The 111,907-nt window shown below is 64.3% G+C and carries 117 protein-coding genes and 4 tRNA genes (2 of these 121 running past the window's edge); 90 read left to right on the top strand and 31 right to left on the bottom strand.

The features are described from left to right. Nucleotides 1-883: the 5' portion of a PP2C family protein-serine/threonine phosphatase gene (locus tag GC088_RS11905; RefSeq protein WP_323959209.1), read on the bottom strand. It extends 239 nt beyond the left edge of the window; the window shows 883 of its 1,122 coding nt (coding positions 1-883); it begins with the start codon at nt 881-883; its stop codon lies beyond the left edge, outside the window. A 142-nt stretch (nt 884-1,025) separates the two neighbouring features. Here GC088_RS11905 and GC088_RS11900 point away from each other — a divergent pair, with 142 nt between their 5' ends. Continuing rightward, entirely contained in the window at nt 1,026-2,702 is a 1,677-nt protein-coding gene (locus tag GC088_RS11900) for a sensor histidine kinase (RefSeq protein ID WP_323959208.1), read from the top strand. On the opposite strand, the gene GC088_RS11895 is transcribed toward GC088_RS11900, so the two are convergent. Both GC088_RS11895 and GC088_RS11890 read right to left on the bottom strand, forming a co-directional pair. Next, nucleotides 2,703-3,335, bottom strand: a complete 633-nt coding sequence (locus tag GC088_RS11895) for a putative glycolipid-binding domain-containing protein (protein ID WP_323959207.1) — start codon at nt 3,333-3,335, stop codon at nt 2,703-2,705. 78 nt (nt 3,336-3,413) lie between these two features. Then, nucleotides 3,414-4,835, bottom strand: a complete 1,422-nt coding sequence (locus tag GC088_RS11890) for a PucR family transcriptional regulator (RefSeq protein ID WP_323959206.1) — start codon at nt 4,833-4,835, stop codon at nt 3,414-3,416. Nucleotides 4,836-4,968: 133 nt separating this feature from the next. On the opposite strand from GC088_RS11890, the gene GC088_RS11885 reads away from it, so the two are divergent. Together GC088_RS11885 and gabT are read left to right on the top strand one after the other, a co-directional pair. Then, nucleotides 4,969-6,399, top strand: coding sequence for an aminobutyraldehyde dehydrogenase (locus tag GC088_RS11885; protein ID WP_323959205.1), 1,431 nt, complete (start codon nt 4,969-4,971; stop codon nt 6,397-6,399). Nucleotides 6,400-6,427: 28 nt separating this feature from the next. Then, a complete protein-coding gene (gene gabT, locus GC088_RS11880) occupies nt 6,428-7,795 on the top strand; it encodes a 4-aminobutyrate--2-oxoglutarate transaminase (RefSeq protein WP_323959204.1) in 1,368 nt (455 codons plus the stop codon). A 67-nt stretch (nt 7,796-7,862) separates the two neighbouring features. Here gabT and GC088_RS11875 read toward each other — a convergent pair whose 3' ends face one another. After that, the gene (locus GC088_RS11875; RefSeq protein ID WP_323959203.1) at nt 7,863-8,096 is read right to left on the bottom strand and encodes a helix-turn-helix domain-containing protein; all 234 of its coding nucleotides are present in this window, start codon (nt 8,094-8,096) and stop codon (nt 7,863-7,865) included. A 2-nt stretch (nt 8,097-8,098) separates the two neighbouring features. Beyond that, nucleotides 8,099-8,701: a hypothetical protein gene (locus GC088_RS11870; protein WP_323959202.1), complete on the bottom strand. Its 603-nt coding sequence runs from the start codon at nt 8,699-8,701 to the stop codon at nt 8,099-8,101. Between the two features lie 214 nt (nt 8,702-8,915). Between GC088_RS11870 and GC088_RS11865 the strand changes: the two genes are divergently transcribed. Beyond that, the gene (locus GC088_RS11865) at nt 8,916-10,457 is read left to right on the top strand and encodes an APC family permease (RefSeq protein WP_323959201.1); all 1,542 of its coding nucleotides are present in this window, start codon (nt 8,916-8,918) and stop codon (nt 10,455-10,457) included. 91 nt (nt 10,458-10,548) lie between these two features. On the opposite strand, the gene rarD is transcribed toward GC088_RS11865, so the two are convergent. Further along, nucleotides 10,549-11,514, bottom strand: coding sequence for an EamA family transporter RarD (gene rarD / locus GC088_RS11860; protein WP_323959200.1), 966 nt, complete (start codon nt 11,512-11,514; stop codon nt 10,549-10,551). Between the two features lie 144 nt (nt 11,515-11,658). On the opposite strand from rarD, the gene GC088_RS11855 reads away from it, so the two are divergent. Next, on the top strand, nt 11,659-13,146 hold the full coding sequence (locus GC088_RS11855; RefSeq protein WP_323959199.1) for an FAD-dependent oxidoreductase: 1,488 nt from the start codon (nt 11,659-11,661) through the stop codon (nt 13,144-13,146). A 70-nt stretch (nt 13,147-13,216) separates the two neighbouring features. Continuing rightward, complete coding sequence (locus GC088_RS11850; protein WP_323959198.1) at nt 13,217-14,371, top strand: FAD-dependent oxidoreductase; 1,155 nt, start codon at nt 13,217-13,219, stop codon at nt 14,369-14,371. A gap of 19 nt (nt 14,372-14,390) precedes the next feature. On the opposite strand, the gene GC088_RS11845 is transcribed toward GC088_RS11850, so the two are convergent. After that, nucleotides 14,391-15,329 carry an arsenic resistance protein gene (locus tag GC088_RS11845; protein ID WP_323962049.1) on the bottom strand — a complete coding sequence of 313 codons (939 nt, stop codon included), beginning with the start codon at nt 15,327-15,329 and terminating at the stop codon, nt 14,391-14,393. Nucleotides 15,330-15,424: 95 nt separating this feature from the next. Here GC088_RS11845 and GC088_RS11840 point away from each other — a divergent pair, with 95 nt between their 5' ends. From GC088_RS11840 to GC088_RS11815, 6 genes are all read left to right on the top strand, one after another. Beyond that, the gene (locus GC088_RS11840; protein ID WP_323959197.1) at nt 15,425-15,706 is read left to right on the top strand and encodes an ArsR/SmtB family transcription factor; all 282 of its coding nucleotides are present in this window, start codon (nt 15,425-15,427) and stop codon (nt 15,704-15,706) included. Then, nucleotides 15,703-16,104 carry a VOC family protein gene (locus tag GC088_RS11835; protein ID WP_323959196.1) on the top strand — a complete coding sequence of 134 codons (402 nt, stop codon included), beginning with the start codon at nt 15,703-15,705 and terminating at the stop codon, nt 16,102-16,104. The genes GC088_RS11840 and GC088_RS11835 overlap by 4 nt, the downstream gene beginning before the upstream one ends. 57 nt (nt 16,105-16,161) lie before the next feature. Beyond that, nucleotides 16,162-16,776 (top strand): TetR/AcrR family transcriptional regulator, encoded by a 615-nt coding sequence (locus GC088_RS11830; protein ID WP_323959195.1) that lies wholly within the window; start codon nt 16,162-16,164, stop codon nt 16,774-16,776. An 18-nt stretch (nt 16,777-16,794) separates the two neighbouring features. Further along, nucleotides 16,795-19,347 (top strand): MMPL family transporter, encoded by a 2,553-nt coding sequence (locus GC088_RS11825; protein WP_323959194.1) that lies wholly within the window; start codon nt 16,795-16,797, stop codon nt 19,345-19,347. 111 nt (nt 19,348-19,458) lie between these two features. Then, entirely contained in the window at nt 19,459-20,970 is a 1,512-nt protein-coding gene (locus tag GC088_RS11820; RefSeq protein WP_323959193.1) for an amino acid permease, read from the top strand. Nucleotides 20,971-21,012: 42 nt separating this feature from the next. Beyond that, nucleotides 21,013-21,618, top strand: coding sequence for a TetR/AcrR family transcriptional regulator (locus GC088_RS11815; protein ID WP_323959192.1), 606 nt, complete (start codon nt 21,013-21,015; stop codon nt 21,616-21,618). Nucleotides 21,619-21,719: 101 nt separating this feature from the next. Here the strand turns inward: GC088_RS11815 and GC088_RS11810 are convergent, their stop codons facing one another. Both GC088_RS11810 and GC088_RS11805 read right to left on the bottom strand, forming a co-directional pair. Continuing rightward, nucleotides 21,720-23,210, bottom strand: coding sequence for a catalase (locus GC088_RS11810; RefSeq protein ID WP_323962047.1), 1,491 nt, complete (start codon nt 23,208-23,210; stop codon nt 21,720-21,722). A 33-nt stretch (nt 23,211-23,243) separates the two neighbouring features. After that, nucleotides 23,244-23,717, bottom strand: coding sequence for a Fur family transcriptional regulator (locus GC088_RS11805; protein ID WP_323959191.1), 474 nt, complete (start codon nt 23,715-23,717; stop codon nt 23,244-23,246). Between the two features lie 129 nt (nt 23,718-23,846). On the opposite strand from GC088_RS11805, the gene GC088_RS11800 reads away from it, so the two are divergent. Together GC088_RS11800 and GC088_RS11795 are read left to right on the top strand one after the other, a co-directional pair. Next, nucleotides 23,847-24,602 (top strand): alpha/beta fold hydrolase, encoded by a 756-nt coding sequence (locus GC088_RS11800; protein ID WP_323959190.1) that lies wholly within the window; start codon nt 23,847-23,849, stop codon nt 24,600-24,602. Next, a complete protein-coding gene (locus tag GC088_RS11795; RefSeq protein ID WP_323959189.1) occupies nt 24,589-25,269 on the top strand; it encodes an esterase/lipase family protein in 681 nt (226 codons plus the stop codon). The genes GC088_RS11800 and GC088_RS11795 overlap by 14 nt, the downstream gene beginning before the upstream one ends. A gap of 5 nt (nt 25,270-25,274) precedes the next feature. On the opposite strand, the gene GC088_RS11790 is transcribed toward GC088_RS11795, so the two are convergent. Continuing rightward, nucleotides 25,275-26,015 carry an MBL fold metallo-hydrolase gene (locus tag GC088_RS11790; protein WP_323959188.1) on the bottom strand — a complete coding sequence of 247 codons (741 nt, stop codon included), beginning with the start codon at nt 26,013-26,015 and terminating at the stop codon, nt 25,275-25,277. 153 nt (nt 26,016-26,168) lie between these two features. Between GC088_RS11790 and GC088_RS11785 the strand changes: the two genes are divergently transcribed. The 3 genes from GC088_RS11785 to htpX all read left to right on the top strand — a co-directional run bounded on the left by GC088_RS11785 (nt 26,169) and on the right by htpX (nt 29,120). Continuing rightward, on the top strand, nt 26,169-27,440 hold the full coding sequence (locus tag GC088_RS11785; RefSeq protein ID WP_323959187.1) for an MFS transporter: 1,272 nt from the start codon (nt 26,169-26,171) through the stop codon (nt 27,438-27,440). A gap of 81 nt (nt 27,441-27,521) precedes the next feature. Beyond that, nucleotides 27,522-28,169: a 4a-hydroxytetrahydrobiopterin dehydratase gene (locus GC088_RS11780; protein WP_323959186.1), complete on the top strand. Its 648-nt coding sequence runs from the start codon at nt 27,522-27,524 to the stop codon at nt 28,167-28,169. Nucleotides 28,170-28,241: 72 nt separating this feature from the next. Then, nucleotides 28,242-29,120, top strand: coding sequence for a zinc metalloprotease HtpX (htpX, locus tag GC088_RS11775; RefSeq protein ID WP_323959185.1), 879 nt, complete (start codon nt 28,242-28,244; stop codon nt 29,118-29,120). Between the two features lie 183 nt (nt 29,121-29,303). Here the strand turns inward: htpX and GC088_RS11770 are convergent, their stop codons facing one another. Further along, a complete protein-coding gene (locus tag GC088_RS11770; RefSeq protein ID WP_323959184.1) occupies nt 29,304-29,792 on the bottom strand; it encodes a YajQ family cyclic di-GMP-binding protein in 489 nt (162 codons plus the stop codon). 116 nt (nt 29,793-29,908) lie between these two features. Between GC088_RS11770 and GC088_RS11765 the strand changes: the two genes are divergently transcribed. Beyond that, complete coding sequence (locus GC088_RS11765; RefSeq protein ID WP_323959183.1) at nt 29,909-30,142, top strand: hypothetical protein; 234 nt, start codon at nt 29,909-29,911, stop codon at nt 30,140-30,142. Between the two features lie 125 nt (nt 30,143-30,267). After that, nucleotides 30,268-30,349 (top strand) — tRNA-Tyr (locus GC088_RS11760). Nucleotides 30,350-30,424: 75 nt separating this feature from the next. Here GC088_RS11760 and GC088_RS11755 read toward each other — a convergent pair. Next, complete coding sequence (locus GC088_RS11755) at nt 30,425-30,820, bottom strand: hypothetical protein (protein WP_323959182.1); 396 nt, start codon at nt 30,818-30,820, stop codon at nt 30,425-30,427. 482 nt (nt 30,821-31,302) lie between these two features. Between GC088_RS11755 and trxA the strand changes: the two genes are divergently transcribed. After that, nucleotides 31,303-31,695, top strand: a complete 393-nt coding sequence (gene trxA, locus GC088_RS11750; RefSeq protein ID WP_323959181.1) for a thioredoxin — start codon at nt 31,303-31,305, stop codon at nt 31,693-31,695. Between the two features lie 227 nt (nt 31,696-31,922). Here the strand turns inward: trxA and GC088_RS11745 are convergent, their stop codons facing one another. Continuing rightward, on the bottom strand, nt 31,923-32,885 hold the full coding sequence (locus GC088_RS11745) for a DNA-3-methyladenine glycosylase family protein (protein WP_323959180.1): 963 nt from the start codon (nt 32,883-32,885) through the stop codon (nt 31,923-31,925). Between the two features lie 88 nt (nt 32,886-32,973). Here GC088_RS11745 and GC088_RS11740 point away from each other — a divergent pair, with 88 nt between their 5' ends. The 3 genes from GC088_RS11740 to GC088_RS11730 are packed head-to-tail and all read left to right on the top strand — an operon-like array spanning nt 32,974 to nt 36,166. Further along, the gene (locus GC088_RS11740; RefSeq protein WP_323959179.1) at nt 32,974-34,350 is read left to right on the top strand and encodes a cystathionine beta-synthase; all 1,377 of its coding nucleotides are present in this window, start codon (nt 32,974-32,976) and stop codon (nt 34,348-34,350) included. 25 nt (nt 34,351-34,375) lie between these two features. Next, nucleotides 34,376-35,530: a cystathionine gamma-synthase gene (locus tag GC088_RS11735; protein WP_323959178.1), complete on the top strand. Its 1,155-nt coding sequence runs from the start codon at nt 34,376-34,378 to the stop codon at nt 35,528-35,530. 45 nt (nt 35,531-35,575) lie between these two features. Continuing rightward, nucleotides 35,576-36,166, top strand: a complete 591-nt coding sequence (locus GC088_RS11730) for a TIGR03086 family metal-binding protein (RefSeq protein WP_323959177.1) — start codon at nt 35,576-35,578, stop codon at nt 36,164-36,166. Between the two features lie 6 nt (nt 36,167-36,172). Here the strand turns inward: GC088_RS11730 and GC088_RS11725 are convergent, their stop codons facing one another. Both GC088_RS11725 and GC088_RS11720 read right to left on the bottom strand, forming a co-directional pair. Next, complete coding sequence (locus GC088_RS11725; RefSeq protein ID WP_323959176.1) at nt 36,173-36,625, bottom strand: hypothetical protein; 453 nt, start codon at nt 36,623-36,625, stop codon at nt 36,173-36,175. Between the two features lie 3 nt (nt 36,626-36,628). After that, nucleotides 36,629-37,801 (bottom strand): amidohydrolase, encoded by a 1,173-nt coding sequence (locus GC088_RS11720; protein ID WP_323959175.1) that lies wholly within the window; start codon nt 37,799-37,801, stop codon nt 36,629-36,631. Nucleotides 37,802-37,865: 64 nt separating this feature from the next. Here GC088_RS11720 and GC088_RS11715 point away from each other — a divergent pair, with 64 nt between their 5' ends. From GC088_RS11715 to GC088_RS11635, 17 genes are all read left to right on the top strand, one after another. Next, a complete protein-coding gene (locus tag GC088_RS11715) occupies nt 37,866-38,615 on the top strand; it encodes an SDR family oxidoreductase (RefSeq protein WP_323959174.1) in 750 nt (249 codons plus the stop codon). A gap of 99 nt (nt 38,616-38,714) precedes the next feature. Continuing rightward, on the top strand, nt 38,715-39,788 hold the full coding sequence (locus GC088_RS11710) for an alkene reductase (protein ID WP_323959173.1): 1,074 nt from the start codon (nt 38,715-38,717) through the stop codon (nt 39,786-39,788). A gap of 61 nt (nt 39,789-39,849) precedes the next feature. Next, nucleotides 39,850-40,485 carry an MOSC domain-containing protein gene (locus GC088_RS11705; RefSeq protein WP_323959172.1) on the top strand — a complete coding sequence of 212 codons (636 nt, stop codon included), beginning with the start codon at nt 39,850-39,852 and terminating at the stop codon, nt 40,483-40,485. Nucleotides 40,486-40,836: 351 nt separating this feature from the next. After that, nucleotides 40,837-42,807 (top strand): DEAD/DEAH box helicase, encoded by a 1,971-nt coding sequence (locus GC088_RS11700; protein ID WP_323959171.1) that lies wholly within the window; start codon nt 40,837-40,839, stop codon nt 42,805-42,807. Nucleotides 42,808-43,036: 229 nt separating this feature from the next. After that, nucleotides 43,037-43,108 (top strand) — tRNA-Thr (locus GC088_RS11695). 56 nt (nt 43,109-43,164) lie between these two features. After that, a tRNA-Met gene (locus tag GC088_RS11690) sits at nt 43,165-43,238 on the top strand. A gap of 153 nt (nt 43,239-43,391) precedes the next feature. Beyond that, nucleotides 43,392-44,816 (top strand): MinD/ParA family ATP-binding protein, encoded by a 1,425-nt coding sequence (locus tag GC088_RS11685; RefSeq protein WP_323959170.1) that lies wholly within the window; start codon nt 43,392-43,394, stop codon nt 44,814-44,816. A gap of 83 nt (nt 44,817-44,899) precedes the next feature. Then, nucleotides 44,900-45,466, top strand: a complete 567-nt coding sequence (locus GC088_RS11680) for a type 1 glutamine amidotransferase domain-containing protein (RefSeq protein WP_323959169.1) — start codon at nt 44,900-44,902, stop codon at nt 45,464-45,466. A 120-nt stretch (nt 45,467-45,586) separates the two neighbouring features. After that, nucleotides 45,587-46,534: a DUF2797 domain-containing protein gene (locus tag GC088_RS11675; protein ID WP_323959168.1), complete on the top strand. Its 948-nt coding sequence runs from the start codon at nt 45,587-45,589 to the stop codon at nt 46,532-46,534. Nucleotides 46,535-46,655: 121 nt separating this feature from the next. Then, nucleotides 46,656-47,684 (top strand): extracellular solute-binding protein, encoded by a 1,029-nt coding sequence (locus GC088_RS11670; protein WP_323959167.1) that lies wholly within the window; start codon nt 46,656-46,658, stop codon nt 47,682-47,684. Continuing rightward, the gene (locus tag GC088_RS11665; protein WP_323959166.1) at nt 47,681-49,369 is read left to right on the top strand and encodes an ABC transporter permease; all 1,689 of its coding nucleotides are present in this window, start codon (nt 47,681-47,683) and stop codon (nt 49,367-49,369) included. Before GC088_RS11670 ends, GC088_RS11665 begins: the two co-directional genes overlap by 4 nt. Continuing rightward, nucleotides 49,366-50,499 carry an ABC transporter ATP-binding protein gene (locus GC088_RS11660; protein ID WP_323959165.1) on the top strand — a complete coding sequence of 378 codons (1,134 nt, stop codon included), beginning with the start codon at nt 49,366-49,368 and terminating at the stop codon, nt 50,497-50,499. Before GC088_RS11665 ends, GC088_RS11660 begins: the two co-directional genes overlap by 4 nt. 20 nt (nt 50,500-50,519) lie before the next feature. Next, nucleotides 50,520-53,090 (top strand): AMP-binding protein, encoded by a 2,571-nt coding sequence (locus GC088_RS11655; RefSeq protein WP_323959164.1) that lies wholly within the window; start codon nt 50,520-50,522, stop codon nt 53,088-53,090. A 78-nt stretch (nt 53,091-53,168) separates the two neighbouring features. Next, on the top strand, nt 53,169-53,402 hold the full coding sequence (locus tag GC088_RS11650) for a hypothetical protein (protein ID WP_323959163.1): 234 nt from the start codon (nt 53,169-53,171) through the stop codon (nt 53,400-53,402). A gap of 119 nt (nt 53,403-53,521) precedes the next feature. Further along, nucleotides 53,522-53,971, top strand: coding sequence for an FAS1-like dehydratase domain-containing protein (locus GC088_RS11645; protein ID WP_323959162.1), 450 nt, complete (start codon nt 53,522-53,524; stop codon nt 53,969-53,971). A gap of 2 nt (nt 53,972-53,973) precedes the next feature. Continuing rightward, nucleotides 53,974-54,414 (top strand): MaoC family dehydratase, encoded by a 441-nt coding sequence (locus tag GC088_RS11640; RefSeq protein WP_323959161.1) that lies wholly within the window; start codon nt 53,974-53,976, stop codon nt 54,412-54,414. Beyond that, complete coding sequence (locus GC088_RS11635) at nt 54,411-55,484, top strand: UDP-N-acetylmuramate dehydrogenase (protein ID WP_323959160.1); 1,074 nt, start codon at nt 54,411-54,413, stop codon at nt 55,482-55,484. The genes GC088_RS11640 and GC088_RS11635 overlap by 4 nt, the downstream gene beginning before the upstream one ends. A 54-nt stretch (nt 55,485-55,538) precedes the next feature. Here the strand turns inward: GC088_RS11635 and GC088_RS11630 are convergent, their stop codons facing one another. The 9 genes from GC088_RS11630 to GC088_RS11590 all read right to left on the bottom strand — a co-directional run bounded on the left by GC088_RS11630 (nt 55,539) and on the right by GC088_RS11590 (nt 64,686). Further along, nucleotides 55,539-55,967: a hypothetical protein gene (locus GC088_RS11630; protein WP_323959159.1), complete on the bottom strand. Its 429-nt coding sequence runs from the start codon at nt 55,965-55,967 to the stop codon at nt 55,539-55,541. Between the two features lie 138 nt (nt 55,968-56,105). After that, complete coding sequence (gene asd, locus GC088_RS11625) at nt 56,106-57,197, bottom strand: aspartate-semialdehyde dehydrogenase (protein ID WP_416377538.1); 1,092 nt, start codon at nt 57,195-57,197, stop codon at nt 56,106-56,108. 133 nt (nt 57,198-57,330) lie between these two features. Next, the gene (locus GC088_RS11620) at nt 57,331-57,735 is read right to left on the bottom strand and encodes a hypothetical protein (protein WP_323959157.1); all 405 of its coding nucleotides are present in this window, start codon (nt 57,733-57,735) and stop codon (nt 57,331-57,333) included. Nucleotides 57,736-58,067: 332 nt separating this feature from the next. Continuing rightward, a complete protein-coding gene (locus tag GC088_RS11615; RefSeq protein WP_323959156.1) occupies nt 58,068-58,643 on the bottom strand; it encodes a dihydrofolate reductase in 576 nt (191 codons plus the stop codon). Continuing rightward, entirely contained in the window at nt 58,640-59,485 is an 846-nt protein-coding gene (locus tag GC088_RS11610; protein WP_323959155.1) for a thymidylate synthase, read from the bottom strand. Before GC088_RS11610 ends, GC088_RS11615 begins: the two co-directional genes overlap by 4 nt. After that, nucleotides 59,475-60,440: an NUDIX hydrolase gene (locus tag GC088_RS11605; RefSeq protein ID WP_323959154.1), complete on the bottom strand. Its 966-nt coding sequence runs from the start codon at nt 60,438-60,440 to the stop codon at nt 59,475-59,477. The genes GC088_RS11610 and GC088_RS11605 overlap by 11 nt, the downstream gene beginning before the upstream one ends. Then, nucleotides 60,440-62,665, bottom strand: coding sequence for an RNA degradosome polyphosphate kinase (locus tag GC088_RS11600; protein WP_323962046.1), 2,226 nt, complete (start codon nt 62,663-62,665; stop codon nt 60,440-60,442). Before GC088_RS11600 ends, GC088_RS11605 begins: the two co-directional genes overlap by 1 nt. Nucleotides 62,666-62,755: 90 nt before the next feature. Further along, the gene (mshD, locus tag GC088_RS11595) at nt 62,756-63,757 is read right to left on the bottom strand and encodes a mycothiol synthase (RefSeq protein ID WP_323959153.1); all 1,002 of its coding nucleotides are present in this window, start codon (nt 63,755-63,757) and stop codon (nt 62,756-62,758) included. Between the two features lie 224 nt (nt 63,758-63,981). Beyond that, the gene (locus GC088_RS11590; protein WP_323959152.1) at nt 63,982-64,686 is read right to left on the bottom strand and encodes a winged helix-turn-helix transcriptional regulator; all 705 of its coding nucleotides are present in this window, start codon (nt 64,684-64,686) and stop codon (nt 63,982-63,984) included. A 198-nt stretch (nt 64,687-64,884) separates the two neighbouring features. Here GC088_RS11590 and GC088_RS11585 point away from each other — a divergent pair, with 198 nt between their 5' ends. The 4 genes from GC088_RS11585 (at nt 64,885) to GC088_RS11570 (ending at nt 67,917) form a co-directional block, all read left to right on the top strand. Beyond that, nucleotides 64,885-65,622: a hypothetical protein gene (locus tag GC088_RS11585; RefSeq protein ID WP_323962044.1), complete on the top strand. Its 738-nt coding sequence runs from the start codon at nt 64,885-64,887 to the stop codon at nt 65,620-65,622. Nucleotides 65,623-65,791: 169 nt separating this feature from the next. Then, a complete protein-coding gene (locus GC088_RS11580) occupies nt 65,792-66,391 on the top strand; it encodes a nitrobindin family protein (protein WP_323959151.1) in 600 nt (199 codons plus the stop codon). Between the two features lie 42 nt (nt 66,392-66,433). Then, nucleotides 66,434-67,519 (top strand): CAF17-like 4Fe-4S cluster assembly/insertion protein YgfZ, encoded by a 1,086-nt coding sequence (locus GC088_RS11575; protein ID WP_323959150.1) that lies wholly within the window; start codon nt 66,434-66,436, stop codon nt 67,517-67,519. Nucleotides 67,520-67,578: 59 nt separating this feature from the next. Beyond that, entirely contained in the window at nt 67,579-67,917 is a 339-nt protein-coding gene (locus GC088_RS11570) for an ankyrin repeat domain-containing protein (protein ID WP_323962042.1), read from the top strand. Between the two features lie 36 nt (nt 67,918-67,953). Here GC088_RS11570 and GC088_RS11565 read toward each other — a convergent pair whose 3' ends face one another. From GC088_RS11565 to GC088_RS11545, 5 genes are all read right to left on the bottom strand, one after another. Next, complete coding sequence (locus tag GC088_RS11565; protein WP_323959149.1) at nt 67,954-68,676, bottom strand: GNAT family N-acetyltransferase; 723 nt, start codon at nt 68,674-68,676, stop codon at nt 67,954-67,956. Nucleotides 68,677-68,749: 73 nt separating this feature from the next. Then, nucleotides 68,750-69,775, bottom strand: coding sequence for a 6-phosphofructokinase (locus tag GC088_RS11560; protein ID WP_323959148.1), 1,026 nt, complete (start codon nt 69,773-69,775; stop codon nt 68,750-68,752). A gap of 150 nt (nt 69,776-69,925) precedes the next feature. After that, nucleotides 69,926-70,168, bottom strand: coding sequence for a PspC domain-containing protein (locus tag GC088_RS11555; RefSeq protein ID WP_323959147.1), 243 nt, complete (start codon nt 70,166-70,168; stop codon nt 69,926-69,928). Between the two features lie 63 nt (nt 70,169-70,231). Beyond that, nucleotides 70,232-70,447 carry a hypothetical protein gene (locus GC088_RS11550; protein ID WP_323959146.1) on the bottom strand — a complete coding sequence of 72 codons (216 nt, stop codon included), beginning with the start codon at nt 70,445-70,447 and terminating at the stop codon, nt 70,232-70,234. Beyond that, nucleotides 70,444-71,916, bottom strand: a complete 1,473-nt coding sequence (locus GC088_RS11545) for a PspC domain-containing protein (RefSeq protein WP_323959145.1) — start codon at nt 71,914-71,916, stop codon at nt 70,444-70,446. The genes GC088_RS11550 and GC088_RS11545 overlap by 4 nt, the downstream gene beginning before the upstream one ends. 124 nt (nt 71,917-72,040) lie before the next feature. Here GC088_RS11545 and GC088_RS11540 point away from each other — a divergent pair, with 124 nt between their 5' ends. Then, nucleotides 72,041-73,285: an ATP-binding protein gene (locus GC088_RS11540; RefSeq protein ID WP_323959144.1), complete on the top strand. Its 1,245-nt coding sequence runs from the start codon at nt 72,041-72,043 to the stop codon at nt 73,283-73,285. After that, a complete protein-coding gene (locus tag GC088_RS11535; protein WP_323959143.1) occupies nt 73,278-73,928 on the top strand; it encodes a LuxR C-terminal-related transcriptional regulator in 651 nt (216 codons plus the stop codon). The genes GC088_RS11540 and GC088_RS11535 overlap by 8 nt, the downstream gene beginning before the upstream one ends. A 122-nt stretch (nt 73,929-74,050) precedes the next feature. On the opposite strand, the gene GC088_RS11530 is transcribed toward GC088_RS11535, so the two are convergent. Next, nucleotides 74,051-75,283 (bottom strand): pyridoxal phosphate-dependent aminotransferase, encoded by a 1,233-nt coding sequence (locus GC088_RS11530; RefSeq protein WP_323959142.1) that lies wholly within the window; start codon nt 75,281-75,283, stop codon nt 74,051-74,053. Between the two features lie 306 nt (nt 75,284-75,589). Here GC088_RS11530 and GC088_RS11525 point away from each other — a divergent pair. From GC088_RS11525 to rplL, 8 genes are all read left to right on the top strand, one after another. Beyond that, nucleotides 75,590-75,662, top strand: a tRNA-Trp gene (locus GC088_RS11525). A 106-nt stretch (nt 75,663-75,768) separates the two neighbouring features. Then, entirely contained in the window at nt 75,769-76,029 is a 261-nt protein-coding gene (gene secE, locus GC088_RS11520; RefSeq protein ID WP_323959141.1) for a preprotein translocase subunit SecE, read from the top strand. 59 nt (nt 76,030-76,088) lie between these two features. Beyond that, a complete protein-coding gene (gene nusG / locus GC088_RS11515; protein WP_323959140.1) occupies nt 76,089-76,859 on the top strand; it encodes a transcription termination/antitermination protein NusG in 771 nt (256 codons plus the stop codon). A gap of 120 nt (nt 76,860-76,979) precedes the next feature. Next, entirely contained in the window at nt 76,980-77,408 is a 429-nt protein-coding gene (gene rplK / locus GC088_RS11510) for a 50S ribosomal protein L11 (RefSeq protein ID WP_309071926.1), read from the top strand. 116 nt (nt 77,409-77,524) lie between these two features. Further along, the gene (rplA, locus tag GC088_RS11505; protein WP_323959139.1) at nt 77,525-78,232 is read left to right on the top strand and encodes a 50S ribosomal protein L1; all 708 of its coding nucleotides are present in this window, start codon (nt 77,525-77,527) and stop codon (nt 78,230-78,232) included. 139 nt (nt 78,233-78,371) lie between these two features. After that, on the top strand, nt 78,372-79,466 hold the full coding sequence (locus GC088_RS11500; protein ID WP_323959138.1) for a GNAT family N-acetyltransferase: 1,095 nt from the start codon (nt 78,372-78,374) through the stop codon (nt 79,464-79,466). Nucleotides 79,467-79,733: 267 nt separating this feature from the next. After that, nucleotides 79,734-80,324: a 50S ribosomal protein L10 gene (gene rplJ, locus GC088_RS11495; protein WP_323959137.1), complete on the top strand. Its 591-nt coding sequence runs from the start codon at nt 79,734-79,736 to the stop codon at nt 80,322-80,324. Between the two features lie 59 nt (nt 80,325-80,383). After that, nucleotides 80,384-80,764, top strand: a complete 381-nt coding sequence (rplL, locus tag GC088_RS11490) for a 50S ribosomal protein L7/L12 (RefSeq protein ID WP_323959136.1) — start codon at nt 80,384-80,386, stop codon at nt 80,762-80,764. An 87-nt stretch (nt 80,765-80,851) separates the two neighbouring features. On the opposite strand, the gene GC088_RS11485 is transcribed toward rplL, so the two are convergent. Next, nucleotides 80,852-82,054, bottom strand: a complete 1,203-nt coding sequence (locus tag GC088_RS11485; protein ID WP_323959135.1) for an acetyl-CoA C-acetyltransferase — start codon at nt 82,052-82,054, stop codon at nt 80,852-80,854. 384 nt (nt 82,055-82,438) lie between these two features. On the opposite strand from GC088_RS11485, the gene rpoB reads away from it, so the two are divergent. The 36 genes from rpoB to rplQ form a co-directional block, all read left to right on the top strand. Further along, entirely contained in the window at nt 82,439-85,948 is a 3,510-nt protein-coding gene (rpoB, locus tag GC088_RS11480; protein WP_323959134.1) for a DNA-directed RNA polymerase subunit beta, read from the top strand. Between the two features lie 180 nt (nt 85,949-86,128). Then, nucleotides 86,129-90,022: a DNA-directed RNA polymerase subunit beta' gene (locus GC088_RS11475; protein WP_323959133.1), complete on the top strand. Its 3,894-nt coding sequence runs from the start codon at nt 86,129-86,131 to the stop codon at nt 90,020-90,022. Between the two features lie 363 nt (nt 90,023-90,385). Further along, nucleotides 90,386-90,760 (top strand): 30S ribosomal protein S12, encoded by a 375-nt coding sequence (gene rpsL / locus GC088_RS11470; RefSeq protein ID WP_026545668.1) that lies wholly within the window; start codon nt 90,386-90,388, stop codon nt 90,758-90,760. 1 nt (nt 90,761) lies between these two features. After that, nucleotides 90,762-91,232, top strand: coding sequence for a 30S ribosomal protein S7 (gene rpsG / locus GC088_RS11465; RefSeq protein WP_026545667.1), 471 nt, complete (start codon nt 90,762-90,764; stop codon nt 91,230-91,232). Between the two features lie 82 nt (nt 91,233-91,314). Next, entirely contained in the window at nt 91,315-93,429 is a 2,115-nt protein-coding gene (gene fusA, locus GC088_RS11460) for an elongation factor G (RefSeq protein WP_323959132.1), read from the top strand. A 121-nt stretch (nt 93,430-93,550) separates the two neighbouring features. After that, a complete protein-coding gene (tuf, locus tag GC088_RS11455; protein ID WP_323959131.1) occupies nt 93,551-94,741 on the top strand; it encodes an elongation factor Tu in 1,191 nt (396 codons plus the stop codon). Nucleotides 94,742-94,836: 95 nt separating this feature from the next. Continuing rightward, the gene (locus tag GC088_RS11450; RefSeq protein WP_323959130.1) at nt 94,837-95,439 is read left to right on the top strand and encodes a hypothetical protein; all 603 of its coding nucleotides are present in this window, start codon (nt 94,837-94,839) and stop codon (nt 95,437-95,439) included. A 409-nt stretch (nt 95,440-95,848) separates the two neighbouring features. Beyond that, on the top strand, nt 95,849-96,157 hold the full coding sequence (gene rpsJ / locus GC088_RS11445; protein WP_003803825.1) for a 30S ribosomal protein S10: 309 nt from the start codon (nt 95,849-95,851) through the stop codon (nt 96,155-96,157). A gap of 16 nt (nt 96,158-96,173) precedes the next feature. Then, a complete protein-coding gene (gene rplC, locus GC088_RS11440) occupies nt 96,174-96,830 on the top strand; it encodes a 50S ribosomal protein L3 (RefSeq protein ID WP_323959129.1) in 657 nt (218 codons plus the stop codon). Between the two features lie 4 nt (nt 96,831-96,834). Next, nucleotides 96,835-97,455, top strand: coding sequence for a 50S ribosomal protein L4 (gene rplD, locus GC088_RS11435; protein WP_323959128.1), 621 nt, complete (start codon nt 96,835-96,837; stop codon nt 97,453-97,455). Beyond that, complete coding sequence (gene rplW / locus GC088_RS11430) at nt 97,452-97,757, top strand: 50S ribosomal protein L23 (RefSeq protein ID WP_309071300.1); 306 nt, start codon at nt 97,452-97,454, stop codon at nt 97,755-97,757. Before rplD ends, rplW begins: the two co-directional genes overlap by 4 nt. A 31-nt stretch (nt 97,758-97,788) precedes the next feature. Next, nucleotides 97,789-98,628, top strand: coding sequence for a 50S ribosomal protein L2 (gene rplB, locus GC088_RS11425; RefSeq protein WP_323959127.1), 840 nt, complete (start codon nt 97,789-97,791; stop codon nt 98,626-98,628). 12 nt (nt 98,629-98,640) lie between these two features. Next, complete coding sequence (rpsS, locus tag GC088_RS11420) at nt 98,641-98,922, top strand: 30S ribosomal protein S19 (protein ID WP_003803803.1); 282 nt, start codon at nt 98,641-98,643, stop codon at nt 98,920-98,922. A gap of 39 nt (nt 98,923-98,961) precedes the next feature. Beyond that, complete coding sequence (gene rplV, locus GC088_RS11415; protein ID WP_323959126.1) at nt 98,962-99,327, top strand: 50S ribosomal protein L22; 366 nt, start codon at nt 98,962-98,964, stop codon at nt 99,325-99,327. After that, entirely contained in the window at nt 99,328-100,164 is an 837-nt protein-coding gene (gene rpsC / locus GC088_RS11410; RefSeq protein WP_323959125.1) for a 30S ribosomal protein S3, read from the top strand. Further along, nucleotides 100,165-100,581, top strand: a complete 417-nt coding sequence (rplP, locus tag GC088_RS11405) for a 50S ribosomal protein L16 (RefSeq protein WP_026545657.1) — start codon at nt 100,165-100,167, stop codon at nt 100,579-100,581. It begins immediately after the preceding gene. A 2-nt stretch (nt 100,582-100,583) separates the two neighbouring features. Further along, nucleotides 100,584-100,931, top strand: coding sequence for a 50S ribosomal protein L29 (gene rpmC, locus GC088_RS11400; RefSeq protein WP_323959124.1), 348 nt, complete (start codon nt 100,584-100,586; stop codon nt 100,929-100,931). Beyond that, a complete protein-coding gene (rpsQ, locus tag GC088_RS11395) occupies nt 100,928-101,227 on the top strand; it encodes a 30S ribosomal protein S17 (RefSeq protein WP_323959123.1) in 300 nt (99 codons plus the stop codon). Before rpmC ends, rpsQ begins: the two co-directional genes overlap by 4 nt. A 335-nt stretch (nt 101,228-101,562) precedes the next feature. Further along, the gene (rplN, locus tag GC088_RS11390; protein WP_026545654.1) at nt 101,563-101,931 is read left to right on the top strand and encodes a 50S ribosomal protein L14; all 369 of its coding nucleotides are present in this window, start codon (nt 101,563-101,565) and stop codon (nt 101,929-101,931) included. Nucleotides 101,932-101,933: 2 nt separating this feature from the next. Beyond that, nucleotides 101,934-102,311, top strand: coding sequence for a 50S ribosomal protein L24 (gene rplX, locus GC088_RS11385; RefSeq protein ID WP_323959122.1), 378 nt, complete (start codon nt 101,934-101,936; stop codon nt 102,309-102,311). Further along, nucleotides 102,311-102,886: a 50S ribosomal protein L5 gene (rplE, locus tag GC088_RS11380; RefSeq protein ID WP_323959121.1), complete on the top strand. Its 576-nt coding sequence runs from the start codon at nt 102,311-102,313 to the stop codon at nt 102,884-102,886. Before rplX ends, rplE begins: the two co-directional genes overlap by 1 nt. A gap of 94 nt (nt 102,887-102,980) precedes the next feature. Beyond that, nucleotides 102,981-103,379, top strand: coding sequence for a 30S ribosomal protein S8 (rpsH, locus tag GC088_RS11375; RefSeq protein WP_167994165.1), 399 nt, complete (start codon nt 102,981-102,983; stop codon nt 103,377-103,379). Nucleotides 103,380-103,399: 20 nt separating this feature from the next. Continuing rightward, on the top strand, nt 103,400-103,936 hold the full coding sequence (gene rplF, locus GC088_RS11370) for a 50S ribosomal protein L6 (protein WP_323959120.1): 537 nt from the start codon (nt 103,400-103,402) through the stop codon (nt 103,934-103,936). 2 nt (nt 103,937-103,938) lie between these two features. Beyond that, nucleotides 103,939-104,322 carry a 50S ribosomal protein L18 gene (rplR, locus tag GC088_RS11365; RefSeq protein WP_323959119.1) on the top strand — a complete coding sequence of 128 codons (384 nt, stop codon included), beginning with the start codon at nt 103,939-103,941 and terminating at the stop codon, nt 104,320-104,322. After that, nucleotides 104,319-105,032, top strand: coding sequence for a 30S ribosomal protein S5 (gene rpsE, locus GC088_RS11360; protein WP_323959118.1), 714 nt, complete (start codon nt 104,319-104,321; stop codon nt 105,030-105,032). The genes rplR and rpsE overlap by 4 nt, the downstream gene beginning before the upstream one ends. Continuing rightward, nucleotides 105,032-105,244, top strand: coding sequence for a 50S ribosomal protein L30 (rpmD, locus tag GC088_RS11355; RefSeq protein ID WP_323959117.1), 213 nt, complete (start codon nt 105,032-105,034; stop codon nt 105,242-105,244). Before rpsE ends, rpmD begins: the two co-directional genes overlap by 1 nt. Continuing rightward, nucleotides 105,244-105,735, top strand: a complete 492-nt coding sequence (rplO, locus tag GC088_RS11350; RefSeq protein WP_323959116.1) for a 50S ribosomal protein L15 — start codon at nt 105,244-105,246, stop codon at nt 105,733-105,735. The genes rpmD and rplO overlap by 1 nt, the downstream gene beginning before the upstream one ends. Nucleotides 105,736-106,004: 269 nt before the next feature. Beyond that, complete coding sequence (gene secY, locus GC088_RS11345) at nt 106,005-107,318, top strand: preprotein translocase subunit SecY (RefSeq protein WP_323959115.1); 1,314 nt, start codon at nt 106,005-106,007, stop codon at nt 107,316-107,318. After that, complete coding sequence (locus tag GC088_RS11340) at nt 107,315-107,887, top strand: adenylate kinase (protein WP_323959114.1); 573 nt, start codon at nt 107,315-107,317, stop codon at nt 107,885-107,887. Before secY ends, GC088_RS11340 begins: the two co-directional genes overlap by 4 nt. Before the next feature lie 3 nt (nt 107,888-107,890). Beyond that, a complete protein-coding gene (gene map / locus GC088_RS11335; RefSeq protein WP_323959113.1) occupies nt 107,891-108,718 on the top strand; it encodes a type I methionyl aminopeptidase in 828 nt (275 codons plus the stop codon). Between the two features lie 220 nt (nt 108,719-108,938). Then, nucleotides 108,939-109,160, top strand: coding sequence for a translation initiation factor IF-1 (infA, locus tag GC088_RS11330; RefSeq protein WP_019481515.1), 222 nt, complete (start codon nt 108,939-108,941; stop codon nt 109,158-109,160). 89 nt (nt 109,161-109,249) lie between these two features. Next, entirely contained in the window at nt 109,250-109,363 is a 114-nt protein-coding gene (rpmJ, locus tag GC088_RS11325) for a 50S ribosomal protein L36 (protein WP_024475611.1), read from the top strand. Between the two features lie 167 nt (nt 109,364-109,530). Beyond that, entirely contained in the window at nt 109,531-109,908 is a 378-nt protein-coding gene (gene rpsM / locus GC088_RS11320; RefSeq protein ID WP_323959112.1) for a 30S ribosomal protein S13, read from the top strand. A gap of 49 nt (nt 109,909-109,957) precedes the next feature. Next, nucleotides 109,958-110,359: a 30S ribosomal protein S11 gene (gene rpsK, locus GC088_RS11315; RefSeq protein WP_026545640.1), complete on the top strand. Its 402-nt coding sequence runs from the start codon at nt 109,958-109,960 to the stop codon at nt 110,357-110,359. 150 nt (nt 110,360-110,509) lie between these two features. After that, on the top strand, nt 110,510-111,520 hold the full coding sequence (locus GC088_RS11310) for a DNA-directed RNA polymerase subunit alpha (protein WP_323959111.1): 1,011 nt from the start codon (nt 110,510-110,512) through the stop codon (nt 111,518-111,520). A gap of 64 nt (nt 111,521-111,584) precedes the next feature. Further along, nucleotides 111,585-111,907: the 5' portion of a 50S ribosomal protein L17 gene (gene rplQ, locus GC088_RS11305; protein ID WP_323959110.1), read on the top strand. The gene runs 286 nt beyond the window's last position; 323 of the gene's 609 nt are visible here — the first part of the coding sequence; the start codon lies at nt 111,585-111,587; its stop codon lies off the right edge, out of view.

Genomic DNA, 111,907 nt, shown 5'->3' with positions numbered 1-111,907 from the left:
TCCACCCGGGCACCGTTCCAAGGGGAACACCGCCCGCGGCGGGACGCGTCCAGGAACCGTCAGCACGGACGTGCAGGGCCAGGCCGTGTCCTGCGTCGATCAGGTCCACACCGCCGTCGGCCGTGGAGAGCCGGCCGTGAACGAGGGTCACGAAGGAACCCGCGCGCTCAAGGTCGGCATCAAGCGAAGCGGCAGCACCCGCAAAGGCCGCCTCCAGGTCGGCTTCCTCGGAGGTCGAGCGCAGCACGGCACGTACCGTGGCCGCGACGAGCGCTGCGCCCATTCCCTTGCCCATAGCGTCTGCAACCGTGAAGTGCATGCCCTCCGGCGTGGGATACCAGTCAAAGAAGTCACCGCCCACCGCACGCGAAGGCCGGAACCGGCCCGCGACGTCGTAATCACCCAGTGTGAGGCCCTGCCGCGGCAGGAGACTCTGTTGCACTTGCGCGGCGCGGCGCCGCTCATCCGCGTCAGCTTCGCTGGCGGCCTTGTTCGCCACCTGCAGCCGGTGCTGCCGCCGGAAGAGGGAGTTGATGCGTGCCACGAGTTCGCGCGGGCTGAAGGGCTTGACAATGTAGTCGTCTGCTCCGGTGTCCAGCCCGTTTAGGCGGTCCATCTCGCTGCCACGGGCCGTGATCATGAGGATGTAGGCGTCGGAGATCGGTCGGATCTGGGCGCAGGCGTCCAGCCCGCTGCCATCCGGGAGGTTGACGTCGAGGGTGATGAGGTCCACTCCCCGGCGTGCCAGCTCCACGCCCTCCTGTACCGTTGCCGCTTCGTCCACGGCGAATCCCTCACGCTTGAGCACGCTGACGAGCAGAAATCGGATGTCCGCATCGTCTTCTACGACAAGGGCGCGGCGGGCCGGGGCTGATGCGGTCATGACCCCATTTAACCCATAACCGGACGCCGGGGGACAGAAAGGGTCGCCCGACGACGGCGGGGCGTGCTGGAATGCGGCCTGTCGGACCCGCTCTATAGAGTTGGTCTATCCGCTGCATCGGAGCTAAGGAGCGCGAGGCATCATGGACAACGTTCTGTCCTACCTGACCTTCAACACCCGGCAGTTCCATGAGATGTCGATGCGCGCCCGAGTGCTGCTCAGCCTGGCACCCCTTCCCATCACCGTGGCGCTGATGGCGATCGCCACGATCTTCCTGCATCCGGTGGTGTGGGAGCGGGCGGCCTACCAGTGGGGGATGATTCTCACCGCGGCCATCCTTCTCTTTACCGCGGTGATTCCCTGGGACAAACTGCCCTACGGACTGTTCCTTATCGTTCCCGTGGCAAGCTTCATACCGATCGGCCTGCTCCGGTTCGGCGCGGATATCGAGGTTCTCGGGGTGGGGTTGCTGGCAGTGTTCCCGGTTCTGTGGCTCTGCGCTTCAGGACTTCATCCCCGTTTTGCCCTCGCCGTGAGCCTGCTGGGGCCGCTCGCAATCATCTGGGTGCCGGTCTTCCTGCAGGATGCGGAGGTTAACCCCTCCCAACTCACACAGTCCGCGCTGCTGCCCGTCATCATCTTCACCATCGGCGTGACCATCCGTGTCATGACTGCCAGCATGATGGACCAGCAGCGGGCAATGGAAGAGAAGGACCACTCGCTGCAGCAGCTCCTGCAGCGCAGCGCACGGAACGAGCGGCTGCTGAACGCGACGGTGAATACCGTCGACGTCGGACTGCTAGCGATTGACGCGGACGGCCACGACATCCTCTTCAATCGCAGGCAGCGCGAAATCCACCGCATCGGCATGCCGCCCGGACGCGAGGACGCTCCCGAGAAGGATCTGCTCCTTTTCAGGGCCGACGGCATTACGCCCATCCCGGAAGATCAACGCCCCGCCATCAGGGCCGTGAGGGGCGAAACGTATTCCGACAACCTCATCCGCATCGGAACCGGTGAGAACCAGCGCGTGCTGTCCGCGTCAGCCCGGGTGATGCTGGATGAGAGCGGCAAGCGTGAAGGTGCCGTCGTCGCCTTCAACGACGTGACCACGCTGGTGAACGCGCTTAACGCCAAGGAGGAATTTGTGGCCATGGTCTCCCACGAGCTGCGGACTCCGCTGACCGTGATCGTGGGTTACCTGGAGATCATGCTCGACGATGACCTCCCGCCGGAGACGAAAACGGGCCTGACCGTCATCTCCCGGAACGTCGCGCGCCTGCGCCGCCTTGTGGACGATCTCCTGGCCGCGGCGTCCGGAGCGCCTGAGGTTTCACCGGTTACCGCCGATCTGGGTGCCACCGTGGCCGAATCCGTGGCGGTCATGCACACGCGCGGGCGGGAAGCCGGCGTCGAAATCGTCAGCGAAGTGCCGGAGGGCATGACCGCACGATTCGACCCGGCCAGAATGGGCCAGGTGTTCGATAACCTGCTGTCCAATGCCATCAAGTATTCGCCGTCCGGCGGCACGGTCACTATCCGCGCCCAGCGCATGCCGGGATCCGTGGTCTGCGAGGTGGAGGACCAGGGCATGGGAATGAGTCCGGAGGACAGTGCAGAGGTCTTTTCCAAGTTCTTCCGCACCTCGGCTGTGCGCCAGGCGGCGATTCCCGGCGTGGGACTCGGCCTGGCCATTGTTCGGTCGATCATCGAGGAACATGGGGGACGGATCCACTGCCGAAGCGAACTCGGACGGGGAACCACTTTTATTTTCGAGCTTCCGGACATTCCCGGAGTTGAGCCTGGTGCCGCGGGATGATCAGCTGATCCGCGTGGCCAGCCCGGGGTAGTCGATCACAATTCCTTCCCGGTCAACCTGTAGTTCGCTGGTGAAGCCGTGACTATCGGAACTGAAAAGCACCACGCCGTGGCGATCAGCACCGACGGGCCGCAACTGGCTATACATCTGGCGGCTGGGCAGCACACGCAGGCTGGGAACTTCCACCCAGGCCACCAGTACCGAGGTTTCGTCGGCCGGCGCCAGCTCTTCCGCGTGCAGGTTCAGACGCTGGATCGGCATGGTGTTGGTAACCGGGCAAAGGCTCAAATCGCAGTCAAGCGCGCCGGCCAGCTGTGCGGGATCGTCAATGCCGGGAGCGGGAAGGTCGCACTCCCCGGAGCTCTGGGCAGTGCAGGACCAAGCCCCGTCGTCTGAACGTTCCAGCTCAATATGCCTGCTCCAGCCGTGCCCGTGGACAGTGGCGGTGAGCCGGCGGGTCACCCAGCCATCCGAGGTGGTCAACGCCCAGCTCATTGCATACGAGTCAGTGCGAGAGGTTCCGTGCGCGCTCAACCTTCCGGGTTCAAGGTTGATGGTCGCGGAGTCGAGCCGCGCAGGATCGTCAACCCCCTGCCAGCTGTGCAGGAGACTGGTATGCAGTTGATTACCCATTCGCTCACCTTATTGAGAGAACGGGACGGCGCGCCAGACCCGGGTTCAGGAGCCGGCGAAACCAGGATTCTGAAGCAGCTAGCGAAGGTTCCGGACGTTCAGCGCCAGATAGAGGTGCACCCGGTCGGCTGTGGTGGTGGGGTCGTAGCCAGTCAGCTCAACGATCTGCTGCAGCCGGTACCGCACCGTGTTCCGGTGCAGCTCCAGGGCATCGGCGACGGCGGCAACCGACCCGTTGAGCGCAAGGTACTTCTCGAGGGTGAGCATGAGTTCGGCTCCGTGACGCGCGTCGAAGGCCGCCACCGGGTCGAGTGCTTCGGCCGCCAGATCGGCCAGCGGCACGTCCTCGCTTGCCATGAGCAGCGAGGTCAGGCTCAACCGGTCGGGCCTGTTGACCGGCAGCCCCCTGTTCAGGGACTCCCGTGCCTCAAAGTAGCTCCACCGCAGTCCGCTTGGCTGCGCATACCCGCCGCCGAAGCCCACCTTGGCGGTGAAACCGGCGCCGTGGAGGTACTCGCTGAGCTCGCGGCTGACCGACTCCCCGTCGCTTTCCGGAACGGCCAGAACCAGGCGGTCATCGAGGACTGCAGTGACGGCGTCGTGCTGGCGGCTAGGTACCGGAAGGGTCCTCAGCGCGCGGCGCTGCCCCGTGGCCACGTCGACCAGGACGATGCACAGCCGCCGGGCAGTGTCGATGCCTGCGCTGCCGAGGCGGGCAGCGGCGTCATTCCCGGACAGCGTGCCGCGCACCACGTCCTGCAGCAGCTGCCCGACGACGGCACGGTCGCTCGCCCTGCGGCGCGCCTGGTTGCTCAGCTCGACGCTGATGAGGCTCTGCGCATAGTCCACGATGGCGTCGCGTTCGTAGGGTTCGGCAATCGCCAGCGTGCAGCGGTCCTTCAGCCCGGTGGCCACAGGAAGCCGGTGCCAGCTTCGATCGGGGGAATCCTCGCCTCCCGTACCCGTGGCGAAGATGGGGCTGCCGTACTGCGAGAGGGCCACCTCGGTACGGAGCATTCCGGCCAGCTCGCGCAGAAGTTGGGGGAGCCCCCCGCCGCCGAGCAGTGCGGAAGCGAGCACCTGGTGTCCCTTGAGCAGGTTCTCCAGCCGGGCGTAGTGCTCGGCGGAGAGCGAATCAGCAACGATCTTCCCGATTGCGATGAACGGGGTCTCATAGGGCACGCGGAAAACCGGTAGCCCGAGCTCGTCCGCCTGGTCGAGGAAGGCTGCCGGAACCGTCTCATGGCTCAGGCCGATCGCGAAGCCCACAGCCAGGGCTCCCGAAGCATGGACATGCCGGACGAAGTTGCGCTGCGAGGTGGCGGATTTTTGGCGGAGACCTGTGGTCAGGACTACCTCGCCGCCGCTGAGGAAGGGCTTGGGATCCTCAAGCTCAGTGACGGCAACCCACTGCACCGGCACGTCTGTCACCGGGCTCGTCCCTACCCGCTGCAGCCTCAACGCCGGGGTCGCCAGCAGTGCCGACAGTGTGATCGCCATAACGTCCACTATAGAACTGCCAGCTTGTGCAATCGCATGACACTTCGGATGAACCCTTGTGCGAAGGAACCTAGGCGGGGTGGTGGGCACCACGTAGTGTCAGCGTGGATTCAATCGAGAAGGGACGAGAGCTGTGGTCGCTACGCTGCAGAACTTCATCAACGGTCAGTTCGTCACGCCCAGCGGAACGGAACTGCTGGACATCGTCAACCCCACCAACGGGGAGGTCGTGGCGAAGTCGCCGGTCTCCGTGCAGGCGGACATCGACGCCGCAATGGCCGCTGCCAAAACTGCGTTCGCCTCATGGAAGAGCGTGACACCGGGGCAGCGCCAGCTCATGCTGCTCAAGCTTGCCGACGCCATCGAGGCCAACAGCGAGGAACTGGTGGAGGCGCAACACCGCAACACCGGGCAGGTCAAGGGGATGATCGCGGCCGAGGAGATCGCCGTCGGCGCCGACCAGATGCGTTTCTTCGCCGGAGCTGCACGGCTGCTCGAGGGCAAGTCTGCAGGGGAATACTTCGAAGGCCACACCTCCTACGTACGCCGGGAGCCCGTGGGCGTCGTCGCGCAGGTGACCCCCTGGAACTACCCCTTCATGATGGCGATCTGGAAGATCGGCCCTGCGCTTGCCGCAGGAAACACCGTGGTGCTCAAGCCCAGCGACACCACGCCGGAATCCACGCTCGTGCTCGCGAGGCTCACCCAGGGCATCCTGCCCGACGGCGTGCTGAACGTGGTCCTTGGCAACGGCGAAACCGGTGCCGCCATGGTGGAGCACAAGACACCGGCGATGGTTTCCATCACCGGTTCAGTTCGGGCCGGCATCGCCGTCGCGACAGGCGCGGCGAAGGGCCTCAAGCGGGCCCACCTCGAGCTGGGCGGCAAGGCGCCCGCAATCGTCTTCGCAGACGCCGACCTAAAGAGGACGGCCGCCGCGATCGCGGAGTTCGCCTTCTTCAACGCAGGCCAGGACTGCACCGCGATCACCCGCGTGCTGGTTCAGGATTCGGCGCACGACGACCTCGTGGCCGCCATGGTGGAACACACCAAGACCCTTACCACCGGTGATCCCGACGACTCGAAAAACTACTTCGGTCCGCTGAACAACATCAACCATTTCAATGCCGTGAACGCGGTCATGGACGCGTTGCCGTCGCACTGCTCCGTCGCCATCGGCGGCAAGCGCTCCGGTGACAAGGGCTACTTCTACGAGGCCACCATCATCACCGGCGCGCAGCAGACCGACGACATCGTGCAGAAGGAAACCTTCGGCCCAATCATCACCGTGCAGAAGTTCACCACCGAGGACGAAGCACTTGAGATGGCCAACGATGTCGAGTACGCGCTAGCCTCCAGCGTCTGGACCACCGACCACGGCACCGCCATGCGCCTGTCCCGTGACCTGGACTTCGGCGCCGTCTGGATCAACACCCACATCCTCCTCACCGCCGAAATGCCGCACGGCGGGTTCAAGAGCTCCGGCTACGGCAAGGATCTCTCCATGTACGGGGTGGAGGACTACACCCGCATCAAGCACGTCATGAGCGCCCTGGACGCCTAGTTCCGCCGCTCACCAGAAAGGACATCCCATGACAACACAGGCAATCCAGCCGCAGTTCCGGCTTGAGCAGAAGCGCCGTATCACGGGCGACTTCCCCGGGCCCAAATCCACCGCACTCAACGCGCGACGCTCCGCCGTCGTCGCCAAGGGCGTCTCCTCAGGCGTGCCGGTGTACGTTGCCGACGCCGACGGCGGCATCGTGCACGATGTCGACGGCAACTCCTTCATCGACTTCGGCTCCGGCATCGCGGTGACCAGCGTCGGTGCGTCCGATCCCGCCGTCGTCGGCGCTGTGAAGGATCAGGTTGAGCACTTCACGCACACCTGCTTCATGGTCACCCCCTACGAGGGCTACATCGCCGTCGCCGAGAAGCTCGCCGAGCTGACCCCGGGCGATTTCGAGAAGCGCACCGTGCTCTTCAACTCCGGCGCGGAAGCCGTGGAGAACGCAATCAAGATCGCGCGCCTGGCAACCGGCCGGTCCGCTGTTGCCGCGTTCGACCACGCGTACCACGGCCGCACCAACCTCACCATGGCGCTGACCGCAAAGTCGCTGCCCTACAAGGCGGGTCCGGACGGGACATTCGGCCCCTTCGCACCCGAGGTCTACCGGCTGCCCATGAGCTACCCCTTCCGGGAGGAAAACCCCTCGATCACGGGCGAGGAAGCAGCCAAGCGCGCCATCACCATGATGGAGAAGCAAATTGGGGCCGAATCGCTGGCAGCGATCATCATCGAGCCGGTACAGGGCGAGGGCGGCTTCATTGTTCCCGCTGACGGATTCCTGCCGGCGCTGTCCGCCTGGGCGAAGGAAAAGGGCATCGTGTTCATCGCCGACGAGGTCCAGTCAGGCTTCTGCCGCACCGGCGAGTGGTTCGCCGTGAACCACGAGGGCGTCGTGCCCGACCTCATCACCATGGCCAAGGGCATTGCCGGAGGTATGCCGCTTTCGGCAGTGACGGGACGGGCTGACCTGCTCGATGCCGTCCACCCGGGTGGTCTGGGCGGAACCTACGGCGGAAACCCGGTGGCCTGCGCCGCTGCCCTTGCTGCTATCGAGACGATGGAGCAGCAGGACCTTTCGGGCCGCGCCCGCCGGATCGAGGAGATCGTGGTCGGCCGGCTCAAGGCCCTGCAGGAGGAAACCGGAATCATCGGCGAGGTGCGCGGCCGCGGCGGAATGCTCGCCGTCGAATTCGTCCAGCCCGGCACCAAAGAGCCCAACGCGGTAGCCACCAAGGCAATCGCCGCCGCCTGCCTCCAGGAAGGCGTCATCATCCTCACCTGTGGCACCTACGGCAACGTGGTCCGCCTGCTGCCTCCGCTGGTCATCGGCGAGGAGCTCCTGAACGACGGCCTCGACGTGCTCGAGGCCGCTATCCGCGCCGTGAAGTAATCCTTCGCCCGCATCAATTACAACGACGGCGGTCTGCCGGGGATCCCGGCAGGCCGCCGTCGTACGTCTAGCCCTTCTTACGCACCTCAAGCAGGTCGCCCACCTCGCACCCGAGCACCTCGCAGATCGCGCGCAGTGTGGAGAACCGGATGGCCCGCGCCCTGTCGTTCTTGAGGATCGACAGGTTCACGATGCTCATGTCCACGCGCCGTCCGAGCTCGGTCAACGTCATCCCGCGGGCGGCGAGCAGTTCATCGAGGCGGCAATGGATTCCCGTGTCCTCGATTTCCTTGCCTGCCATTCCTAGACCAGCCCGTCCGTGTCCCTCTTCAGCCGGTAACCGGTTTCGAAGGCTCCGGCAACCAGCGCTACAGCCAGGCCGGCCGCGAGCGGGGTGAGATCGAGTTCCATGAGGAAGATTGTGCCGTCCCTATCAGCTGGCAACAGGTCGATCCTGTCGAGCACGGCATGCACGCCGAAAGCATGCAGCAGGGAACCCACCGTACCGCTGACCATGATGGCAATACCGGAGAGTGCGATGAGGAGCGGCAGGCGGCGCGTGAACGGCGTCCGTCGGAAGATCCGCCACCCCAGCCACGCGGCGGTGCCCACGGCAATGATGGCGGCCAGGAACCCCAACGCCGTTGCGGCGCCCAATAACCAGCTTTCAGCAGTGGTCAGGGTGCTCAGCGTAACCTCCGCTGTGGAGAAGGAGGCTGCCTCGACGCCCGGAACGGGTTCCAGCGCGGGTGGCTGCAGGTTGTTGAGCGGAACACTCATAGTTGTGGGGCCGGGCTCGATGACCTTGAGGGCGACAGCTACGGAGATCGTGCCGGCAACAAGAGCGAGGATGATCGCAATTCCCAGAGCGGCGCCACGGTCGGCGTGCTTCAGTAGATTTCCCATTCAAACCAGTCCTTTCGCCGGTGTTATTGAACTTCCTTAATAACGATATTCGTTAAGCAAACGATGTCGATAAAGAATGAGACTCCTGTTGCATTCCGGTCGAAGGGGGCCCATACTAAACGAACGCAATTCGTTTTAGATGTGATCTCGGTGACAGTGGTCCACCTGCTCCCGCGCCGCGATCATGCAGCCCTACATCTAGGTAAGGACCCCCATGAGCACTACGGAAGTGCGAAGCGGCGCCGCAGACGGCACCGGCCGGCTCTCCGGCAAAGGACTGAAGGCGGGGCAGCTTGGGCTGCTCGCCTTGGTTGTCATCGGTATCTCCACCATCGCTCCCGCCTACGTGCTAACCAGCACGCTAGGCCCCACCGTGCAGAGCATCGGCGTGTATCTGCCGGCCATTTTCATCGTCGGGTTCATCCCGATGTTCCTTGTGGCACTCGGCTACCGCGAGTTGAACGCCGACACCCCCGACAGCGGAACCACGTTCACCTGGGTGACCAAGGCGTTCGGTCCCTACATCGGCTGGATCGGCGGATGGGGCCTCCTGGCCGCGAACATCATTGTCCTGTCCAACCTGGCAGGCGTCGCCGTCGACTTCTTCTATCTCTTCCTCGCCCAGCTCACCGGCCAGGAGTCCATCGCAGATCTGGCTGGCGTCCGCTGGCTCAATATCTTGACCTGCCTGGTGTTCGTGGGTGCCGCAGTCTGGGTTTCCTGCCGTGGCGTCAAGACCACCAAGGCGGTCCAGTACGTTCTGGTGGGGCTTCAGGTGGCCGTGCTGGCCTGGTTTGTCATTGCTGCCTTCGCCCGGATCAGCCAGGGTGCCGCAATCGGCTCCATCGCATTCAGCTGGGACTGGTTCAACCCGTTCGCCATTGACAGCTTCTCGTCCTTCGCGCTGGGCCTGTCCCTCTCCATCTTCGCCTTCTGGGGTTGGGACGTCTGCCTCACCGTCAGCGAGGAATCCCGGAACGGCAAGCGGACCGCCGGTGCCGCCGCCGCGGTCACCGCCCTCGTTGTGCTTGGAATCTACCTGCTGGGTGCAATCGCCACGGTGATGTTTGCCGGCGTCGGAACAGAGGGCCTCGGCCTGAACAATGCGGACATCTCCGAGAACGTGTTCGCAGCGCTCGCTGCACCGGTGATGGGCCCCTTCGCCATCCTGCTCTCGCTCGCAGTCCTGTCCAGCTGCGCCGCATCCCTGCAGTCGACCTTCCTGTCGCCTGCACGAAGTCTGCTGGCCATGGGCTACTACAAGGCCCTGCCGGAGAAGTTCGGGTCGGTGCACCCCAAGTTCCGCTCCCCGGTCTTCGCCACGGTGGTGGCCGGCGTTATCTCGGCCGGCTTCTACTCGTTGATGCGGATCATCAGCGACAACGTCCTGAACGACACGATCATGGCCCTCGGCCTGATGATCTGCTTCTACTACGGCCTGACCGCGCTGGCTTGCGTCTGGTACTTCCGCCGCACGGCTTTCACCTCCGCGCGGAACTTCGTCTTCCGGTTCCTCGCCCCGCTGCTCGGCGGCGTCGGCCTGGTGATCGTTTTCCTGCAGACCGCCGTCGACAGCTGGGACCCGGCCTTCGGCAGCGGTTCGGAGGTCTTCGGAGTGGGTCTGGTGTTCGTGATCGGCGTCGGCATCATCGCGCTGGGCATCCTCGTGATGCTCCTGGTGCGGCGCACGCATCCCGGCTTCTTCCGGGGCGAGACACTGCGCAACGACACCCCTGCGCTGGAAATCGCTGAATAGACAAAATAGGCAGGTACGCAGGGAATAACGACGGCGGCCGTCACCTTCGAGCGCGAAGGTGACGGCCGCCGTCGTTATTTTAGACAGTCGTTCAGGCGTTGGCCGGCTGCTCCTGCAGTTGGCGCCCGCGGGGCTTCGCGTTCTTCCGTACCGTCCAGACCATGTCCACGGTGAGGAGCGCGAGGCCCACCCACACCAACCCAAACCCAATCCAGCGCTCGAGCGGCATCTCCTCGCGGAACACCGTGAGCGCGAGGATGAACTGCAGGACCGGTGCGAGGTACTGCAGCATTCCGACGGTCGTCAGCGGCAGCCGGCGCGCAGCTGCGCCGAAGAAGATCAGGGGAACAGCGGTGATCACGCCGGAGGCAGCCATGATCCAGAAGTGTGCGGGTCCCTCGGTCAGGAGGGTCGCTCCGCCCGAGAGGGTCAGCCAGATCATCACTGCGGCAGCAATCGGCGTCAGGACTGCCGTCTCGATGCTGAGGCTCGCCACGGCGTCCACGCTTGGGCCGATGCGCTTCTTCACGAAGCCATAGAAACCGAATGAGAACGCGAGTGCCAGGGCAATCCACGGCACATTGCCGTACCCCACAGCCAGTACGACGACGGCGACCAGTCCCAGCGCGACGGCGGCCCACTGCAGCGCGCGAAGCCGTTCGCGGAGAACAAGTACGCCAAGCAACACCGAAACGATCGGATTGATGAAGTAGCCGAGCGACGCCTCGATAGCGTGGCCGTTGGTGACGCCGTAGGTGTACACGAACCAGTTGATGGCGATCAGGAGGGCGGCGACGGTCAGGGTCCCTAGCACCTTCGGTTTCGCGAGAGCGGCGCGGACGGACTTCCACGAGCGCAGGGCGGTGAGCAGCAGGGCACAGAAAATCAGCGACCACAGCACCCGGTTGGCAACGATCTCCACGGCCGTGGCAGGCAGCAGGATCAGGAAGTAGAGGGGGAGTAATCCCCACAGGCCGTACGCCCCGACACCGAACAGGATCCCGGTCGCGTTTTCGCTGCGGGCGGGGCGGGGGACATCGACGCGGGTACGGCTCACAAGCTTGCCAACTGATGCAGGGCGGTTCCTATTCCTCCTTCCGTTCCTCCTGTTCTCCAATTTCATCCCACCCGGTTCAGTGAGCGGCACCACTGCTTTTCGACGCGCGAAGCAGAGGGATTTAGAATAGTAAATTGTGCGCTAATGCGCGTACATCAAGTCCGCACGCTTATCCATAGGGAAGAAGGCGCATCAGTGTCCAGCACGACGTCGGCCCGTCCGCTTCGGGTCGCCATCATCGGCGCAGGCCCGGCCGGTGTCTATGCCGCAGACATCCTGACCAAGTCGCAGGAGGTGCAGGGCGGGGACTTCGAGGTCTCGATCGACCTCTTTGACCAGTACCCAGCGCCCTACGGCCTGATCCGCTACGGCGTTGCACCCGACCACCCGCGTATCAAGGGCATTGTCACTGCCCTGCACAAGGTGCTGGACCGAGGTGATATCCGTTTCCTTGGAAACGTGAACTACGGACGCGACCTGACGCTGTCGGACTTCCGCACCTTCTACGATGCGGTCATCTTCGCCACCGGTGCGGTGAAGGACGCCGACCTCAACATTCCCGGCATCGAGCTCGAAGGCTCCTTTGGCGGCGCGGACTTTGTCTCCTGGTACGACGGCCACCCCGACGTGGACCGCGACTGGCCCCTGGACGCCCGGGAGATCGCTGTCATCGGCAATGGCAACGTCGCACTGGACATTGCGCGGGTCCTGTCCAAGCATGCCGATGACCTGCTGGTCACGGAAATTCCCCAGAACGTTTACGAAGCGCTGAAGCGCTCACCCGTCACCGACGTGCATGTCTTCGGCCGCCGCGGTCCCGCTCAGGTGAAGTTCACGCCGCTTGAGCTGCGCGAGCTCTCGCACTCCCGTGACGTCGACATCGTGCTGTACCCGGAGGACTTCGACTTCGACGAGGCTTCCGAGCAGCAGATCGCCAGCAACAACCAGACCAAGACCATGGTCAAGACCCTAACCAACTGGCTGGTTGAGCAGCCCGAGGATCCGTCCGAGTTCACGGCATCCCGCCGCCTCCACCTCCACTTCCTCCACAGCCCGGTCGAGATCACCGATTCGCCGGAGACACCCGGCAAGGTGGCCAACATCCGCTTCGAGCGGACCCGGCTCAACGGTGCCGGCTCCGTGGAGGGCACTGGAGAGTTCCTCGACTACCCGGTTCAGGCCGTCTACCGGGCGATCGGCTACTTCGGCTCGGAGCTGCCCGAGGTCGGCTATGACGATCGCGCCGGCGTCATCCCCAACGAGGGTGGGCGGGTCATCGACGAATCCGGCAACCCGGTGCCCGGAATCTACTGCACCGGTTGGATCAAGCGTGGTCCCGTCGGCTTGATCGGCCACACCAAGGGTGACGCGCTCGAGACCATCGGGTTCCTGCTGGAGGACCGGTTGAACCTGCCGCCGGCCGAACACCCGGATGAAGACGCCATCATCAACCTCCTCGAGGAGCGCGGCGTCCGCTACACCACGTGGGAGGGCTGGCTGAAGCTGGATGCCCATGAGCTCAAGCTCGGCGCTAACTACGTCCACGGGGACGGCAGTCTGCCGGACCTGATCCGCGAGCGCGTGAAGCTTGTGCCACGTGAGGAGATGATCGCGATCTCCCGCGGGGAGTAGCGTCCCGCAGTTCGATCCGGCACCCGATGTCCCTCTGTTTCCCGTGCGGAAGATCGGGAAGGATTGAACCGTGAAGGCCATCGTCGTCGGCGCCGGGATCGCCGGTCTTGCCACTGCGGGTGACCTCGCCCGTGCAGGCTGGGACATCACCGTCCTCGAGAGAAGCGACGGCCCGCGTACAAGCGGCTACATGATGGACTTCTTCGGGCCGGGGTATGACGCCGCGGAGAACATGGGGATCCTGCCGGCCCTGCTTGCCTGTGCGTATCCCATTGAGGAGGCAACCTACCTCGATTCCGCAGGCCGCGTCACGGGCAAGCTGAGTTTCAAGCGCTTCGCGGACCTGGTGGACGGCAGGCTGCTCAGCATCATGCGGCCGGACCTGGAGGCCGTTCTTCGGCAGATCCTGCCCCCATCCGTTCGGCTCGCGTATGGCACTGCCCTGCAGGGGGTGGAGAACGGGCCCGACGGCGTGCGCGTCGCTGCGTCCGACGGCTCCGTTGTCGAGGCCGACCTGCTGGTGGGCGCGGACGGTATCCATTCGGCCGTGCGGGAGGCGGTGTTCGGGCCTGAGGTCCGGTTCATCCGCTACCTGGGCTTCCACACGGCCGCCTACATGTTCAGTGATCCCGGAATCGCCGAGCAGGTCGGCGGCCGCTTTGCCCTCACGGATACCAAGAACCGCCAGCTCGGCTTGTACGGGTTGAGGGACAATCGGGTGGCGGCCTTCCTGGTGCACCGGGACCCGTCGCCGATCCTGCCCGTGGATCGCAGGGCGGCCCTGCAGTGGGAATTCGCCGGGGCCGGGTGGCTGGCACCGCGCGCGCTCGCCCGGGCGCCGGAGGATCTCTATTACGACGTCGTTGCCCAGGTTCACCTGGACCGCTGGCACAGCGGGCGGGTTGTCCTGGTGGGTGATGCATGCCAGGCTGTTTCGCTGCTCGCAGGGCAGGGCGCTTCGCTCGCCGTCGCAGGTGCGCGCGTCCTGGCCACCCACCTCGCAGAGGCTTCCTCAATCCCCGAGGGGTGCGAAGCGTACCAACGCGAGTGGATGCCTGTTGTCCGGGACAGGCAGGAGACGGGCCGGCGTGCGGCGCGGTGGTTCCTGCCGTCGTCGAACGCTGAACTGGTGCTGCGCCGGGTGATGCTGGCTCTGTCGGGTCTCCCGGTGGTGAACCGTGCGATCGGAAATTCGCTGGCGGGCAAGGCCGTGCCCATCCGGTAGGTGCTCTGGTACGGAAGGGTCAGCGAGCCATAAGGCGCGGAATGAACCGGACGTAGGCCAGCATGCCAATCAGTTCCACGAGGGTCTGCGTCATCACGACCAGCGCGACCAGGGACAGGGTTTCCGGCAGCGCCAGAGCCAACGGGAGCACCACCAGTGAGTTACGCGTCCCCCCGCTGAAGATCACCGCAGTGCTGGACGGCGGGTTCAACTTCGCCATCCGCGCAACGGCCAGGCCGAGCGGAACCATGATCACGAGGAACGCCGCGTACAGCGGAATCACCGCCAGTAGGGAAGTGATGTCCTGCCCTACACGGGCGATCTGGGAGCCGACGACGACGGCGAGCGTGGCCATCATCAGCGGAACCATGGCTCCCTGCATGATCGTCATCACGGTACGTCCCGCAACCGCCCGCCCGGCCCACTTCTGGGTCAGCGCCGCGAGGATGAGTGGAAGAACGATCAGAACGAGCAGCGCTTCGAGGAACGGGCCGGGCTCGATCTCGGAAACGACGCCCTGGCCCGCAAACAGCAGCAGGTAGAGCGGGAGCAGCGCCATCTGCGCGAGCATCAGGATCGGAGCAGCGGCCAGGAGCCGGTCGCTCGCGCCTCCGGCCAGGCCCGAGAAGACAATCACATAGTCAACGCAGGGAGTCAGCAGCACCAGCAGCACACCGATCAACAGGGCCTGGTTATCCGCCACAAACCGCGACAGCCCGAACACCACGAGCGGCACAAGCAGGAAGTTCAGCGTCAGGATCGCTCCCATGAATCGCCAGTCCTTCACGGAGCGGCCCATGTTCCCGAAGGGAATCCCGAGGAAGGTCGCGAAGAGCAGCAGACCCAACACCGTATTGATTGAAGACTCGAAGGGCCCCGATAGGGCGGGGAAGATTGCTCCGAGAGCAGCTCCGCAGGCCAATGCCAGCAGGTAAAGCGCAATCTGCCGCCGCTCCATAGTCTCAACCAGCTGCTGAATCTGCACCCGCCAAGCCTATTGCCGCTCCATAGACCTCTTGATATGCAAGTGTGTACTTGCCTATCATGAGAGGCATGACAGACGTGTTCCGGGCGCTCGACGACGAGACACGGCGCCTCGTCCTTGATGAGCTCGCCGCGCGGGACGGGCGGACGCTGTTCGAGATTTGCACCGTGCTGACCATGCGCCATGGCATCACCAGCACGCGCCAGGCCATCTCGCAGCATCTCGCTGTGCTCGAGGCGGCCGGACTGGTCACCACCGAACGCCGTGGGCGCTCCAAGCTCCATTACTTCAACCCAGAACCCATTGCTGGCATTGCTCGTCGCTGGCCCATCGAAAGGAACCTCCCATGAGAATCGCCCTCACCAGTGTTTTCGTCGACGACCAGCGCGCAGCCCTGGACTTCTATACCAACGTGCTGGGTTTCGAGAAGCGCCATGACATCCCTCTTGGGGATGACTTCTGGCTCACCGTCGTATCACCCGAAGCGCCGGAAGGTCCTGAGCTACTCCTGGAACCGGCGGGCCACCCGGCGGTGAAGCCCTACCGCGATGCTTTGGTTGAGGACGGCATTCCCCTGGCGCAGTTCGCAGTGAACGACCTTGCAGCCGAATATGACCGGCTGACCGGGCTCGGTGTCGTCTTCACCCAGCAGCCCATGGACATCGGCACTGCAGTCGTCGCCGTTCTTGATGACACGTGCGGAAACCTTATCCAGCTCGTCGAGCTGAAGGACACGGCTCCTATGTGAGCGACGCAACGCGGCCGATCATTGCACTGCGTGCAAAATTGCACGTAGTGTAAATATGTGACTCAACAGTTGACGAGCCGTCGAGAGCAGAACAAGCGTGATACCCGACGCGCCATCGCTCAAGCCGCTCTTGACCTGGCGCGTTCGGAGGGGCTCGGTGCTTTCACCGCCGAGCAGATAGCCGAACGCGCCAACATCTCCCGGCGCACCTTCTTCAACTACTTCCACAGCCCTGAAGAGGCGCTCAGCGTTTCGACCGAAGCCTTCCTCGATCGGGCTGCCGCCGAACTTGCTGCGCGGCCAAGAGACGAACCGATCCTGGACGCGATGATCGCCGCCCTCGCTGCCACCACCAAGGCCGAGAATCTCAAGGACTGCGGCGACCTTTTCCGCATGGCTGCCAACAACCCTGACCTGCTGGGGACCCAGCTGCTCGCCTGGGAGCGGGCAGAAGCACGCATCATCGCCGCCGTCGAAGACCGGCTGCAGGGAGAAGCTTCAGCTCTCTACATCCACGCGCTTGTCGGATCGCTGCTGTCCTGCGCGAAGGCGGCCATGCGTGAATGGGCCGCCAGCGACCACCCCGACGAGACCTCCGCAAACATCCTCGAAAATCACATCGTCGCCACGCTGACCATGATGCGCGACGGCTTCTCACATCCAACCCTCTAGCCCGGGACGAACATCACCATGGCATTTCTCCTGTACCGACTTGGTTCCTTCGCCTATCGCCGCCGCTGGTGGGTAGTGTCTGCCTGGCTGGCCATCATGGTCGCCGTGGGAAGCTCCGCCGTCGCCTTCTCCGGCACCCTGAGCAACAACTTCACCATCCCGGGCACCGAATCCCAGCGGGTCCTCGACCAGCTGAAGGAAGACATGCCCGACGCCGTGGGCGGAATGGGCACCATCGTCTTCCAGAACCCGGACGGCGCCTTCACCGAGGAACAGCGCGACGCCGTCAGCTCCGCCCTCGAGGATGTGGCCGAGCTTGAGGGCGTCGAAGCGGTGATCAACCCCTTCGCCACGGCCCAACAGCTTGCCGACAGCCGCGAGGAACTGCAGAGCGGCCGTGACGAGCTCGACGCCGGTGCGCAGCAGCTCAGCGACGGCGAGGCCCAGCTTGAGCAGGGACAGGCACAGCTCGATGAGCAGCGCGCCCAGTTCGAGGCGGCCCGGCAGTTCCTGCCCGGACCCCAGGCAGAGGCGACCGAGGCCCAGCTTGACGCCGCCCAGGCCGAGATCGATGCCCAGCGCGAGCAGATCGCGGAGGGACAGGCAGAGCTCGAAGCCGGGCGCGCCGATCTCGACCGCGGCGAGCGCCAGCTTGAAGCGTCCTCCGGCGTGCAGTTCGTGTCCGACGACGAAAGCACCGCCGTCGCAAGCGTGCAGTTCACCTCGTCCGTCGACGCAATCACTCCCGAAACCCGCGAAGGCGTCCAGGAAGCCGCTGACCCCGCAGCGGAAACCGGCGTCAACGTCGAGTACAGCAAGGAAATCGTCTCTGACATATCCGAGATCTTCGGTCCGGCAGAGGTCATTGGCCTGGCGGTTGCCGCACTGGTCCTGATCGTCATGCTCGGCACCCTCATTGCTGCGGGGCTGCCGCTGCTCATGGCCATTGTCGGCGTGGGAGTGGGCGTCGGCATCACCTTCGCCCTCACCGGTGTGATCCAGATGAGCTCCATCTCGCCGGTCCTCGCGCTGATGCTGGGCCTCGCCGTCGGAATCGACTACTCGCTGTTCATCGTCAACCGCCACCGCACGCAGCTGCTGCGCGGGATGCCGATGCAGGAGTCGATTGCCCGTGCCACCGGCACCGCCGGAAACGCCGTCCTCTTCGCCGGCATCACGGTCATCATTGCGCTCGCGGCGCTGGCCGTTCCGGGCCTGCCGTTCCTCACCATCCTGGGCATGTCTGCAGCCGGGACCGTCGCCGTCGCCGTGCTCGTCGCCCTGACCCTGACCCCGGCACTGCTCGGATTGATGGGCCGGCGGGTCATCTCGAAGCGCCGCTGGCAGAAGGCGGAAGCGGAAGGGGCGGGAGCGCAGGAAGCCGCAGAGCACACTGCCGACGATTCCTACGCAGCCGGACGGGGCTGGGGCGGCGCGGTCACCCGCCGGCCCGTCCTCACCGTCCTTGGCGGCGTCGTCGCACTGGCTGTGCTTGCGCTGCCCGCAATGGACCTGCGCGTCGGACTGCCCGACGGCGGTTCCGAACCGGCCGACTCTACCGCCTACCGGGCTTACAGCATCGTGGGGGAGGAGTTCGGCGAGGGCACTAACGGTCCGCTCCTTGTGGTGGGCGAAATGCCCGAAATCGACGACGAGGGCGAACGCACTGACCTCCAGCTTGACGTTGCCGACGCACTTGCCGCCGTCGACGACGTCGCCGCAGCGGTGCCCGCGGGCATGAGCGACGACGGACGCACCGCGATTTACCAGGTCCTCCCGGAGGAGGGGCCGGCGAGTGAGAGCACCGAGAACCTGGTGCGTGACCTGCGTGCGGAGGCGGCCTCCATCGAGGACGCAACGGGTGTCACAGTGTCGGTGACCGGCCAGACGGCCGCGAACATCGACGTATCCGCCAAGCTCATGGAGGCGATGCCGCTCTACCTGGGCATCGTCGTCGGGCTGTCGCTGATCCTGCTGCTGCTGGTCTTCCGTTCAATCCTGGTTCCGCTGATCGCCACGGCAGGGTTCCTGCTCTCGCTCCTGGCCAGCTTCGGTGCAACGGTTGCCATCTACCAGTGGGGCTGGTTCGGGGATGTCTTCGGTGTGAACAACCCCGGTCCCATCCTGAGCTTCCTGCCCATCATCCTGATCGGCGTACTGTTCGGCCTGGCGATGGACTACCAGATGTTCCTGGTCTCCGGCATGCGGGAGTCCTTCGTCCATGGACGTCCGGCGAAGGAAGCCGTTCGAGTGGGCTTCAGCCACGGCGCACGCGTCGTGACAGCCGCCGCGATCATCATGGTCTCGGTATTCGCCGGTTTCGTCTTCTCCCACCTGACCATGGTCCGACCGATCGGCTTCGGGCTCGCGTTCGGTGTCCTGCTCGACGCCTTCGTGGTCCGCATGACCCTCATCCCGGCAGCTATGCACCTGCTGGGCCGGGCCGCCTGGTGGCTGCCCAAGTGGCTGGATCGAATCCTGCCGGATGTGGACGTGGAAGGCGCACGTCTCACCGCCGCCGGCGACGCCCAGGAACTCCGGACATCCGAGCCCGTGCGCGCCGGGAAGTAGCCTCAGGGCGCAAGGCCCGCATCGGTCTCGAATAGTGAGACCAATGCGGGCCTTTCGTCTTGCATCACTAGGATTGAGCGGTCAATTTTCCTCATGAAGGACACTCTTTCCGTGAATCTTTTCCGTACCAAGTCGATCGAACAATCGATCGCAGATTCGGGTGAGAAGGGCCGCACACTCAAGCGGTCACTAAGCACCTGGGACCTCATGATCATGGGCGTCGCCGTAGCAGTCGGCGCCGGCATCTTCTCCGTGGGCGCGCAGGCCGCCGCCTTCAACGCCGGTCCAGCCGTGACAGTCTCGTTCGTACTGGCTGCCATCACCTGCGCCCTGGCCATCATGTGCTACGCCGAATTCGCCACCGCTCTTCCCGTGGCGGGAAGCGCGTACGTGTTCACCTACGCGACGATGGGCGAGTTGCTTGCCTGGATTATCGGCTGGAACCTGATCCTGGAACTGCTGATGGCCGGCGCCGTCATCGCGAAGTTCTGGGGCGTGTACCTCAGCGACCTCTTCGCCGTCCTGAACCTCGACGTTCCGTCGCAGATCAACGTTCTGGGGATCACCGTCTACTGGGGCCCGCTGATCATCGTGGCCATCTTCACCCTGATCCTGGTGCTCGGAACAAAGCTCTCCGCGCGCGTCAACAACATCTTCACCATCATCAAGATCGCGATCGTCCTGTTTGTGATCGTCGCCGGCTTCTTCTACGTCAACGGTGAGAACTACAGCCCGTTCGTCCCGGCTTCGCAGCCCCCGGCGGAGCTTGAGGGCGGCTGGACCACCCAGCCGTTCCTGTCCTTCCTCAGCGGTGCCAACCCCGCCGTCTACGGCTTCACCGGCATCATCTCGGGTGCGGCCCTGGTGTTCTTCGCCTTCATCGGCTTCGACGTCGTGGCAACCTCGGCCGAGGAGGTCAAGAACCCCCAGAAGACCCTGCCGCGCGGTATCTTCGGCGGACTGGCGCTGGTCACCGTGCTGTACATCCTGGTCACCCTCGCCGTGACCGGCATGGTCTCGTACCGCGACCTCGCAGCCTCCGAGAATCCCTCGCTTGCCACCGCGTTCCAGCTCGTGGGGGCCGATTGGGCTGCCGGCATCATCTCGGTGGGAAGCCTGATCGGGCTCACCACCGTCATCATGGTGCTGCTCATGGGCCTGGCGCGCGTAGTCTTCGCCATGAGCCGGGACGGCCTTCTGCCGCGGAACCTGAGCCGCACCTCCGACAAGCACAGCACCCCGGCACGCACCCAGATCCTGTGCGGCGTCGTCGTTGCCCTCCTGGCCGGTTTTACCGAGGTGGAGCTGCTCGCCGAAATGATCAACATCGGTACGCTCTCCGCCTTCGTTGCCGTCAGCATCGGCATTCTCGTGCTGCGCAGGAAGCGGCCGGACCTTACTCCGTCCTTCCGGGTTCCGTTCGGCAGCATCCTTCCGGTGCTGTCCGCGATCCTCTGCCTGTACCTCATGCTGAACCTCGCCACAGTGACCTGGGTGTTCTTCGGTATCTGGCTAGTGGTGGGCTTTGCCATCTACTTCGCCTACGGCCGGACCCATTCGCGGTTGGCAGTAGAAGGCTCCGCGGAGCCTGAGCGGGAGGATGCGGCTCGGGGCGTACGGTAACCCCAGCAGGGAGGGCGCGCTACCGGCGGGTAAGATTCAGCCATGGCGCGCCCTCCCAAACCGGAACGTAAGAACGAACTGCTTGATCAGATTGTCGACTACCTGCTCGACAAGACCTTCGCGAGCCTGAGTTTCCGAACGCTGGCCGACGGCCTGGGCATCAGCAGTTACGTTCTGGTGTATCACTTCGGCAACCGTGAGGAACTCGTCAATGAGATCGTCAGGCACATTGAGGCGCGCCACGACACCCTGAAGCTCGGGAACCCTGCGGAACTCTCCCGGGAGGAGTTCCGGAACTGGATACTCGAGTCCTGGAAGTGGCTGCTGGCAGACCGTAACCGCAACCTGCAGCGGCTCGAATTCGAGGCAGCAGTGCAGGACGCCGCCAGTCCGCACCCTCGCGGCAGCGCAGTGGAAAAATTCCAGTACTGGTACTCGTTCACCACCGACTGGCTGATAAGCCAGGGCATGGCTCGGGACCGGGCGGAAACGGCATCCCGGGTATTCAGTGCCGGCCTATACGGGCTCCAGTACGACTACGTCCTGAACCATGACCCGGAGGCGGTCGGCAAGGCCCTGGACATGCTGGTTGACCAGTTCCTGCAGCTGATCACCACCGCTGTGAGCGCATCCACCGGGCAGGAATAACGGGTTCCGGTCGAGGAAGGCGTCAATTCCGACCGGTCGATGGACAACAAAAAGGGCGGGCCCAGATGGGCCCGCCCTTCATTGTGCTGTGGCTGAGTGCGCTAGAACTTGTTCGCAGCCTCTGCCGGGGTGTCGGCAGTGCCGCCGCCGGCGCCCAGGTTGGCGCGCAGCTTGGCGCCAAGATCGGCGTCGACGTTGGTCCAGTACTGGATTGCGCGCTCGCGGATGTCCGCGATGGTGACGCCGCCTACGGCACCGGTGATGGTCTCGAGGAAGCGTGCCTTCTGCGTCTCGTCGAACACCTCGCGGTACAGCGTGCCGGCCTGGCCGAAGTCGTCGTCCTCAGCGTGGAGGCTGTGAGCGGCGCGTACCAGGTCGCCGTCGTTCTCCCAACCGCCGTGCGGTCCGTACTGTGCCGGATCAGCGGCAGGTCCGCCCACGGAGTTAGGCGCGTAGACCGGGGTCTGCGGAGAGTTGAAGAAGAAGCGGGCGGCGCCGTCCTTGGAGTAGTTCCGCACGTCGTTCTTCGGGGCGTTCACCGGCAGCTGCGCGTGGTTGGTGCCCACACGGTAGCGGTGTGCATCCGCGTAGGAGAAGATGCGCGCCTGCAGCATGCGGTCCGGGGAAGCCGCGATACCGGGGACAAAGTTCGACGGCGCGAACGTTGCCTGCTCGATCTGCGCGAAGTAGTTCTCCGGGTTGCGGTTCAGGGTCAGCTTGCCGACCGGGATCAGCGGGTAGTCGCCGTGCGGCCAGACCTTGGTGAGGTCGAACGGGTTGAAGCGGTAGTTCTTCGCGTCGTCATAAGGCATGACCTGGACCTTGAGGTCCCAGCTCGGGAAGTTGCCCTGCTCGATGTTCTCGTACAGGTCGCGGATGTGGTGGTCGGCGTCCGAGCCTGCCAGCGCCTCGGCCTCATCGACGGTGAGCGTCTCATGGCCCTGGTTGGACTTGAAGTGGTACTTAACCCAGAACTTCTCGCCGGCCGCGTTGATCCACATGAAGGTGTGCGAGCCGTAGCCGTTCATGGTGCGCCATGAAGCGGGCAGGCCGCGGTCGCCCATGAGCCAGGTGACCTGGTGGGCCGACTCGGGGGACAGGGTCCAGAAGTCCCACTGCATGTCTGCGTCGCGCAGGTTGGAGCCGGGGAGGCGCTTCTGCGAGTGGATGAAGTCCGGGAACTTGATGCCGTCGCGGATGAAGAACACCGGGGTGTTGTTGCCCACGAGATCGTAGTTGCCCTCGCTGGTGTAGAACTTCAGGGCGAATCCGCGGGGGTCGCGCCAGGTATCGGGGGAGCCCTGCTCGCCGGCCACGGAGGAGAAACGTAGGAGGGTTTCGGTCTTCACGCCCGGCTGGAACAGCGCAGCCTTGGTGTACTTGCTGACGTCCTCGGTAGTCTCGAAAACGCCGAAGGCTCCGCCGCCCTTTGCGTGCACAACGCGCTCGGGGACGCGCTCACGGTTGAACTGGGCAAGCTTCTCGACCAGGTAGTGGTCGGTCAGGGGAATGGCGCCGTCGCGGCCCAGTGCTGACGAGTTGCTGTCGTCAACAACCGGTGCACCCGACTGGGTGGTGCTGAAGTTGGCAATCATGCGTTCTCCTTCTTGGTGGTGTTTATCGAGTTAGTCGGGAAGTTCGGGGGAGTGTTCGAGGGCCGCCTCACGGCAACCATTGCAGAGGCCCTGGTAGACAACATCGGCAATCTGGATGGTCATCTGCTTCGACCCGGGTGACCAGTGCGGCGTGAGGCAGGGCGCATGGCCTACAGCACAGTCCACGTCCTCGATTCGGCCGCACCCGGTGCAGATAGCGTGGTGGTGGTTGTCGTTCACCCGCGTTTCGTACCGCGCAGGAGAGGAAGGCGGCTCAATCCGGCGCAGCAGCCCGCTGGCAGTGAGGTCGGACAGGACGACGTAAACCGACTGCACGCTGATGTCGGCGAGTTCGGCACGCACTGCCGTGACGACGTCGTCGGCGGTTGAGTGGGGGAGGCGCTCGACGGCGGCGAGCACGGCCAATCGCTGCTTTGTCACCCTGCGTCCCGCCGTGCGGAGGGGCGCAGCCCACATCTCCTGGGCGGGGGGAAGCTGAGTCATGGGAACAGTCAACCAGTTATTTTGAGTAATTCATAATAAGGCGAGACTAAGGGGCTAGTCTGGACAAATTGGTGTAGAGCACGGATCGATGTGAAGTTCAATGGCGCAGGAGCCGGAGAGGTGTTGTGAATGGGTCGCGCCCCGTGGGAAGAGGTACGCGAGGAGCGTGCTGGGAACTGTGTGGTGACTGTGCGGACTGCCGGATCCGGTGGCCAGCCTGTGGTGCTGGTCCACGGCATCGGTGTGTCCGCAAGGTACTTCCAGCCCCTCGCCGCGGAACTGTCCCGCAACAATGCGGTCTATGCAATCGAGCTGCCGGGGTTCGGCCTCGCGCCGTCCCCGCGCCGTGCGCTTTCGGTGCCGGAGCTGGGACAGGTTGTGGTGGCCGCGCTGCACGGACTTGGGCTGTCCGGTGTCGTGCTCGTTGGGCACTCAATGGGCTGCCAGGTAGCGGCTGAAGCGGCCGCGCGCGCACCGGAGCTGGTGCACAAGCTGGTGCTGCTGGGACCCACGGTGAACAACCGGGAGCGCTCAGCGGCGATGCAGGCCCTCCGGCTGGCTCAGGACACCCTTCGGGAACCCCCGGCAGTGAACATGATGGTTTTCACCGACTACGTACGCTCCCTGGTTCCATACCTGCGGACCCTTCCGGCGATGATCAACCATCGCATTGAGGATGTCCTGCCGGAAGTGTCCTGTCCCGTGGTCCTGATGCGCGGCGAACGGGATCCAATCGTGCCCGCCGACTGGCTCCGGCGGCTGGCTGAAACCAACCGTGGTGCCAGAGTCGTCGAAGTGCCGAATGTCCCGCATGTGCTGATGTATGGCCGCCCCGAGGAAACTGCCCGAGGATTCCTGGCGGGAGACCCCCATGCAGCTGCTTAGACGCGGCGGTGCCTGGGCTCTCGATTACGCGTACGTTGCCTACTGGCAGGTTCGGGGCTTCATCTTCCGTGGTGACGCTGAGCGCCAGCTCTCCGGAGACCGCGCGCCGGTGATCCTCCTGCCCGGGATTTATGAGCCCTGGCAGTTCATGCACCCCGTGGCGTCCTACCTTCACGAGCGCGGGCATCCCGTACATGCGGTGACCGCGCTCGGATACAACCGTGGCAGCGTTCCGGCGATGGCGGAACTGGTGGCGCAGTACCTGCGCGAACGCGACCTCCGCAACGTGGTGCTCCTGGCTCATAGCAAGGGCGGGCTGATCGGAAAGTACGTCATGACGCTTCCGGAGTCAGCCCCACGAGTGCACCAGCTCATCGCCGTCAACTCACCGTTCTCGGGCTCGGTTTATGCGATGTTCGCCCTGCTGCCCAGCCTCCGAGCGTTCTCGCCGCGGAACCGGACGTTGAATGCGTTGCGCGCCAATCTCGCCCTGAACTCGCGCATCACGTCGATCTACGGGACGTTCGACCCCCATATCCCCGGCGGCAGCGAACTGGTCGGCGCCAGAAACGTGCAGCTGGACGTGATGGGTCACTTCCGGATTCTCGGCGACGACCGGCTGCTGGCGGCGATCGACGCCGCGCTGGAGGCTTCACCGAGCGCCTGAGCCCGCTAGGAGGGGCCGATCCGCTTTGCGATCGCTACAGCCTCGGCGGGACTGGAGAGCCAGGGTTCACCATGTCCGGTCAGCATCCTGTCCGCCTGAAGTCCGGCCAACTGGTCGAGCGATGCCATTGCCTGGGGTGAGTCTGCCGTCGCTGCTCCCGACACGATCTGCGGCCCCTTGATGCCCGTGTAGGGATTAAGTGTCACCAGGGCATCTCCAACAATGAGCGTCCGGCGGTCCGGGAAGTGCAGTGCAACATGACCCGCGGTGTGCCCGGGGACGTGCAGCACCTCCGGTGTCCCCGGCAGGTTGGATGCCATCCCGGGTAGCAGCGGCAGTGTGTCGGTAACGCCGCGGACCGCCAGCGCCCCGGCGAGCGTCATTCGTCCGAGGATGGGCAGGCTGGCCGGGTGCTGCAGTGGAACCGCCAGTCTGTTCAGTTCGTGCTTGTAGCGGTAGGGGTGGGCGGCGATGTAGGCGTCATCGGGGTGAACCAGGATCGGCACCCGGAAACGGCTGCGCAGTTTGGCAGCCACCCCCACATGGTCGAAATGTCCGTGCGTCAGCACAAGGGCTACAACCGAATGGTCGAAGCCCAGCTCCTTGAGTGCGGTGCGGATCCGAGGCCAGATGCCGGGCAGGCCGGCGTCGACAATCATCACCCGTCCGTCCTGCTCGACGAAGTAGACGTTGACGTGGGCGTGTTCCAGCCAGTGGATTCCTTCGGCGACTTCGCGGGTCAGCATGGTGATTCCTCGGGAGCTTCTCGGAGACAGGTGAGGCTGATTGCAACCATAGTGATTTGGGCGGGGAAAGTCAGCCGCCTGATCATTTTGCGGGTGCCCGAATGGCAGGCAGGTTGTTGCTGCAGGTAACCGCTTGGCCGGTAAGATTACCCGGTGCCCAGACTCCTCGCCGACATCACTCCACTGAAGGAGAGCCCGGCCTTCCGCAGGATGTACTTCGGCACGGCACTGTCGGCAATCGGCACCAACCTGACGCTGGTCGCCGTCAGTCTGCAGGTGTACGACATCACCGGCTCCAGCTTCAACGTAGGCCTGATCGGGCTGTTTGCGCTGGTCCCCCTGATCTTCGCAGGACTGTATGGCGGGGCGGTGGCCGATGCCCACGACAGACGCCGGGTAGCCCTGCTCTCCGCCGTCGGGCTGTGGGCTTCGACAATCGGCATCGCGCTGCAGGCGTGGACTGGAGCGGACAACGTATGGCTCCTCTATGGCCTCATCGCCGTGCACAGCGGCTTCGCCGGCATCAACCAGCCCACACGGACCGCGATCATTCCCCGGCTGGTGCGCCCGGAGCTGCTGCCCGCGGCCAACGCGCTGTCCATGATCACCTTCGGGCTCGCCTTCACGGTGGGTCCCATGCTGGCGGGTCTCCTGGTTGCCCAGGTGGGCTACGGCTGGACCTACACGATCGACGTCGTCACATTCACCGCAGCGCTGTGGGCGCTGTTTCGGCTGCCGGCGATGCCGCCGGAAGGGCCGGTCCGCCGCGCGGGCCTCGGCACCGTTCTTGAAGGCTTCCGCTATCTGGGGACGAGGCCCAACGTCCGCATGACCTTCCTGATCGATCTGGCCGCCATGGTGATGGCGCAGCCGCGTGTGCTGCTTCCCGCCGTTGGTGCAGCATTCATCGGAGGAGGCGAGCTGACCGTCGGGATCCTGCTTGCCGCCACAGCCTTCGGCGCTGTCCTGTCGGGTCTTTTCTCCGGCCCGCTCGGTCATGTGAACCGGCAGGGTCGGGCGGTTCAGTGGGCCGTCGTAGGCTGGGGCGCCTCGATCAGCGGATTCGGTCTGGTGGTGATTCTGGCCGGACAATCGTCCGACGGCGCAATGAGTCCCTGGATTATCCCGGCGGCCGCCTGCCTGCTGCTGGCCGGGGTGTCGGATTCGATCAGCGGAGTCTTCCGCAGCACCATCCTGCAGTCAGCCACGCCCGATGCCATGCGGGGACGATTGCAGGGAGTGTTCATCGTCGTCGTCGCGGGCGGACCCAGGCTGGGCGAGCTGGTGGGCGGCGGATTCGCCGAGTGGATCGGCGAGGGCTGGACCGCGCTGTGGGGAGGCATGGTCTGCATGCTGCTCGTGCTGCTGCTGGCCCGACTTCAGCCCCGCTTCGGACAGTACGACTCACGGCATCCGGAGCCCTGAGGTCTGATGACGCTCGAGGCCGCAACCATTGAGCCGCGCCGGGCGCTGACCTCGGCGGGCAGCTAGGGACATACTGGGGTCATGGACAAGCTCACCAGCACGCAGATCCTTGAAGCAGGCCTCGACGACTGGCGGCAGCTCGCGCAGGGCATCCACGCGCGATACCGCACCGGCAGCTTCAACGCCGGAATGCGATTCCTGACCGCAGTCAGCGAAGCGGCCGAAACCGCCAATCATCATCCGGATGTAACGCTGACCTATCCATATGTTGACCTCAAGCTGATCAGCCACGATGTCGGGGCTCTTACCGAGCGGGACGTGAAGCTCGCACGGTCCATCAGCGCCATCGCTCAGGAACAGGGCCTCACCGCCCAGCCTAAGGCGCTCGCCGAAGTGGAACTGGCACTCGACACGGCGCAGGTGGCCGCGGCGGGGCCGTTCTGGGCAGCCCTGCTGACGGGCGACGCCGACAACGTTTCCGGCGACGACGTCACCGACCCCTCCGGAAGAGTCCCGCTGTTGTGGTTCCAGCAGACCGACGCACACGAGACGCCGCGCCAGCGGTTCCATCTCGACGTGTGGGTGCCGCACGATCAGGCGGAAGCACGGATCGCTGCCGCCGTGGCAGCGGGGGGCACCGTCGTCGACGACTCCCGGGCGCCGTCGTTCACGGTGCTGGTCGACGGCGAGGGGAATCGCGCCTGCGTGTGCACTGCCCTTGACCGCTGACGCGGCTGTTCCCACGGAACAGCGCGCGGGGCAGCGCCGTTGTACTGGTAGGTAAGCCAACAAGGAGAACAGGTGCACAACCACTTCAACGGGGCCAAGACGGCCCTGCTCTTCGGTTCCCTTATGGGGATCTTCCTGATTTTCGGTGCGGTTATCGCCTCGGCAACCCGCAGTTCGGCGTTTCTCTGGATCTTTGCGCTGATCGGTGTGGGTTCGGTTGCCTACAGCTACTGGAACAGCGACAAGCTCGCCATCCGAAGCATGAAGGCCGTGCCGGTCACCGAGCAGCAGGCGCCGGCCATGTACCGGATTGTCCGCGAGCTGAGCGCGAAGGCCGGCAAGCCGATGCCCCGGCTCTACGTCTCGCCCACCCTGGCACCCAACGCCTTCGCAACCGGACGCAACCCCGAGAACGCCGCAGTTTGCTGCACCCAGGGCATCCTGCAGATCCTGAATGAGCGGGAGCTGCGCGGTGTCCTCGGGCACGAATTGATGCACGTCTACAACCGCGACATCCTCACCGGGTCCATCGCGGCCGCCGTCGCCGGTGTCATCACCTCGGTGGCGCAGATGTTCGCCTTTACGGGCATGATGGGCGGCAACCGCAACTCTGGCGGCAACCCGATCGCTGCGCTGCTGCTCGCCTTTCTTGCTCCGCTGGCGGCCGGGCTGATCCAGATGGCGATCGGACGCACCCGTGAGTACGACGCTGACGAGGACGGCGCCCGCCTCACCGGCGACCCTCTGGCCCTCGCCTCTGCGCTACGGAAGCTGGAGCGCGGCACCCAGCAGGCTCCGCTTCCGCAGAGCCAGCAGCTGGTGAACACCTCACACCTGATGATCGCGAATCCGTTCCGCGGCGGCGGTGTGCAGCGGATGTTCGCGTCCCACCCGCCGATGGCCCAGCGCATTGCGCGCCTCGAGGGGATGGCAGGCCGTCCGCTGGCCTGACGCTCCATCCGGTCGTTGTGTGGGCCGCTGAGTGCGCCGCTTCAGTGGGATTGTCTAGACAATCCCACTGAAAGCAGCGATTGGATGGGGTAGTCCGCCCGCTCAACCAACGACGACGGCGACGCCCCCACCCAGGGGAGCGTCGCCGTCGTCGTTCGGTTGGCTGTGCGGTGCGCCGGTTGCCTACCGGAAGTTCACGAACTGGAGGTCAGCTTCGTCGAAGTTCTTCAGCAGCGCCATGGTGGCCTGCAGGTCATCGCGGGACTTTGAGCTGACGCGCAGCTCGTCGCCCTGGATCTGGGACTTGACGCCCTTGGGGGCCTCGTCGCGGATGAGCTTGTTGATCTTCTTGGCGATGTCCTGGGCGATGCCCTCCTTGATGGAGGTCTCGAGGCGGAACTCCTTGCCTGAGGCGTAGGGCTCACCGGTGTCGAGTGACTTCAGCGAGATGCCGCGCTTGATCATCTTGGACTGCAGCACGTCGAGCACCGCGAGCACGCGCTCTTCGGAGTTGGCTTTCATGAGGATCCTTTCGCCGCTGAAGTCGACCTCCGCGCCGACGCCCTTGAAGTCGTAGCGCTGGGCAATCTCCTTCTGCGCCTGGTTCAGCGCGTTGGCGACCTCCTGCTTGTCTACCTTGCTCACGACGTCGAATGTGGATTCGCTGGCCACCGCGGCCTCCTTCTTGGGTTGGGTTTCCTGCTTCTAGCCTAATTCACAGGTTCGGGACAGGATGTGTTCACCTGCGCCTGAAACGGTGGAAACCCATCCACTCCCAGGAGGAAACGTTGACCGCGCAAACGCGTCGCTATTTTGTTCGTGCCCGCTCCGCCGTCGCAGGGTCGCTGATAGCGGCAGCATCGCTGACCGGGGTGGGAGCAGCGCCGTCGGCTGCAGCTTCCGCCCGTCTGGACGGCGTTCGGGCCGATCTGGAAAACGCGGTAAGCATGAATATGGTGACAGCTGATCAGGCCGAACGCTTCTACGCCCAGCTTGAGCGGCGGATCCTCGCAGGAGCTTAGAATCGGCCCGGAAACAACGGGTCCGGGCGCCGATTCGATTCTGCGCCGGATGTTCTGTAAAGTTGTTTTGCCTGCGGACGGCGATCCGGAGGCGGTCTTTTGAAGGGCAACCTTCAAGGACTCTCGGCAGATTACCCGAGCGGCCAAAGGGGGCTGACTGTAAATCAGCTGGCACTGCCTACGGGGGTTCGAATCCCTCATCTGCCACTCGCCACGAAAGGCCCGCACTCTTCTCCGAGTGCGGGCCTTTCGCTTTGCCTGTTGTACCAAGCACCCGTCAACTCATCCGGGATAGGTCCATTCCCAAGCGCTCCCCGTATAGAAGTCCTCGAAGATGAGGATTCCTGCGGGATGCTGAACGTCGAGCAAAACGACGCCTCGCGCGTTTTCGCCTGGGCCGATAGAGCTTGGAAGCAGCGCCGCATCGTCCAGACAGACGAGGGAAGCGAAGGTGTCAGGACTTGCGTTGGACGAGATACCCTCCGGTGAGATCGCGCGGAACCAGGACGAGGACATATCGAAGCTGGAAATGAGAGCGTCTGGCTCGGCCATAGCAGGTGACGTTTGGACAGATACGTCCACGGCAACAAAGAGGCCGTTCTCAGCGGGCACGGCAAGTTCCGTAGTGCACTGCACATTCGTCGAGATGCTGTTCACAACGAAATTGACCAGGCGCACACCATTCCCGTCGATGATCCCCGCGCTTTCACCGAGCCGTTTGATCAGATTTCCACGAGGGGAAACGGCTGAGCCCGTTGCGTCAGCGGGTTCTTGAGAGGGGGACGGCGCAGGAGGCGATGTTGTCGCTTCAGTCGTTTCCGGCGCTGGTGCGGAGGGCGCCGCCGTGGAGGGCGTACCCGTCGGGGACGGGCTGTCTGAACGAGATGGTTCGGCAGCGGAGGCTGTTTCCGGTGAAGTCGGTTCCGTCGGATCAGCATCCGGGGCGCCGCCGCTGCAACCTGCAACGAGCAATGCCACTGCGATTAGCGTAAAGACTGGCCGATTCATCGCTGGTCCTCCCCTGAAACCCCTCGAAGGTTTTAGTATGCTCCGCATCGGCTCCTGCGTCAGCTGCCCGATCGGTACGCTGTTGTACCAAGCACCCTCGCGCTGAGCGAACAGGAGGCGACATTCGCCCCGAAACTCGTTAGCGTGACGGTATGGCAACCATTGACATCACCGAGGCAACCTTCCCTGAGACCATCGAATCGAACGACATCGTGTTCGTGGATTTCTGGGCTGACTGGTGCGGCCCGTGCAAGCAGTTTGCTCCCGTGTACGACGCCGTGTCCCAGCAGCACGCCGACGTCACCTTCGCGAAGGTGGACACCGAAGCCGAGCAGTCGCTCGCCGCAGCTGCAGGTATCACCTCGATTCCCACTCTGATGGCGTTCCGCGAGAAGGTGCTCGTGTTTTCGCAGCCGGGTGCACTGAACAACAGCCAGTTCAGCGAGCTGGTTGAGGCAGTGAAGGCCCTGGACATGAAGGAAGTTCACGCCCAGGTGGCCGAGCAGCAGGCCAAGGCCAAGGCTGACGGTCAGGCGCAGGCGTAACAGGCTTTTGGCGTAGCAGGTTTTATCGAAGGCCCCGGTTCCCGATCACGTCGGGACCCGGGGCCTTCGTGCGTGCTCGCGGCGCCGGTTCTGACTCGCGGGCGGGCCGGATTGCTCAACTTCCCTGGAGCCCTGCGCCACCAAGGCCCAGCGACCCAGCACCGTCTCGGTTCAATGCCTAAGACAAAGACGCAGAAGATGAGCAAACTGGCACGGCCGGTTCGGGCCTAACGCCGCCGGTGGTCCTCCGGCGACAGCCGCGGTCCGAACGCCTGCTTCCGAAAACCGCTCGCGTACAGCATGCGCACCACGCGTTGGCGCTGCCCGGCCCACGGTTCAAGTAGCTCGAGCATCCCGGCGTCGTCTGTACGCCTCCCGGTCAGCGCCGCACCGACAAATGCCGCCAAATGGAAGTCGCCCACCGAAATGGAGTCCGGGCAGCCATGGGTGCGCTGCAGAACCTCGGCCGCGGTCCACACACCGATCCCCGGAATCGAACACAGCCCCGCGTGGACGCCGGCGGCATCAAGAGCGGCCAACCGCTCAAGGCCTGACGCGACTCCGGCAGCCCGCAGCGCGGCTGCCGACCGCTTCGAATCAACCCCCGCCCGGTGCCACTCCCAGGACGGAACCCGCCGCCACTGCTCGGGCGTCGGTGGCAGTCTCAGCTGCCGCGGAGCGCCTCGCGCAGCCGGTGCCGGATCGCCGAAGCGGGTCACCAGGTACCGCCAGGCGCGCTTGGCCTCGAGCCCGGTCACTTTTTGCTCCAGAATGACGCGCACGACGGCGTCCAGCATCCTTCCCGTGGCAGGCAGCCTCAGGCCCGGCTGAAGATAGCGGCCCTTGCGGGCCAGCTCCGGCAGGCGCTCCTGATACTCCGGGGAGTCAAAGGCGTCCCAGTCATCGAACAGCCCGATCAGTCGGGGCACACATTCCACAGCCGGAGCCGCCCCGGGGCCCCACGCGGTCGCATGCACAACGGATGAGCGTAGCGATCCCCGCTGAGTGAGCCGTAGGGTGGCGGCGCCGTCGTCGTTCCGGAAGGCCAGCCACACAGCCCCGTCGGCGAAAACTACGGTCGGATCACGCGGGCCGCACTGGAGTGGGTTCAGCGATGCACGGAGCGAATAAGCGCCCACCGGCTCCCACTCAGCCGATAACGCGGCGGGCATGGAGGCGGTGAGGGTCATGGCATTAATGCTCCCACGCACGGGTGACGCTTTCGGCATGCCATCGGGAGGCGGGAGAGCGTCGGAACCGCACGGTAACTTGTTAATCATGAAATTCGCCAACTCCGTTGTGGATCTGATCGGCAACACTCCGCTCGTCAAGCTCAACAAGGTCACCCAGGGGATTGCCGCAACGGTTCTGGTGAAGGTGGAATACATCAACCCGGGCGGTTCGGTGAAGGACCGCATCGCGGTAAAGATCATCGAAGCGGCTGAGCGTGAGGGGAAGCTCAAGCCCGGCGGCACCATCATCGAGCCCACATCCGGCAACACCGGAGTGGGACTGGCGCTCGTGGCGCAGCAGCGCGGCTACAAGTGCATCTTCGTGGTCCCTGACAAGGTCGGTGTGGACAAGCGGAACGTGCTGGCCGCCTACGGGGCAGAAGTCGTCGTCACGCCCACCGCCGTGGCGCCGGACAGCCCGCAGTCGTACTACGGCGTGTCAGATCGGCTCACCCGCGAGATACCCGGCGCCTTCAAACCCGACCAGTTCTCCAACCCCAACGGACCGCTCAGCCACTATGAGAGCACCGGCCCGGAGATCTGGAATGACACTGACGGCAGGATCACCCACTTCGTCACCGGTGTCGGAACCGGCGGCACCATCAGCGGCACCGGACGCTATCTCAAGGACATCTCGAAGGACCGTGAGTCTGGACCGGTGCAGGTCATCGGCGCGGACCCGGAGGGATCGGTCTACTCCGGCGGCACCGGCCGCCCCTACTTTGTCGAGGGCGTCGGGGAGGACATGTGGCCCGACGCCTACGATCCTTCCGTTCCTGACGAGATCATTCCCGTGAACGACGCCGACAGCTTCGCCATGACCCGCAGGCTCGCCCGGGAGGAGGGTCTCCTGGTTGGCGGCTCCTCGGGCATGGCGGTGGTGGCCGCCCTGCGGGCGGCGAAGGACCTGACCGAGGACGACGTCGTCGTCGTGCTCCTGCCCGACAGCGGTCGTGGCTACCTGGGCAAGATCTTCAATGACGACTGGATGAAGTCCTACGGCTTCATGGACAGCGGCGATGAGGCAACCGTCGGCGAAGTGCTCCGGTCGAAGAACGGCTCGTTGCCCGACCTCGTCCACACCCACCCGAACGAAACCGTACGTGACGTCATTGCGATCATGAATGAGTACGGCGTCTCCAATATTCCGGTGCTGTCCCAGGAACCGCCGGTGGTGATGGGCGAGGTGCTCGGATCGGTCGATGAGCGCCTGCTCACCGAGAAGATTTTCCACGGCACCGCGAAGCTGACCGACAAGATCTCCGAGCACATGGGGGAGCGGATGCCCATCATCGGCTCGCTGGAATCCGTGACCACTGCGCGGGAACGGCTGCAGCACAGCGATACCCTCATGGTGACCTTCGTCGGCGCTCCGGTGGGAATACTTACGCGACACGACCTGCTGACTTACCTGAGCAGCTAAACCACTTCGAGAGGTGAGCAACGTAGTGACTTCAGGAAACGGCTTCAACACCCGGGCAGTCCACGCCGGACAGAACCCGGACCCCACCACCGGTGCGGTCATCCCGCCGCTGTACCAGACCACCACCTTCGCCCAGGACGGCATTGGCCAGCTGCGCAACGGGTACGAGTACGGGCGCGGCACCAACCCCACCCGCGATTCGCTCCAGGCTCAGCTCGCCGCGCTCGAGGGAGCGGAGTATGCCTTCAGCTTCTCCTCGGGTCTGGCCGCCGAGGACGCACTGATCCGCGCCGCACTCCGTCCCGGAGACCACATCGTGCTCGGCAACGATGCTTACGGCGGAACCTACCGTCTGATCAACCGCGTGCTGTCCGAGTGGGGAATCACCAATTCCGCCGTCGACATGTCGGACCTCGATGCCGTGGAAGCCGCCATCGGAGCAGGTAGCACCCGCATGGTCTGGGTTGAGACGCCGTCGAATCCGATGATGAAGATCACCGACATCGCTGCCATTGCGGACCTGGCCAAAAAGGCCGGAGCACTGCTCGTGGTCGACAACACTTTCGCGAGCCCCTACCTGCAGCAGCCGTTGGCCTTAGGCGCCGACGTGGTGGTCCATTCCACCACCAAGTACATTGGCGGCCATTCCGATGCGAGCGGTGGCGCCGTCGTGCTGAACGACGCCGAACTGGCCGAGAAGGTGGGATTCATCCAGTTCGCGGTCGGCGCGGTTTCCGCACCCATGGAAGCATGGCTCACCACCCGCGGCCTAAAGACGCTCGGCGTACGGATGGACCGTCACAGTTCCAATGCGCTTGCCATTGCACAGTGGCTTTCCAGCCGGGACGAGGTGGAGCGCGTCTACTACCCGGGTCTGCCCGACCACCCCGGACATGAGCTCGCTGCCCGCCAGATGAGGAACTTCGGCGGCATGATCTCGGTCTCCTTCAAGGGCGGCGAGCAGGCTGCGCGCACCGTAGCGGAATCGACCGAGCTGTTCACCCTTGCCGAGTCGTTGGGCGGCATCGAGTCGCTCATGAACTATCCCTCGGACATGACGCACGCTTCGGTCAAGGGCACCGAACTTGCCGTCCCGGAGAACCTGGTTCGTCTTTCGGTGGGCATTGAGGACGTCGAGGATTTGATCGCCGACCTCGAGCGGGCCTTCGGGAAGCTCTAGCCGAACCCCTCAACAGAACCCGGTTTCCCCGGCATACTGGTCGGCATGGACAACCGGGTTGAGCTTGGGCCGGCGGCCGCTCGTCTGGCTGCCCTGGTGCAGGGAGTCAGGGACGAGCAGCTTGCGGGCAAAACTCCCTGCGAGGAATACAGCGTGGAGGTCCTTCTGCAGCACATAGACGGCCTGTCACAAGCGTTCACCGCTGCCGCACAGAAGAACCTGGGGCCGCTGACTGCAGCTCCCACCGGCTCAAAACCGCCCGCCCTCGAAGCCGGATGGCGGCTGCGGATCCAGGCGCAGCTCGAGGCCATGGCCAGGGCGTGGGAATCTCCGGAGGCCTGGGAAGGGATGACCCAGGCAGGAGGTATCGACCTCCCGGGCTCGGTGGCAGGTCTGGTCGCCGCGGACGAGTTGGCGATCCACGGCTGGGACCTCGCCCGTGCAACCGGCCAGCCGTTCGAGGTCGACGCGGGGGCCCTGGGCGCCGCAACCTGGTTCGTGGAGGAGATGTCGCAGCCCGGGCAGTCCCGGGAGGGGCTGTTCGGTCCCGCCTTACCGGTTCCGGAGGGTGCCACAGATTTGGAGCGGGTCATCGCGCTCAGCGGACGGGACCCGCGCTGGACTGCAGCTAGCTGATCCGGCTCAGCGCTTCCGGAACGGGCTGGCGGTCCGGCTTGCGAGCCGGACCCACTTGTTCTGCGGCTTGGGGTGAATCCGCTGGAACCAGGCTCCCGACGTCGGAAGCCACATCAGCACCACCCCCAGCAGCATGACAATGCACACCACTGAAAGCCCGGGGGTGCGGCGGACCAGGATCGGCACGCCGACGATGAGGCCGATCGTGGTCAGCAGTTCCCGCGCACCGCGTCGGCCACGGGCTAGACCAACCACCAGCACCAGTTGGATGATGGCGATTCCGCCCATCAGGGCCGCCAGCCCGATCAGCCCGGTGCGGTCGATCTCCTGGGTCAGCCCGGAGATCAGGAACGACCCCCCGGCAATCAGGAAAAGGATACTGACCAGTACCTCCACGGCGATTGCTGCCCGGATGGTCAGGGGTCGCCGCGGAAGGGGCGTGCTGGGAGTTCGCGCCATGGGTCAGCGGGGAGCGACGACGCCGGTGCGCGCGTCCTCGTCGTAGCGGTAGACCTCTTTGCCGCCGATCCACACCTTGAGCGCCCGCTGCATCACATCCAGCGGATCACCGCTCCACAGAACGACGTCGGCATCCTTGCCCTGCTCGAGGGAACCAATCCGCCCGTCCAGGCCAAGCACCTTCGCCGGATTGATGCTGATTGAGCGCAGCGCCGTCTCCCGGTCGAGACCCTCCTTCACAGAGAGGGTGGCCTGGTGGACGAGGAAGTTGATCGGGATGACCGGGTGGTCGGTGATGATTGAAATCTCGACACCCGCAGCGGCAAGCTTCCCCGGGTTGGCCATGGAGCGGCCGCGAAGTTCCACCTTCGATTTGGTGGTGAACAGGGGGCCGATGAGCACGGGAATTCCGCGTTCCGCCAGCACATCGGCCAGCAGGTGCGCTTCGGTTCCGTGATCCAGGACCAGTTGGTAGCCGAATTCGTCCGCGATGCGCAGGGCCGTAGCGATGTCATCGGCACGGTGCGCGTGCTGCCGCCACGGGATCTCGCGGCGAAGGACCATGGCGAGGGCCTCCAGCCTCGGATCTCGCCCGTTCTCGTCTGCCTTGCCCATGTAGTTCTGCGCGTCCATGAAGGCCTTGCGGATCACCATGGCGGTGCCGAGGCGCGTGGAGGGAGTCTGCTTCTTCTCTCCGTACACGCGCTTGGGGTTCTCGCCGAGCGCGGACTTCAGCCCGCTGGGGGAGCGGAGCACCATCTCCTCGATGTATCGACCGTGAGTGTGGATGGCCACGGCGAGCCCGCCGATTGGGTTGCCGGATCCCGGATTGACGTTCACCGCGGTCACGCCGCCGGCCAGCGCGTCGTCGAAACCGGGATCGAACGGGTTCACGGCGTCCAGTGCGCGAACACCGGCCATCACGGGGTCGGTCATCTCGTTGGTGTCGTCACCGGCCCAGCCTTCGCCCTCCTCGTGGGTGCCCAGGTGGACATGCGCGTCAACGAAACCGGGGAGCAGCCATTTGCCGGCGGCGTCGACGACGTCGGCCCCCTCCGGCGCGGCCACGTCCGCACCCAGCGCGGCGATCTTTCCGTTGTCGAGCACCACCGTGCCGTCGAAGGGTTCCCCCTCAACAGGAACTACGTGGGCGTTGATGATGGCGGTGACAGTCATGGGTGGACCTCCCGGTGCGGTGGTTGGGTCACAGCCAAACTTACCGCCTGCCTACACTGGGCGGGTGGCACAGAAGGCGGCACTCATTACAGGAGTCGGCAGAACCGTTGGAATTGGCGCCGGGATAGCGCGTGCGCTCGCAGCGGACGGCTGGAACCTCGCCCTGTCCTACTGGCACCCGTACGACGAGCGGGTCAACGCCACACCGGCGCCGGGAGCCGGTCTGGAGGAGCTCGCAGCCGAGTTGCAGGAGTCAGGCTCCCGCGTACTGCTCCTGCCCGCGAACCTGGAGGATCCGGCGGTCCCGGACAAGTTGATTCAGGACGCCGGCGTCCTTGGGCCCCTGACCGGCCTGGTCCTCTCGCACACGGAAAGCGTCGACTCCTCCATCCTGGATACAACGGTCGAGAGCTTCGACCGGCACTTCGTAGTGAACGTCCGCGCATCCTGGCAGCTCATCCGCGCCTTCGCGCTCCAGTGCCCGGACGACGGCGGTGCCATCGTTGCGTTGACCAGTGACCACACGGCCTTCAACCTGCCCTACGGCGCATCGAAGGGCGCCCTCGATCGCATTGCGATCGCGGCTGCCCGCGAGCTCGGGGACCGCAACATCAGCTCTAACGCTTTGAACCCCGGACCGGTTGATACCGGATGGATGTCCGTTGAGCTCCGCACGGCACTGACCGAACGCCAGCCCACAGGGCGGTTGGGCACACCCAGGGACGTTGCCGCCGTCGTCGCTTTTCTGCTGTCCGAACCCGGACGCTGGGTCAGCGGGCAGCTCCTGAAGGCCGACGGCGGGTTCTCGGCCTGAGAGCGGCCCAACCGGACGTGTGATCCCTGTCCCACGCGGAATAGTTGCCCGGGTAACGGTGCTGCATCTGGACGAAGCCTCTTCGAAAGGACGTCCCCCATGCTCTTCTCACCGATCACCGTTGGCGAGCTGAAACTGCCCAACCGCCTGGTCATGGCACCGCTGACCCGTTGCCGCTCCGGCGAGGACGGGGTGCCGGGTCCCCTGGTCGTCGAGCATTACCGCCAGCGCGCCTCGCTTGGGCTGATCGTCAGTGAGGGAACCTACCCCAGCCACGCCGGCCAGGGATTCCCGGGACAGCCGGGACTGGTCACTGGAGAGCAGATCGCAGGCTGGGCGGCCGTGACCGACGCAGTTCATGCCGAGGGCGGGCGCATCTTCGCCCAGGTCATGCACGCAGGCCGGGTCACCCACCAGGACACCAACGGCGGACGCACCGTCGTAGGGCCGAGTGCCATCGCGATCGATGGCGTGACCCGCACCTATAAGGGAAAGCAGCCGTTCCCGGTTCCGCATGCGCTCACCGAGGAGGAGCTCTCGGGTGTTGTCGCCGAGTTCGTCCAGGGCTCGCTTAACGCGATCGAGGCGGGGTTCGACGGCGTCGAACTGCACGGTGCGAACGGGTACCTCCTGCACGAATTCCTCACACCGTCAGCCAACCAGCGCGAAGACCGGTACGGCGGGTCCCCCGAGAACCGAATTCGTTTCGTCGTCGAGGTCGTGACCGCAGTCGCCGAGGCGATCGGAGCAGAGCGCGTGGGTCTGCGCATCTCGCCCGAGCACAACGTTCAGGGTGCAACCGAGCTTGACCGGGACGACCTTTTCCGGACCTACTCGCTCCTGACGCAGGCCGTCTCGCCCCTCGGGCTGGCCTACCTCAGCGTCCTGCACAAGGAACCGTCCGGAGAGCTTGTCCGGGAACTGCGGAACCAGTTCGACGGCGCGTTCCTGCTCAACACCGGGTTCGGCATCGTCACCACCCGCGACGAGGCCTTCTCACTCATCGAGCAGAACCTGGCTGACGCCGTCGTCGTCGGCCGCCCCGCCATTGCCAACCCGGACCTCGCCCGCCGCTGGAAGGAAAACCTTCCCGAGAACGAGCCGGACATGTCCACGTTCTACACCACCGGCGCCGAAGGCTACACGGACTATCCGGCCTACCAGCCGGCGTAGGGCCCGGCTGCCCAGCAGGCCGCTGAGCAGGTCTTGCCTCGGCGGCCAGTAGGCTGGATGCATGACCTCCGGTGTCCTCCTTGCCGTGTGCCGCGTGCACGCCCTCCTACCCACGAAGGACTCGACGGGCGTTACGGCGATCGACAAACGCCCGGTCGACGGTCCGGTGAAGGTTCATCCGTTGGGCCTCACCGGGGACATCCAGGCGAGCCGGAAGCACCACGGCGGTCCCACCAAAGCCCTCTACGCGTACTCGCAGGAAGACGCCGACTACTGGTCAGCGGAGCTCGGTAGAGACATGGTGCCCGGAAAGTTCGGCGAGAACCTCCGCGTCTCGGGCATCGATGCCACCCACGCGGTCATCGGTGAGCGCTGGCGCATCGGTGACGTCCTGCTTGAAGTCAGCGAGACCCGGACGCCGTGCATGAACTTCGCCCGGTTCATCGGGGAGCCGAGCTGGGTGAAGCGCTTCGCCGCGGCCGGACGGGTGGGTACGTACCTGAGCGTGATCAAGGGCGGACACATTGAGGCGGGGGACGCAGTTGTCGTCGAATCCCGGCCGGAGCACGGCGTGACAGTCGGCCAGCTGTTCGCCGGGCTCTCCCTGGAGCAGGCGGTACGGCTGCAGGCGGCAGCCGACGCCGGGGCGAAATTGACTCCGGACGTCGCCAAGGCCGTCGCACGCGCCCAGCAGTAACCTCTTGCATTGAGTTCGAGGGCAGTGGTGTGGGGAGGCTCACGGACCCTGGCCGGATCGACGGCGCCGGACAACGCAGGCCGTAGGGTACACTAGAACTATCCCCCACACCGGTTTTCCCCTTATTCCTGCCCTGAAGCGGCATGGATTGGTTGTGTTGGGGCCCGTCGCCACAGGCGAAGCGGGCAGATTCATTCAGGGAGCGCCGGCTGAAAAAACACTGCACCTTTCCCGCTGGGATAGCGGCGATACGCAGTGTGACAATCCTGCCGCGGGGTAGAAGCAGCGCAGGATTTCCTGTTCATGCGGCTCCGTATAGCCGTCCGGCTCCTAGTGAAGGTTCACTTCTCCATGCCTGAAAACCTGTCCCCAGAAACTCCCGAAACCTCTGAAGCCGCTGCGGCTGTCCAGTCCGACGCCGTTGACAACGGCGCAGGGGACGTCACCTTCGCGGACTTCGACCTTGACGGCCGCGTGCTGGCCGCGCTCGCCGACGTCGGCTACGAGAAGCCCTCACCGATCCAGGCGGCAACGATTCCTGCACTGCTGGAAGGGCGCGACGTCGTCGGCCTCGCCCAGACCGGTACCGGTAAGACCGCTGCATTCGCCATCCCCGCGCTGTCCAAGATGGCCGAGCTCGCCGACCTCAACGGTCCGGCCAAGTTCACCCAGGTGCTGGTGCTCGCTCCCACCCGTGAGCTCGCGCTGCAGGTTGCGGAGGCGTTCACCTCCTACGCCAAGCACATCGACAACTTCACCGTCCTTCCGGTCTACGGCGGCTCGGCCTACGGTCCCCAGCTGGCCGGCCTTCGCCGCGGCGCGCAGGTTGTTGTCGGTACGCCCGGCCGCGTGATCGACCACCTCTCGAAGGGCTCGCTGGACCTGTCCAACCTTCAGTACCTCGTGCTGGATGAGGCCGACGAGATGCTGCGCATGGGCTTCGCCGAAGATGTTGAGCAAATCCTCGCTGAAACGCCCGAGGACAAGCAGGTTGCGCTGTTCTCCGCGACCATGCCCAGTGCCATCCGCCGCATTGCGTCGAAGTACCTGAACAACCCGCAGGAAATCACGGTCAAGACCAAGTCCACCACGGGTGCCAACATCCGTCAGCGCTACCTGCAGGTGATGGGCCCGCACAAGCTGGACGCTATGACCCGCATCCTCGAGGTCGAGGACTTCGACGGCATCATCGCCTTCGTGCGCACCAAGATGGCCACGGAGGACCTCTCGGACAAGCTGCGTTCGCGCGGTTTCCAGGCCGCCGCGATCAACGGTGACATCCCGCAGCAGCAGCGCGAGCGCACCATTGAGGCGCTGCGTGACGGCAAGATCGACATCCTCGTCGCAACCGACGTCGCCGCCCGCGGTCTCGACGTCGAGCGGATCTCGCTCGTGGTCAACTACGACATCCCGCACGACACCGAGTCCTACGTCCACCGCATCGGTCGCACCGGACGTGCGGGCCGCTCGGGTGACGCCATCCTCTTCATGACGCCGCGTGAGAAGTACTTGCTGCGCGCCATCGAGAAGGCTACCCGCCAGCCGGTCGAGCAGATGCACCTGCCCTCCACCGAGACCGTCAATGAGCTGCGCCTCAACAAGTTTGCCGAGCGGATCACCGAGACGCTGGCTACCGAGGACGTGTCGGTCTTCCGCGACCTGATCGCGAACTACGAGGATGAGCACAACGTCCCGGCCGCTGAGATTGCCGCTGCCCTGGCCGTCATGGCGCAGGGCGGGAACCCGATCCTGGTCGAGGACATCCCGCAGCCGCCCGCCGGTCAGAAGGAGCGCGCTGCCGGCCGCAAGGACGGCTTCGGGTCGCGTGGACCGTCCCGTACGCTCACCGAGGGCAACGCCACCTACCGGATCGCGGTGGGCCGCCGCCAGCGCGTGCTGCCGGGTTCGATCGTGGGCGCCATCGCGAACGAGGGTGGTCTCTCGTCGTCGCAGATCGGCGGGATTGATATCCGCGCGGACCACACCCTGGTTGAGCTCCCTGCCGAGCTCACCAAGGACCAGTGGCGCGCGCTGTCCAAGACCCGCATCGGCGGCGAGCTGATCCACCTTGAGCTCGACAAGGGCCGTCGCCCCAACCGCGAGCGTGCCGCCGGCGACTTCAAGAAGCCGCACCGCAAGGGCGAGGGCTTCCGCGGTGACCGCGATGGTGGCTTCCGCAAGGACCACGGGCACGACGGCGACTTCCGCAGTGATCGCGGGGACCGTGGCTTCGGTGGAGACCGCGGGTTCGGCGGAGACGACCGCAAGCCGCGCCACAAGAAGGGGGCCGGCGCCGGAAACGGCCGCCGCGATAAGTGGTGACTTTCGTCTCCTGACCAGTAGACAGACGACGCCGGACATATAGTCCGCAAAAGCGCCGCTGGTGCGCAGGATCGTGGGGTTCTCCCTACGTTCCTGCGCACCAGCGGCGCTTTTCGTTACTGGGAGTGCGTTCGAAGCGGGCTAGATGGCGAGTTTTCGCAGCTCTCAAAGACCGTCACAGCGCTCGATTTTTCTGCACGGGATTTAGCTGGTAAAGTTTTCTGCTGTTGCCCCCCTAGCTCAGTGGTAGAGCGCGTTCTTGGTAAGAACGAGGTCACCGGATCGATTCCGGTGGGGGGCTCTCAAATGGGAGGCCCGCTGCAGATCGTAAGATTGAATGCGGGCAGTCTCATTTGTGGCGGTGTAGCTCAGCTGGTTAGAGCGCACGACTCATAATCGTGAGGTCGCGGGATCGAGTCCCGCCACCGCTACAAACAGCAGGCCGGCGGCTCGAAAGAGCAGCCGGCCTGTTTTGTTTTCGGACGCAGACGCGGGTACGTGACGCGGGTAACGGTCGCCTGGAAGGGCCGTGATCAGCCTCCTTATAGTATGGGTCGCGAGGCACATCGACAGGGACAGGAAACATGACTGACAACGATTCGGCCTGGGGTCCGGGCGACAACCCGGAGGATTTCCCAACCCGAGCCAGCCGCCGGCGCACCGGCGGACGTGAACCCGGCACCGGACCTATCTCCGAAGTTCCCCGCTTCGCCGACCGTCTTTCGCCCGCATCGGCGCCCCAGCAGGCACCAGCGATCCAGGCGGATCCGTTGGAGGACACCGTCCGCCGCCAGGTGCTGGATATCCGCTTCGACGAGTCCGCTGCGCGCACCTGGACCACCTCGGTGCCGGTGGCCATCCCCTCATCCGCACCCAGCAGCGCCGGCCCCGAACCGGCAACCGCGCCCGCCGTCTCATCCGTCGGAACCGTTGAGGATGCGGCCCCCACAGCGGCGCGTCCTACGGCGGCAACGGCTCCTGTGCAGGAGCCCGGTATTGCACAGGCAACCGGCACGACGACGGCGGTCACCGCTGTGCCTGCAGCCCCCGCCGACCCGCCGCGGCAGTCCCGGCGGCAGGAAGCGGCGGAAGGCCGCCGTCGTTCCTTCCTGGCTCCCGACAACGGCACCATCCCGGCTGAGACAGGCCTCCGCGGGCTACTGACGAGGCTCGGGATCCGGATGGCCCCGTCCAAGCAGGAGCTGACCACCCGGGCGCACACGCGCGCTGTCAGCCAGCACTGGCCAGGGCCGCGCACCATTTCCGTCGTGAACGGCAAGGGTGGGGCCAACAAGACACCCACCACGGTCATGCTCGCGGCCGTATTTGCACGTAACGGCGGTGGGCCTGTGCTCGCCTGGGACAACAACGAGACCCGTGGCACCCTCGGCTGGCGTACCGAGCAGGGACCGCACAACTCTTCGGTGATGGACCTGTTGCCTCAGACCAGCCAACTGCTGGCGCCGTCGGCACAGTCCGCGCTGCTTGCCCGCTACGTGCACCACCAGACGGAAGACAAGTACGACGTCCTGCGCTCCAAGCCCGACGTCCTGGCCTCTGAGCAAAAGATCACCTCTGCGGATTTCGATTCGCTCCACGAGGTCGCATCGAAGTACTTCCGGTTGAACGTCGTGGATTCGGGTAATGACGAAACTGCCGAGCGGTGGTTGCGCATGATCCACCACACTGACCAGCTGGTCATTGCCACCACAACCCTTGAGGAGCACGCCGAAGCCGGGGCTTTGCTCCTGGAGGCGCTGCGCGCCCGGGGCGGGAAGTATGCCGAGCTGTCGGAGAACGCCGTAGTGATCGTGAGCCAGTCGGACAAGAACGGCACCCCCGCGCAGGCAAAGGAAATCGCAGACGGATTCGCCCAGCTTGCCCGCCGTGCGGTCACCATCCCATACGACGTGGCGCTGCTGAAGGGTCGCATCCGGTGGGGTGCGCTGAAGCCCCGCACGCAGGCGGCCTGGCTGGCGGCAGCGGCGGCGGTGGCGGACGGTCTCTGACCGCTAAGCTAAACCATCAGTTTGCTTAGTACTTTCGGATTTCCTAGGCTGGGAATGTAAGCCCTACGGAATTGGAGGTAAGCATGACTGCGCACGATATTTCCGGTAAGAAGGTCGCCTTCCTGCTCATGGACGGCGTCGAACAGGTTGAGCTTACGAGCCCCTGGGAAGCTGTGAAGGGCGCCGGCGGCGTTCCTACCCTGGTGGCCCCGAGCGGGGACTCGGTACAGGGATTCAATGGCGTTGAGAAGGGCGACACCTTCCCGGTGGACCTGACCCTGGACCAGGCGAATGCCGATGATTTTGACGCCCTGGTCCTGCCCGGTGGCGTGGTGAACGCGGACCATCTTCGCGTCGAGAAGGAAGCGCAGGCATTTGCCCGCAGCTTCTTCGAACAGCACAAGCCGGTGGCCGCGATCTGCCACGCCCCGTGGCTGCTGATTGAGGCCGGAGTTGTCAGCGGGCGCTCGATGACCTCGTACCACACGCTCGAGACGGACCTGCGGAATGCGGGAGCCAACTGGACGGACGACGAGGTTGTGGTCGATGCAGGGTTTGTCACCAGCCGCAACCCGGACGATCTTCCCGCCTTCAACGACAAGGTGCTCGAGGAGATCGCCGAGGGACCGCACGAGGGCCAGACGGCCTAAGTCCCAAACCCATTTGCTGAGTGGCCGGAGAACGGTGGAGGATTCCCCGTTCATCCGGCCATTCGGTGTTTAAGGCGCAAGTTGAGCAACACGTAGCGGCCGTTCCGGTAGCGTGGCCGCATGCCCACCGGACACTTCCTCTGCCACGGCGTGTCCTGGACCCGGGAAGGTCCGTCCCTTGCCCTCGCCTCTCCGCAGGGGGAGCGCACCTCCCTGGACCTGCCGGCCAGCAATCAGGCTTCCAGCGAGCAGGTTTGCGGTGGCGGGTTCAACCTGGGCTTCCGGCTCGACGACGGACCCGGTAGCCGCTACTGCCTCGGCTACTCGAAGGCACTCAACGGGGGTGAGCGACGCTCCTTTCCCTGCCCCACGCGCACGACGGCGGAGCGCGGCTACCAATGCGGGCCGTGCTTCGCCAGGGACGACTTCCGTTACATGCATGATGTGCACCGCTCCGGCGTCGCCCCTGGAGGGCTTGCGCAGTACCTCGCGCAGGAGCACTGGCTGTATATTGCAACCTTCGCCGACGGCTCCACCAAGGTGGGAACCGCTTCGCAGCGCAGCAAATGGACGCGCCTGGCCGAGCAGGGCGCCGTCGTCGCCCGTTACGTCGCCCAAGCCGACAACGGACGGGTGGTGCGGGTGCTGGAAGACACGGTTACGCGCTCGGCCGGCCTGCCCCAAGCCATCCGCTCGGCCGCGAAGACGGCCGCGCTGGCCCGACCGCTGCCGCAGCAACGGCTGAAGGAAGCGAACGACGATGCCGCTGCCGCCGCATCGAGGCTGCTGAAACGTGAGATCGACATCGACGGCTACAGAACTTCATACCAGGTGTGGGATCCGCCGCCCGGATGGCAGCAGGTGCTTGCCGCACATGCCCCGGTTTACCCGCTGAGCCTGGGGGCGGGCGAACACGGTGGCGCGGTTAGGGCTGTGCTCGGGCAGGTAGCCCTTCTGGTGCTGCCGGAGGGCGAATTTCTGCTGGATTTGGCTCAGTTGCGTGGGCGCCGGTTGGAGCTGGGGGAGTGGCGCTCGCCGGCGATTGCCGTGCAGCAGGAGCTGTTCTGAACCTGCTGCGTATAGTGTTGCCACTTTAGGTCACAATTTCTTGTCCTAATTGTTGTTCGGTTAGGCTTACCTTCGCATAACGTCTGTGCGGTTATCCGCCATCCCCTCAGGAGCTCCCCTCATGCATCGACCCAAACTTCTTGCCGCCTGCGCCGCGCTCGCGGTGCCCACGCTGGCACTTTCCGGTTGTGGTGTCCTGGGCATCGGCGCAGCTCCTGCCGACCTGCAGATCTACTCCGCGCGGCATTACGACCTTGAGGGTGCCTTCGGTGAGTTCACTGACGAGACTGGGATCTCCGTCGAGTTCATCACGGGTGATGATGCTGAACTCCTGGAACGGCTCAAGGCCGAAGGCAGTGACACGCCCGCGGACGTCTTCATGACCGTCGACGCCGGCAACCTCTGGAACGCCGCCCGCCAGGATGTCCTGGCTCCGGTCAGCTCCGCCGAGCTCGATGAGGCCGTGCCCGAGGACCTGCGCGACCCCGAAGGGCAATGGTTCGGTCTGGCTATGCGCGCCCGGACCGTCACCTACAACCCGGACAACGTGGACCCCGCCGAGTTCGACGCGCAGGACACCTACGCGGGACTGGCAGACCCCAAGTGGAAGGGCCGGCTCTGCATGCGCGACGCGACGTCGTCGTACACGCAGTCCCTGGTGGCCAGCCTGATCGACCTTCAAGGCCGGGACAGGGCCCTCGAGATCGTCAAGGGCTGGGTGGCCAACGATGTCCAGATCATGAGCAACGATGTGCTGCTCCTTGAGGCAATCGACGCCGGATCCTGCGACGTGGGCATCAACAACCACTACTACCTGGCCCGCACCCTGGAGGAGAACCCGGACCTGGCAGTGGACCTTTACTGGGCCAGCCAGGAGGGCGCGGGAACCCACGTGAACATCTCCGGCGCCGGCCTCGTGGCGAATTCCGACAACGCCGAGCAGGCGCAGCAGCTCATCGAGTGGCTTGCCACCAAGGGGCAGAACTCCTTCGTGGACGCGAATCATGAGTTCCCGGTCAATCCCGCCGCCGAGCCGGAGCCGGTCATCGCCGGATTCGGGGACTTCACCCGCATGCCGCTGAACGCCGAGGCGTACGGCGACCTGAACGCGGAAGCAACCGACCTGCTCGCCGAGGCCGGCTACAAGTGAGCGAACCGGCCGTCCTGGTAGATGGAGGAGTTCCAGGACAGCGCCGGCGCCTTCTGACCGGGACGGGCCGTCCGCTGTGGTCGGCAGCAGTGCTGCTCGCGGCGCTTTTCGTTGTCACCCCGGTTGTCGCCGTGGTCATCGACGGCCTGGGAAGCCTGAATGCGGAAACCCTCCCGCGCGATCTCGGTTCGATGGTCTTCTCGACCCTCGGGCTGATGGCAGGAGTCGGCGCAGGCACACTCCTGCTGGGAGGTGGTCTTGCCTGGCTGGTCACCGCCTACACCTTCCCGCTGCGGAACGTCCTGGTGTGGGCGCTGGTGCTGCCGCTGGCCATGCCCGCCTATATCCTCGGCTTCGTCTTCCTGTCCACCTTCGACGTCGGCGGTCCGGTCCAGGCACTCGTACGCAGCGTGTTCGGCTCCGACGCGTGGTTGCCTGAGGTGCGCTCGCTTCCGGGCGCCATCCTGGTGCTGTCGCTGACGCTGTACCCCTACGTCTTCCTCCTGGCGCGGGCGGCCCTCGTCGAGCAGAGCGCAACAACGTACGACGCCGCGCGCAGCCTCGGCGCCGGCCGTGCCCGGACACTGTGGCGCGTGGTGGCCCCGCTGGCCCGCCCTTCGCTGGCGGCAGCGCTTGCGCTGGTGATGATGGAGACGCTCACCGATTTCGCCACCGTCCAGTACTTCAACGTGCAGACCGTCTCCGTGGGCGTTTACCTCGTCTGGAAGGGAAGCTTCGACTTCCATGCCGCAACCCAGCTGTCCGTCCTCGTGCTGCTCTTCGCCGTCGCGGTTCTCGCCGCCGAACGGCTGTTCCGCGGTCGGTCGCGCTTCCACCAGAAGACCGGCCGGGGGGAAGGACTCCGGGTCCGTCCGCTCCGCGGTTGGGCCGGCTGGACGGCGGCAGCCGCGGGCGTGGCGGTGGTTAGCGCCGGTTTCCTGCTCCCGGTAGGGCAACTCGTCCTGTGGGCCACCGAGGAATTCCTTCGCGGGGCCGGACCGATGATCGATCCTCGATTCGTCGACTATCTCGCCAACAGCATCGCGATCGCGGCGCTGGCCGCGGCAGTCTGCTGCGCCCTCGCACTGACCATCGGCCACAGCCTGCGGCTTGGTGGCGGGCGGCTCCTGGCATCGGCAGCGCAGGCAACCACCTTTGGATACGCGGTTCCGGGCGCCGTCATCGGCATCGGGGTGCTGATTGCCTTCGCGCGCCTTGACGAACTGCTGGAGTGGGCCGGCGTTCCGGGCGGTACCGGCCTGCTGGTCACCGGATCGGTAGCGGGAATCCTGTGCGCCTACGTGGTGCGCTTCCTTGCTCCCGCGTATCAGTCGGTCGATGCGAGCTTCGCGAAAATCTCGCCCGCACTTACCTCGTCCGCGCTCAGCCTCGGTGCCTCGCCGCACCGGCTGCTGGCCCGGGTCCATTTGCCGCTCGCCCGCCGCGGCGCCGCAGTTGCGGTGCTCCTGGTGGCGATCGACGCTGTGAAGGAACTTCCCATCGTGCTGCTTCTGAGGCCGTTCGGCTTTACCACCATCTCGGTCTGGGTCTACGAGCTCGCCCGTGAAAACTTCTGGGAGAAGGCTGCCCTGCCGGCGCTCGGCATTGTTGCGGTCGCGGTTATCCCTGTCTACTTCCTGTTCCGCCGGGCGGCAGCCCCACAGCACACGACGGTAGTCCCATGACCGGGCAGGGTAGCGAGACAGCCGTTCCTGCGTTGCAGCTCGCAGGCGTGAGCCGGCGGTACGGGAAGGTGCAGGCGGCAACATCCCTGGACCTCACCGTTGCACCCGGAGAACTGGTCACGCTGATCGGCCCGTCAGGGTGCGGTAAGTCAACCCTGCTCAGGCTCATCGCGGGGCTGGAGCGTCCGGATGCCGGTACCATCACCATCGCCGGGGAAATAGTCGCCGACAGACGGTGCTTCCAGGAACCCGAGCACCGAAGGGTCGGCCTCGTGTTCCAGGACCACGCACTGTTCCCCAACCTGACGGTGGCCAGGAATGTCGCCTTCGGCCTGAACAGGTTGCAGGCTTCGGAACGGCGCAGCCGCGTGGCGGAGGTGCTGGACCTTGTCCGGCTGGGCCACCTGGCCGGTCGTTATCCCCATGAGTTGTCCGGCGGGGAGCAGCAGCGCGTTGCCCTGGCACGCGCGCTGGCGCCGCGTCCCGCCGTCGTACTGCTCGATGAACCATTCTCCAGCCTGGATGAAACCCTCCGGGGGAGGGTGCGGTCCGACATTGTGTCGGTGCTGCGCGAGACGGGAACCACGGGTGTGCTGGTCACACACGACCAGACGGAGGCCCTCTCGGTGGGCAACCGGGTGGTGGTGATGCGCGACGGCGTCATCGAGCAGACGGACGTTCCCGAGAACGTCTTCGAGCAGCCCGCAACCCGCTTCGTCGCCTCCTTCATGGGAGATGCCGACTTCCTGCCGGCGAACGTGCACAACGCCCTGCTCACCTGTGAGATCGGCGTCGTCTCAACCGTGCCGGGCTGGGCAAACTGCGACGTTGACGTAGACGTTGTGCTGCGCCCGCACGAGGTTGCCCTGAGCCCGGATTCGCGGTCCTCAGCAAGGGTGGTCTCGATCGAATACCGCGGTGCCTTCGTCCTTCACCATGTGCGCCTCGGTTCGGGCCGCACGCTGCGCTCGTGGCAACCGCACCAGGTGCGCTACGCGCCGGGTACGCCAGTGAACGTGACGGTCGCGGCCGGAACATCGCCGACACTGCTGGTCGGCGACCATGCCGTCACGGCTCCTCCTGAGCAAGGCGTTCGCACTGCTGAGCACACCCCGCTACCGTCCCGATAGCCCTACATCGAGGTAACCCCGTGTCTATTGCACTTCCCGGCAGGCCCCTGGAGGCTGCGGCGCAATCCGTGCCCTTCGCTGCGGAGCTTGCCCGCTTCGATGACCGCCCCGCCGTACTCACCGACAGCGGCAGCCTGAGCTACCGACAGCTGGCAGACCGTGTGGCCGCTGTTGCAGGCAGGCTTGGTCCGGAACGTCGCCTGGCGCTGCTGAGCGCAACCAACGACGTCGACTCCCTGGTGGCGTACCTGGCCGCCCTCTCCGCCGGTCACCCCCTGATCCTCGTGCCCGGGGACAAGCCGGCCGCGGTGCAGTCGATCGTCGACGCCTTCGATCCGGATGTGATCCTGCAGGCGGGCAATGGAACGGGGGAGCCGCGGATCTCGGAGATCCGACCGATCACAGCGCACCAGCTCCACCCCGACCTCGCACTCCTGCTGAGCACCTCCGGGTCAACGGGCTCACCCAAGCTTGTGCGCCTGTCCCACACCAACCTGCAGGCGAACGCCGAATCGATCGCCGAGTACCTGCGCCTGACGCCGGATGACCGCGCCGTCACCACGCTGCCGATGTCCTACTGCTATGGGCTGTCGGTCATCAACACCCACTTGCTCACCGGTGCCTCGGTGGTGCTCACCGGGTTGTCCGTCGTCGACCCCTGCTTCTGGGACCTGTTCCGAAGCACGCGGGCTACTGCCTTCGCTGCGGTGCCCTACACCTTCGAGCTGTTGGAACGCGTGGGTTTCGCGGACATGGATCTGCCGCATCTGCGTTATGTTACGCAGGCGGGCGGACGCCTCGCCCCCGAACTCGTCGAGCACTACGCTGCCCTCGGCCAGGAACGGGGCTGGGACCTGTTCGTCATGTACGGGCAGACGGAAGCGACCGCCCGGATGGCCTACCTTCCGCCTCACCTCGCCGTGCGGAACCCCTCCGGGATCGGCGTCCCCGTGCCGGGCGGAAGCTTCCGCATCGATCCGGTACCGGGGCTCGACGACGGGGAGCTGGTTTACACAGGTCCGAACGTGATGCTGGGCTACGCGGAGCATCCGGCGGACCTGGCTGCAGGACGGACCATCACCGAGCTCCGTACGGGCGACCTTGCACGGCGGCACCCGGACGGCTTGTACCAGGTGGTGGGGCGGCGAAGCCGGTTCATCAAGATCGCGGGCCTGCGCATTGACCTTGGCCGGGTCGAGCAGATCCTTGGCGAGTTCGGGGTGCCCGCAACGAGCGCCGGAACGGACGATCTCCTGGTGGTGGCGGTACAGGGGGACCATGAGCCCGACCTGCTCCGCAAGATGCTTGCGCAGGAACTAGGAATCCCACGCGGAGCGGTACGGATGTACGCGGTGGACGAGCTTCCCCGCCTCAGCAGCGGTAAGCCCGACTACCGGGCAGTACTAGCGCTCGCCGAGCCTGCTCCGGACCTGCAGGAGAAGGCGTCCGCGCGAACCGAGGGGCCGCAGGACGTGCGCGCCATCCTCGCGGAACAGCTGGAGGTCTCCGGGGTGTCCGATAACAGCACCTTCGTCTCACTCGGCGGGGACTCCCTGTCCTACGTGGCAGCCTCGGTGCGGTTGGAGAAGGCACTCGGAACCCTCCCCGCCGACTGGCACCTGCGGACCGTCGCGGAGCTTGAGCGGCAACAGACTGAGCCCGCAGGGCGATGCCCGTCGCTGCTGAAACAACTGTTTGCACCCGTCGAGACGAGTATCGTCCTGCGGGCCATCGCGATCATCCTGATCATCAGTACACACATCGGGCTCTTCCGCTGGGAAGGCACCGCGCATGTGCTGATGGCGGCTGCGGGTTATAACTTCGCGCGCTTCCAGCTGCAGGGCGAGGGGATGGAACGGCTGGGCCGTCAGCTGACCAGCCTTGCCCGGATTGTGGTGCCAAGCATGGCGGTCATAGCCCTGGGCTACGTCATCACGGACCACTACAGCGTCGCCAACATCTTCCTGCTGAACGCACTCCTGGGGCCACAGGAAGTGACACCCGAATGGCACTTCTGGTTCGTTGAGGTCCTGACCTACCTACTGGTGTGCGTCATCGCACTGCTCGCTGTTCCGCCCGTCGCGAAGCTTGAACGGCGGTTTCCCTTCGCCTTTCCGCTCAGCCTCGCCGCGGCAGGGCTGCTGACCCGGTTCAACGTGGTGGATTTGGACCTGCCGAACACGGCTCCGGCACTCTGGCTCTTCGCGCTGGGTTGGTCTGTCGCCCGGGCACGGACGGTCCTGCACCGTTGCCTCATCTCCGTCATCGTGATTTTGGCAGTGCCGGGGTTCTTCTGGGGCGACCAGCTCCGGGAGATGACTCTGTTGATCGGAATCCTGTTGCTGGTTTGGCTGCGGACCCTTCCGGTCCCGCGCGGCCTGACGCGCCTCGCCGTGCTGCTGGCCGGCGCATCCCTGCACATCTACCTGGTTCATTGGCTCGTCTTCCCGCACCTCGAATTCACCCACCCGGCGGTGGGTGTTCTCGCATCGCTGGCCGCCGGTGCCCTCTACTGGTACTTCGTCACCCGCCTCCCCGGATGGAGCCGGTCCTGGGCCGGAAGGACCCGCCTAACGAATCGCGCGGCGTAAGGATTCCCTGGCTGATTCCCTGCCTGAATTCCGAGGCTGAATTCCCTACCTAATTTCCGTGCCCAATAGGATGGAAGCATGCTCAACACCCCCTGGGAGACCGGATCGCCGCTCTACCGGAAACTGGTGATCACCGCGCTGGTTCTGACCGGCGTCGGCATCCTGCTGGCCATCGCGGGAGCGATGCTGCAGACGGATCCCCTGGTCTACGCCGCAATGCCGATGATTGTTGCCGGCCTCGGCACTCACCTTGCCGGGCTGGTAGTCCGGGGACGTGACGCGCGTCGTCGTGCACGCCCGCCGCGAGCCTGAAGTCCTGACCGGCCCCTTCCGAACCGCGGGTAGCGGCCGGTGAGGGCGGTTACGGCTAGGCTGGAACAAGTGTGTCAACAGCCGGGAAGCCCGGACAGCCGGAAAGCAAGAGGAACTCCATGACGATCAATCCTGACCTGCAGGGGCGCAGCTACCCCGCAGCGGAGGTCTACACAGTCGGCCGCGAGAAGATTCGGGAGTTCGCCCGCGCGGTGAAGGCCACCCATCCCGCCCATTACGACGTCGAGGCAGCCCACGAACTGGGGCACCGTGACCTGCTCGCTCCGCCCACCTTCGCGATCATCATTGCCCAGCGGGCCGATGCACAGCTCATCAACGACCCCGAAGCCGGGATCGACTTTACCCGCGTGGTGCACGCAGACCAGCGCTTCACGCACCACCGCCCGATCGTCGCCGGAGACGAACTGGTCGCCGAACTCCACGTGGACCAGGTGCGTGCAATGGGCGGCGGCGCAATGATCACCACCCGCGCCGAAATTTCCACTGTGGAGGGCGAAAAGACCGCCACCACAACGTCGTCCATCCTGGTTCGCGGAGAGGAGCAGTAGCCGTGGCAATCACCCTCGCAGAACTTGAGGTAGGCCAGGAGATCGGCCGGTCTTTCGTGGACGTTACCCGACTGGACCTCGTGAAATACGCGGGCGCATCCGGCGACTTCAACCCGATCCACTGGAACGAAGCATTCGCCCGCAGCGTGGACCTGCCCGGCGTCATCGCGCACGGCATGTTCACCATGGGGTCAGCGGTTCAGGTGGTGACCGACTGGATCGGCGACCCCAGCGCCGTCGTCGATTACCAGACGCGGTTCACGCGGCCCGTGGTTGTCGAGGACACCACGGCAGAGCCCGGCAGCGCCGGAGCAACGGTCGAGGTTGTGGGTGTTGTCGGAGCGGTGGACCAGGACAATTCCACCGCGCGGATCGACCTCACGGTCACCGCGGGCGGGCAGAAGGTGCTGGTCAAGGCGCAGGCCGTGGTGCGGATCTGGTGACGGCTCTCGCGCAGTTCACAACCTCGGCAGTGGGGGGCCCGGCGCGCAAGTTCGTCGAAGCCCGGACCGAGGCCGAGATTATCGAGGCAGTGCGCTCCGCCGATGAGGCGGGGGAGCCGCTGCTGCTCGTGGGCGGCGGCTCGAACCTGCTGGTGGCAGACAGCGGTTTCGACGGAACCGTGGTGCACATTGCTTCCACCGGTTTCACCGTGAACGACGACGACGCCACCTGCGGGGGCGTCATGGTCACCGTGCAGGCGGGCCAGCCCTGGGACGAGCTCGTTGAGTACACGGTGCGCCACGCCTACTCCGGGTTGGAGGCGCTTTCCGGGATCCCCGGATCCACGGGCGCGGTTCCGGTCCAAAACGTGGGTGCCTATGGTGCGGAGGTGTCCCAGACGATTGCGCTGGTCCGCACCTACGACCGGCAGACCAGGTCCATCAGGTCCCTGGCCAACTTCGATCTGAAGTTCGGGTACCGCGATTCCCTCCTGAAGCGCACCACCGACGGGGGATCTCCCCGCTACGTGGTTCTTACCGTGCAGTTCCAGTTGGCGCTGGGGCGGATGAGCGCTCCGGTGCGGTACGCCGAACTGGCGCGCGAGCTTGGCATAGAGGTGGGTCAGCGGGCGTACGCTACCGACGTTCGGCGGGCTGTGCTCAAGCTCCGCGCCGGCAAGGGGATGGTTCTGGATCCGGCAGACCGGGATACCTACAGCACGGGCTCCTTCTTCACGAACCCCATCGTGGATGCGGCAACCGCCGACTCGCTTCCCGACGGTGCTCCGCGGTATCCGATGCCGGACGGAAGCGTGAAGCTCAGCGCCGCCTGGCTAATTGATCACGCAGGCTTTGGGAAGGGCTTCGGCCTCGCCGGAGACGCCGGCTTTGACACGGCAGGGGGCAGGGCCGCGCTGTCCACCAAGCACACCCTCGCCGTCACCAACCGGGGCAACGCCTCAGCCGAGGACCTGCTGGCCATAGCAGGCCTCGTGGCTGACGGCGTGGAGCGGCGATTCGGTATCCGCCTGCACCCCGAGCCGCTTCTCATCGGGTGCTCGCTGGGCTAGGCCCCGAACACGGTCGTCATCAAGCAGTGGCCGGCGGGGAGCCGGCAAGCGCACTCAGGTGACCGCCCGGCGTCGTGCCTTCTCCGCCGCCGCGCGTGTCTGCATGACGGCGTGGCGGTGCCATCTGCTGTCAACGAGTTCGCGGCTGCACAGCCATTGCACAAGGCGGGAAACAAGACTGATCTGCGCAAGCCGGTCATGGAAGTCAGAGAGTAGCCAGGCGCTGCTCAGGAACCGTGGCAAGGCAAAGACCAGGTCTTCGGCTCCCAGTAGCCGGGCGAAAGCGTCGTCCGGCTGGAACTGACGCTCGAGGGCAAGAAGCGTGGCGCTCTCGGGGTTGATACTCGAATCTCCCTCTTCCTCAAGGAAGAGCTTCAGATGGGCAAGAACCCGCTCGTAGCGTTGCACGGTGGCAGGGTGCTTGCCGGACGCGCTCACCGAAAAGTACCTCGTCAGGATTGTCTCTACCGGGATCTGGGTCATGCAGCATAGTCTGCTCCATCCCACTGACATTTTTCTAGTACAAGTATTCGAACACTCTTCGCCGGAAAGCTGCCGCTTCTCTTAAATAGCGAAGGCACTGCATGCGTTGCATGCAGTGCCTTCAGCGCCGGCGTCGTTCTAGAGGTTGCCGGTGGCGATCAGGAGCATGCGGCGCAGCGGCTCGGCGGCGCCCCAGAGCAGTTGGTCGCCCACGGTGAACGCGCTGATGTACTTCGGTCCCATGTCCAGCTTGCGGATGCGGCCCACCGGAATCTGGAGGGTGCCGCTCGCGGCAACCGGCGTAAGGCCAGCGATGGTGGCTTCCTTGGTGTTCGGCACCACGGTGGCCCATTCGTTGTCCTGGTCGATCAGGGTCTCGATCTCGCTGACAGACAGGTCCTGAGTCAGCTTGAGCGTCAGCGCCTGGGAGTGCGAGCGCATGGCACCGATCCGAACGCATAGTCCATCGAAGGGGATGCGGGCGCCGTCAGCGAGGTCATTGCCGAGAATCTTGTTGGTCTCGACGCCGGCCTTCCATTCCTCCTTGGACTGTCCGTTGCCCAGATCGGCGTCGATCCACGGGATCACTGAACCGGCCAGCGGCACACCGAACTGGGAGACATCCATCTCCGGATTCTTTTGCTGGGCCAGGACCGCACGGTCGATATCAAGGATGGCGGAGGCCGGGTCCGCGAGGTTCTCGGCGATGATGCTGTGGATGGACCCGAACTGGTTCAGCAGTTCCCTCATGTGTCGGGCTCCGCCGCCCGATGCCGCCTGGTAGGTCATGGACGTGCCCCACTCGACCAACCCGTTCCGGAACAGGCCGCCGAGGCCCATCAACATGCAGGAAACGGTGCAGTTGCCGCCGATGAAATCGCGGATGCCGTTGCTCAGGCCGGCGTCAATGACTTCACGGTTGACCGGATCCAGCACGATGATGGAGGTGTCCTCCATGCGCAGGGTGGAAGCGGCATCGATCCACAGCCCGTCCCAGCCGGCGTCGCGCAGCTTCGGGTAGACCTCGGAGGTGTAGCCGCCGCCCTGCGCCGTCACGATGATGGGAAGCTTGGCCAGCGTCTCGACGTCGTAAGCGTCCTGTAGCGGGCCGGCACCCTCGGCGAACGACGGCGCGGCGCCGCCTGCATTCGAGGTCGAGAAGAAAACGGGGTTGATGTGCCGGAAGTCGCCCTCGTCCTGCATGCGCTGCATCAGGACAGAACCGACCATTCCACGCCAGCCGACAAGACCGACGGAAGGCACGGAAGGGGACTGGTTTGCTGGGGAAGTCATGATCCAAGTTTAGTGGAGCGGGTCAACTGCCCGCGTCCGTTACATTCTCAACGACACACCTACGGTGACGCTATTCAATCGGACGCGGTAGCCCGCGCTGAATGCGCAGGCTACGGGCCCGCCACTCGATGACGAGGTTCCTTAGCGAGTACAAAAGAAGGGCAAGCGCGAGGGCAATCAGAAAGACGGCGCCGAGGACGGCTGACGGTTCATCACGAATCGCCTGAAACAGAAGCAGGACGCCGAACACCGCAAGCCCACCCAGTCCAACCACCATGACCAGGTACCCCCACACAGTTTGAACCGTGGGACCGTGGCCCGATTTGCCCACCCCGTATTCGTCCTTGCTGTAACTGACGAGTTCGCCCGTAACAGCGCGGGCAAGCGTCCGCTTCTCGCCGGTTGATTTCACGAGTTCGTTATGCGCAGCCGTGGCTGCGGTGTCTCGCTTCAGGCGTTCGTTTCGGTCATGCATCTTCTGAACCTACCTCCGGGGGGCTTCTAACCAGGCGCGTCTGCGCAGCACCACGTAGAGGCTTATCCCGCATCCGGCTCCGAAGATGGCCGCGCAACCAGCCATCGCAGCCGCGCCAATGCGCTCGCCCATGGCGAGCATCGTGATGGCAGCTACCAGGGAACCGATCGCAACAAGCCCAATGCATGCTGTGAGAAAAATCAGTCCCCCTTGGCTTCTGATCGGCACCGATCGGTAGATACCGATCTTCGCGGTGAATCCGGGAGGCGTGCGGAAAGGTTCTTTCAGTCCTGCCCGAAGCCCCAGGGGGTCGTTCGGGTCAACGCGCCGGTTCATACCTCATCACCGATCCGCGTCCACAGGCCGATCCGGTAGCGGGTGCCGCTCTCCGATGTGGACCACCCCTCAGCCGGCGCGACCCCGGACAGTTTCCACGAGTTGCCCAGACCAGGAGCGAAAGTGTCGCCCTCGACGGACACGTCGATCACCGTCACGACGGCGGCATTCGCCTGCGGTGCGGCCTCGGCGTAGATTTGCCCGCCCCCGATGATCCAGATCTCATCGGCACCCTCGCTGCGGCGTGCTTCGGCCAGTGCCTCGTCAAGGGAATGCACGACGACGGCACCCTCGAAAGCGGAAGGCGCTGGATGCTGCCTGGTCACCACGATGTTGGTGCGCCCAGGCAGCGGCCTGTACTTTTCAGGGAACGACTCCCAGGTCCGCCGGCCCATGATGACCGGGTGCCCCTGCGTGGTGCGGCGGAAGTGCGCCAAATCCTCCGGCAGGTGCCAGGGCATCTGGCCGTCTCGTCCGATCACGCCGTCGACGGTCTGCGCCCAGATCATTCCGATCAAGGGTTTGCCGACGTAGTCGGACGGGTGGAGTTGGTAATCCGGTGATGTGCTCATACCGCGATCGGAGCCTTGATCGTGGGGTGGTGCTGATAGTTCTCCACCACGAAGTCCTCCAGTTGGTAGTCGAAGATGGTCTCCGGCTTCCGATTGATCCGCAGCGTGGGATAGGGATAGGGGTCGCGGGAAAGCTGCTCGGCCACCTGCTCCAGATGGTCGTCGTAGATGTGGACATCGCCGCCGGTCCAGATGAACTCGCCGGGCTCCAGCCCAACCTGCTGGGCGATCATGAGGGTGAGCAGGGCGTAGGACGCTATGTTGAACGGGACCCCGAGGAACATGTCAGCGGACCGCTGGTACAGCTGGCAGGACAGTCTGCCGTCGGCCACGTAGAACTGGAAGAAGGCGTGGCAGGGCGGCAGGGCCATGTTCTCGATCTCGGCGACATTCCAGGCCGAGACGATGTGACGGCGTGAATCGGGATTGGCCTTCAGGCCATCGATCAGCCGTTCAATCTGGTCAATGTGGCCGCCGTCGGGCGTGGGCCATGATCGCCACTGCACGCCGTAGACAGGTCCAAGCTCGCCGGACTCGTCGGCCCACTCATTCCAGATCCGCACGCCGCGCTCCTGGAGCCACCGCACATTCGAATCACCGCGCAGGAACCACAGAAGCTCCAGGGCGACGGATTTGAAGTGCACCCGTTTGGTGGTGATCAGCGGGAAGGACCGGCTGAGGTCGAAGCGGAGCTGTCTTCCAAAGACACTCCGGGTGCCGGTTCCGGTGCGGTCAGATTTCGGCGTGCCGTTCGCCAGGACGTCGCGGAGCAGGTCTTCGTAGGGTGTGGGAACCGGGGTAGTCACGCAGTCCAGCCTAGTCGAGCCGAAATCAGTCGTCATACGCCCGGAACTGCTCGACGGACACCACCCTGCCGTGATTCTTGCTGCTCACCTGGCAGATGATGGCCTCACCCGGCGCCAGGTAGGGGTCCGTTGTCGGAAGGGCGTTGGCCAGGCGCATGGGCATATGGGCCCGGAGGACATCGAGGACCAGTGGAAGCACCGGGCGGTGGGTGCACAGTGCGACCGGCACCCTGCGGTCGAACAGCTTCCCGACGGCGCCCCTGGCCCTGTCAGGTTTGCGTGCGGCGTCCCGCTCGGTAATCGCGTCCACCAGTTTGAGCCTTGCGCCGGACTCCTTCACGTACGGCATTATGGTCTGCACGCAGCGGATCCAGGGGCTGCTCACAATGCGGTCAGGCGACCATGCCTGCAGCAGCTTGCTGACCGCCAGGGCCTGGCGCCGGCCGGTGGCCGCCAACGGGCGCTCGCCCTCCGCACGCGTCCAAGACGAGCGGGGCTTCGCTTTGGCGTGACGCACGATGATCAGCGGCCAGGTGCTCAGGTCATCTTCGTTCGCCGCCGTCACCAGCGCGTCGAGGGGCTCCCTATCAGAGGGGTTGCTCAGGAGCTCCGCAGCCCGCTCGGGGGAGCACCAGAGGAAGGCGTCCACCTCCTTCCCGTCAGGCTTGGGAGTCAGTCCCTCGGCCCGCGCTGCCCAATAGTGCACAACTTTGAGTCCCGCCGAGACCGGGTATTCGATCGTGGGCAGCGGGATCCCCAGCCTGATGGTGATTCCTACCTCTTCGCGGACCTCGCGAACCGCGCATTCCGGAGTGGTTTCGCCCGGATCAATCTTGCCCTTTGGCCACGACCAGTCGTCGTAGCGTGGCCGGTGGATCAGCAGGACCTCCAGCTGCCCCTGCCGTTTTCTCCAACACAGCGCTCCGGCTGCGACGAGGGCGGAGCGCTGCTCGGTGGATGTGTTTGCCACCGCGGTGTCTGTCCGGGCCATCACCGGCGGGCGGGCCGCAGGCGGCCACGCGAACGGGAGGCCAGAAGCCAGGACTGGACGTCGCTCAGGGGCTCGCCGTCGTCGTCCTTGTGGTGCCGTGTCCACTGACCCTCAAGGTCCAGGTGCCAGCTGGCGGTTCCGCTGTCCAGGTAGCGGTCCATGAGTGAGATCAGGTAGTTGATGTGCTCTGCCGAGGACAGCTGGACCAGAGCCTCGACCCTGCGGTCCAGGTTGCGGTGCATCATGTCGGCCGAGCCGATGAAGACGGCAGGATCGCCACCGTTCGCGAACGCGAAGACGCGTGAGTGTTCGAGGAAGCGGCCCAGGATGGAACGAACGGTGATGTTCTCGCTGAGCCCGGGCACTCCGGGACGCACTGAGCAGATGCCGCGGACAATGACGTCCACCCGCACGCCTGCCTGCGAGGCCCGGTACAGGGCGTCGATGAGCGCTTCGTCCACGATCGAGTTGACCTTGATGATCACGCGTGCGTCCAGGCCGGCCTGCGCGTTGGCGATTTCCTGGTCGATCCGTTCGATCAGGCCGGATCGGACGGAGCGTGGTGCTACGAGGAGGCGCTTGAAGGTTGACTTCGGGGCGTAACCGGAGAGCTGGTTGAAGAGCCGGGACAGATCCTCGCCAACCTGGTCATTGGCGGTGAGGAGTCCGAGGTCTTCGTAGTAGCGTGCCGTGCGCGGGTGGTAGTTTCCGGTGCCGATGTGGCAGTAGCGGCGCAGCCCGTCGATTTCCTGTCGTACCACGAGGGAGAGTTTGCAGTGCGTCTTGAGCCCCACGATGCCGTAGACAACGTGCACACCGGCCTGCTCAAGCTTGCGGGCCCAGGAGATGTTGGCCTGCTCGTCGAACCGTGCCTTGATTTCCACCAGGGCGAGGACCTGCTTGCCGGCCTCGGCTGCGTCGATCAGGGCGTCAACGATGGGCGAGTCACCCGAAGTCCGGTACAGGGTCTGCTTGATCGCCTGTACCTTCGGGTCCTGGGCTGCCTGCTCAAGGAATGCCTGGACCGACGTCGAGAAGGAGTCGTACGGGTGGTGCAGCAGGATGTCCCGACGGCGCATGGCCGCGAAGACGTTGGCGGCCTTGGAGGTTTCACTCTCGTTGAGGTCGCGGCTGGTGTGGGCGACGTGCTTGGGATAGTGCAGGTCCCCGCGGTCGATTCGTGAGATCACGCTCAGGCCGCGCAGGTCCAGGGGTGCCGGAAGGTCGTACACCTCTGCTTCCTCGACGCCCAGCTCGCGCGAGAGCAGCGCCCGGATGCTGGGGTTGATGTCCGTGGTCACCTCGAGGCGAACCGGCGGGCCGAAACGGCGGCGGAGCAGTTCCTTTTCCAGCGCCTGCAGCAGGTTCTCGGCGTCGTCCTCTTCAACCTCGAGGTCCTCGTTGCGTGTCACACGGAAGGTGTGGTGTTCAAGGACTTCCATGCCGGGGAACAACTGGTCCAGATGGACCGCGATGACGTCCTCCAGCGGAATGAAGCGCGCGATCCGACCGGCGACATTGCCTGCACGGGGTCCGTCCACGGGAATGAGGCGGGGAAGCTGGTCGGGCACCTTCACGCGAGCGAACAGTTCCTTGTCGCTCACTGGATTCCGGACGACGACGGCGAGATTCAGCGAGAGGCCCGAGATGTAGGGGAACGGGTGGGCCGGATCGACTGCGAGCGGCGTCAGGATCGGGAAGACCTTCTGCGCGAACAGCTTGTTGAGCTCGCCCTGCGCTGCGCTGTCCAGCTCATCCCAGGTGGTGAGGTGAATATTCTCCGCGGCAAGGGCTGGCCGGATCTGGTCCGCGAAAACTGCCGCATGGCGCCGCTGCAGTTCCAGCCCCTCTGCCATGATCGTTTCGAGCTGCTCGATGGGGCTGAGTCCGGCTGCTGACGGAACCGCCAGGCCGGTGGCGATGCGCCGCTTGAGGCCGGCGACCCTCACCATGAAGAACTCGTCCAGGTTGGAGGCGAAGATGGAGAGGAAGTTGACCCGTTCCAGGAGCTGCAGGTCCGGATCTTCGGCCAGTTCGAGAACGCGGGCGTTGAAGTGCAGCCAGCTGATCTCCCGGTCGAGGAAACGGTCGGGTGTGATCTCACCGGCGGGCAGGAGGCTCGGCGCGAAATCGGGGATGTCAATGCGGTCCTGGGTTGCACGGGCAGGAGCCACCTCCGACGATCCGTACCGGACGGGTACGCGGGCGGCGGTCTCGGCTTCCATGGTGTCTCCTTCGTGGGTCTGGCGGGGCATGCATCCTGCCGGTGAACGGACGGGGAAAGCCCCTCTCAACCTTACAAGTTGTCGGCTCTGTTACTCCGGGCTTTCGGCCTGGCCGGCAGGGGCGTACATCACGTCGACATCCCAGCGGGTGAAGCCGAGGGACCGGTACAGGGACACCGCCGCGGTGTTGTCCGCGTCCACGTACAGCATGATGGCCTGCAAGCCCAGTGAATGCAGGTGTTCGATGCCGGCGATGGTCAAGGCCTTGCCCAGTCCGGTCCGTTGCGCGGCGGGAGTCACGCCCACCACGTAGACCTCGCCGATCGCCGGGTGCTTGCCGCTGCGGGGGTGCACTTTGGTCCAGTGGAACCCCAGGAGCGTGTCGTCCGATTCGCGGACCGCGAGAATAAGGCCCTTAGGGTCGAACCAGTCTTCCGCCATCCGGGCCTGGAGGTCCTCAAGGGTGGTCTCGCCCTGTTCGGGATGGTGTGCAAAGGCTGCCGCGTTGGCATCCAGCCACGCCTGTTCGTCGTGCCCCGGTTCGAATGAACGCAGCTTCATGCCTGCGGGCAGCACGATGTCGGGTACCGAGGCCTCAAGCGCTGCCCGGGTCTGCCGCATCCGCCACAGCTCGCGGACCGGAATGAAGCCGGCGTTCGCGGCGAGTTCGACGGCGGCCGCATGGTTGCCGTGCGACCACGCCCTCAGCTCCGGCAGCTGATGGCCCTGCAGCGCCCGGACCAGGCTGCTGCCCACACCCTGGTTTCGGTAGGTGGGCCGCACTACCAGCTCCAGCACCCCGGGATGCCCTTCGACCCGGGGGAAGCTCACGACGGCGACTCCCGCCAGTTCCTCGTCCGCGTCAGTATCGCTGTCGAGTCTCGCGTCGCTGGCGTAGGTAGCCAGGACGAGAAGCGAATTCGGATGGAGGTGGGCCGCGCGCAGGTTGACCAGCGTCTGTTCCGAAAGCGGGGGATTGCCGTCCGCGTCCTCGGCAGCCTGGGCAAGGCCGATGATGTCCTCCAGCATGCCCTGCCGCGGGGCTCCGTCGACGGTGAGGATAGGCCAGGTGGGAATGTTCGCTGCGGTCATGCGCTCAAGCGTAGCCGCGGGGGTTGCGGTTCCGGGAGGGTTTTGGCGGCGTCGACCGTGTGTTGTAGGCTTTTCAAGCGCTCGATCACCGGTGAGGCTCTGACCTCCGATGGGTGCGCGAGGGGGATGCGCCAGTGGGGCGCCCGCGATACGTTCGACCCGTATGTCCTCCACAGAAAAGGCTCCCTTCCGCACTGCGGGAGGGAGCCTTTGTTTTGGGCTGTTCAAGCCTGCTGGTTCACGGCGGAATCGTCCGGTTGCCGGGTGAAGGTGAAGCGGTAACCGACGTTCCGCACTGTGCCGATCAGCTGCTCATGGTCAGGTCCGAGCTTTGCCCGGAGACGGCGGACGTGAACGTCCACGGTGCGCGTGCCGCCGTAGTAGTCGTAGCCCCAGACCTCGTGCAGCAGTTGGTCTCGGGTGAAGACCCTGCCGGGGTGCTGGGCGAGATACTTGAGGAGTTCGAACTCCTTGTAGGTGAGGTTCATCGGCTCACCGCCAACCCGCGCCGTGTAGCTGGCCTCGTCGATGACCACTCCCGAGGCATGGATCTCGCTGGAGACCTCCTCCGCGGCGGTGGTGGACCGCGCGATCACCAACCTCAGGCGCGCTTCAACCTCCGCCGGTCCCGCCGAGTCCAGGACGACGTCGTCGGCGAGCCAGTTCGCTGCGACCGCCGCCATGCCGCCCTCGGTGAGGACAAGCATCAGGGGTGCGCTCAGACCGGTGGCACGCAGCAGCTGGGTCAGCGACCGCGCACCCACAAGGTCCTTCCGCGCGTCGATGATGACGACGTCGCACGGCTCGGTATCCAGCAGAGCCGTAGGTTCGGCTGGCAGGATGTGCACCTTGTGGCTCAGCAGTTCAAGGGCAGGGAGGACGTCCACGGACGAACCCGGGCTGTTGGTCAGCATCAGGATGTGCGGCATTTGTCCTCCAGGGGTTGGGACGCGCATCATCGGGCGGGCGCAGCGGAGACCGGGTGCCGGACAGTTTTAACCGTTCCAGCAGGTCGGCAACGGATTTGCTCAGTATAGCGAGGGTGCTCGCGAGAGGTTCGTAACATTGCGCCCCAACCCGGCTTTCGACGGCGCCCGCAGGCGTAGGGCAGTATTGCTTCGGTGAGGATGTTGACGGCGGCACTGGCTGCGGCAGGAGCCCTGGCGGCGATCGTGGGGGCTTCCTACGTGTCGCCGGCGGCCGTCGTCGTTGTTGTTGCCGTCCTTGTGGTGGTTGCGGCCATCGGCTGGCCGCACATCATGGGGGTACCAGCACGTAAGAGCCAGACCACCGCCATCGCGCTAAGCGCGCTGGCCGCGAGTATCGCCGCTTATCTGTCCCCCGCAGGAGCGGCGCTGACCTGGCTTCCCATTGCGGTGGCCCTCGGCGTCGGCGGGATCTTCCTCATCCAGCTCATTCGCGGCACCGGCCAGAGCCATCGGCTGGAGTCAACGCTCGGCGCAAGCTCCGGCGTTCTCCTGATTGCCCTGGGAGCGGGTTGGGTCGGTGCGGATAACCTCACCGTCAATGCGGGTCAATCGGGTGTGGCGCTTGTCACTGGCATCAGCGTGCTCGTGGCCATCGCAGTGGCAGCCCTGCCCTTGCCGGACCGGCTTGCCGCGCCCCTCGGCGTGGCGCTGGCTGCGCTCGCCGGCCCACTCTGCGCGCTGGTGTTCACCGATGTGCAGGGAGCCGCTGCTGCCGTTATCGGCGCGGTTTGCGGGGCAGTCGTGATGGCCGGACGCCGCATGGTAATCAGCCGGGATGAGCCGCTGAACACTGTGGCCACCCTTGCCGCCGGAGTATCACCGGTGCTCGGGATGGGCGCCCTTGTCTACTTCCTGGAACGGCTCCTGCTGAGCTGACACATTCACTGGTGGCCACTTTCGGCGCGTTAGGATGGGGGCATGTCTATTCTTGCGCTGGAAATCTTCTTCATTTCGCTGCTGGTCGTCGCGGGACTGGGTATGGCCGGGTTCGCCGCACTCGTTATCGCCCGCCTGTACAAGGGCCAGAAGTAGCCTTCGCTGATCCATGTCGTTCGAGATTCCGACAGACCTGACACCTGAGCTGGTCCCTCTCTCCTGGCTGCTTGGCACCTGGGAAGGGTCCGGCAGGCTCGGCGAGGGCAACGCGGACTCTGAGCACTTCTTCCAGCGGGCAAGCTTCACGCAGCACGGGCTCCCGTATGTGCAGTACACCGCTGAAACCTGGCTCACCGACGAGGACGGGAACACGCTTCGTCCCCTGTCTGTGGAGACCGGGTTCTGGGCGTTGGACCGGAAACTGAACGACGCCGACGTCGGGCCCGGTCTGTCTCCCGCGGACATTGTTCCCGCGCTCAAAAGCGCCGACGAGGTTGAGCAGTTCCGTAACGATGCGGGCGGCTTCGACATCACGGCGACCATCGTTCATCCGGGCGGGATAGCTGAGCTGTACTACGGGACCATCAAAGGCCCCCAGATCCAGCTCAGCACGGACCTCGTGATGCGTGGACAGCACTCCAAGGACTATTCCGCCGCAACGCGGCTGTTCGGCCTGGTCAACGGGGACCTTTACTGGCGCTGGGACATTGCGGCCGAGGGCAATGCGCTTGAACCGCATGCTTCCGCCATCCTTCGCAAGAGTGCCTGAGCGTCCGGAATAGCGTCGACGGTCCGGAATGTTGCCAACAATATGAGTTACACCAGCCCGCTCCTTGCCGTGCCCGGAGCCGTTGAAGCCGGCGCTCCTGACCAGGGCGTCGCCGCGCACTATGGCGACCCGCTGCGGGAGCAGCGGCTGCTCGCCCGCGGCTCAGCCGTCGTCGACCTTTCCCATCGCGGTGTGGTCACCGTGTCGGGACCGGACCGCCTCAGCTGGCTGAACACGCTTTCCTCGCAGCTGCTTCTGAACCTGGTCCCGGGTGAGTCCACCGAGACCCTCCTTCTGACGGTGCAGGGGCGGATTGAATACAGCCCCAAGGTGGTCGACGACGGCGCCACCACCTGGCTGCTGACCGAGGCCTGGGAAGCAGCTCCGCTCGCTGAATGGCTCAATCGGATGAAGTTCATGCTGCGCGTCGAGGTAGCGGACGTTACCGGCGAGTGGGCCACGGTCGGCTCGGTTGCGCCGGTGGACCGGTTCGCCGGGAACCTCACCTGGGAGGACGCCTGGCCCAACGTGCGGACGGGCGGCTATTCGTACAGCGTGGTCGCGGACGGCTCGCATCCCGGCCGGGAGCGGCCCTGGCGGGAGTACCTAATTCCTCGTGTAGAGCTGGCGGAAGCTGTCGACGGGCTGCAGCTGGCCGGAGTGATGGCCTCGGAAGCGCTGCGCATTGCGGCGTGGCGTCCGCGGCTGGGGTCGGAAACCGATGAACGCACCATCCCGCACGAACTGGACCTCCTTCGCACTGCCGTGCATTTGGCGAAGGGATGCTACAAGGGCCAGGAAACCATCGCCCGGGTGCATAACCTCGGGCACCCGCCGCGGAGGCTCGTCTTTCTACAGTTGGACGGCAGCCAGCACACGCTGCCCGTGCGGGGGAGCGACGTCGTCGTTGGCGGACGCAGCGTGGGGACGCTGACGTCTGTCGGTCAGCACTACGAGATGGGTGCCGTGGGGCTTGCGGTGATCAAGCGGAGCGTAGATCCGGAGGCTGCCCTGGAAGTGGTTGACGGCGACGAACGCTACGCGGCGGCGCAGGAGTTGATCGTTGCAACGGACGCCGGCCAGGTGGTTGGGCGTCCCGCAGGACTGATGAGAGGCGGACGGCTGTGACCGTACAGGACAGCGGGGATTCTTCGGCGGATGCTGCGATCGCGCTGGCGCACCGACTGATGGATGCTGCCCGCGAGGGCGACGGCGCAACGCTGGGCCGCTATCTCGACGCGGGTGTCCCGCCCACGCTGACCAACTCGGCGGGTGACAGCCTGCTGATGCTTGCCGCGTACAACGGTCATGCTGCGGTGGTGCGGGACCTCCTGGCCCGTGGCGTCGACGTCAACGCCGCCAATGACCGCGGGCAGACCCCGCTGGCCGGAGCTGTCTTCAAGGGTTACGAGGACGTCGTGGAGGCCCTGCTTGAGGGTGGTGCGGATCCCGATGCCGGGACGCCCTCGGCCCGCGCAGCCGCTGAGATGTTCGGCCGGGCGGAGATGCTGACGCTGTTCCCGTAGGGACAAAAGGGCACCACGTGCCCGGTCCGCTGTTGCTCAGGGGGACTCCAGGACCACTGACGTCTGCGTCCCGGCGTAGATAAAACCTGCCCTCAGCGCCGTCCGCTGCGAGGCCGCGTTGCCCACCCGCGCCCGCCACTGCGGAATCAGGCCTGCCGCCATCGCCTCCTCCACCGCCACGGAAGCCGCATAGGTGGCCCTGCCCCGGCGTCGTTCATCCGGGGCAGTCAGCACTACGACGTGGGCAAGGATTCCGCCCCAGATGTCATAGCCGGCACCGGCCAGAGGTGCGGGCGGATCCGAACGGTCGTCCACGAGGATACAGTTCTGCTCCATGCTGCTGAGCTGAACTTCGGCAACGTCATCCGGAGGGCAGAGCCGCTCAAGTGCGCGCACATGTTCGGGATCGCTGCTGACAGGAGGGCCCTCCTGAGGAAATGACGGAAGGGTGTCACAGAAGTACAGGGAGGCTTCTCCCAGGGCACGCCCTCCGTGCGGAAGGCTCAGCGACAGCAGGGTTGAATGGCGGGCAAGCTCCTCGCCCGAAAGGTTCCGCGCGGCATCCAGCGCCCAGGAGGGGCCCACCAGCGCCTCATTGCCGAACAAGGAGACGAAGGTGAGCAGGGTGCCGGTACTGTCCTCGCGGTAGATCCGCCCGTGACCCGCGGCCATGGCGGCGTCGTCGAACCCCAACAGCCTTGACCATGCCAACTGGATGATCGAAACGGTTCCGGGCTCGAGATTCATCTCAAGAGCCATGCAACAACGTTAGCCGACCACGTTCGTGCCGGTTTCTTCGCAGTGATGCCCTCCGGACGATGTAGCCGCTGATTCAGCCGAACAGGATGGCGGCTTCGTCGTAGCGGTGCTGCGGGACGCGCTTGAGGTTACCCAGCGCTGCCTCGAAGCCCACGTGCGCGATCTCGGTGCCGTGCAGGGAGACCATGGTTCCCCACAGCCCGTCGATCACGGAGTCGACGGCGGCCATGCCGAGCCGGGTGGCCAGCACGCGGTCAAAGGCAGAAGGGACGCCGCCGCGCTGAATATGGCCGAGGATGGTGGCTCGGGTCTCGATTCCCGTGCGCGCCTCGATCTCGGGAGCCAGTTGGTCGGCAATGCCGCCAAGCCGGGGACGGCCGAAGGTGTCGAGTCCGCGCTCGGAATGGGCCTGCTCCAGATGAGCCGGAACAAAACCTTCCGCCACCACGACGAGCGGTGCGCGACCACGGTCCCGGGCTTCCGTGACCCATTCGCAGATCTGCTCCATCGAGGTGCGCTGCTCGGGGATGAGAATTGCGTGGGCGCCCGAGGCCATTCCGGCGTGCAGGGCGATCCAGCCGACGTGGCGGCCCATCACCTCGGCCACCATGCAGCGGCTGTGCGACTCGCCTGTGGTCCGCAGCCGGTCGATGGCTTCGGTGGCGATTTGGACGGCGGTGTCGAAGCCGAAGGTGTAATCGGTCGCGTCGAGGTCGTTGTCCACGGTCTTTGGAACGCCCACGATCTTCAGGCCCACGTCGGTGAGTCGCTTTGCCGCCGCCAGCGTGCCTTCGCCGCCGATTGCGATGATCGCGTCGATTCCGAGCCGGTCGAGGTTGGCCTTGATGGCCTCCGGGCCGCCGTTGCCCTCGAAGGGATTGGTGCGCGAGGTCCCAAGAATGGTTCCGCCCTGCTTGGAGATGCCGCGGACGGCATGTCGCGGAAGATCGATGATGTCGCCGTCCACGACGCCGCGCCAGCCGTCACGGAATCCTACGAACTCGAGGCCGTCGGTCTTGATGCCCTTGAGGACGGCTCCGCGGATCACCGCGTTCAGTCCGGGGCAGTCGCCTCCACTGGTGAGGATTCCGATTTTCATGTGCGCTCCAATCAGTCGAGGACGGATGACTTTGGTGGGGCGCTTCCTTGAGCCTCGTATGATTCTAGACACACGGCCCGAACCACCCTGATTGTGACGCGGCTCACCCTGGCTGATTTACTGCCTGACTGACTGGGTGAGGGGGTCGGATCAGCGGCCTGAGACGAGCTTTTCGAGGGCGATGGTGCCGTCGGTCTTGGGGAGCAGCAGCCACAGCGCGATGTAGAGCGGCAGCCCGATGAAGGGGAGCGCGAAGCTGATCAGGATACCGAGACGCACCAGGATTGGCGACCAGCCGAACTTGAGGGCGATTCCCGCGGCGATGCCGCCGAACCAGCCGCCGGGGGCCCGCTTGATGGGTGAGGAGCGAAGGGCGTTGAAGAAGGAGTTCATTGGTCCATGCTTTCGTATCGTCGGTTGGATGTCACTGGAGTTCTATGTCACCGGAGTTCCATGTCACCGGCGCCGGTTCATCGAGAGGACGCCTCCGACAATCAGTGCAGCGCCGGTCCCGATCAGGAGGACCATGACCACCAGGACCGGATCGAGCACGATGCCCGTCAGCTCACCGAGGAGGATCAGCACGCCGATGACGACGGCGACCGCTCCCCAGATGATCGTGCCTGCCCGTGGGGAGGTCTTCGGGTCGTTGCCGGTGTGGCGGGTGCTCATCGGTCTCGCCTGCTTTCCGTGTCTTCCAGTGCGCTTTCGTAGGTGGCGACCGTGACGTGGCTGACCGCGCCCCGGACGTCCAGGATGATGCTGGGACCCGCTGCGTCTTCGTTCAGGCGCAGTGTCCCCGGCTGCCAGATTCCGCCCAGGGAGGTGGAGTCACCCGGAGTGACGAGGTCTATGGAACCCAGTGCCATCCGCGAGCGGACCTCGACAGGGACGTCCTCGGAAACCAGCACTCCTACGTTTCCCGCCGCTGCATGAATGGGTACCACTACGTCCTCCGTCAGATTCTCGATCCCCGTGAGGTCTACGCGGCCCTGGCCGGCAACGACGGAGTAGCCCTCTGACGGGTTGCCGGTGGCATTGGTCCAGGCGCTCTCGTCGGCCACTACCCAGTTCCCCGTCGTCGGGGAGGTGCTGGAAATCAGGGCTGCGGCAATTCCGATCGCGGCCAGGAACCCGAGGGCGCCGGAGGACCGCCCACGCACCCCCAGCAGGATTATGCCGAGACCGATGACCACAAGACCGGTGGCGAGGGCGACCGGGATTGCGTTGACCCCAAGTGCGAGTACGTCCAGATGGTCCAGGACGAGCACCAGTGCTCCAAGGAAGAGTGCCCCGCCCAGGAAGACCGCGACGTCTGCCCCGGAGGGGCGCGGAGCCGCAGGCTTCGGCGGAGTCTTCACGGGGATGGTTGGAGGCGGCGGTGGAAAGGGCATGGACGCGGTCGGGGAGGTGCGCGGCGAAGCGGACGGCGCTTCTGCCGTGGACGTCGGAACGGTGTAGCTGGTACCGGGGCTGTAGCTGGATGCCGCCGCAGAACCGGCGGGGGAGGAGTCGGCCGGTGAGGAGCCGCCGTCGTTCTTCTTCCTGTGCGCGGTGGAGATCCAGTACACGATGAAGATTGCCAGCGCGATCCAGAACAGGCTCCAGACGAAGGCGCCGAAGCCGCCGGTATTTCCGAAGACCCGGGCCTCAGGGCGCCAGAGGCCGAGGAGAGTGACGATGAGGGCGCCGGTCATGCCGGACGTCCAGCTGCCGCGTCCTGCGGACTCGGCGTGGATTCGTCCGTCCGGCTCGGGCAGGAGGGCCCACGCCACGCCGTACAGCAGGAGGCCGATGCCACCGAAGATTGCGAGCACTACGAAGATTCCACGGGTAAGGGTGGGATCCAGTCCCGTGCGTGCCGCGATACCGGTTGTGACCCCGCCGATCCAGCGGTCCTGGCCGCGGACGGTGTTCAGGCTCCGGACCCAGCCGAAGAAACCGCCCTCGGGACGGGTGCTGGACTGGGAAGTTGGGTGCGGTGTTGGTTGGGCGAACGGTTCGGGCGATGGTTCAGGAGTTGGCTCGGGAGTTGGCTCTGAAGGAGGGGTGGCCCGCGGCAACGAGCCCGGTGCGCTGTCCGATCCGGCGGACGGTTTGGGTTCGCCGGACGGGGTCGAAGGGTCTTGATGCGAGTTCATGTCTCCATCCTTGCCCCCGGCATCAACACCAACCATCGGGGCTGACCCTGAACGTCCCCTGATCCGCGCGGAGATTGCCCTGATCAGGGGTAACACCGTCCCCTGAGCGTGCTTGGATTGGAATATGAGACCACCGCTGCTTCGCTCCAACGACGCCGTGATCGCGGGTGTCTGCGCGGGCCTGGCGCAGCATCTGGGGATCTCCGTGCGCGCGGCGCGTCTGGGGATGGTTGCACTGTGTTTCGCGGGCGGCGCGGGCCTGGTCCTGTATGGCTGGCTGTGGGTGCTGGTCCCTACCGCGGAAGAACGACGGCGGGGTACCGCCTCGCCGGCCGGGCTCCGTCTGGGTGCACCCGCCCTGGTCGGTGCGGAAGCCAAGACAACCGGGCCGACCACGCCTGCCGGGGGACGCGAGGTGATAATCGGCGTCGGACTGCTCGTCGTGGCTGCGGCGTTCGTGGCCCAGCAGCTTGGCGTGAACATCCAGTGGGGGTGGTTGGTGCCGCTGGCGGCCGTGGCGCTGGGCGCGGTACTTGCCTGGTCGCAACTCGATGAGGCCAGGCGCACGCGCCTGATGGATCATGCCGGAGCAACCCGGGCCGAGGGGGTGGCGCGGCTGGCTGCTGGCCTGCTGCTGGTGATCGTGGGGGTGCTCATCCTCGTCTCCGGATCGCTCTCATGGGAGTTCACCTGGCCGGTGCTGCTGGCGACGGCCGCGGTGCTGGGCGGAATTGTGCTGGTGCTTGCACCCTGGGGCGTGAAGTTCTGGAAGGACCTGGAAGCTGAACGGGCTGCACGCGTGCGGGAGACCGAGCGGGCGGAAATCGCTGCCCATCTCCACGACTCCGTGCTGCAGACCCTGGCCCTGATCCAGAACCGCGCGTCTTCGGAGCAGGACGTGGTGCGGCTGGCGCGGGCACAGGAGCGGGAGCTGCGCCGCTGGCTTTATGACGACGCGGCCGAGCGCACCGGGAACCTGGCTGACAGCATCCGCTCTGTTGCAGTGGAGGTCGAGGAGGCCTACGGTCACCCGGTGGATGTCGTCGCCGTCGGAGACACAGCCGTGACTCCCCGACAGGAAGCCCTGGTGCAGGCGGCACGGGAGGCCATTGTGAATGCGGCCAAGCATGCCGGTGGTGCAATTTCGGTCTATCTCGAAGCGGGCGCTGAGGGTTCTACCGTTTTCGTCCGCGACCGCGGTTCGGGTTTCGACCCGGCTGAGGTTCCGGCGGACCGCCTGGGGATTCGTGAGTCCGTGGTCAACCGGATGCAGCGCCACGGCGGTACCGCGCGAATCCGCAGTTCAGACGCGGGAACCGAAGTGCAGCTGACCATGCCTGAACCCAAGCCAGGAGCCAACCATGACTGAGCCCATTACCGTCGTCGTAGTGGACGACCACGCCATCTTCCGCTCCGGTCTCAAAGCCGACCTCGACGACCGCCTGCGAATTGTCGGTGAGGCGGCGACCGTGGAGGAAGCGGTCGCAGTCATTCGCGACACCCGGCCCCAGGTGGTGCTCCTGGACGTGCACCTACCCGGTGGAAGGGGTGGCGGCGGGGCGGAAGTGATCGCCGGGTGCGCAGATGTGCGCCAATCCACGCGTTTCCTGGCCCTCAGCGTCTCGGACTCGGCCGAGGACGTAGTGACGGTTATCCGCGCCGGGGCACGCGGATATGTCACCAAGACCATCTCAGGCGCCGACATCTCGGATGCGGTCCTGCGCGTAGCCTCCGGAGACGCAGTCTTTTCGCCCCGGCTGGCCGGCTTTGTGCTCGACGCTTTCGGGACGGCCGCGGTTGCGTCGGTGGACAGCGAACTCGACCGGCTTTCGGCGCGCGAGCTCGAAGTCATGAGGCTGATTGCCCGCGGCTACAGCTACAAGGAGGTAGCCAAGGAGCTGTTCATCTCGATCAAGACCGTCGAAACCCACGTTTCCGCGGTGCTCCGTAAGCTGCAGCTCTCGTCCCGCCACGAGCTCACCCGGTGGGCGGCGGAGCGGCGGCTGCTCTAAATTTTCTGACGAGGCTTCACACGGCTGAACCCGCGAGATGGCGGCCGCAGCGATGCCCCGGTGTGGTTGGCATCGCGGAGCGGGCAGGGCCCGCTGCGCGATGCCATCACGCCACCCGAAACTCAGCGTGCTGAACCGAGGAACTCCTGAAGGCGTGATACGCCGGTTGCGAGGTCTTCGTCACCGAGAGCGTAGGACAGGCGAATGAAGCCGCTCGGGCCGAACGCCTCACCGGGAACGACAGCAACTTCCACGGTGTCGAGGATCAGTGCCGCGAGCTCGGCTGAAGTCTGCGGGCGCGCGTCGCCGAACTGGCGACCAAGTAGCCCGCGCATGTCGGCGTAGGCGTAGAAAGCCCCGTGCGGTGTGGGGCACGCGACGCCGTCGATTTCATTCAGTCCGGAGACCATGGCTCGACGACGGCGATCGAAAGACTTCTTCATCTCATCCACGGCTGTGAGCGGGCCGGAGACGGCGGCGAGGGCGGCGATCTGCGACACGTTGGCAACGTTCGAGGTAGCGTGCGACTGGAGGTTGGTTGCGGCCTTCACGACGTCCTGCGGCCCGATCATCCAACCCACGCGCCAGCCCGTCATGGCGTAGGTCTTGGCCACACCGTTGAGGATGACCACACGGTCTCCGAGGGAGGGGGCGGCAGTCGCGATGGAGGTGAACGGCACGCCGTCGTACGTCAGATGCTCGTAGATCTCGTCGGTGATCACCCAGAGCCCGTTGGCCGCCGCCCACTCACCGATCTCACGGACCTGCTCGGCGGAGTACACCGCGCCGGTGGGGTTCGACGGCGATACGAACAGGAGGACCTTGGTGCGCTCGGTGCGGGCTGCCTCCAGCTGGTCGACCGTCACCAGGTAGGACTGCTCGGGTCCGGCGAATACCTCGACCGGAACACCGCCGGCCAGGCGGATTGCTTCGGGATACGTCGTCCAGTAGGGGGTGGGAACCAGCACCTCGTCGCCCGGATCAAGCAGGGTGGCGAATGATTCGTAAACAGCCTGCTTGCCGCCGTTGGTGACCAGCACTTGGGAAGGATCCACGCTGTAGCCGGAATCGCGCAGGGTCTTCGCGGCGATGGCCTGCTTCAGCTCGGGAAGCCCGCCGGCGGGGGAGTACCGGTGGAAGCGCGGCTGCCGTGCGGCGTCGATCGCTGCCTCGACAATGTAATCCGGAGTGGGAAAGTCAGGTTCACCTGCGCCGAATCCGATGACCGGGCGGCCCGCTGCCTTCAGCGCCTTTGCCTTTGCGTCTACAGCGAGCGTGGCGGATTCCGCAATGGCGGAGATCCGGCGGGACACGCGTCCCGTGGAGCGCTGGGACAGGGCGTCAGCGGCAGTCATGGTTTTCCCGTCTTTCGGTGGTGTGGGGGTCCCCACCAGCTTAGGGCTTTCATGCCGTCGCGACCCTTCGCTACGCGGAAAAGACATGAGCACGAAGCTATTCTGGGCAGGCAGGAACCTCGTGAGGGCTGTTGGGAAGCCGTTCGCCGCCGGCGGGAAATCAGGCATCGCGCGCTCAGTTCGACGTTGCGTCCCGGATTGCGTAGACTAGTTCCTCGGTGTTGAACTCGCCTTGATGGACCGCGCCTGAACCGAAGTGTTGGAACACTCAGGAGCAGGCGGTCTGGAGGTGGAGTTTCGCTCCAAAGGGTAGTGGCGCAATTGGTAGCGCAGCGGTCTCCAAAACCGCAGGTTGCAGGTTCGAGTCCTGTCTGCCCTGCGCATCACCGTCATGGACAGCATGCGGCAGTGCGGCGATGAACGCTCACATGAGTGATGGGTCAGTCCGGCCAGCTCAGATACCTACAAGATTGGTGAGGTTGAAGGTGACCGATACGGCTGCTAGCAGCTCCAAGGGAAACCCCGCCGGCAAGCAGGAACCCAAGCGCGGATTCTTCAGCCGGACCATCCTTTTTGTACGGCAGATCATCGCCGAACTGCGCAAGGTGGTTGTACCCACCCGCAAGGAGCTGGTGCGGTTCACCATTACGGTCCTGGCGTTCGTGATCATCATGATGCTCATCGTGACCGGGTTGGACTTCCTGTTCGGTACCGGCGCAGTGTGGCTCTTTGGCGGCGACAGCTAGTTTCTGCCCGGAGCGGCAGCAACCAGCAAGGCACAGTAATCCAGAAAGCAGGCAGCTAGGTGTCCGAGCAAGAACTCGAACGACAGATCACAACCGATGAGGAAGATCTGGGTAGCGAGGACCAGGTAATTTCAGCAGGTGCGGAAGACGCGCCTGCTGATGCCGTTGTGCCCGCTGACAGCGACGCCCCCGATGAAGCGGCTGAAGCCGCTCCGGAGGAGCCCGAGGTTGACCCGGTCGCCGAATTCAAGGCAAAGCTGCGTCGCCAGGAGGGCGACTGGTACGTCATTCACTCCTATGCGGGTTACGAGAACCGCGTAAAGGCCAACCTGGAGACGCGCATCCAGACCCTGGACATGGAAGAGCACATCTTCGAGATCCAGGTGCCAATGGAAGAAGTCGTGGAAATCAAGAACACGACGCGCAAGATCGTCAACCGCGTCCGCATCCCCGGCTACGTCCTCGTCCGCATGAACCTCACCGATGAGTCGTGGGGCGCCGTCCGCCACACCCCGGGTGTTACCGGCTTTGTCGGCAACGCGCATGATCCCGTACCGCTGAGCCTCAACGAGGTGTTCTCGATGCTGGAGCACACCATCGTGAAGGGCACCACGGAGACCGGTAAGCCGGTGCGCACACAGGCCACTCCCACGCTGGTCAACTTCGAAGTCGGCGAGTCCGTCACGGTCAACGAAGGCCCCTTCGAGACCCTCCCGGCGACCATCTCCGAGATCAAGCCGGAGTCGCAGCAGCTGGTTGTCCTGGTGTCCATCTTCGAACGTGAGACTCCGGTCACCCTGTCGTTCAACCAGGTCACCAAGATCCAGTAAGTTTCGTCTCCGTCGGGTTGGCTTTGACCTGATGGGACGGCCGACCGCCACGCCATGGCGGTCACCATCCTCCGGACGCTCCTGTCCCGGGGAACGAAATGTAAGAAAAGGACCCATTCAATGGCCCCCAAGAAGAAGGTCACCGGCCTCATCAAGCTGCAGATCCAGGCAGGCGCCGCCAACCCGGCTCCTCCGATCGGTCCTGCGCTTGGTCAGCACGGTGTCAACATCATGGAGTTCTGCAAGGCGTACAACGCCGCGACGGAATCCCAGCGCGGGAACGTTATCCCCGTCGAAATCACGGTGTACGAGGACCGTTCATTCACCTTCGTCACCAAGACCCCGCCTGCTGCCGAGCTGATCAAGAAGGCTGCCGGTGTCCAGAAGGGCTCCGCAACCCCGCACACCGTCAAGGTTGCGAAGCTCACCCAGGCACAGGTCGAAGAGATCGCCACCATGAAGATGGAAGATCTCAACGCCAACGATGTTCAGGCTGCTGCCAAGATCATCGCCGGTACCGCCCGCTCCATGGGCATCACCGTCGACTAACTGGTTGACCAACCACCACCCCAATCCAATAGAGACACCGCGGCTCCGGTCGCGAGATGTCTGTGGCAGGGCCGAGCGCGGTCCGCAGACCACGACTGCATAAGGAGAACAAGCAGATGGCAAAGCGCAGCAAAGCATATGAGGCAGCTGCCGCCAAGATCGATGCGACCAAGCAGTACGCGCCGTTCGAGGCAGTGACCCTGGCGAAGGACACCAACCCTTCGTCCTTCGACGCAACCGTTGAGGTGGCTTTCCGCCTCGGCGTCGACCCCCGCAAGGCGGACCAGATGGTGCGCGGCACCGTCAACCTGCCCCACGGCACCGGCAAGACCAAGCGCGTCCTGGTCTTCGCAACCGGTGACAAGGCAGAGGCTGCTATTGCAGCCGGCGCCGACTTCGTTGGCTCCGACGACATGATCGAGAAGGTTGCCGGCGGCTGGGTCGACTTCGACGCAGCGGTCGCCACTCCGGACCTCATGGGCAAGGTCGGCCGCCTCGGTAAGGTGCTCGGTCCCCGTAACCTCATGCCGAACCCGAAGACCGGCACGGTTACCCCTGACGTCACCAAGGCTGTCAATGACATCAAGGGTGGAAAGATCGACTTCCGCGTCGACAAGCACTCCAACCTGCACTTCATCATCGGTAAGGCCTCGTTCGACGCCCGCAAGCTGGCCGAGAACTACGCAACCGCTCTGGAAGAGGTCCTGCGCCTGAAGCCTTCCGCTTCCAAGGGCCGCTACATCCAGAAGGCCACCGTTACCACCACCTTCGGACCGAGCATCCCGGTTGACCCCAACGTCACCAAGGTTCTCATCGACGCGTAAGGTACTTGCTTCACAAAGCCTGTAAACAAGAGGGCGGGTGCAGTCATTGAGACTGCACCCGCCCTCTTGCGTTTCGCCGTGATGCCAAGGACCAGCAAACTGATTGACATTCCCCAATCACTGGGATCAGAATGCTTGCATGGCTACTGCCCAGATCAGCATCCAGCGCTACCAGCTTCCGGAGTCCCTTGAAGGTCCGGATGCCCGTCCGTTCATCGAAGCCTCGGATCTCAGCAACATCATCGAGCGGGAGATCTGGGGGAATGACGATCATTGCCACAGCGCGAAGACCCGCTTCGAGAGTGCGCGCCCCAACGGCTATGAGGACCGCTCCACCTACCTTGCTTACGACGGCGACCGCATCATCGGCAAGGCACTTGTCGACGTGCCGCTGACCGACAACCTCCAGACCTGTTACGCGCTGGTTCTGGTCCACCCCGACTTTCGGCGCCGGGGCGTCGGGTCCGCGCTGTACGACGCCGTAGAGCGGCACGCGCTCGAAAACAGCCGCTCGATCCTGATGGGCTGGACGGACCACCGTGCCGACTTTGATCCCAGCCAGGATGTGCTGGTACCAGCCACCGGTGCAGGCGCCTACCCCGCCGCCAGCCTCGCTGCCAGGTTTGCAATTCGGGAGGGGTTCAGTCTCGCCCAGGTGGACCGCTGCAGTGTTCTACCGGTGGGCGGGGAACCAACCGCGCTGGAGGCGCTTGCTGCGGAAGCGCAGCAGAAAGCGGGAGCGGACTACGCCGTCGTCGACTGGGTCGACCGCTGCCCGGATGAACTACTTGAGCAGTATGCGCAGCTCCGCAAGACCATGAGTACTGATGTGCCCATGGGGGAGCTGGACTGGGAGGAAGAGGTGTGGGACGGTGGGCGCGTCCGCGAAGATGAGGACAGGCTTGCGCGGGAAGGCGGCAGCAGCCTGGTGCGGGCCGTGCTTCACAAGCCAACCGGACGGCTGGTCGGGCACACGTTCCTGGAGCGGCGTGCCGAGAAGCCGAACATCGTGTACCAGGAGGACACATTGGTGCTGTCGGAGCATCGGGGGCACCGGCTGGGAATGTGGCTGAAGGCTGCAAACCTGCTTGCCGTGGCCGCGGTCTGGCCGGGAGCGCAGCGGATCTACACCTGGAACGCCGAGGAAAACCGGCACATGCTCAGTGTCAATATTGAATTGGGTTTCGCCCCTGAGGGTTACACCGCCGCCTGGCAGAAGAAGCTCGAAGCGTAGCACCCGGCCCTGCCCGATTTGGTCGGGTGCTACGCGTCCCGTAAGCTTGAACTACCAAAGACCGTCGGTCGATGTTCACCCTCACCACTCCAACTCGGATGTGTGCGCGGGCGTCCATCTGAAAGTTCCCGTCAGGGCGGCCAGCGCAGGTGAACGAAGCTTGTCTTTCCGCAGGACTCTGTGTCCCGCTGTGATTCAGCCCCGTGCAGCTGCGCGGGGCGTTTTTATTGGAACCGCAGCCGGCACCAATTCCCCGGAAGGAGGGTTATGGCAACGCCAACAAAGGTTTCGGCCGTGGAGGAAATCACTACTGATTTCAAGGAATCCACCGCTGCTGTCCTAACCGAATACCGTGGGCTCTCCGTTGCACAGCTCAAGGAACTGCGTCGCTCGCTCGGCGCGGAGACCAAGTACGCTGTCGTCAAGAACACCCTGACTGGCATTGCAGCCAAGGAAGCCGGCATCGACGCGTTCGATGGCCAGCTCGCCGGCCCCACTGCAATCGCCTTCATCAAGGGCGACGCCGTTGCTGCGGCAAAGAGCCTGACGGATTTCGCGAAGAGCAACCCACAGCTCATCATCAAGACCGGTTACTTCGAGGGCAAGGCTCTCGACGCCCAGGCGGTAACCGCGCTTGCTGCTCTCGAGTCGCGTGAGTTCCAGCTGGCCCGTGTCGCAGGTGTCCTCAAGGCGCCCATGTCCGCACTTGCCCGCACCGTTGATGCCCTGCGCATCAAGCTGGAGGAGAACGGGGACGCTGCACCTGCAGCCGCCGAAGCTCCCGCCGCAGAAGAGGCACCCGCAGCAGCGGATGCAGCTCCTGCCGAGGCTGCAGAAGCAGCTGCCGAAGAGAACTGACCTTCTCGCCCACCAATCTCCGGTGCTCCGCGCACCATACCAGGAAGGATGCTTTTGCCATGGCGAAGCTCACCAACGAAGAGCTCATTGAAGCCTTCAAGGAACTGACCATCATCGAACTCTCGGACTTCGTAAAGCTGTTCGAGGAGACCTTCGACGTTACCGCTGCTGCTGTTGCAGTTGCCGGCCCCGCCGGTGGCGGCGCAGGCGAAGCTGCTGAGGAAGAGAAGGACTCCTTCGACGTCATCCTCGAAGCTGCCGGCGACAAGAAGATCGCAGTCATCAAGGAAGTTCGTGCCCTCACCTCCCTCGGCCTCAAGGAAGCCAAGGACCTGGTCGACGGCGCTCCCAAGGCTGTCCTCGAAGGCGCCAACAAGGAGACGGCAGAGAAGGCCAAGGAGGCCCTCGAGGCCGCTGGCGCTTCCGTCACCCTCAAGTAAGTTTTCTTACTTCACGAAGCAGCCCCGGAACCGCTCGGTTCCGGGGCTGCTTTTTTCTTGGCTGCGCGGGGTGCCCCGGTCAGCTGCCTAGTTGCGGTACAGCAGCAGCGCTTCTCCCTGGCCTCCGCCGCCGCAGAGCGACACAGCCGCCTTGCCGCTGCCGCGGCGCTTGAGTTCGGCGGCAGCGTGCAGGGCAAGCCTTGCTCCTGATGCGCCGATCGCGTGTCCGAGCGCAATCGCGCCGCCGTGGATGTTGCACTTCTCCATGGGGAAATCGAGGTCCTTCAGGGACTGGCACGCTACCGAGCCGAACGCCTCGTTGATTTCGATGAAATCGAGGTCCCCAGTGCTCCAGCCCGCCCGCTCGAGGGCCTGGCTGATGGCCCGGGAAGGTTGGGAGTGCAGTGAGTTGTCGGGCCCGGCCACCTGTCCTGGACGGCCGACGACGGCAAGGATCTCCAGTCCCTTCTCTTCCGCATTCTGCCGGGAGGTGAGTACCAGAGCTGCAGCGCCGTCGGACAGGGGAGAGGAGTTGCCGGCAGTGATGGTGCCGTCCTTGCTGAAGGCCGGCCGCAGCCCGGCGAGGGTCTCCACCGTGGTGTTCGGCCGGACGCCCTCGTCAGTGTCCACAATCAGGTCCTCGCCCTTGCGCTGGGGCACGTTGACCGGGACGATCTCGTCCTTGAAGACGCCCGTCTCGATGGCGGCCGCCGCCCGCTGGTGCGACGAAGCGGCTACCTCGTCCTGGGCGGTCCGGTCAATCCCAAGGGTGCCGTTGCCGCGTTCGGTCGAGGCGCCCATCGATTCGTGGTCGAAGGCATCGGTCAGGCCGTCGTGGGCAACCGAGTCCAGCGCGGACATTGTTCCGTAGGTCCAGCCCTGGCGCGCGCCCGGCAGCAGATGCGGGCCACGGCTCATCGATTCCTGACCGCCGGCGACGACGACGGTCGCCTCGCCGGCGCGGATCATCCGGGCCGCGTCTATCACTGCCGTCAGCCCTGAGAGGCAGACCTTGTTGATCGTGACGGTGGGCACGTCCCAGCCGATGCCTGCCCTGATGGAGGTCTGCCGGGCGGGGTTCTGGCCGCAGCCCGCCTGGACCACGTGGCCCATGATCACGGTGTCCACGTCTGCCGGGGCCACGCCGGAACGTTCCAGTGCCGCGCTCACGGCGAAGGCACCGAGTTCGACGGCGGTGAACGCCGACAACTGCCCATTGAGCCTGCCGGTGGGGGTACGCGCACCTCCCACGATGACAACGTCCTGGGGATTTTGCTCAAGACTGTTCATGGAGGTCTCGCTCGCTTTCGTCTTTGAATAGGATGGAGCCTTGGGATGCGCTCGTGGCAGTTCCAAGGTTACGCCCGCCTGAGCTAATGGTCATTTACCGAGATCTTCTGCGGACCACGGAGAGGCAGGCAATGGGAATCCTCCCGTATACCACATCCGGTTGGACATTGTCGCTACCCTGACGTACAGTAGATATTTGCGTCTTCCCTCAAACCTCAGCCTTCATATAGCGGTGGGCTTTGCCACGCATTCGCCATTTAACGGATATCGCGCAGGTTCCCTGTGAAGGTTTCCGGCGAGCGGATGCAGGCGTCAGGTTGGCACCGTACACGGTGCGGGGAGTGATCGTAACAACACGCCTGTTGGTCTGTGGAAGGATCCCTCTTGGTCGCCCCGAGCACCTCAAATAATGCAACCGCTACCAGCCAGGTCGACGCCGACGGCGCCGCACCCCGGCTGACATTCGCAAAGATTCACGAACCGCTGGACGTTCCCAATCTTCTCGCACTGCAGACGGACAGCTTCGACTGGCTCGTCGGCAACGAGCGCTGGAAGGCGCGCGTGGAAGAGGCGCTGGAGCAGGGTGTCCAAGGTGTGGCCACCACCTCCGGCCTGTCTGACATCTTTGAAGAGATCTCTCCGATTGAGGACTTCCAGGGCACCATGTCCCTGAGCTTCTCGGAGCCGGAATTCGCTGATCCCAAGTACACCATGGCCGAGTGCAAGGACCGCGACGCAACGTACGCGGCTCCGCTGTACGTCAAGGCCGAGTTCATGAACAACAACACGGGCGAAATCAAGCAGCAGACCGTGTTCATGGGCGATTTCCCGCTGATGACCGAAAAGGGAACCTTCGTCATCAACGGCACCGAGCGTGTTGTCGTCTCCCAGCTCGTTCGTTCCCCGGGCGCCTACTTCGAGCGCGCCGCGGACAAGACCAGCGACAAGGACATCTTCAGCGCGAAGATCATCCCGTCCCGTGGTGCCTGGTTCGAGCTCGAGATCGACAAGCGCGACCAGGTCGGCGTTCGCCTTGACCGCAAGCGCAAGCAGTCCGTCACCGTCCTCCTGAAGGCGCTCGGCTGGACCGAGGGCCAGATCCTCGAGACCTTCGGCAACTACGACTCCATCCGCGCCACCCTGGAGAAGGACGCAACGGAGACCCAGGAAGATGCCCTGCTGGACATCTACCGCAAGCTCCGTCCGGGAGAGCCGCCCACGGTCGAGGCTGCCAAGACCCTGCTCGACAACCTGTACTTCAACCCCAAGCGCTACGACCTGGCGAAGGTTGGCCGGTACAAGATCAACCGCAAGCTCGGCATCGACAAGAGCCTCAGCGACACTGACGCTTCGGTACTGAACATCGACGACATCGTCGCGATGATCAAGTTCCTCGTTGCCCTGCACGCCGGCGAGACCTCCATCATGGGCAAGCGCGACGGTGAGGATGTCGAACTGCGCGTCGAGGTCGATGACATCGACCACTTCGGCAACCGCCGCATCCGCGCGGTCGGCGAGCTCATCGAGAACCAGGTCCGCACCGGCCTGTCCCGCATGGAGCGCGTTGTCCGTGAGCGCATGACCACCCAGGACGTCGAGGCAATCACGCCGCAGACCCTGATCAACATCCGCCCGGTCGTTGCTGCCATCAAGGAGTTCTTCGGAACCTCCCAGCTGTCGCAGTTCATGGACCAGAACAACCCGCTCGCCGGACTGACGCACAAGCGCCGCCTCTCCGCGCTGGGCCCCGGTGGTCTGTCCCGTGACCGCGCCGGCATGGAAGTCCGTGACGTCCACCCGTCGCACTACGGACGTATGTGCCCCATCGAAACCCCTGAAGGCCCGAACATCGGTCTGATCGGTTCGCTGGCGTCCTATGGCCGCATCAACACCTTCGGCTTCATCGAGACCCCGTACCGCAAGGTGGAGAACGGCGTCGTCACCGACCAGATCGACTACCTCACGGCAGACGACGAGGTCGAGCGCCTCATCGCGCAGGCAAATGCGCCGCTGGATTCGAACAACAAGTTCGAAGAGGACATGGTCCTCGTGCGTACCCGTGGTGGTTCGGGCGAGCCCGTCCTCGTTGAGGCAACCGACGTTGAGTACATGGACGTTTCCCCGCGCCAGATGGTGTCCGTCGCCACCGCGCTGATTCCGTTCCTCGAGCACGACGACGCCAACCGCGCGCTCATGGGCGCCAACATGCAGCGCCAGGCTGTGCCGCTGCTGCGTTCCGAGCGTCCGCTCGTTGGTACCGGCATGGAGAAGTACGCCGCAGTCGACGCCGGTGACGCAGTCACCGCCAACAAGGCCGGCGTCGTCACCGAGGTCTCCGCAGACCTGGTGACGGTGCTGAACGACGACGGCACCGAGACCAACTACCCGATCATGAAGTTCGCACGCTCCAACCAGGGCAACGCTTACAACCAGCGCGTCCTGGTCGCCGAGGGCGACCGCGTAGAGTACAACAGCATCATCGCTGACGGTCCGTCGACCGACCAGGGTGAACTGGCGCTCGGCAAGAACATGCTCGTTGCGTTCATGTCCTGGGAAGGCCACAACTTCGAGGACGCGATCATCCTGTCCCAGCGCGTCGTTTCCGACGACGTCCTGACCTCGATCCACATCGAGGAGCACGAGGTTGACGCCCGCGACACCAAGCTCGGTGCCGAGGAAATCACCCGCGACATCCCGAACGTGTCCGAGGAAGTGCTGTCCGCCCTCGATGAGCGCGGCATCATCCACATCGGTGCAGAGGTTGAAGCCGGCGACATCCTGGTCGGGCGTGTCACCCCCAAGGGTGAGACTGAGCTGACCCCGGAGGAGCGCCTGCTCCGCGCCATCTTCGGCGAGAAGAGCCGCGAGGTTCGCGACACCTCCCTGAAGGTTCCCCACGGCGAGTCGGGCACCGTCATCGGCGTGCGCATCTTCGACCGCGACAACGACGACGAACTGCCCCCGGGCGTCAACCAGCTCGTCCGCGTCTACGTCGCCCAGAAGCGCAAGATCACAGACGGCGACAAGCTCGCCGGCCGCCACGGCAACAAGGGTGTTATCTCCAAGATCCTGCCCATCGAGGACATGCCGTTCCTCGAGGACGGCACCCCCGTCGACATCGTCCTGAACCCGCTGGGTGTTCCGGGCCGTATGAACGTGGGACAGGTTCTTGAGATCCACCTCGGATGGGCTGCCAAGCAGGGCTGGAAGATTGAGGGCGAGCCCGAGTGGCTGAAGAACCTCCCCAACCTGCCCCGCGAGGTCGGTTCCACCACCGTTGCAACCCCCGTGTTCGACGGCGCCACCGAGGACGAGATCGTCGGCCTGCTTAACTCGACCAACGTCACCCGCGACGGTGACCGCCTGGTCGACGGCTCCGGCAAGGCCCGCCTGTTCGACGGCCGCTCCGGCGAGCCGTTCCCGGACCCGATCTCCGTCGGCTACATGTACATCCTGAAGCTCCACCACCTGGTGGACGACAAGATCCACGCCCGGTCCACCGGTCCGTACTCCATGATCACCCAGCAGCCGCTGGGCGGTAAGGCACAGTTCGGCGGACAGCGCTTCGGTGAGATGGAAGTGTGGGCCCTCGAGGCCTACGGTGCGGCCTACACGCTGCAGGAGCTCCTGACCATCAAGTCCGACGACATCCACGGACGCGTCAAGGTGTACGAGGCAATCGTCAAGGGCGAGAACATCCCCGAACCGGGTGTTCCCGAATCCTTCAAGGTTCTGATCAAGGAAATGCAGTCGCTGTGCCTGAACGTGGAAGTCCTCTCCACCGACGGCACCACGATTGAGATGCGTGACTCGGATGAAGAAGTCTTCCGGGCCGCGGAAGAGCTGGGCATCGACCTCTCACGGGCCGAGCCGAGTTCTGTCGAGGAGGTCTAGTCGGTACTGGTTCAGTCCGGTGCCCGGAACGGCGGCAACGAAATTTCGGCGGCCGCGGGCGGCCTTGAAATATTGAAGCCGCCTTCCTCCGGGCACCTCCCTGAACCGGTTCTAGACACCGTTCCTCGCCGCACCCCATAAGACTTCTGGAATTTAGAGATAAAGAGAGACAGGGACCACATGTCCAGCGAATCCTCATTCGGCCTCATGCGAATCGGCCTGGCCACCGCGGAAGAGATCCGCGGCTGGTCGTACGGCGAAGTCAAGAAGCCGGAAACCATCAACTACCGCACTCTCAAGCCTGAGAAGGACGGACTCTTCTGCGAGAAGATTTTCGGCCCCTCGCGCGACTGGGAATGCTACTGCGGCAAGTACAAGCGCGTCCGCTTCAAGGGCATCATCTGTGAGCGGTGTGGCGTTGAGGTCACCCGTGCAAAGGTTCGCCGCGAGCGCATGGGCCACATCGAGCTCGCCGCGCCCGTAACCCACATCTGGTACTTCAAGGGTGTTCCGTCGCGCCTTGGCTACCTCCTTGACCTGGCACCGAAGGACCTCGAGAAGGTCATCTACTTCGCCGCCTACATGATCACCTCGGTTGACGAAGAGAACCGCCACGCCGAACTGCCCAACCTCCAGGCCGAGCACGACCTCGAGAAGAAGCAGCTCGTCGACCAGCGCGACTCCGACATCGCTGCGATCGCCCGCGACCTTGAGGACGAGCTTGCCCGCCTCGAGGGTGAAGGCGCCAAGGCTGCCGACAAGAAGAAGGCCCGCGACTCCGCAGACCGCCAGATGGCGAATGTCCGCAAGCGTGCCGACGCCGAGATCGAGCGCCTCGAGCAGGTCTGGGACCGCTTCAAGAACCTCAAGGTCGCCGACCTCGAAGGTGACGAGGGCCTGTACCGCGAGCTGCGTGACCGCTACGGTCTCTACTTCGAAGGCTCCATGGGAGCCGAGGCGATCAAGAAGCGCCTCGAGAACTTCGACATGCAGGCCGAGGCCGACATGCTGCGCGACACCATCCAGAACGGCAAGGGACAGCGCAAGACCCGCGCCCTCAAGCGCCTGAAGGTTGTCAACGCATTCCTCACCACCACCAACAGCCCGCTCGGCATGGTGCTCGACGCCGTACCGGTGATCCCGCCGGAACTGCGCCCGATGGTCCAGCTGGACGGTGGCCGCTTCGCGACCTCCGACCTCAACGACCTCTACCGCCGCGTGATCAACCGCAACAACCGCCTGAAGCGCCTGCTCGACCTCGGTGCGCCCGAGATCATCGTGAACAACGAAAAGCGCATGCTCCAGGAAGCTGTTGACTCCCTGTTCGACAACGGCCGCCGCGGCCGTCCGGTCACCGGACCGGGCAACCGCCCGCTGAAGTCGCTCTCCGACATGCTCAAGGGCAAGCAGGGTCGTTTCCGTCAGAACCTGCTCGGAAAGCGCGTTGACTACTCGGGCCGTTCGGTCATCGTCGTCGGTCCGCAGCTGAAGCTGCACCAGTGCGGTCTGCCCAAGCAGATGGCCCTGGAGCTCTTCAAGCCGTTCGTGATGAAGCGCCTGGTTGACCTCAACCACGCACAGAACATCAAGAGCGCCAAGCGGATGGTCGAGCGCTACCGCCCGCAGGTCTGGGATGTCCTTGAAGAGATCATCACCGAACACCCCGTGCTGCTGAACCGTGCACCAACCCTGCACCGCCTCGGCATCCAGGCGTTCGAGCCGCAGCTGGTTGAAGGCAAGGCCCTTCAGCTGCACCCGCTCGTCTGTGGGGCGTTCAACGCTGACTTCGACGGCGACCAGATGGCAGTCCACCTGCCGCTGAGCCCGGAGGCCCAGGCTGAAGCACGCATCCTGATGCTGTCCTCGAACAACATCCTGAAGCCGTCGGACGGCCGCCCGGTGACCCTGCCCTCGCAGGACATGATCATCGGTCTGCACCACCTGACCACCAAGCGTGAAGGTTCGGTAGGGGAGGGGCGCGTCTTCTCCAGCCCTGCCGAGGCGATCATGGCGTTCGACGCCGGTGAGCTGCACCTGAACTCCGTGGTGAAGATCCGTGTGCCGAACTTCGTGCCGGGTCCCGACACCCCTGCCCCTGAAGGCTGGGAAGAGGGCACCCCTGCGCTGATCGACACCACGCTCGGCCAGGTGCTGTTCAACGACACGCTGCCCGAGGACTACCCGTGGGTGGACAAGGTTGCGGACAAGGGCCAGCTCTCGACGATCGTCAACGATCTCGCAGAGCGCTACCCGAAGGTCGTTACCGCGGCAACGCTGGACAACCTGAAGGATGCCGGCTTCTACTGGGCAACCCGCTCGGGCGTCACCGTGGCCATCTCCGACATCTCCGCGCCGATCAACAAGGCCGGAATCATGGAGGGCTACGAGGCGCAGGCCGCCAAGGTCCAGGGCCAGTTCGACAAGGGCCTCATCGCTGATGAGGAGCGTCGTCAGGAACTGATCGACATCTGGAACAAGGCGACCAACGAGGTTGCCGAGTCCATGCGCAGTGCCATGCCGAAGAACAACACCATCAACCGCATGGTGTCCTCCGGTGCACGTGGTAACTGGCTGCAGGTACGCCAGATCGCGGGTATCCGTGGCCTGGTGGCAAACCCGAAGGGCGAGATCATCCCCCGTCCGATCAAGTCCTCCTACCGTGAGGGCCTGTCGGTTCTGGAGTACTTCATCGCAACCCACGGTGCCCGTAAGGGTCTGGCCGATACCGCTCTGCGTACGGCGAACTCGGGTTACCTGACCCGTCGTCTCGTCGACGTGTCCCAGGACGTCATCGTCCGCGAGGACGACTGCGGTACCGAGCGCGGCCTGAACGTGACCATCGCGGTTCCCAACCACGACGGCGAGCTGGTCCTGCACGAGGAAGTCGAGAACTCGGCGTACGCACGTACGCTGGCAACCGACGTCGTTGACTCCAACGGCGAGGTGCTGGCACCTGCGGGCTCCGACGTCGGCGACGTGCTGATCAACAAGCTGTTCGCGGCCGGTGTCACCGACATCAAGGTCCGTTCAGTCCTGACCTGTGAGTCCAGCGTCGGCACCTGTGCCCTGTGCTACGGACGCTCGCTGGCCACCGGCAAGACCGTGGACATCGGCGAGGCAGTCGGCATCATCGCGGCCCAGTCGATCGGTGAGCCCGGTACCCAGCTGACCATGCGTACCTTCCACACCGGTGGTGTTGCTTCCGCTGAGGACATCACCCAGGGTCTGCCCCGTATCCAGGAGCTCTTCGAAGCGCGTACCCCGAAGGGTGTTGCGCCGATCTCCGAGGTTGCCGGCCGGATCACCATCGAGGACGCAGAGAAGCAGCTGCGCATCGTGGTCACCCCGGACGACGGCTCGGAAGAGATCGCGTACCCCGTCCTGCGTCGTGCGCGCCTGCTGGTTGCCGACGGCGACCACGTCGAGGTCGGCCAGCAGCTGGTCTTCGGTGCGGTGGATCCCAAGCAGATCCTCCGTATCCTCGGCCCGCGCAAGGCCCAGGAGTTCCTGGTGGACGAGGTTCAGCGCGTGTACCGCAGCCAGGGCGTAGGCATCCACGACAAGCACGTGGAAGTCATCGTCCGGCAGATGCTGCGTCGCGTGACCGTCATCGAGTCCGGCGACTCCGAGCTGCTCCCCGGTGAGCTGGCAGAGCGCCGCCGCTTCGAGGACGAGAACCGCCGCGTGGTATCCGAGGGCAAGAAGCCGGCTTCCGGCCGTCCCGAGCTCATGGGTATCACCAAGGCATCGCTCGCGACCGAGTCCTGGCTGTCGGCCGCTTCCTTCCAGGAGACCACGCGTGTCCTCACGCAGGCCGCCATGGAAGGCAAGAGCGACCCGTTGCTCGGCCTCAAGGAGAACGTCATCATCGGTAAGCTCATCCCGGCCGGTACCGGCCTGGACCGCTACACGAAGATCACGGTCGAGCCCACCGAGGAAGCCAAGGCCAACCTGTTCACCGGTCCGAGCGCGTTCAGCGACTTTGACTACGCAGGTGTCGACGGCGGCCTCAGCCCCGAGTTCCACGCCATCCCGCTGGATGACTACGACATGGGGTCGGGCGACTTCCGCTAGGAATAGCCTGGTTCACACTGATCGGTGAACTGATACGCAAAGGGGTCCGGACTGCACAGTCCGGACCCCTTCGCTGTGTCTGGTAGACTTGTTGGTAATTGTTTGTGTGGCAGTGGATTGGCGTCTTTCGACCAATGGCCCTATTGCTTGTCTTTTGGCCAGGTCTTTGAACGTATCTCCGGGTTGTAGGGAACTTGTACAACGAATGCCACATTTTTGCACGCCTACAGTCGTTTTTCGGCAGCGCAACAGTAGGCTCGCCAAACGACTGACAAAGCTTGACCTTGATTCCGGCCGGCGGCCGGGACTGACGGGAAAGCCAGCAGAGATCTGATCTCAAGACAACATACGGAGAACTGAGAAGTGCCTACCATTAACCAGCTGGTCCGCAAGGGCCGGTCACCTAAGGTCTCCAAGACCAAGGCGCCCGCACTGAAGGGCAGCCCCATGAAGCGCGGTGTCTGCACCCGTGTTTACACCACCACCCCGAAGAAGCCGAACTCGGCTCTGCGGAAGGTCGCCCGTGTCCGCCTCAACGGCGGCATCGAAGTAACCGCCTACATCCCGGGCGTTGGACACAACCTCCAGGAGCACTCCATCGTGCTGGTCCGCGGCGGTCGTGTGAAGGACCTCCCCGGTGTGCGCTACAAGATTGTCCGCGGCGCACTGGATACCCAGGGCGTGAAGAACCGCAAGCAGGCTCGCAGCCGCTACGGCGCAAAGATGGAGAAGAAGTAATATGCCTCGTAAGGGCCCGGCCCCGAAGCGGCCGCTCGTTGTAGATCCCGTCTACGGCTCACCCCTGGTCACCCAGCTGATCAACAAGGTGCTCGTCGACGGCAAGAAGTCCACCGCTGAGCGCATTGTCTACGGCGCTCTCGAAGGCGCCCGCGCCAAGACCGGTGGCGACCCGGTTGCCGCCCTTAAGAAGGCGATGGACAACGTCAAGCCAACCCTCGAGGTTCGCTCCCGCCGTGTCGGTGGCGCCACCTACCAGGTTCCGGTTGAGGTCAAGCCGGGTCGATCCACGGCCCTCGCCCTCCGCTGGCTGGTCGGTTACTCGAAGGCTCGCCGCGAGAAGACCATGACCGAGCGTCTCCAGAACGAGATCCTCGATGCTTCGAACGGTCTGGGTGCCGCTGTGAAGCGCCGCGAAGACACTCACAAGATGGCCGAGTCCAACAAGGCCTTCGCTCACTACCGCTGGTAATCACGCTGCCGGTCCCGAGCTCCCTACCGGGAGCAAGGGACCGGCGGTCCAGTAGAACTCCATCGTAGAAAAGGGAGACACCGTGGCACAGGACGTGCTTACCGACCTCAACAAGGTCCGCAATATCGGCATCATGGCCCACATTGATGCCGGCAAGACCACTACTACCGAGCGCATCCTGTTCTACACGGGTGTAAACCACAAGATCGGCGAGACGCACGACGGCGCCTCGACGACTGACTGGATGGAACAGGAAAAGGAACGCGGCATCACCATCACCAGCGCCGCGGTGACCTGCTTCTGGGAGCAGAACCAGATCAACATCATCGACACCCCGGGTCACGTGGACTTCACCGTTGAGGTTGAGCGCTCGCTGCGCGTCCTCGACGGCGCTGTCGCAGTGTTCGACGGCAAGGAGGGCGTTGAGCCCCAGTCCGAGACCGTTTGGCGCCAGGCTGACAAGTACGAAGTTCCCCGCATCTGCTTCGTCAACAAGATGGACAAGCTGGGCGCTGACTTCTACTTCACCGTAGACACCATCATCAACCGCCTCGGAGCCAAGCCGCTGGTCATGCAGCTGCCGATCGGTGCGGAGAACGACTTCATCGGTGTCGTTGACCTCCTCTACATGCGTGCCCTCGTGTGGCCGGGCGACGCCAAGGGCGACGTGACCATGGGCGCCAAGTACGAGATCCAGGAGATCCCGGCGGACCTGCAGGCCAAGGCTGAGGAGTACCGCGCAGCCCTGGTTGAGACCGTTGCCGAGTCCTCGGACGAGCTGATGAACAAGTACCTCGAGGGCGAAGAGCCCACCATCGAGGAGCTCAAGGCCGGCATCCGCAAGATGACCATCAACTCGGAGATCTACCCGGTTCTCTGTGGTTCTGCGTTCAAGAACCGTGGTGTCCAGCCGATGCTCGATGCCGTCATCGACTACCTGCCGTCCCCGCTGGACGTTCCGGCCATGGTTGGTCACGACCCGCGCGACGAGGATGCCTCGCTGACCCGTAAGCCGAGCACGGAGGAGCCCTTCTCCGCACTGGCGTTCAAGGTTGCAGCCCACCCGTTCTTCGGCCAGCTCACCTTCATCCGCGTGTACTCCGGCCACGTCACTGCTGGCACCCAGGTGGTCAACTCCACCAAGGGCAAGAAGGAGCGCATCGGAAAGCTCTTCCAGATGCACGCCAACAAGGAGAACCCCGTGGAAGAGGCCTTCGCGGGCCACATCTACGCGGCTATCGGCCTGAAGGACACCACCACCGGTGACACCCTGGCTGATGTTGCCAACCCGATCGTCCTCGAGTCGATGAGCTTCCCGGAGCCGGTTATCTCGGTTGCGATCGAGCCCAAGACCAAGGGCGACCAGGAAAAGCTCTCCACGGCTATCCAGAAGCTGTCCGCCGAGGACCCGACCTTCCAGGTCTCCCTCAACGAGGACACCGGACAGACCATCATCGCCGGCATGGGCGAGCTCCACCTGGACATCCTCGTGGACCGCATGCGCCGCGAGTTCAAGGTCGAGGCGAACGTGGGCAAGCCCCAGGTTGCCTACCGCGAAACCATCCGCGGCACGGTCGAGAAGTACGACTACACCCACAAGAAGCAGACGGGTGGATCCGGACAGTTCGCGAAGGTCCAGATCAAGATCGAGCCGATGGACACCGCCGAGGGCGAGCTGTACGCGTTCGAGAACGTGGTCACCGGTGGTCGTGTTCCGCGCGAGTACATCCCGAGCGTCGACGCAGGCATCCAGGATGCCCTCAACGACGGCATCCTCGCGGGGTACCCGGTTGTTGGTATCAAGGCAACGCTGCTTGACGGCGCTTACCACGATGTCGACTCCTCCGAAATGGCCTTCAAGATCGCCGGTCGCATGGCGTTCAAGGAGGCAGCCCGCATGGCAAAGCCTGTGCTGCTCGAACCGCTGATGGAGGTGGAAGTCCGCACGCCCGAGGAGTACATGGGTGATGTGATCGGCGACCTGAACTCCCGCCGCGGTCAGATGCAGTCCATGGAGGACGCGAGCGGCGTCAAGGTTATCCGTGCCCACGTGCCGCTGTCCGGCATGTTCGGCTACATCGGTGACCTGCGCTCGAAGACTCAGGGCCGCGCCGTCTACTCGATGCAGTTCGACAGCTACTCTGAGGTCCCGAAGGCAGTAGCCGACGAGATCATCCAGAAGACTCGCGGAGAGTAACCCGGGTCCGTCCGGATCCTAATTTCACCAAAATAAAAGCCCCCAGTAGACTTGCATGAGTTTCAGCCGCGAGAAGCGTGGCTGGGGAGCAAGTCTTCTAAAAACGTTCTAGGAGGAACCAGTGGCGAAGGCAAAGTTCGAGCGGACTAAGCCGCACGTTAACATCGGCACCATCGGTCACGTTGACCATGGAAAGACCACGTTGACGGCTGCCATTTCCAAGGTGCTTTACGACAAGTACCCCACTCTCAACGAGCAGCGTGACTTCGCGTCGATCGACTCGGCTCCCGAGGAGAAGCAGCGCGGTATCACCATCAACATCTCGCACGTTGAGTACCAGACCGAGAAGCGTCACTACGCACACGTCGACGCTCCCGGCCACGCTGACTACATCAAGAACATGATCACCGGTGCGGCTCAGATGGATGGCGCCATCCTCGTTGTTGCCGCCACCGACGGTCCGATGGCCCAGACCCGCGAGCACGTTCTGCTCGCCCGCCAGGTTGGTGTTCCCTACCTGCTGGTCGCGCTGAACAAGTCCGACATGGTTGAGGATGAGGAACTGCTGGACCTCGTCGAGATGGAAGTTCGTGAGCTCCTGAGCTCGCAGGGCTTCGACGGCGACGACGCTCCCGTTGTTCGCGTTTCCGGCCTCAAGGCCCTCGAGGGTGACCCGGAGTGGGTCAAGTCCGTCGAGGAGCTCATGGAAGCCGTTGACAACAACGTTCCTGACCCGGTTCGCGACAAGGACAAGCCGTTCCTCATGCCTGTTGAGGACGTCTTCACCATCACCGGTCGTGGAACGGTTGTTACCGGCCGCGCCGAGCGTGGAACCCTCGCCATCAACTCCGAGGTCGAGATCGTCGGCATCCGCCCGATCCAGAAGACCACGGTCACCGGTATCGAGATGTTCCACAAGCAGCTCGACGAGGCTTGGGCAGGCGAGAACTGTGGTCTGCTGCTCCGCGGCATCAAGCGCGAAGATGTTGAGCGCGGCCAGGTTATCGTGAAGCCGGGTTCGATCACCCCGCACACCGACTTCGAGGCCAACGTCTACATCCTGGCCAAGGACGAGGGCGGTCGTCACAACCCGTTCTACTCCAACTACCGTCCGCAGTTCTACTTCCGTACCACTGACGTCACCGGTGTCATCACCCTCCCCGAGGGCACCGAGATGGTCATGCCCGGCGACAACACTGAGATGACCGTTGAGCTCATCCAGCCGATCGCTATGGAAGAGGGCCTCGGCTTCGCTATCCGCGAAGGTGGCCGCACCGTTGGATCAGGTCGCGTCACCAAGATCATCAAGTAGTAGCCTCACCGCTACTGCTGGTTAGCGAAAGCCCCGCTGCGCACGTCGCAGCGGGGCTTTCGCTTTTGTTATGGGTCTTTACGTAGAGTGGTGCGGTGCAAATCTACTCATCCCGCCCGGGTCATCGGGTCTGGCAGATCCTGACCGACCTGTTCGCGGTGGCCGCCGTCGTCGTTGCCTGGTTTTTGTCCCGCGCGGCCTCGCAGGCAATAGCGGCACTGGCCGAGTTCGGGCGCGGGATGGAAGATGCGGGCACCGGTTTCCAAAGCACCATGACGGATGCGGCGGACCGGATCGGGGGAGTGCCCTTCATTGGCGAGCAGGCAAGCACACCATTTCTGGACGCGGCCGACGCCGGCACTTTCCTCATCACCGCCGGCCAGGACCAGCAGGATTCGGTGGCGCAGGCTGCCATGGTCGTGGGATTGGCGCTCTTCCTGCTGCCTGTCCTCGTGCTAATTCCCATGTGGCTGATACCACGCGTGCGCTTCGTAGTGCGGTCCTCCCGCACACGGCGGCTGCACGGTGAAGGGGGAGGACGCGACCTGCTCGCACTCCGCGCGCTGGTCACCGCCAAGCCGTCCCAGTTACGAGCAGTCTCGGAAGATCCGGTTCGTGCGTGGCGTGAGGGCGACCCGACGGCGATGGAAGGCCTGGCGCGGCTGGCACTGAAGCAGGCCGGGGTCAAAGCAAAGTAGCGTGGAATAGGAGTTCAGCCGGCGTGTCGTAGGCCGCACTGTCGGCCTGATTCGCATTGTGCTGCATAATCTGGCAGACTAGTTGAGTTGTTCAAGCGCCTGTGCGCGCGGTTTGAGCTGTAGTCCCGGTCAGGATAATGCCTGGCGCAGGGTCGCATCCGCCGCGGAAGCTGGCCCAAATATAACCCACCCCAATCCAATAGCTCGGATTACTGCGGGATTTTCTTTAGAGAATACGCGACACGCCCGAGCGCGGGGGTCGGAGCCTCAACAGGGTGAGGAACCCGGAAACATCCGGATTCAGTCTGTTGGAGGAGCGCCGCAACAACGGGCGCACAAGAGGTACGTACGCACCCAGGGGCGTCGCTGCAAGGCGAGGTCCCTTACCAAGAGAGAGAGTCGAGACGCCATGGCGGGACAGAAGATCCGCATCCGGCTGAAGTCGTATGACCACGAGGTCATTGACGTTTCAGCTCGGAAGATCGTTGAGACGGTGACGCGCGCAGGCGCGACGGTAGTCGGCCCGGTGCCGCTGCCCACGGAAAAGAACGTTTACTGCGTTATCCGGTCGCCGCACAAGTACAAGGACAGCCGTGAGCACTTTGAGATGCGCACGCACAAGCGTCTGATCGACATCATTGACCCCACGCCCAAGGCCGTCGACTCGCTCATGCGCCTCGACCTCCCCGCGGACGTGAACATCGAGATCAAGCTGTAAGGGAGAGAAGATAAATATGTCTACTTCACTTACACGCCAGGTCAAGGGCCTGCTGGCTACCAAGCTCGGCATGACCCAGGTCTGGGATGAGAACAACCGCCTCGTACCGGTAACGGTTCTGCAGGCTGACTCCAACGTCATCACCCAGCTGCGTTCAGCTGACGTCGACGGCTACAGCGCTGTCCAGATCGGCTTCGGCCAGATCGACCCGCGCAAGGTAACCAAGCCGCTCGCCGGACACTTCGAGAAGGCCGGCGTCACGCCTCGCCGCCACGTTGTTGAGCTGCGCACCTCAGATGCTGACTCCTACTCGCTCGGACAGGAACTGTCCGTTGAGCTGTTCGAAGCCGGCCAGCAGGTCGACGTCATCGGCAAGACCAAGGGTAAGGGCTTCGCAGGTGTCATGAAGCGCCACGGCTTCGCCGGTGTCGGTGCATCGCACGGTGCCCACAAGAACCACCGCAAGCCGGGTTCGATCGGTGGAGCATCCACCCCCAGCCGCGTCTTCAAGGGCATGCGCATGGCAGGCCGTATGGGCGCCGTTCGCCAGACCACGCTGAACCTCACGGTTCACGCTGTGGACGTCGAGAAGTCGCTGCTGCTGATCAAGGGCGCTGTCCCCGGCGCCCGCGGACAGGTCGTACTCGTACGCACCGCCGTGAAGGGAGCATAAGTAAATGGCTACCAACACTGTGAATGTTGATCTCCCCGCCGAGATCTTCGACGCACAGACCAACGTTCCGCTGCTGCACCAGGTTGTTGTGGCCCAGCTTGCTGCTGCCCGCCAGGGTACGCACAAGACCAAGACCCGCGCCGAGGTCAGCGGAGCCGGCCGCAAGCCGTTCAAGCAGAAGGGAACCGGTCGCGCCCGCCAGGGTTCGATCCGTGCCCCGCACATGACCGGTGGTGGCATTGTCCACGGCCCGACGCCGCGTGACTACAGCCAGCGCACCCCCAAGAAGATGAAGGCTGCCGCCCTGCGCGGTGCCCTGTCCGACCGGGCACGCAACGGCCGCATCCACGTCATCGAGTCCCTCGTCTCCGGCGAGAAGCCGTCCACCAAGGCTGCCCTGGCAGCTCTGCGTGGCGTCTCCGAGCGCGCCAACCTGCTGGTTGTCATCGAGCGTTCCAACGACGTGGCCGCACTGTCCGTGCGCAACCTCGCCGAGGTCCACACGCTGTACGTTGACCAGCTCAACACCTACGACGTGCTCGTGTCTGACGACGTGATCTTCACGAAGGCTGCCTACGACGAGTTCGTCGGTGCGGCACAGAACACTGAGGAGGACGCCAAGTGAGTGGCTCCATCGCAAAGGATCCCCGCGACGTCGTCATTGCACCCGTCGTGTCGGAGAAGAGCTACGGACTGATCGACGAAGGCAAGTACACCTTCCTGGTCGACCCGCGCTCTAACAAGACCGAGATCAAGCTGGCAGTGGAGAAGATCTTCTCCGTCAAGGTCGACTCGATCAACACCATCAACCGTGCCGGTAAGCGCAAGCGCACCAAATTCGGATGGGGACAGCGCAAGGACACCAAGCGCGCGATCGTCACCCTCAAAGAAGGCACGATCGACATCTTCGGCGGTCCGCTCAGCTAGGGCGGAGACCACTTTAACGAGGAACTGAAACATGGCAATCCTTAAGTACAAGCCGACAACCCCGGGCCGTCGTGGCTCGAGCGTTGCCGACTTCGCAGAAATTACACGGTCGACGCCGGAGAAGTCCCTGGTGCGTCCGCTCCCCAAGAAGGGCGGCCGTAACAACACCGGTAAGATCACCACCCGTCACAAGGGTGGTGGACACAAGCGTCAGTACCGTCTCATCGACTTCCGTCGTCACGACAAGGACGGCGTCAACGCCCGCGTTGCTGAGATCGAATACGATCCCAACCGCACCGCCCGCATTGCGCTCCTGCACTACGTTGACGGCACGAAGCGCTACATCATCGCGCCGAACAAGCTGAAGCAGGGCGACTTCGTTGAGGCCGGTCCCAACGCGGACATCAAGCCCGGCAACAACCTGCCGATGCGCAACATCCCCGTCGGTACGGTTATCCACGCCGTCGAGCTCCGCCCCGGTGGCGGTGCCAAGATGGCGCGCTCGGCCGGTGCTTCGGTCCAGCTCGTCGCCAAGGAAGGCCGCTTCGCACAGCTGCGCCTGCCCTCCGGTGAAATCCGCAACGTCGACGTGCGCTGCCGCGCAACGATCGGCGAGGTCGGCAACGCCGAGCAGTCGAACATCAACTGGGGCAAGGCCGGCCGCATGCGCTGGAAGGGCGTTCGCCCGACCGTCCGTGGTGTCGCGATGAACCCGGTCGATCACCCGCACGGTGGTGGTGAAGGCAAGACCTCCGGTGGACGTCACCCGGTCAACCCGAACGGTAAGGCCGAAGGCCGTACCCGCCGCCCCAACAAAGAAAGCGATTCGCTCATTGTGCGTCGCCGTCGTTCCGGCAAGAACAAGCGATAGGAGCCTGGAAACATGCCACGCAGCCTGAAGAAAGGCCCCTTCGTCGATCAGCACCTGTTCGTGAAGGTGGCCCGCGAGAACGAGAAGGGCACCAAGAACGTCATCAAGACCTGGTCCCGCCGTTCGATGATCATCCCCGACATGCTCGGCCACACCATTGCCGTGCACGACGGACGCAAGCACATTCCGGTGTTTGTCACCGAGTCGATGGTCGGGCACAAGCTCGGCGAATTCGCTCCCACGCGGACTTTCCGCGGCCATGTGAAGGACGACCGTAAGGGCAAGCGCCGCTAAGGCGCCTGTTTCTACGGCTAAGACGAGAGAAGGAAAGCAATGGAAGCCAAGGCTATTGCGCGTCATCTGCGCGTAACGCCTATGAAGGCCCGGCGCGTCGTCAACCTTGTTCGTGGCAAGCAAGCGAATGAGGCTCTGGCAATCCTGAAGTTTGCCCCCCAGGCAGCTTCGGAGCCGGTATTCAAGGTAGTTCAGTCGGCAGTCGCCAACGCACGCGTTCTCGCGGATCGCGACGGCGTTGCATTCGACGAGAGCGACCTCATCATCAGCGAAGCATTCGTCGATGAAGGCCCCACCATGAAGCGGTTCCAGCCGCGTGCACAGGGCCGCGCCTACCGCATCAACAAGCGGACGAGCCACGTCACTGTTGTTGTCGCAACCCCCGAGAAAGTGGAGGACCGCTAAGTGGGACAGAAAGTAAACCCGCACGGGTTCCGACTCGGCATCACCACTGACCACAGGTCACACTGGTTTGCTGACAGCAACAAGCCGGGCCAGCGCTACAAGGACTTCGTCCGCGAGGATGTCAAGATCCGCCAGCTCATGTCCGTGGGCATGGACCGCGCAGGCATCGCCAAGGTTGAGATCGAGCGCACCCGCGACCGCGTCCGCGTGGACATCCACACGGCACGTCCGGGCATCGTTATCGGCCGCCGCGGCGCAGAAGCTGACCGCATCCGCGGCGAGCTCGAGAAGCTCACCGGCAAGCAGGTCCAGCTGAACATCCTTGAGGTCAAGAACCCCGAGGTTGAGGCTCAGCTGGTTGCCCAGGGCATTGCAGAGCAGCTTTCTTCGCGTGTGGCTTTCCGCCGCGCCATGAAGAAGGCCATGCAGTCGGCACAGCGTGCCGGTGCCAAGGGCATCCGCGTGCAGTGCTCCGGCCGTCTGGGCGGCGCTGAAATGAGCCGTTCGGAGTTCTACCGCGAAGGACGTGTGCCCCTGCACACCCTGCGCGCGAACATCGACTACGGCTTCTTCGAGGCAAAGACCACCTTCGGCCGTATCGGCGTGAAGGTCTGGATCTACAAGGGCGACGTCACCGCCAAGGAATTGGCTGCGCAGGCAGCTGCTGCGCCGTCGCGTGGACGTGGCGGGGACCGCCCCGGACGCGGACCCGCCGGCGCTGACCGCGGTGACCGCCGTCGTCGTAATGCCGATCGCGGCCAGGGTGAGGCTACCGCCGCTCCCGCCGAGTCCGCACCGGCTGAGTCCGCTGCTGCAGCGGAAGGAGGACAGGCTTAAATGCTTATCCCACGTCGAGTGAAGTTCCGTAAGCAGCACCACCCCGGTCGTTCGGGCGCTGCTACCGGCGGCACGCAGGTCAGCTTCGGTGAGTGGGGTATCCAGGCTCTGAGCCCGGCATACGTCACCAACCGCCAGATCGAATCTGCGCGTATTGCAATGACCCGTCACATCAAGCGTGGCGGAAAGGTGTGGATCAACATCTACCCGGACCGTCCGCTGACCAAGAAGCCTGCTGAAACCCGTATGGGTTCCGGTAAGGGTTCCCCGGAGTGGTGGGTAGCCAACGTCAAGCCCGGCCGCGTTCTGTTTGAACTCTCCGGTGTCAATGAAGAGGTAGCTCGCGAGGCACTGCGCCTGGCGATCCACAAGCTGCCGTTGAAGGCACGTATCGTGCGTCGTGAGGGTGGTGAATAGTCATGGCACTCGGTTCAAAGGAACTGGCAACCGACCAGCTGGATGGGTTCGATAAGGACCGTCTGAAGGAGGAGCTTGCCAAGGCTAAGGAAGAGCTGTTCAACCTGCGCTTCCAGTCAGCCACCGGTCAGCTTGAGAACCACGGCCGCCTGCGCGCTGTGAAGCGGGACATTGCCCGCATCTACACCGTGCTGCGCGAGCGTGAGCTGGGAATTCGGCCTGACGTCGTTGCTCCGGTTGAGGAAGCAAAGACTGAGAAGGCCGGCAAGAAGTCGAAGAGCTCAAAGGCTGACTCCACGAAGGACGAGACGTCCGTGGAAACAAAGGCTTCTGAGGAGGATGCCAAGTGAGTGAAGAGAAGACTGAGGGAACCGTAGAGGCCACTGTGGCCCCGGCCCGCGGTTACCGCAAGACCCGCCGCGGCTACGTCGTGTCGGACAAGATGGAGAAGACCATCGTTGTCGAGGTTGAGGACCGTGTGAAGCACGGCCTCTACGGCAAGGTCATCCGTCGCACTTCCAAGGTCAAGGCCCATGACGAGCAGAACACCGCTGGTGTCGGCGACATGGTCCTGATCAGCGAGACCCGCCCGTTGTCCGCTACCAAGCGGTGGCGCCTGGTGGAGATCCTGGAAAAAGCAAAGTAAGCGAAGGCTACAGCTCTACCGCTTACAGCGCGCAGTCCCTCGCTCTTCGGAGCGGGGGACTGCTTGCGTTTTCAGATGTGCTAGGATATTGAGTTTGTGTGGTGCGCTATGTGCGCCACCGTGAAACCCTCGTAAACAATCGTGCTCAGACATAGTACTTCCCTGCGCCTGGCGTAAGCCGGGCTTCTGGAAAGCAAATGCCTCGGGCACGGGCGTTTAGGTCTGTTCTGGCCAAATCCAGGCGGGCCCAGAGACACCCCGATCAATCGTTCCGCAAGGCTCATTCCGTATGCAGTATTTCGGTCTGAGAACCGGCGCGACGCAAGGAGTAAATAGTGATTCAGCAGGAGTCGCGGCTCAAGGTCGCCGACAACACTGGTGCTAAGGAAATCCTTACCATTCGTGTTCTCGGCGGATCCGGACGTCGCTACGCAGGAATCGGTGACGTCATTGTCGCCACCGTTAAGGACGCTATCCCCGGTGGGAACGTCAAGAAGGGCGATGTGGTCAAGGCCGTCATCGTTCGCACCAAGAAGGAACGCCGCCGTGCGGACGGTTCCTACATCAAGTTCGACGAGAACGCAGCTGTCATCCTCAAGGGCGACGGCGATCCTCGTGGTACCCGTATCTTCGGCCCGGTCGGTCGCGAACTCCGCGACAAGCGCTTCATGAAGATCATCTCGCTGGCCCCGGAGGTGCTGTAGTTATGGCTCAGACCCGTTCGAAGCTGAAGATCAAGAAGGGTGACCTGGTTCAGGTCATCACCGGCGCCCGCCAGGACCGCGGCGGAGACCGCGGCAAGCAGGGCAAGGTTCTGAAGGTGTTCCCCGAGAGCAACCGCGTGCTGGTCGAGGGCATCAACCGCATCACGAAGCACACCAAGGTCGGTCAGTCGCAGCGCGGCACCAAGACCGGTGGCATCGAGACCGTTGAGGCTCCCATCCACATCAGTAACGTCGCAGTGGTGGACCCCGAGACCAAGAAGCCCACGCGCGTCGGCTACCGCACCGAGACTGTGGAGCGGGACGGCCGTGAGCGCACGGTCCGGATCCGCGTTGCCAAGGCATCAGGGAAGGATCTGTAATGACTGCTGAAGCCGTAGAAACCAAGATCACCCCCCGCCTGAAGGCCCGCTACGCCTCCGAGATCAAGTCGGCGCTGCAGGACCAGTTCAACTACAGCAACGTCAACCAGGTTCCGCGCCTGGTGAAGGTTGTTGTGAACATGGGTGTTGGAGATGCCGCCAAGGACTCCAAGCTCATCGACGGCGCTGTACGCGACCTCACCGCAATCACCGGCCAGAAGCCGCAGGTCACCAAGGCCCGTAAGTCCATCGCGCAGTTCAAGCTCCGTGAAGGCATGCCGATCGGTGCACACGCGACTCTGCGCGGCGACCGCATGTGGGAATTCGTCGACCGCCTGGTCACGCTGGCTCTGCCCCGTATCCGCGACTTCCGCGGTCTGAACGGACGCCAGTTCGACGGCAACGGCAACTACACCTTCGGCCTCACGGAGCAGTCCATGTTCCACGAGATCGACCAGGACAAGATTGACCGTGTCCGCGGTATGGACATCACCGTTGTGACCACCGCAAAGACCGACGACGAGGGCCGCGCACTGCTCAAGGCGCTTGGCTTCCCGTTCAAATCTGAAGACTAATTCAACTACGTTCCAGGTCCGCTCCGGTACGTGTCCAGCAGCTGCTGGTGATCCCCGGAGTCCGGAAACCGTTACGAGGAAGGGCTAGAGCCCAATGACAATGACAGATCCTGTAGCAGACATGCTCACGCGTCTGCGCAACGCCAACTCGGCATACCACGACACCGTGTCCATGCCGTACAGCAAGCTGAAGGCACGCGTTGCCGACATCCTGAAGGCCGAAGGTTACATCGCCGGCTGGAAGGAAGAAGAGGCTGAGGTAGGCAAGAAGCTCACCATCGACCTCAAGTTCGGTCCCGACCGTCAGCGCTCCATCGCGGGCATCCGGCGCATCTCCAAGCCGGGCCTGCGTGTATACGCAAAGTCCACCAACCTGCCGCACGTTCTGGGCGGGCTGGGCATTGCCATCCTGTCCACGTCTTCCGGTCTGCTCACGGACCGCCAGGCAGCCAAGAAGGGTGTAGGTGGGGAAGTCCTCGCCTACGTCTGGTAGCGGGAAAGGGAAAGAGAAAAATGTCACGTATTGGACGTCTCCCCATCACCGTGCCTGCAGGCGTGGAAGTCAAGGTTGACGGCAACGTCGTCTCCGTCAAGGGATCCAAGGGCGAGCTGAGCCACACTGTTGCCAGCCCCATCCAGGTTTCCCTCGAGGAAAACACCGTTACCGTTACCCGCCCCAACGACGAGCGTGAATCCCGCTCGCTGCATGGCCTGACCCGCACCCTGATCTCCAACATGATCATCGGTGTTACCGAGGGCTACAAGAAGAACCTTGAGATCGTCGGCACCGGTTACCGTGTGCAGGCCAAGGGTTCTGACCTGGAGTTCGCACTTGGCTACAGCCACCCCGTGGCTGTGAAGGCACCGGAGGGCATCACGCTCACCGTTGACAGCCCCACCAAGGTTTCGGTCTCCGGCATCAACAAGCAGCAGGTCGGCGAGGTCGCTGCGAACATCCGCAAGCTGCGCCGTCCGGACCCCTACAAGGGCAAGGGCATCCGCTACGCGGGCGAGGTTATCCGCCGCAAGGTCGGAAAGGCTGGTAAGTAACCATGGCACTGAGCATCAACAAGAAGCGCACCTCGAAGAGCAAGTCCGCCCAGCGCGGACGCCGCCACCTTCGGGTTCGCAAGCGCATTACCGGTACGGCTGTTCGTCCGCGCCTGGTGGTCAACCGTTCGGCACGTCACGTATTCGTGCAGGTAGTCGACGACACCAAGGGTGTCACCGTTGCATCGGCATCGACCCTCGAAGCAGATCTGCGTGCGTTCGACGGCGACAAGACCGCCAAGGCCAAGCGCGTCGGCGAGCTCGTTGCTGAGCGTGCAAAGGCTGCCGGTATCGAGGCAGTCGTGTTCGACCGTGGTGGCAACAAGTACCACGGCCGGATTGCCGCAATCGCAGACGGCGCACGTGAAGGTGGGCTGGCACTGTGACCGAGCAGAACAACGCAAAGGAAGCCTCATTGAATACTGCAACTGAAGCTCCCGCGGCAGAGTCCACCGAGACGACGTCGGCTACAGACGATCGCCGTGGCGGTCGCCGCGGTGAGCGTGGCGGACGCGGCGAAGGCCGCGGACGCGACGGCGGCCGTGGCGGTCGTGACGGCGGACGCGGCGACGACAAGGACAAGTTCGTAGAGCGCGTCGTGTCGATCAACCGTGTGGCAAAGGTCGTCAAGGGCGGCCGGCGCTTCAGCTTCACCGCACTCGTTGTTGTCGGTGACGGCAACGGCATGGTCGGTGTCGGCTACGGCAAGGCCAAGGAAGTTCCCTCGGCCATCTCCAAGGCTGTCGAGGAAGCCAAGAAGTCCTTCTTCAAGGTTCCCCGCATCGGCGGCACCGTTCCCCACCTGGTTCAGGGTGAGGCCGCTGCCGGCGTCGTGCTCCTTCGCCCCGCATCCCCGGGTACCGGTGTTATCGCCGGTGGTCCGGTGCGTGCGGTACTGGAGTGCGTCGGTATCCACGACGTTCTCTCGAAGTCGCTGGGATCCTCCAACGCCATCAACATTGTTCACGCAACCGTTGACGCGCTGAAGCGGCTCGAAGAGCCCCAGGCTGTGGCTGCACGCCGCGGACTGGCGCTGGACGAGGTTGCCTCCACGTCGATGCTGCGCGCAATGCAGGATCAGAAGGCAGGTGCGTAATGGCAACTCCGAAGCGTCTGGTTGCCAGCTCCGCAAAGCTGGAAATCACTCAGATCAAGTCCGTTATCGGCGGTAAGCAGAACCAGCGGGACACCCTTCGTTCACTCGGCCTGAAGCGGATCGGGCACACCGTTGTCCGCACCGCCGACGAGGTGACCGTGGGCATGGTCAACACGGTTCCGCACCTCGTGAAGGTTGAGGAGGCCAAGTAATGGCAGAGAAGAAGACGGTGGAGGAATCCACCGAGAGCACGCCTCGCGTTCACGCGCTGAAGGTTCACCACCTGCGTCCCGCCCCGGGTGCCAAGACCGCCAAGACCCGCGTTGGTCGTGGTGAGGGCTCCAAGGGTAAGACCGCCGGTCGTGGTACCAAGGGCACCAAGGCCCGCTACTCCGTCAAGGCAGGTTTCGCAGGTGGCCAGCTGCCGCTGCACATGCGTCTGCCGAAGCTGCGCGGCTTCAAGAACCCGTTCCGCGTTGAGTACCAGGTTGTAAACCTGGACAAGATCAACGAGCTCTACCCCGAGGGCGGCGAGGTGTCGGTTGACAGCCTGATCGCCAAGGGTGCTGTTCGCAAGAACCAGCTCGTCAAGGTCCTGGGCACGGGCGACCTGTCGGTGAAGGTGGACGTCAAGGTCCACGCTGTATCCGCCAGCGCTGCCGAGAAGATCACCGCCGCCGGCGGCTCGGTCTCGGCACTCTAGTTCAGAGATCGAGCTCCTCCGCCGCCTCCGTCCTCGGTGGGTTGCCTGAAAGGGCACACCGGAACGACGGCGGCGGGGGAGACCGACTGTGATCAAGCTTTTGAAGCAATTAGACTCTTGGTGGGCCGGGACCTCCGGCCCGCCAAGAGTTTGTTTCGTTTAACAGTCTCAGTCGCACATTCGGGTTCCCGCATGCCCGGTCCCAGCCGTTAGACTCGGTTGGTGTGTATTGCCCCTGGAGGGGCTTTGAATCTTATTCAGGAGGACGCTTGCTAAGCGCTATTGGCCGGGCTTTCCGGACGCCAGACTTGCGGCGCAAGCTGTTGTTCACGCTGGGAATCATCACCATCTTCCGTTTGGGTGCGTTTATCCCGGCGCCGGGTGTCGATTACGGCAATGTGCAGCAGTGTTTGCAGCTCGGCAATACAGAGGGCGGCCTCTACCAGTTCGTGAACCTGTTCAGCGGTGGCGCACTGCTGCAGGTTTCGGTCTTCGCTCTCGGCATCATGCCTTACATCACCGCCAGCATCATCACCCAGCTGCTGCGCGTTGTGATCCCGCGTTTCCAGGAACTTCACCAAGAAGGCGCCCAGGGGCAGGCCAAGCTGACGCAGTACACGCGGTACCTCACCATCGCCCTTGGGCTCCTGAACGCAACGACGCTGGTGTCGCTTGCGCGTTCGGGTGCCTTGCTCGGCAACTGTCCGGTGCCGATCATTCCCGATGACAGCCTGATCACGATCATCCTCCTCATCATCACCCTGACTGCCGGCACCGGCCTGATCATGTGGATGGGTGAGCTGATCACTGAGAAGGGCGTCGGCAACGGCATGTCCCTGCTCATCTTCACCGCTATCGCCGCAGGTTTCCCGACGTCGCTCGGTGAGATCCTTCGTACCCAGGGCTGGAACGTCTTCCTGGGAGTTCTGGTGATCGGTGTCTTCGTGGTCATGCTCGTGATCTTCGTGGAGCAGTCGCAGCGCCGTATTCCGGTCCAGTACGCCAAGCGCATGGTTGGGCGCCGCACGCTCGGCGGCAGCAGCACCTACATCCCGATCAAGGTGAACATGGCCGGTGTTATCCCGGTTATCTTCGCTTCGTCGATGCTCTACCTGCCGTCGTTGATTGCCCAGTTCAACACTCCGACGGACGGCCAGACTCCGCCGCCTGAATGGGTCAACTGGATCACCACCTACCTCACCACAGGTGACCACCCGCTCTACATGGCGCTTTACTTCGCGATGATCGTGTTCTTCACGTACTTCTACGTGGCGATCACCTTCAACCCGGAGGAGGTGTCGGAAAACATGAAGAAGTACGGCGGCTTCATCCCCGGCATCCGTGCCGGCCGCCCCACGGCGGAGTACCTCCAGTACGTCCTGTCCCGCATCACCTTGCCGGGCGCCATTTACCTCGGCATTGTTGCGCTCATTCCGTTGATCGCGCTCGTAGCCATCAATGCGAACCAGAACTTCCCGTTCGGTGGAACCTCCATCCTCATCATGGTGGGCGTCGGCCTCGAGACGGTGAAGCAGATTGACGCGCAGCTGCAGCAGCGCCACTACGAAGGGTTATTGCGATGACACGTATGCTCATCATTGGACCGCCCGGGTCCGGAAAAGGCACGCAGGCGGCTCGGATTTCCGAGCGGTTGGGTGTAGTCGCCATCTCCACAGGAGACATCTTCCGGGAGAACGTCAAGAACCAGACGCCGCTTGGTGTCGAGGCGAAGAAGTACATGGACGCCGGGGACTTCGTGCCCGACAGCGTCACCAACAACATGGTCCGTGCTCGGCTGAACGAGGACGACACCCTGGACGGGTTCCTCCTCGACGGATACCCGCGCACTGCAGCCCAAGTGGCCGAGCTGGATGACATCCTCCAGCAGAACGAGCTGGCGCTCGACGTCGTCCTGCAGCTGACTGCCGACGATGAGGAGCTGGTGAAGCGACTCCTGAAGCGTGCCCAGCTTGATGGCCGTTCGGACGACAACGAGGTTGTCATCCGCCACCGTCTGGATCTGTACCACGAGCAGACCGAGGCCGTCGTTTCGCAGTACGAGGCCCGCGGCATCGTCACCCGTGTCGACGGCATCGGCGCCATCGACGAGGTCACTGACCGCGTCATGTCCGCGCTGAAGGTGACCCAGTAGCAGATGATGTTTCGCCAGCAGCGGGTTGAGTACAAGACACGCGACCAGATCCGGATCATGCGGGAAGCGGGCCTGGTGCTCTGCGACGCCCTCGACCAGACGGTCGCCGCCGCACGCGTAGGCGTGTCAACCCGCGAGCTCGACGCAGTGTTCGCCGGCGTTCTCAAGGACGCCGGCGCCACGTCGAACTTTCTGGGATACCACGGCTTCCCGAACAGCATCTGCACCTCGGTGAACCACGAGGTTGTCCATGGCATCCCGGGCGACTATGTCCTGCAGGACGGCGACATCATCTCCATCGACGGCGGTGCCGTAGTTCGGGGCTGGCATTCGGACTCTGCCCGCACCGTCATTGTCGGTACCCCGCGTCCTGAGGACGTTCGCCTGTCTACGGTGACCGAGGAAGCCATGTGGCGGGGGATAGCTGGACTGGCCAAGGGCCGTTATGTCGGTGACATCGGAGCTGCGATCGATGACTACGTTTCCGCGCAGCCCGGGCCCGCGCTCGGAATCCTGCAGGACTATGTGGGGCATGGCATCGGCACACAGATGCACCAGTCGCCCGACGTCCTGAACTATCGCACCAGCCACCGCGGTCCGAAGATCAAGCCCGGCCTCTGCCTGGCGATCGAACCGATGCTCGTACAGGGTCGCCTTGAGACTGCTGTCCTAGAGGACGACTGGACAGTGGTCACCGTTGACGGCAAGCGCGCCTGCCAGTGGGAGCACACTGTGGCAGTGCACGACGGCGGCATCTGGGTTCTCAGCGCGGCCGACGGCGGTGCCGCCAAGCTCGCTGAGCTCGGCGTGACTGTAGCTCCGCTCGACTAGCCGTTCGGCTAACTGGATCAGCGATTTAACTTATCGCGCGCCGTAGCGTACAGTTGATTGCTGGTTGTCTCTACTTCTGCGCCCTTTCGCGCCCACTGGCGGATCAGGTATTCCATACAGAATTCCTGGGCCTGGTGCGTGGGAAGCGGCTGCAAGTTCAAACGATCAAAACCCAAAACCGTTCGCTACGCAAGTAGCGGCACCAAAGTTAGCGGAGGATATGGCCAAGAAAGACGGTGTCATTGAGATTGAAGGCACTGTGAACGAGGCTCTGCCCAACGCGATGTTCCGCGTTGAGCTTGCCAACGGACACATTGTTCTCGCCCACATCTCGGGAAAGATGCGTCAGCACTACATTCGAATCCTCCCCGAGGACCGGGTGGTAGTGGAGCTTAGCCCTTACGACCTCACCCGCGGTCGTATTGTCTACCGCTACAAGTAAACGGTTCTGAAGTTTCAGTTCCAGGTCTTCCTGTCCTCTGAGGGTGGGAAGGCAACACAGCAAATACTGCAAGAACGCAAAGGAAAGCCATGAAGGTACAGCCGAGCGTGAAGCGGATCTGCGACAAGTGCCAGGTGGTTCGCCGCAAGGGCAACGTACTCGTAATCTGCGAAAACCCGCGCCACAAGCAGCGCCAGGGCTGATTCCTCGTTCGAGGGTCACCCACGCGTAGTAACACCACAACCTAAAAAGCAGTGCAGGGCAGGCGCAAGTAAAGTCAGCCCACACCCCCGGTTCGGAGGCCGGGGACCGGGCACGTCCGGGCCGCACTGTTTCAGACCTCCGGTCATCCAAAAGGAGAACCGCCACTATGGCACGTCTCGCTGGCGTAGACATTCCCCGCGAAAAGCGGGTAATCATTGCGCTTACCTACATCTACGGCGTGGGCAAGACCCGTGCAGATCAGACTCTCGCTGAGACGGGCATCGACCCGAACACGCGCGTGAAGGATCTGACTGACGCTGAGCTCGTCCAGCTTCGCGATTACATCGAAGGCAACTACAAGGTCGAGGGTGACCTCCGCCGTGAGGTAGCTGCAGACATCCGCCGCAAGGTTGAGATCGGCAGCTACGAGGGTCTCCGGCACCGCCGCGGCCTTCCCGTGCGTGGACAGCGCACCAAGACCAACGCGCGTACCCGCAAGGGACCCAAGCGGACCGTCGCAGGCAAGAAGAAGGCCGGCCGCTAATTCAGCGCCCCGGTACTAGCCACTCACCCAAAACTTTGTAGGAGAAGTAATGCCCCCCAAGACTCGTGGAGCGGTCCGCAAGCCGCGTCGCAAGGACAAGAAGAATATCGCCTTCGGACAGGCGCATATCAAGAGCACGTTCAACAACACCATCGTCTCCATCACGGACCCCAGCGGAGCGGTTATCTCCTGGGCTTCCGCCGGAGAGGTTGGCTTCAAGGGCTCCCGCAAGTCCACCCCTTACGCTGCCCAGACCGCTGCTGAAGCCGCTGCAAAGCGCGCCCAGGAGCACGGCGTCCGCAAGGTCGACGTTTTCGTGAAGGGTCCGGGATCCGGACGCGAAACCGCCATCCGCTCCCTGCAGGCAGCAGGCCTCGAGGTTGGTTCCATCCAGGACGTTACCCCGAGCGCCCACAACGGCTGCCGCCCCCCGAAGCGCCGCCGCGTCTAGTAGCTTTCCGGCTCCAGGCTGCCGCGCGTCCTTTGACGGTCGCGGCGGCCTGGAGCCGATTGCCGTTAGCTACTGAGCCCAGCTCTCTAGCTGTCCCTTTCCACCATTTGTGTTGCGTCATATAGCGGATGCTCCCTGAAAGGAAAATAAGTGCTCATTGCACAGCGCCCCACCCTGACTGAAGAAGTCGTCGCTGACAACCGCTCGCGTTTTGTCATCGAACCGCTGGAGCCCGGTTTCGGCTACACCCTCGGCAACTCGCTTCGTCGCACCCTGCTGTCCTCGATCCCCGGAGCAGCTGTCACCAGCATCCGGATTGACGGCGTCCTGCATGAATTCACCACCGTCCCCGGTGTGAAGGAAGATGTCACCGAGATCATCCTGAACATCAAGAACCTGGCCGTTTCGTCCGAGCACGACGAGCCTGTGGTTGCCTACCTGCGCAAGCAGGGTCCTGGCGTCGTTACCGCAGCTGACATTGCTCCGCCGGCCGGTGTGGAATTCCACAACCCGGACCTGCACATTGCCACCCTGAACGGGAAGGGCAAGTTCGAGCTCGAGCTGACCATCGAGCGTGGACGTGGCTACGTCTCCGCAGCCCAGAACAAGTCCGGTGACTCTGAGATCGGCCGCATTCCGGTCGACTCCATCTACTCGCCGGTCCTGAAGGTCACCTTCCGTGTGGAAGCTACCCGTGTTGAGCAGCGCACCGACTTCGACCGCCTGATCGTCGACGTTGAGACCAAGGAAGCGATCGCTCCTCGCGACGCCGTTGCTTCTGCCGGCACCACCCTGGTTGAGCTGTTCGGTCTTGCCCGCGAGCTGAACACCGCAGCCGAAGGCATCGAGATCGGCCCTTCGCCGAGCGACGCTGCCCTTGCCGCCGACATGGCGCTCCCGATCGAGGATCTCGAACTCACCGTTCGTTCCTACAACTGCCTCAAGCGTGAGGGCATCCACACCGTGGGTGAACTCGTTGCTCGTTCCGAGGCCGACCTCATGGACATCCGCAACTTCGGTGCCAAGTCCATCGACGAGGTCAAGGCAAAGCTGGTTGAGCTTGGTCTGTCCCTGAAGGATTCCCCTCCCGGGTTCGACCTGGCAGCCCGTGCTGCTGCGATTGAAGAGGACGACGCCGCTTACGGCGACGACGAACTCTAAACGTTAGAAACCTGGCGCCGCTGATGATGCGGCTTCGGGCACATCCAAGAGGAGATATAACATCATGCCCACACCCACAAAGGGCCCACGCCTCGGTGGCGGTCCGGCGCACGAGCGCCTGATGCTCGCCAACCTGGCCGCCTCGCTGTTCGAGCACAAGCGCATCACCACCACGGTGACCAAGGCAAAGCGGCTTCGCCCCTTCGCCGAGCGCCTGATCACCTTCGCCAAGCGCGGTGACCTGGCCTCGCGCCGTCGTGTCCTGGCTGTCATCAGCAACAAGGGCGTCGTCCACGAGCTGTTCACCGACATTGCTCCGGCTGTTGCCAACCGCAACGGTGGCTACACCCGCATCACCAAGATCGGCAACCGTAAGGGCGACAACGC

The organism is Arthrobacter sp. JZ12 (assembly GCF_035189165.1).
Lineage (GTDB): Bacteria > Actinomycetota > Actinomycetes > Actinomycetales > Micrococcaceae > Arthrobacter_D.
This window is presented reverse-complemented; position numbering and strand designations above follow the sequence as displayed.

Bases quoted from the DNA above. Each gene is read 5' to 3' on its own strand.
- GC088_RS11900 (WP_323959208.1), top strand. From the start codon at position 1,026: ATGGACAACGTTCTGTCCTACCTGACCTTCAACACCCGGCAGTTCCAT.
- GC088_RS11895 (WP_323959207.1), bottom strand. From the start codon at position 3,335: ATGGGTAATCAACTGCATACCAGTCTCCTGCACAGCTGGCAGGGGGTT.
- GC088_RS11890 (WP_323959206.1), bottom strand. From the start codon at position 4,835: ATGGCGATCACACTGTCGGCACTGCTGGCGACCCCGGCGTTGAGGCTG.
- gabT (WP_323959204.1), top strand. From the start codon at position 6,428: ATGACAACACAGGCAATCCAGCCGCAGTTCCGGCTTGAGCAGAAGCGC.
- GC088_RS11875 (WP_323959203.1), bottom strand. From the start codon at position 8,096: ATGGCAGGCAAGGAAATCGAGGACACGGGAATCCATTGCCGCCTCGAT.
- GC088_RS11870 (WP_323959202.1), bottom strand. From the start codon at position 8,701: ATGGGAAATCTACTGAAGCACGCCGACCGTGGCGCCGCTCTGGGAATT.
- GC088_RS11865 (WP_323959201.1), top strand. From the start codon at position 8,916: ATGAGCACTACGGAAGTGCGAAGCGGCGCCGCAGACGGCACCGGCCGG.
- GC088_RS11855 (WP_323959199.1), top strand. From the start codon at position 11,659: ATGCGCGTACATCAAGTCCGCACGCTTATCCATAGGGAAGAAGGCGCA.
- GC088_RS11845 (WP_323962049.1), bottom strand. From the start codon at position 15,329: ATGGAGCGGCGGCAGATTGCGCTTTACCTGCTGGCATTGGCCTGCGGA.
- GC088_RS11840 (WP_323959197.1), top strand. From the start codon at position 15,425: ATGACAGACGTGTTCCGGGCGCTCGACGACGAGACACGGCGCCTCGTC.
- GC088_RS11835 (WP_323959196.1), top strand. From the start codon at position 15,703: ATGAGAATCGCCCTCACCAGTGTTTTCGTCGACGACCAGCGCGCAGCC.
- GC088_RS11825 (WP_323959194.1), top strand. From the start codon at position 16,795: ATGGCATTTCTCCTGTACCGACTTGGTTCCTTCGCCTATCGCCGCCGC.
- GC088_RS11815 (WP_323959192.1), top strand. From the start codon at position 21,013: ATGGCGCGCCCTCCCAAACCGGAACGTAAGAACGAACTGCTTGATCAG.
- GC088_RS11805 (WP_323959191.1), bottom strand. From the start codon at position 23,717: ATGACTCAGCTTCCCCCCGCCCAGGAGATGTGGGCTGCGCCCCTCCGC.
- GC088_RS11800 (WP_323959190.1), top strand. From the start codon at position 23,847: ATGGGTCGCGCCCCGTGGGAAGAGGTACGCGAGGAGCGTGCTGGGAAC.
- GC088_RS11795 (WP_323959189.1), top strand. From the start codon at position 24,589: ATGCAGCTGCTTAGACGCGGCGGTGCCTGGGCTCTCGATTACGCGTAC.
- GC088_RS11790 (WP_323959188.1), bottom strand. From the start codon at position 26,015: ATGCTGACCCGCGAAGTCGCCGAAGGAATCCACTGGCTGGAACACGCC.
- GC088_RS11780 (WP_323959186.1), top strand. From the start codon at position 27,522: ATGGACAAGCTCACCAGCACGCAGATCCTTGAAGCAGGCCTCGACGAC.
- trxA (WP_323959181.1), top strand. From the start codon at position 31,303: ATGGCAACCATTGACATCACCGAGGCAACCTTCCCTGAGACCATCGAA.
- GC088_RS11745 (WP_323959180.1), bottom strand. From the start codon at position 32,885: ATGACCCTCACCGCCTCCATGCCCGCCGCGTTATCGGCTGAGTGGGAG.
- GC088_RS11740 (WP_323959179.1), top strand. From the start codon at position 32,974: ATGAAATTCGCCAACTCCGTTGTGGATCTGATCGGCAACACTCCGCTC.
- GC088_RS11730 (WP_323959177.1), top strand. From the start codon at position 35,576: ATGGACAACCGGGTTGAGCTTGGGCCGGCGGCCGCTCGTCTGGCTGCC.
- GC088_RS11725 (WP_323959176.1), bottom strand. From the start codon at position 36,625: ATGGCGCGAACTCCCAGCACGCCCCTTCCGCGGCGACCCCTGACCATC.
- GC088_RS11720 (WP_323959175.1), bottom strand. From the start codon at position 37,801: ATGACTGTCACCGCCATCATCAACGCCCACGTAGTTCCTGTTGAGGGG.
- GC088_RS11710 (WP_323959173.1), top strand. From the start codon at position 38,715: ATGCTCTTCTCACCGATCACCGTTGGCGAGCTGAAACTGCCCAACCGC.
- GC088_RS11705 (WP_323959172.1), top strand. From the start codon at position 39,850: ATGACCTCCGGTGTCCTCCTTGCCGTGTGCCGCGTGCACGCCCTCCTA.
- GC088_RS11700 (WP_323959171.1), top strand. From the start codon at position 40,837: ATGCCTGAAAACCTGTCCCCAGAAACTCCCGAAACCTCTGAAGCCGCT.
- GC088_RS11685 (WP_323959170.1), top strand. From the start codon at position 43,392: ATGACTGACAACGATTCGGCCTGGGGTCCGGGCGACAACCCGGAGGAT.
- GC088_RS11680 (WP_323959169.1), top strand. From the start codon at position 44,900: ATGACTGCGCACGATATTTCCGGTAAGAAGGTCGCCTTCCTGCTCATG.
- GC088_RS11675 (WP_323959168.1), top strand. From the start codon at position 45,587: ATGCCCACCGGACACTTCCTCTGCCACGGCGTGTCCTGGACCCGGGAA.
- GC088_RS11670 (WP_323959167.1), top strand. From the start codon at position 46,656: ATGCATCGACCCAAACTTCTTGCCGCCTGCGCCGCGCTCGCGGTGCCC.
- GC088_RS11660 (WP_323959165.1), top strand. From the start codon at position 49,366: ATGACCGGGCAGGGTAGCGAGACAGCCGTTCCTGCGTTGCAGCTCGCA.
- GC088_RS11650 (WP_323959163.1), top strand. From the start codon at position 53,169: ATGCTCAACACCCCCTGGGAGACCGGATCGCCGCTCTACCGGAAACTG.
- GC088_RS11645 (WP_323959162.1), top strand. From the start codon at position 53,522: ATGACGATCAATCCTGACCTGCAGGGGCGCAGCTACCCCGCAGCGGAG.
- GC088_RS11630 (WP_323959159.1), bottom strand. From the start codon at position 55,967: ATGACCCAGATCCCGGTAGAGACAATCCTGACGAGGTACTTTTCGGTG.
- asd (WP_416377538.1), bottom strand. From the start codon at position 57,197: ATGGTCGGTTCTGTCCTGATGCAGCGCATGCAGGACGAGGGCGACTTC.
- GC088_RS11620 (WP_323959157.1), bottom strand. From the start codon at position 57,735: ATGCATGACCGAAACGAACGCCTGAAGCGAGACACCGCAGCCACGGCT.
- GC088_RS11615 (WP_323959156.1), bottom strand. From the start codon at position 58,643: ATGAGCACATCACCGGATTACCAACTCCACCCGTCCGACTACGTCGGC.
- GC088_RS11610 (WP_323959155.1), bottom strand. From the start codon at position 59,485: ATGACGACTGATTTCGGCTCGACTAGGCTGGACTGCGTGACTACCCCG.
- GC088_RS11605 (WP_323959154.1), bottom strand. From the start codon at position 60,440: ATGGCCCGGACAGACACCGCGGTGGCAAACACATCCACCGAGCAGCGC.
- GC088_RS11600 (WP_323962046.1), bottom strand. From the start codon at position 62,665: ATGGAAGCCGAGACCGCCGCCCGCGTACCCGTCCGGTACGGATCGTCG.
- mshD (WP_323959153.1), bottom strand. From the start codon at position 63,757: ATGACCGCAGCGAACATTCCCACCTGGCCTATCCTCACCGTCGACGGA.
- GC088_RS11590 (WP_323959152.1), bottom strand. From the start codon at position 64,686: ATGCCGCACATCCTGATGCTGACCAACAGCCCGGGTTCGTCCGTGGAC.
- GC088_RS11585 (WP_323962044.1), top strand. From the start codon at position 64,885: ATGTTGACGGCGGCACTGGCTGCGGCAGGAGCCCTGGCGGCGATCGTG.
- GC088_RS11580 (WP_323959151.1), top strand. From the start codon at position 65,792: ATGTCGTTCGAGATTCCGACAGACCTGACACCTGAGCTGGTCCCTCTC.
- GC088_RS11575 (WP_323959150.1), top strand. From the start codon at position 66,434: ATGAGTTACACCAGCCCGCTCCTTGCCGTGCCCGGAGCCGTTGAAGCC.
- GC088_RS11570 (WP_323962042.1), top strand. From the start codon at position 67,579: ATGGATGCTGCCCGCGAGGGCGACGGCGCAACGCTGGGCCGCTATCTC.
- GC088_RS11565 (WP_323959149.1), bottom strand. From the start codon at position 68,676: ATGGCTCTTGAGATGAATCTCGAGCCCGGAACCGTTTCGATCATCCAG.
- GC088_RS11560 (WP_323959148.1), bottom strand. From the start codon at position 69,775: ATGAAAATCGGAATCCTCACCAGTGGAGGCGACTGCCCCGGACTGAAC.
- GC088_RS11555 (WP_323959147.1), bottom strand. From the start codon at position 70,168: ATGAACTCCTTCTTCAACGCCCTTCGCTCCTCACCCATCAAGCGGGCC.
- GC088_RS11550 (WP_323959146.1), bottom strand. From the start codon at position 70,447: ATGAGCACCCGCCACACCGGCAACGACCCGAAGACCTCCCCACGGGCA.
- GC088_RS11545 (WP_323959145.1), bottom strand. From the start codon at position 71,916: ATGAACTCGCATCAAGACCCTTCGACCCCGTCCGGCGAACCCAAACCG.
- GC088_RS11540 (WP_323959144.1), top strand. From the start codon at position 72,041: ATGAGACCACCGCTGCTTCGCTCCAACGACGCCGTGATCGCGGGTGTC.
- GC088_RS11535 (WP_323959143.1), top strand. From the start codon at position 73,278: ATGACTGAGCCCATTACCGTCGTCGTAGTGGACGACCACGCCATCTTC.
- GC088_RS11530 (WP_323959142.1), bottom strand. From the start codon at position 75,283: ATGACTGCCGCTGACGCCCTGTCCCAGCGCTCCACGGGACGCGTGTCC.
- rplK (WP_309071926.1), top strand. From the start codon at position 76,980: ATGGCCCCCAAGAAGAAGGTCACCGGCCTCATCAAGCTGCAGATCCAG.
- rplA (WP_323959139.1), top strand. From the start codon at position 77,525: ATGGCAAAGCGCAGCAAAGCATATGAGGCAGCTGCCGCCAAGATCGAT.
- GC088_RS11500 (WP_323959138.1), top strand. From the start codon at position 78,372: ATGGCTACTGCCCAGATCAGCATCCAGCGCTACCAGCTTCCGGAGTCC.
- rplJ (WP_323959137.1), top strand. From the start codon at position 79,734: ATGGCAACGCCAACAAAGGTTTCGGCCGTGGAGGAAATCACTACTGAT.
- rplL (WP_323959136.1), top strand. From the start codon at position 80,384: ATGGCGAAGCTCACCAACGAAGAGCTCATTGAAGCCTTCAAGGAACTG.
- GC088_RS11485 (WP_323959135.1), bottom strand. From the start codon at position 82,054: ATGAACAGTCTTGAGCAAAATCCCCAGGACGTTGTCATCGTGGGAGGT.
- GC088_RS11475 (WP_323959133.1), top strand. From the start codon at position 86,129: ATGTCCAGCGAATCCTCATTCGGCCTCATGCGAATCGGCCTGGCCACC.
- rpsG (WP_026545667.1), top strand. From the start codon at position 90,762: ATGCCTCGTAAGGGCCCGGCCCCGAAGCGGCCGCTCGTTGTAGATCCC.
- rpsJ (WP_003803825.1), top strand. From the start codon at position 95,849: ATGGCGGGACAGAAGATCCGCATCCGGCTGAAGTCGTATGACCACGAG.
- rplC (WP_323959129.1), top strand. From the start codon at position 96,174: ATGTCTACTTCACTTACACGCCAGGTCAAGGGCCTGCTGGCTACCAAG.
- rplD (WP_323959128.1), top strand. From the start codon at position 96,835: ATGGCTACCAACACTGTGAATGTTGATCTCCCCGCCGAGATCTTCGAC.
- rplB (WP_323959127.1), top strand. From the start codon at position 97,789: ATGGCAATCCTTAAGTACAAGCCGACAACCCCGGGCCGTCGTGGCTCG.
- rpsS (WP_003803803.1), top strand. From the start codon at position 98,641: ATGCCACGCAGCCTGAAGAAAGGCCCCTTCGTCGATCAGCACCTGTTC.
- rplV (WP_323959126.1), top strand. From the start codon at position 98,962: ATGGAAGCCAAGGCTATTGCGCGTCATCTGCGCGTAACGCCTATGAAG.
- rplP (WP_026545657.1), top strand. From the start codon at position 100,165: ATGCTTATCCCACGTCGAGTGAAGTTCCGTAAGCAGCACCACCCCGGT.
- rpmC (WP_323959124.1), top strand. From the start codon at position 100,584: ATGGCACTCGGTTCAAAGGAACTGGCAACCGACCAGCTGGATGGGTTC.
- rplX (WP_323959122.1), top strand. From the start codon at position 101,934: ATGGCTCAGACCCGTTCGAAGCTGAAGATCAAGAAGGGTGACCTGGTT.
- rplE (WP_323959121.1), top strand. From the start codon at position 102,311: ATGACTGCTGAAGCCGTAGAAACCAAGATCACCCCCCGCCTGAAGGCC.
- rpsH (WP_167994165.1), top strand. From the start codon at position 102,981: ATGACAATGACAGATCCTGTAGCAGACATGCTCACGCGTCTGCGCAAC.
- rplF (WP_323959120.1), top strand. From the start codon at position 103,400: ATGTCACGTATTGGACGTCTCCCCATCACCGTGCCTGCAGGCGTGGAA.
- rplR (WP_323959119.1), top strand. From the start codon at position 103,939: ATGGCACTGAGCATCAACAAGAAGCGCACCTCGAAGAGCAAGTCCGCC.
- rpmD (WP_323959117.1), top strand. From the start codon at position 105,032: ATGGCAACTCCGAAGCGTCTGGTTGCCAGCTCCGCAAAGCTGGAAATC.
- rplO (WP_323959116.1), top strand. From the start codon at position 105,244: ATGGCAGAGAAGAAGACGGTGGAGGAATCCACCGAGAGCACGCCTCGC.
- GC088_RS11340 (WP_323959114.1), top strand. From the start codon at position 107,315: ATGACACGTATGCTCATCATTGGACCGCCCGGGTCCGGAAAAGGCACG.
- map (WP_323959113.1), top strand. From the start codon at position 107,891: ATGATGTTTCGCCAGCAGCGGGTTGAGTACAAGACACGCGACCAGATC.
- infA (WP_019481515.1), top strand. From the start codon at position 108,939: ATGGCCAAGAAAGACGGTGTCATTGAGATTGAAGGCACTGTGAACGAG.
- rpmJ (WP_024475611.1), top strand. From the start codon at position 109,250: ATGAAGGTACAGCCGAGCGTGAAGCGGATCTGCGACAAGTGCCAGGTG.
- rpsM (WP_323959112.1), top strand. From the start codon at position 109,531: ATGGCACGTCTCGCTGGCGTAGACATTCCCCGCGAAAAGCGGGTAATC.
- rpsK (WP_026545640.1), top strand. From the start codon at position 109,958: ATGCCCCCCAAGACTCGTGGAGCGGTCCGCAAGCCGCGTCGCAAGGAC.